At 76.1% G+C, this 115343-nt stretch carries 106 protein-coding genes and 2 riboswitches (2 of these 108 cut by a window edge); of the genes, 50 read left to right on the forward strand and 56 right to left on the reverse strand.

The genetic code is table 11. The annotated features are described in order from the left end of the window. A protein-coding gene (locus BM165_RS11985; RefSeq protein ID WP_075013759.1) for an MFS transporter crosses the window boundary here: on the forward strand, positions 1-528 show its final stretch. Its footprint begins 1170 nt before the window's first position; 528 of the gene's 1698 nt are visible here — the last part of the coding sequence; its start codon lies off the left edge, out of view; its stop codon occupies positions 526-528. A gap of 55 nt (positions 529-583) precedes the next feature. Further along, entirely contained in the window at positions 584-1300 is a 717-nt protein-coding gene (locus tag BM165_RS11990) for a DUF2652 domain-containing protein (protein ID WP_075013760.1), read from the forward strand. 66 nt (positions 1301-1366) lie between these two features. Here BM165_RS11990 and BM165_RS11995 read toward each other — a convergent pair whose 3' ends face one another. From BM165_RS11995 to BM165_RS12015, 4 genes are all read right to left on the reverse strand, one after another. Continuing rightward, the gene (locus BM165_RS11995; protein ID WP_177225175.1) at positions 1367-2311 is read right to left on the reverse strand and encodes a DUF4191 domain-containing protein; all 945 of its coding nucleotides are present in this window, start codon (positions 2309-2311) and stop codon (positions 1367-1369) included. 51 nt (positions 2312-2362) lie between these two features. Continuing rightward, the gene (gene lipA / locus BM165_RS12005; RefSeq protein WP_075013891.1) at positions 2363-3349 is read right to left on the reverse strand and encodes a lipoyl synthase; all 987 of its coding nucleotides are present in this window, start codon (positions 3347-3349) and stop codon (positions 2363-2365) included. Between the two features lie 83 nt (positions 3350-3432). Beyond that, positions 3433-4545, reverse strand: coding sequence for a hypothetical protein (locus BM165_RS12010; RefSeq protein ID WP_143108138.1), 1113 nt, complete (start codon positions 4543-4545; stop codon positions 3433-3435). Between the two features lie 84 nt (positions 4546-4629). Continuing rightward, on the reverse strand, positions 4630-6828 hold the full coding sequence (locus BM165_RS12015; RefSeq protein ID WP_244274183.1) for a putative bifunctional diguanylate cyclase/phosphodiesterase: 2199 nt from the start codon (positions 6826-6828) through the stop codon (positions 4630-4632). 294 nt (positions 6829-7122) lie between these two features. Here BM165_RS12015 and leuS point away from each other — a divergent pair, with 294 nt between their 5' ends. Next, positions 7123-10014 carry a leucine--tRNA ligase gene (leuS, locus tag BM165_RS12020; RefSeq protein ID WP_075013765.1) on the forward strand — a complete coding sequence of 964 codons (2892 nt, stop codon included), beginning with the start codon at positions 7123-7125 and terminating at the stop codon, positions 10012-10014. Between the two features lie 31 nt (positions 10015-10045). Here the strand turns inward: leuS and BM165_RS12025 are convergent, their stop codons facing one another. Genes BM165_RS12025 through BM165_RS12040 form a run of 4 tightly spaced genes read right to left on the reverse strand, consistent with a single transcriptional unit; the run spans position 10046 to position 13089 of the window. Continuing rightward, positions 10046-10429, reverse strand: coding sequence for a PPOX class F420-dependent oxidoreductase (locus tag BM165_RS12025; protein ID WP_075013766.1), 384 nt, complete (start codon positions 10427-10429; stop codon positions 10046-10048). A 3-nt stretch (positions 10430-10432) separates the two neighbouring features. Next, positions 10433-11092: a lipoyl(octanoyl) transferase LipB gene (gene lipB, locus BM165_RS12030; RefSeq protein ID WP_075013767.1), complete on the reverse strand. Its 660-nt coding sequence runs from the start codon at positions 11090-11092 to the stop codon at positions 10433-10435. Between the two features lie 21 nt (positions 11093-11113). Further along, a complete protein-coding gene (locus BM165_RS12035) occupies positions 11114-11848 on the reverse strand; it encodes a Type 1 glutamine amidotransferase-like domain-containing protein (protein ID WP_075013768.1) in 735 nt (244 codons plus the stop codon). Then, positions 11848-13089 (reverse strand): NAD(P)/FAD-dependent oxidoreductase, encoded by a 1242-nt coding sequence (locus BM165_RS12040; protein ID WP_075013769.1) that lies wholly within the window; start codon positions 13087-13089, stop codon positions 11848-11850. The genes BM165_RS12035 and BM165_RS12040 overlap by 1 nt, the downstream gene beginning before the upstream one ends. 119 nt (positions 13090-13208) lie before the next feature. Between BM165_RS12040 and BM165_RS12045 the strand changes: the two genes are divergently transcribed. After that, entirely contained in the window at positions 13209-14957 is a 1749-nt protein-coding gene (locus tag BM165_RS12045) for a serine/threonine-protein kinase (protein ID WP_244274184.1), read from the forward strand. Between the two features lie 4 nt (positions 14958-14961). Here the strand turns inward: BM165_RS12045 and BM165_RS12050 are convergent, their stop codons facing one another. The 4 genes from BM165_RS12050 to BM165_RS12065 form a co-directional block, all read right to left on the reverse strand. Next, positions 14962-15873, reverse strand: a complete 912-nt coding sequence (locus BM165_RS12050; RefSeq protein WP_075013770.1) for a TIGR01777 family oxidoreductase — start codon at positions 15871-15873, stop codon at positions 14962-14964. A gap of 72 nt (positions 15874-15945) precedes the next feature. Continuing rightward, a complete protein-coding gene (gene sucB, locus BM165_RS12055) occupies positions 15946-17880 on the reverse strand; it encodes a 2-oxoglutarate dehydrogenase, E2 component, dihydrolipoamide succinyltransferase (RefSeq protein WP_075013771.1) in 1935 nt (644 codons plus the stop codon). A gap of 63 nt (positions 17881-17943) precedes the next feature. Further along, positions 17944-19323, reverse strand: a complete 1380-nt coding sequence (lpdA, locus tag BM165_RS12060) for a dihydrolipoyl dehydrogenase (RefSeq protein ID WP_143108139.1) — start codon at positions 19321-19323, stop codon at positions 17944-17946. Between the two features lie 156 nt (positions 19324-19479). Next, positions 19480-20991: a leucyl aminopeptidase gene (locus tag BM165_RS12065; protein ID WP_075013773.1), complete on the reverse strand. Its 1512-nt coding sequence runs from the start codon at positions 20989-20991 to the stop codon at positions 19480-19482. Between the two features lie 90 nt (positions 20992-21081). Between BM165_RS12065 and gcvT the strand changes: the two genes are divergently transcribed. Further along, the gene (gene gcvT / locus BM165_RS12070) at positions 21082-22191 is read left to right on the forward strand and encodes a glycine cleavage system aminomethyltransferase GcvT (protein ID WP_075013774.1); all 1110 of its coding nucleotides are present in this window, start codon (positions 21082-21084) and stop codon (positions 22189-22191) included. A gap of 90 nt (positions 22192-22281) precedes the next feature. On the opposite strand, the gene BM165_RS12075 is transcribed toward gcvT, so the two are convergent. From BM165_RS12075 to BM165_RS12090, 4 genes are read right to left on the reverse strand one after another with little or no spacing between them, the layout of a single operon-like run. Beyond that, a complete protein-coding gene (locus BM165_RS12075; protein ID WP_075013775.1) occupies positions 22282-23418 on the reverse strand; it encodes a YihY/virulence factor BrkB family protein in 1137 nt (378 codons plus the stop codon). Positions 23419-23467: 49 nt separating this feature from the next. Continuing rightward, positions 23468-23743, reverse strand: coding sequence for a DUF4235 domain-containing protein (locus BM165_RS12080; protein WP_075013776.1), 276 nt, complete (start codon positions 23741-23743; stop codon positions 23468-23470). After that, entirely contained in the window at positions 23740-24252 is a 513-nt protein-coding gene (locus tag BM165_RS12085) for a DUF3618 domain-containing protein (RefSeq protein WP_075013777.1), read from the reverse strand. Before BM165_RS12085 ends, BM165_RS12080 begins: the two co-directional genes overlap by 4 nt. Beyond that, the gene (locus BM165_RS12090) at positions 24249-24689 is read right to left on the reverse strand and encodes a phage holin family protein (RefSeq protein ID WP_075013778.1); all 441 of its coding nucleotides are present in this window, start codon (positions 24687-24689) and stop codon (positions 24249-24251) included. The genes BM165_RS12085 and BM165_RS12090 overlap by 4 nt, the downstream gene beginning before the upstream one ends. Positions 24690-24803: 114 nt before the next feature. On the opposite strand from BM165_RS12090, the gene BM165_RS12095 reads away from it, so the two are divergent. After that, positions 24804-25016, forward strand: a complete 213-nt coding sequence (locus BM165_RS12095; RefSeq protein ID WP_075013893.1) for a hypothetical protein — start codon at positions 24804-24806, stop codon at positions 25014-25016. 76 nt (positions 25017-25092) lie between these two features. On the opposite strand, the gene BM165_RS12100 is transcribed toward BM165_RS12095, so the two are convergent. Further along, positions 25093-26076, reverse strand: a complete 984-nt coding sequence (locus BM165_RS12100; protein ID WP_075013779.1) for an aldo/keto reductase family protein — start codon at positions 26074-26076, stop codon at positions 25093-25095. Between the two features lie 35 nt (positions 26077-26111). Continuing rightward, positions 26112-26675: a TetR/AcrR family transcriptional regulator gene (locus tag BM165_RS12105; RefSeq protein WP_143108140.1), complete on the reverse strand. Its 564-nt coding sequence runs from the start codon at positions 26673-26675 to the stop codon at positions 26112-26114. A gap of 66 nt (positions 26676-26741) precedes the next feature. On the opposite strand from BM165_RS12105, the gene BM165_RS12110 reads away from it, so the two are divergent. Beyond that, complete coding sequence (locus BM165_RS12110; RefSeq protein WP_075013781.1) at positions 26742-27584, forward strand: alpha/beta fold hydrolase; 843 nt, start codon at positions 26742-26744, stop codon at positions 27582-27584. Positions 27585-27627: 43 nt separating this feature from the next. Here the strand turns inward: BM165_RS12110 and BM165_RS12115 are convergent, their stop codons facing one another. Next, the gene (locus BM165_RS12115) at positions 27628-28236 is read right to left on the reverse strand and encodes a DUF3043 domain-containing protein (RefSeq protein WP_075013782.1); all 609 of its coding nucleotides are present in this window, start codon (positions 28234-28236) and stop codon (positions 27628-27630) included. Between the two features lie 141 nt (positions 28237-28377). On the opposite strand from BM165_RS12115, the gene BM165_RS12120 reads away from it, so the two are divergent. After that, positions 28378-28734 (forward strand): HesB/IscA family protein, encoded by a 357-nt coding sequence (locus BM165_RS12120; RefSeq protein WP_075013783.1) that lies wholly within the window; start codon positions 28378-28380, stop codon positions 28732-28734. An 82-nt stretch (positions 28735-28816) separates the two neighbouring features. On the opposite strand, the gene asnB is transcribed toward BM165_RS12120, so the two are convergent. The 3 genes from asnB to BM165_RS12135 are packed head-to-tail and all read right to left on the reverse strand — an operon-like array spanning position 28817 to position 31535. Further along, positions 28817-30751 carry an asparagine synthase (glutamine-hydrolyzing) gene (asnB, locus tag BM165_RS12125; RefSeq protein ID WP_075013784.1) on the reverse strand — a complete coding sequence of 645 codons (1935 nt, stop codon included), beginning with the start codon at positions 30749-30751 and terminating at the stop codon, positions 28817-28819. A 54-nt stretch (positions 30752-30805) separates the two neighbouring features. After that, positions 30806-31180, reverse strand: a complete 375-nt coding sequence (locus BM165_RS12130; RefSeq protein ID WP_075013785.1) for a DUF3817 domain-containing protein — start codon at positions 31178-31180, stop codon at positions 30806-30808. After that, positions 31170-31535 (reverse strand): metalloprotease, encoded by a 366-nt coding sequence (locus tag BM165_RS12135; RefSeq protein ID WP_075013786.1) that lies wholly within the window; start codon positions 31533-31535, stop codon positions 31170-31172. The genes BM165_RS12130 and BM165_RS12135 overlap by 11 nt, the downstream gene beginning before the upstream one ends. A gap of 264 nt (positions 31536-31799) precedes the next feature. Between BM165_RS12135 and ctaC the strand changes: the two genes are divergently transcribed. Both ctaC and BM165_RS12145 read left to right on the forward strand, forming a co-directional pair. Beyond that, the gene (gene ctaC, locus BM165_RS12140) at positions 31800-32672 is read left to right on the forward strand and encodes an aa3-type cytochrome oxidase subunit II (RefSeq protein WP_075013787.1); all 873 of its coding nucleotides are present in this window, start codon (positions 31800-31802) and stop codon (positions 32670-32672) included. 51 nt (positions 32673-32723) lie between these two features. Continuing rightward, on the forward strand, positions 32724-33128 hold the full coding sequence (locus tag BM165_RS12145) for a cytochrome c oxidase subunit 4 (protein WP_075013788.1): 405 nt from the start codon (positions 32724-32726) through the stop codon (positions 33126-33128). A gap of 806 nt (positions 33129-33934) precedes the next feature. Here BM165_RS12145 and qcrB read toward each other — a convergent pair. From qcrB to ctaE, 4 genes are read right to left on the reverse strand one after another with little or no spacing between them, the layout of a single operon-like run. Continuing rightward, a complete protein-coding gene (gene qcrB / locus BM165_RS12150) occupies positions 33935-35671 on the reverse strand; it encodes a cytochrome bc1 complex cytochrome b subunit (protein WP_075013789.1) in 1737 nt (578 codons plus the stop codon). Further along, the gene (gene qcrA / locus BM165_RS12155) at positions 35671-36783 is read right to left on the reverse strand and encodes a cytochrome bc1 complex Rieske iron-sulfur subunit (protein WP_083427279.1); all 1113 of its coding nucleotides are present in this window, start codon (positions 36781-36783) and stop codon (positions 35671-35673) included. The genes qcrB and qcrA overlap by 1 nt, the downstream gene beginning before the upstream one ends. Further along, entirely contained in the window at positions 36780-37658 is an 879-nt protein-coding gene (qcrC, locus tag BM165_RS26085) for a cytochrome bc1 complex diheme cytochrome c subunit (protein ID WP_075013790.1), read from the reverse strand. Before qcrC ends, qcrA begins: the two co-directional genes overlap by 4 nt. A gap of 7 nt (positions 37659-37665) precedes the next feature. Beyond that, on the reverse strand, positions 37666-38280 hold the full coding sequence (gene ctaE / locus BM165_RS12165) for an aa3-type cytochrome oxidase subunit III (protein WP_075013895.1): 615 nt from the start codon (positions 38278-38280) through the stop codon (positions 37666-37668). Positions 38281-38422: 142 nt separating this feature from the next. Here ctaE and BM165_RS12170 point away from each other — a divergent pair, with 142 nt between their 5' ends. Beyond that, entirely contained in the window at positions 38423-38848 is a 426-nt protein-coding gene (locus BM165_RS12170) for a hypothetical protein (RefSeq protein WP_075013791.1), read from the forward strand. Further along, on the forward strand, positions 38845-39903 hold the full coding sequence (gene trpD / locus BM165_RS12175; RefSeq protein WP_075013792.1) for an anthranilate phosphoribosyltransferase: 1059 nt from the start codon (positions 38845-38847) through the stop codon (positions 39901-39903). Before BM165_RS12170 ends, trpD begins: the two co-directional genes overlap by 4 nt. On the opposite strand, the gene BM165_RS12180 is transcribed toward trpD, so the two are convergent. Beyond that, the gene (locus BM165_RS12180) at positions 39900-40187 is read right to left on the reverse strand and encodes an Lrp/AsnC family transcriptional regulator (RefSeq protein WP_075013793.1); all 288 of its coding nucleotides are present in this window, start codon (positions 40185-40187) and stop codon (positions 39900-39902) included. The two genes, trpD and BM165_RS12180, sit on opposite strands and share 4 nt — an antisense overlap. A 40-nt stretch (positions 40188-40227) precedes the next feature. Beyond that, entirely contained in the window at positions 40228-42126 is a 1899-nt protein-coding gene (locus tag BM165_RS12185; protein WP_083427280.1) for a DEDD exonuclease domain-containing protein, read from the reverse strand. A 186-nt stretch (positions 42127-42312) separates the two neighbouring features. On the opposite strand from BM165_RS12185, the gene BM165_RS12190 reads away from it, so the two are divergent. From BM165_RS12190 to BM165_RS12210, 5 genes are all read left to right on the forward strand, one after another. After that, a complete protein-coding gene (locus tag BM165_RS12190) occupies positions 42313-44049 on the forward strand; it encodes a D-alanyl-D-alanine carboxypeptidase family protein (RefSeq protein WP_075013794.1) in 1737 nt (578 codons plus the stop codon). Between the two features lie 108 nt (positions 44050-44157). Continuing rightward, complete coding sequence (locus BM165_RS12195) at positions 44158-44484, forward strand: hypothetical protein (RefSeq protein WP_075013795.1); 327 nt, start codon at positions 44158-44160, stop codon at positions 44482-44484. Between the two features lie 162 nt (positions 44485-44646). Beyond that, positions 44647-44826: riboswitch (cyclic di-AMP (ydaO/yuaA leader) on the forward strand. Between the two features lie 80 nt (positions 44827-44906). Then, entirely contained in the window at positions 44907-46022 is a 1116-nt protein-coding gene (locus BM165_RS12200; RefSeq protein WP_075013796.1) for a C40 family peptidase, read from the forward strand. A 144-nt stretch (positions 46023-46166) separates the two neighbouring features. After that, positions 46167-47450: a M48 family metalloprotease gene (locus tag BM165_RS12205; RefSeq protein ID WP_083427282.1), complete on the forward strand. Its 1284-nt coding sequence runs from the start codon at positions 46167-46169 to the stop codon at positions 47448-47450. After that, the gene (locus BM165_RS12210; protein WP_075013797.1) at positions 47447-48571 is read left to right on the forward strand and encodes a glycosyltransferase family 4 protein; all 1125 of its coding nucleotides are present in this window, start codon (positions 47447-47449) and stop codon (positions 48569-48571) included. Before BM165_RS12205 ends, BM165_RS12210 begins: the two co-directional genes overlap by 4 nt. 57 nt (positions 48572-48628) lie before the next feature. Here the strand turns inward: BM165_RS12210 and BM165_RS12215 are convergent, their stop codons facing one another. Beyond that, positions 48629-50422: an AMP-dependent synthetase/ligase gene (locus BM165_RS12215; protein WP_075013798.1), complete on the reverse strand. Its 1794-nt coding sequence runs from the start codon at positions 50420-50422 to the stop codon at positions 48629-48631. A 153-nt stretch (positions 50423-50575) separates the two neighbouring features. Between BM165_RS12215 and BM165_RS12220 the strand changes: the two genes are divergently transcribed. From BM165_RS12220 to BM165_RS12235, 4 genes are read left to right on the forward strand one after another with little or no spacing between them, the layout of a single operon-like run. Continuing rightward, the gene (locus BM165_RS12220; protein WP_075013799.1) at positions 50576-51007 is read left to right on the forward strand and encodes an SRPBCC family protein; all 432 of its coding nucleotides are present in this window, start codon (positions 50576-50578) and stop codon (positions 51005-51007) included. A 4-nt stretch (positions 51008-51011) separates the two neighbouring features. After that, a complete protein-coding gene (locus BM165_RS12225; RefSeq protein ID WP_075013800.1) occupies positions 51012-52280 on the forward strand; it encodes an ArsA family ATPase in 1269 nt (422 codons plus the stop codon). Beyond that, on the forward strand, positions 52273-52665 hold the full coding sequence (locus BM165_RS12230; protein ID WP_075013801.1) for a hypothetical protein: 393 nt from the start codon (positions 52273-52275) through the stop codon (positions 52663-52665). Before BM165_RS12225 ends, BM165_RS12230 begins: the two co-directional genes overlap by 8 nt. Then, positions 52666-53646 (forward strand): ROK family glucokinase, encoded by a 981-nt coding sequence (locus BM165_RS12235; RefSeq protein ID WP_075013802.1) that lies wholly within the window; start codon positions 52666-52668, stop codon positions 53644-53646. Positions 53647-53655: 9 nt separating this feature from the next. On the opposite strand, the gene BM165_RS12240 is transcribed toward BM165_RS12235, so the two are convergent. Next, entirely contained in the window at positions 53656-54351 is a 696-nt protein-coding gene (locus BM165_RS12240; RefSeq protein ID WP_075013803.1) for a hypothetical protein, read from the reverse strand. 169 nt (positions 54352-54520) lie between these two features. Here BM165_RS12240 and BM165_RS12245 point away from each other — a divergent pair, with 169 nt between their 5' ends. Both BM165_RS12245 and BM165_RS12250 read left to right on the forward strand, forming a co-directional pair. Then, entirely contained in the window at positions 54521-55282 is a 762-nt protein-coding gene (locus tag BM165_RS12245; RefSeq protein ID WP_244274185.1) for a lysophospholipid acyltransferase family protein, read from the forward strand. Between the two features lie 32 nt (positions 55283-55314). Then, positions 55315-55803: a polyadenylate-specific 3'-exoribonuclease AS gene (locus tag BM165_RS12250; protein WP_075013899.1), complete on the forward strand. Its 489-nt coding sequence runs from the start codon at positions 55315-55317 to the stop codon at positions 55801-55803. Between the two features lie 51 nt (positions 55804-55854). Here the strand turns inward: BM165_RS12250 and BM165_RS12255 are convergent, their stop codons facing one another. Next, positions 55855-57984, reverse strand: coding sequence for a methyl-accepting chemotaxis protein (locus tag BM165_RS12255; RefSeq protein ID WP_075013804.1), 2130 nt, complete (start codon positions 57982-57984; stop codon positions 55855-55857). Positions 57985-58115: 131 nt separating this feature from the next. Beyond that, positions 58116-58511 carry a PaaI family thioesterase gene (locus BM165_RS12260; protein WP_244274186.1) on the reverse strand — a complete coding sequence of 132 codons (396 nt, stop codon included), beginning with the start codon at positions 58509-58511 and terminating at the stop codon, positions 58116-58118. A 99-nt stretch (positions 58512-58610) separates the two neighbouring features. Here BM165_RS12260 and BM165_RS12265 point away from each other — a divergent pair, with 99 nt between their 5' ends. From BM165_RS12265 to BM165_RS12275, 3 genes are read left to right on the forward strand one after another with little or no spacing between them, the layout of a single operon-like run. Next, positions 58611-59633 carry an ATP-dependent 6-phosphofructokinase gene (locus tag BM165_RS12265; protein WP_075013806.1) on the forward strand — a complete coding sequence of 341 codons (1023 nt, stop codon included), beginning with the start codon at positions 58611-58613 and terminating at the stop codon, positions 59631-59633. Positions 59634-59690: 57 nt separating this feature from the next. After that, on the forward strand, positions 59691-61028 hold the full coding sequence (locus tag BM165_RS12270) for a class II 3-deoxy-7-phosphoheptulonate synthase (RefSeq protein WP_143108141.1): 1338 nt from the start codon (positions 59691-59693) through the stop codon (positions 61026-61028). Next, complete coding sequence (locus tag BM165_RS12275; protein WP_075013808.1) at positions 61021-62061, forward strand: threonine aldolase family protein; 1041 nt, start codon at positions 61021-61023, stop codon at positions 62059-62061. The genes BM165_RS12270 and BM165_RS12275 overlap by 8 nt, the downstream gene beginning before the upstream one ends. A 54-nt stretch (positions 62062-62115) precedes the next feature. Here the strand turns inward: BM165_RS12275 and BM165_RS12280 are convergent, their stop codons facing one another. From BM165_RS12280 to BM165_RS12295, 4 genes are all read right to left on the reverse strand, one after another. Beyond that, positions 62116-63300, reverse strand: coding sequence for a S8 family peptidase (locus BM165_RS12280; protein WP_075013809.1), 1185 nt, complete (start codon positions 63298-63300; stop codon positions 62116-62118). Positions 63301-63616: 316 nt separating this feature from the next. Next, positions 63617-64507 carry a deoxyribonuclease IV gene (locus BM165_RS12285; protein ID WP_075013810.1) on the reverse strand — a complete coding sequence of 297 codons (891 nt, stop codon included), beginning with the start codon at positions 64505-64507 and terminating at the stop codon, positions 63617-63619. Then, positions 64504-66492, reverse strand: a complete 1989-nt coding sequence (gene pknB, locus BM165_RS12290; protein ID WP_075013811.1) for a Stk1 family PASTA domain-containing Ser/Thr kinase — start codon at positions 66490-66492, stop codon at positions 64504-64506. The genes BM165_RS12285 and pknB overlap by 4 nt, the downstream gene beginning before the upstream one ends. A gap of 195 nt (positions 66493-66687) precedes the next feature. Beyond that, the gene (locus BM165_RS12295) at positions 66688-68145 is read right to left on the reverse strand and encodes a glycine hydroxymethyltransferase (RefSeq protein WP_177225177.1); all 1458 of its coding nucleotides are present in this window, start codon (positions 68143-68145) and stop codon (positions 66688-66690) included. A gap of 25 nt (positions 68146-68170) precedes the next feature. After that, positions 68171-68254: riboswitch (ZMP/ZTP riboswitch) on the reverse strand. A 52-nt stretch (positions 68255-68306) separates the two neighbouring features. Here BM165_RS12295 and BM165_RS12300 point away from each other — a divergent pair. Then, the gene (locus BM165_RS12300) at positions 68307-68645 is read left to right on the forward strand and encodes an Rv2175c family DNA-binding protein (RefSeq protein ID WP_244274187.1); all 339 of its coding nucleotides are present in this window, start codon (positions 68307-68309) and stop codon (positions 68643-68645) included. A 59-nt stretch (positions 68646-68704) separates the two neighbouring features. On the opposite strand, the gene BM165_RS12305 is transcribed toward BM165_RS12300, so the two are convergent. The 3 genes from BM165_RS12305 to BM165_RS12315 are packed head-to-tail and all read right to left on the reverse strand — an operon-like array spanning position 68705 to position 72230. Then, positions 68705-69640, reverse strand: coding sequence for a phytoene/squalene synthase family protein (locus BM165_RS12305; RefSeq protein ID WP_075013812.1), 936 nt, complete (start codon positions 69638-69640; stop codon positions 68705-68707). Then, positions 69637-71124: a phytoene desaturase family protein gene (crtI, locus tag BM165_RS12310; protein WP_075013813.1), complete on the reverse strand. Its 1488-nt coding sequence runs from the start codon at positions 71122-71124 to the stop codon at positions 69637-69639. The genes BM165_RS12305 and crtI overlap by 4 nt, the downstream gene beginning before the upstream one ends. Positions 71125-71126: 2 nt before the next feature. Continuing rightward, a complete protein-coding gene (locus BM165_RS12315; RefSeq protein WP_244274188.1) occupies positions 71127-72230 on the reverse strand; it encodes a polyprenyl synthetase family protein in 1104 nt (367 codons plus the stop codon). A 182-nt stretch (positions 72231-72412) separates the two neighbouring features. Here BM165_RS12315 and metF point away from each other — a divergent pair, with 182 nt between their 5' ends. Next, positions 72413-73345 (forward strand): methylenetetrahydrofolate reductase [NAD(P)H], encoded by a 933-nt coding sequence (gene metF, locus BM165_RS12320; protein WP_075013814.1) that lies wholly within the window; start codon positions 72413-72415, stop codon positions 73343-73345. Here metF and BM165_RS12325 read toward each other — a convergent pair. Beyond that, positions 73342-73983, reverse strand: a complete 642-nt coding sequence (locus tag BM165_RS12325) for a hypothetical protein (RefSeq protein ID WP_075013815.1) — start codon at positions 73981-73983, stop codon at positions 73342-73344. The genes metF and BM165_RS12325 overlap by 4 nt on opposite strands. 142 nt (positions 73984-74125) lie before the next feature. Between BM165_RS12325 and BM165_RS12330 the strand changes: the two genes are divergently transcribed. From BM165_RS12330 to BM165_RS12340, 3 genes are read left to right on the forward strand one after another with little or no spacing between them, the layout of a single operon-like run. Further along, positions 74126-75226 (forward strand): transcriptional regulator, encoded by a 1101-nt coding sequence (locus BM165_RS12330; protein WP_075013816.1) that lies wholly within the window; start codon positions 74126-74128, stop codon positions 75224-75226. After that, positions 75223-76140 carry an ABC transporter ATP-binding protein gene (locus tag BM165_RS26090; protein ID WP_143108143.1) on the forward strand — a complete coding sequence of 306 codons (918 nt, stop codon included), beginning with the start codon at positions 75223-75225 and terminating at the stop codon, positions 76138-76140. Before BM165_RS12330 ends, BM165_RS26090 begins: the two co-directional genes overlap by 4 nt. Next, positions 76137-76946, forward strand: a complete 810-nt coding sequence (locus BM165_RS12340) for an ABC transporter permease (protein WP_075013817.1) — start codon at positions 76137-76139, stop codon at positions 76944-76946. The genes BM165_RS26090 and BM165_RS12340 overlap by 4 nt, the downstream gene beginning before the upstream one ends. Here the strand turns inward: BM165_RS12340 and BM165_RS12345 are convergent. Next, the gene (locus BM165_RS12345; protein WP_075013818.1) at positions 76936-77775 is read right to left on the reverse strand and encodes a helix-turn-helix transcriptional regulator; all 840 of its coding nucleotides are present in this window, start codon (positions 77773-77775) and stop codon (positions 76936-76938) included. The two genes, BM165_RS12340 and BM165_RS12345, sit on opposite strands and share 11 nt — an antisense overlap. A 123-nt stretch (positions 77776-77898) precedes the next feature. Here BM165_RS12345 and BM165_RS12350 point away from each other — a divergent pair, with 123 nt between their 5' ends. After that, positions 77899-78648: an SDR family oxidoreductase gene (locus BM165_RS12350; RefSeq protein ID WP_075013819.1), complete on the forward strand. Its 750-nt coding sequence runs from the start codon at positions 77899-77901 to the stop codon at positions 78646-78648. Here BM165_RS12350 and BM165_RS12355 read toward each other — a convergent pair. The 3 genes from BM165_RS12355 to BM165_RS12365 form a co-directional block, all read right to left on the reverse strand. Then, positions 78629-79231, reverse strand: a complete 603-nt coding sequence (locus BM165_RS12355; RefSeq protein ID WP_075013820.1) for a TIGR03086 family metal-binding protein — start codon at positions 79229-79231, stop codon at positions 78629-78631. The genes BM165_RS12350 and BM165_RS12355 overlap by 20 nt on opposite strands. Then, positions 79228-80019 carry an ArsR/SmtB family transcription factor gene (locus tag BM165_RS12360; protein WP_244274189.1) on the reverse strand — a complete coding sequence of 264 codons (792 nt, stop codon included), beginning with the start codon at positions 80017-80019 and terminating at the stop codon, positions 79228-79230. The genes BM165_RS12355 and BM165_RS12360 overlap by 4 nt, the downstream gene beginning before the upstream one ends. A gap of 165 nt (positions 80020-80184) precedes the next feature. Further along, positions 80185-80994: a lipase family alpha/beta hydrolase gene (locus BM165_RS12365; RefSeq protein ID WP_075013821.1), complete on the reverse strand. Its 810-nt coding sequence runs from the start codon at positions 80992-80994 to the stop codon at positions 80185-80187. Between the two features lie 55 nt (positions 80995-81049). Here BM165_RS12365 and BM165_RS12370 point away from each other — a divergent pair, with 55 nt between their 5' ends. Both BM165_RS12370 and BM165_RS12375 read left to right on the forward strand, forming a co-directional pair. Next, positions 81050-81733 carry a CDP-alcohol phosphatidyltransferase family protein gene (locus BM165_RS12370; RefSeq protein ID WP_075013822.1) on the forward strand — a complete coding sequence of 228 codons (684 nt, stop codon included), beginning with the start codon at positions 81050-81052 and terminating at the stop codon, positions 81731-81733. Positions 81734-81812: 79 nt separating this feature from the next. Then, on the forward strand, positions 81813-82790 hold the full coding sequence (locus tag BM165_RS12375) for a carbohydrate kinase family protein (RefSeq protein ID WP_075013823.1): 978 nt from the start codon (positions 81813-81815) through the stop codon (positions 82788-82790). 61 nt (positions 82791-82851) lie between these two features. Here the strand turns inward: BM165_RS12375 and BM165_RS12380 are convergent, their stop codons facing one another. The 6 genes from BM165_RS12380 to BM165_RS12405 are packed head-to-tail and all read right to left on the reverse strand — an operon-like array spanning position 82852 to position 88228. Next, complete coding sequence (locus BM165_RS12380) at positions 82852-83520, reverse strand: flavin reductase family protein (protein ID WP_244274190.1); 669 nt, start codon at positions 83518-83520, stop codon at positions 82852-82854. A gap of 18 nt (positions 83521-83538) precedes the next feature. Continuing rightward, the gene (locus tag BM165_RS12385; RefSeq protein ID WP_075013824.1) at positions 83539-84639 is read right to left on the reverse strand and encodes a glycosyltransferase family 2 protein; all 1101 of its coding nucleotides are present in this window, start codon (positions 84637-84639) and stop codon (positions 83539-83541) included. Continuing rightward, the gene (locus BM165_RS12390) at positions 84636-85439 is read right to left on the reverse strand and encodes a carotenoid biosynthesis protein (protein ID WP_083427284.1); all 804 of its coding nucleotides are present in this window, start codon (positions 85437-85439) and stop codon (positions 84636-84638) included. The genes BM165_RS12385 and BM165_RS12390 overlap by 4 nt, the downstream gene beginning before the upstream one ends. Further along, a complete protein-coding gene (locus tag BM165_RS12395; protein ID WP_075013825.1) occupies positions 85436-87082 on the reverse strand; it encodes a phytoene desaturase family protein in 1647 nt (548 codons plus the stop codon). Before BM165_RS12395 ends, BM165_RS12390 begins: the two co-directional genes overlap by 4 nt. Before the next feature lie 2 nt (positions 87083-87084). Continuing rightward, the gene (locus BM165_RS12400; protein ID WP_083427285.1) at positions 87085-87660 is read right to left on the reverse strand and encodes a GNAT family N-acetyltransferase; all 576 of its coding nucleotides are present in this window, start codon (positions 87658-87660) and stop codon (positions 87085-87087) included. A gap of 28 nt (positions 87661-87688) precedes the next feature. After that, a complete protein-coding gene (locus tag BM165_RS12405; RefSeq protein WP_075013826.1) occupies positions 87689-88228 on the reverse strand; it encodes a YbaK/EbsC family protein in 540 nt (179 codons plus the stop codon). Between the two features lie 212 nt (positions 88229-88440). Here BM165_RS12405 and BM165_RS12410 point away from each other — a divergent pair, with 212 nt between their 5' ends. The 6 genes from BM165_RS12410 to BM165_RS12435 all read left to right on the forward strand — a co-directional run bounded on the left by BM165_RS12410 (position 88441) and on the right by BM165_RS12435 (position 95801). Further along, positions 88441-88758 carry a DUF6504 family protein gene (locus BM165_RS12410; RefSeq protein ID WP_075013827.1) on the forward strand — a complete coding sequence of 106 codons (318 nt, stop codon included), beginning with the start codon at positions 88441-88443 and terminating at the stop codon, positions 88756-88758. Further along, positions 88758-89264: an SAV_6107 family HEPN domain-containing protein gene (locus tag BM165_RS12415; RefSeq protein WP_143108144.1), complete on the forward strand. Its 507-nt coding sequence runs from the start codon at positions 88758-88760 to the stop codon at positions 89262-89264. The genes BM165_RS12410 and BM165_RS12415 overlap by 1 nt, the downstream gene beginning before the upstream one ends. Further along, the gene (locus BM165_RS12420; protein ID WP_075013828.1) at positions 89261-93037 is read left to right on the forward strand and encodes a DNA polymerase III subunit alpha; all 3777 of its coding nucleotides are present in this window, start codon (positions 89261-89263) and stop codon (positions 93035-93037) included. Before BM165_RS12415 ends, BM165_RS12420 begins: the two co-directional genes overlap by 4 nt. A gap of 296 nt (positions 93038-93333) precedes the next feature. Continuing rightward, on the forward strand, positions 93334-93816 hold the full coding sequence (locus BM165_RS12425; protein ID WP_075013829.1) for a VOC family protein: 483 nt from the start codon (positions 93334-93336) through the stop codon (positions 93814-93816). Between the two features lie 57 nt (positions 93817-93873). After that, positions 93874-94635, forward strand: coding sequence for a class I SAM-dependent methyltransferase (locus tag BM165_RS12430; protein ID WP_083427286.1), 762 nt, complete (start codon positions 93874-93876; stop codon positions 94633-94635). Then, a complete protein-coding gene (locus tag BM165_RS12435; RefSeq protein ID WP_075013831.1) occupies positions 94632-95801 on the forward strand; it encodes an alkaline phosphatase family protein in 1170 nt (389 codons plus the stop codon). The genes BM165_RS12430 and BM165_RS12435 overlap by 4 nt, the downstream gene beginning before the upstream one ends. On the opposite strand, the gene BM165_RS12440 is transcribed toward BM165_RS12435, so the two are convergent. The 3 genes from BM165_RS12440 to BM165_RS12450 all read right to left on the reverse strand — a co-directional run bounded on the left by BM165_RS12440 (position 95798) and on the right by BM165_RS12450 (position 98464). Then, the gene (locus BM165_RS12440) at positions 95798-96739 is read right to left on the reverse strand and encodes a sucrase ferredoxin (RefSeq protein WP_244274191.1); all 942 of its coding nucleotides are present in this window, start codon (positions 96737-96739) and stop codon (positions 95798-95800) included. The genes BM165_RS12435 and BM165_RS12440 overlap by 4 nt on opposite strands. 19 nt (positions 96740-96758) lie before the next feature. Then, positions 96759-97865 (reverse strand): cupin domain-containing protein, encoded by a 1107-nt coding sequence (locus tag BM165_RS12445; RefSeq protein ID WP_348271793.1) that lies wholly within the window; start codon positions 97863-97865, stop codon positions 96759-96761. Between the two features lie 287 nt (positions 97866-98152). After that, complete coding sequence (locus tag BM165_RS12450) at positions 98153-98464, reverse strand: BatC protein (RefSeq protein WP_075013833.1); 312 nt, start codon at positions 98462-98464, stop codon at positions 98153-98155. Between the two features lie 215 nt (positions 98465-98679). On the opposite strand from BM165_RS12450, the gene dinB reads away from it, so the two are divergent. After that, positions 98680-99900: a DNA polymerase IV gene (gene dinB / locus BM165_RS12455; protein ID WP_075013834.1), complete on the forward strand. Its 1221-nt coding sequence runs from the start codon at positions 98680-98682 to the stop codon at positions 99898-99900. Between the two features lie 130 nt (positions 99901-100030). After that, a complete protein-coding gene (locus BM165_RS12460; protein WP_075013835.1) occupies positions 100031-100432 on the forward strand; it encodes a DUF3040 domain-containing protein in 402 nt (133 codons plus the stop codon). Positions 100433-100636: 204 nt separating this feature from the next. On the opposite strand, the gene BM165_RS12465 is transcribed toward BM165_RS12460, so the two are convergent. From BM165_RS12465 to BM165_RS12475, 3 genes are read right to left on the reverse strand one after another with little or no spacing between them, the layout of a single operon-like run. Beyond that, on the reverse strand, positions 100637-103111 hold the full coding sequence (locus tag BM165_RS12465) for a transglutaminase TgpA family protein (RefSeq protein WP_083427288.1): 2475 nt from the start codon (positions 103109-103111) through the stop codon (positions 100637-100639). Then, entirely contained in the window at positions 103108-104499 is a 1392-nt protein-coding gene (locus tag BM165_RS12470; protein WP_075013836.1) for a DUF58 domain-containing protein, read from the reverse strand. The genes BM165_RS12465 and BM165_RS12470 overlap by 4 nt, the downstream gene beginning before the upstream one ends. Before the next feature lie 3 nt (positions 104500-104502). Then, positions 104503-105486 carry an AAA family ATPase gene (locus tag BM165_RS12475; RefSeq protein WP_244274192.1) on the reverse strand — a complete coding sequence of 328 codons (984 nt, stop codon included), beginning with the start codon at positions 105484-105486 and terminating at the stop codon, positions 104503-104505. 350 nt (positions 105487-105836) lie between these two features. Here BM165_RS12475 and mraZ point away from each other — a divergent pair, with 350 nt between their 5' ends. The 8 genes from mraZ to ftsW form a co-directional block, all read left to right on the forward strand. Beyond that, entirely contained in the window at positions 105837-106271 is a 435-nt protein-coding gene (mraZ, locus tag BM165_RS12480) for a division/cell wall cluster transcriptional repressor MraZ (RefSeq protein WP_075013837.1), read from the forward strand. A gap of 469 nt (positions 106272-106740) precedes the next feature. After that, positions 106741-107718: a 16S rRNA (cytosine(1402)-N(4))-methyltransferase RsmH gene (rsmH, locus tag BM165_RS12485; RefSeq protein ID WP_075013838.1), complete on the forward strand. Its 978-nt coding sequence runs from the start codon at positions 106741-106743 to the stop codon at positions 107716-107718. After that, positions 107715-108296 (forward strand): cell division protein FtsL, encoded by a 582-nt coding sequence (locus tag BM165_RS12490; RefSeq protein ID WP_075013839.1) that lies wholly within the window; start codon positions 107715-107717, stop codon positions 108294-108296. Before rsmH ends, BM165_RS12490 begins: the two co-directional genes overlap by 4 nt. Beyond that, positions 108283-110352, forward strand: coding sequence for a peptidoglycan D,D-transpeptidase FtsI family protein (locus BM165_RS12495; RefSeq protein WP_244274193.1), 2070 nt, complete (start codon positions 108283-108285; stop codon positions 110350-110352). Before BM165_RS12490 ends, BM165_RS12495 begins: the two co-directional genes overlap by 14 nt. Positions 110353-110456: 104 nt before the next feature. Further along, positions 110457-112019 carry a UDP-N-acetylmuramoyl-L-alanyl-D-glutamate--2,6-diaminopimelate ligase gene (locus tag BM165_RS12500; protein ID WP_075013840.1) on the forward strand — a complete coding sequence of 521 codons (1563 nt, stop codon included), beginning with the start codon at positions 110457-110459 and terminating at the stop codon, positions 112017-112019. After that, the gene (locus tag BM165_RS12505) at positions 112016-113437 is read left to right on the forward strand and encodes a UDP-N-acetylmuramoyl-tripeptide--D-alanyl-D-alanine ligase (RefSeq protein ID WP_075013841.1); all 1422 of its coding nucleotides are present in this window, start codon (positions 112016-112018) and stop codon (positions 113435-113437) included. The genes BM165_RS12500 and BM165_RS12505 overlap by 4 nt, the downstream gene beginning before the upstream one ends. Continuing rightward, on the forward strand, positions 113434-114513 hold the full coding sequence (mraY, locus tag BM165_RS12510) for a phospho-N-acetylmuramoyl-pentapeptide-transferase (protein WP_075013842.1): 1080 nt from the start codon (positions 113434-113436) through the stop codon (positions 114511-114513). Before BM165_RS12505 ends, mraY begins: the two co-directional genes overlap by 4 nt. Positions 114514-114764: 251 nt before the next feature. Continuing rightward, on the forward strand, positions 114765-115343 hold the beginning of the coding sequence (gene ftsW, locus BM165_RS12515) for a putative lipid II flippase FtsW (protein ID WP_075013843.1). The gene runs 888 nt beyond the window's last position; 579 of the gene's 1467 nt are visible here — the first part of the coding sequence; the start codon lies at positions 114765-114767; its stop codon lies beyond the right edge, outside the window.

The raw sequence follows: 115343 nt of genomic DNA on the forward strand, positions 1-115343 counted from the left end.
CTGCTGACGATGGGTCTGCTCGGTCCCGTCGCCGCGGCGGCCTCCTGGCACCGGCTACGGCAGCTGGACCGGTCCATCGGTGTCCGCGACCGGGACATCGACCTGCTGCGGGCCGTGGCCATGCTGGACCTGCTGCCCCTGCCGGCCATCGAGCAGCTGGCCCGCCGCATGGAGCCGGTCGCGGTGCCCGCGGGCGGCGTCGTCTTCGAGCAGGGCGACGTCGGCGACCGCTACTACGTGATCGAGTCGGGGAGCGTGGAGGTGGTCGGGGACGGGCGCGCCGTCGCGACCCTCGGTCCGGGGGAGGGGTTCGGGGAGATCGCGCTGCTCCGCAGCACCCGCCGGACGGCCACCGTCCGGGCCACCAGCGCCCTCCGGCTGCAGACGCTGCGCTCGGACCACTTCCTCCCGGTCGTCCTCGGCTACACGCCGAGCGCCCGGGAGGCGGGCACGGTCGTCGACACGATGCTCCACCGCTACGCGCCCCGGGACGCGCCCGAGCCGCCGGCCGGACGGCAGATCCCGTGACGACGCCCGGGGCCGGAGCGGGCACCGGCGGGGCCTGCGCCCGCTAGCGTGTCCCATGGCGTCCGGACGTGCACTGCTCCTGATCGCCGACATCGGCGGCTACACCGACTACATGGGCTCGCACCGGATGAGCCTCGCGCACGCCGAGGTGAACACCGGGCGGCTGCTGGAACAGGTGGTCGACGCCGCCCGCGGTTTCGACCTGGTCGAGATCGAGGGCGACGCGGCCTTCCTCGTCCGCCGCGCCGACACGCTCGGCGGCGGCGCCGCCCTCGCCGCCACCACGGACGCCGCCGTCGCGATGCACCGCGCGTTCCACCGCGAGCGGCACTACGTCGTGAGCAACCTGTGCCCGTGCAACGGCTGCACCGAGGCGAGCAACCTGACGCTGAAGTTCGTCGCCCACGTCGGCGAGGTCGCCACCCAGACCATCCGGCAGCGGCGCAAGCTCGTCGGGATCGACGTCATCCAGGTCCACCGGATGCTGAAGAACCCGGTGGACATCCCCGAGTACGTGCTCTTCTCCGACGAGCTCTACCGGGCCGGCGGGACCCCGCCGCCGGACCCCGCCCACGAGATCTCGCAGGACCTCGAGGGGATCGGCCCCGTCCGCGAGTGGTTCGTCGACGTCGCGGAGCTCGCGGGTCCCCTCCCGCCGCCGCCGGCGCCGTCCTGGCGTGGACGCCTCGGGCGGACGGTCGGTGTCGCCGGGGCCGGCATGCCCTACATGCTCGGCCTGCGGCGCCGGCGCCGTCCGGCTCCCGCGCTCTGACCCCGTCGGCGGCACCGACGGGGAGCCGCGCCGGCGGCCGGGCGGTGCTCCCGTCCGCGCAGGTCGTCAGCGGCGGCGGACCTGCCGCTGGCTGACCGTCATCTGCTTGCCGCCGGGCAGCGGGCCACCGGGGACCGGCATCCGCGCCCCGCCGAGCGCCGCCATGCGCTTGCCGAGGGTGTTGACCTCCCCGGCCGACAGGTTCCGGGGCAGCTTCATCACGTGGGTGCTGAGCTTGCGCAGCGGGACCTGCCCCTCCTCGTCGCCCACCATGACGTCGTAGATCGGGGTGTCGCCGACGATGCGCGCGATCTTCTTCTTCTCCTGCGCCAGCAGGCTCCGCACCCGGGTGGGGGAGCCCTCGGCGACGAGGATGATCCCGGGCCGGCCGAGCACCCGGTGGACGGCGTCGAGCTGGGCGGTGCCGGCGACCCCGGCGCTGACCCGCCAGTCGCCCCGCATGCCCTCGAGCACCCACGCCGCCGCGCCGGGCTGGCCCTCCACCTGGCGGTAGGCCGAGCCCTGCGCGCGGCGGCCGAAGACGATCATGGCCGCCAGCACGCCGGTGATGACCGCCAGCGGCAGCAGGAGGAACGGCGCGCCGAAGAGGATGGCCAGCAGCTCGACGGCGCCGGCCACCACCACGAAGGCGATGAGCATCAGCCACGGCAGCTTGGGGTCGTTCTTGCGCGTCAGCGAGTAGGCCTGCTTGATCATGCGGGCCTGGTTGCCGAGCTTCTTCAGGCGGCCCACCTTCGGCTTGCCGTCCTTGCCGAGCTTCGGGGGCTTGGCCGGCTTGCCGGGCTTGGCGGCACCGCCCGCGGTCGCCCCGGAGGCGGTGGCACCGGAGGCGGTGGCACCGGAGGCGGTCGCACCGGAGGCGGTGGCACCGGATGCGGTCGCACCGGACGCGGTGGCACCGCCCGTGGTCCGGCTCCGTCCGGTCGTCCCGGGACCGCGCCCGGCCTTCCCGGTGGGCGCGGCGGGACCTGTGGGCTTGCTGCGTGCCATGTCCCCAGGATAGGGGCGCGGGAGCGCACTCCCGGTGGGCACGCGGGCCGATCAGCCCCGAGGGGTCAGCCCGCGCGCCTCGACGGCCTGCTGGTAGAGCCGGCCGGCCCGGTAGGAACTGCGCACGAGCGGCCCGGCCAGCACCCCCGGGAAGCCGATCTCCTCGGCCTGCTGCTGGAAGCCGACGAACTCGTCGGGCTTGACCCAGCGGACCACGGGGTGGTGACGGGGTGAGGGGCGCAGGTACTGGGTGATGGTCAGCAGGTCGCAGCCGGCCTCGTGCAGGGCCCGCATGGTCTCCACGACCTCCTCCGGCTCCTCGCCCATGCCGAGGATGAGGTTGGACTTGGTGACCAGGCCGGCCTCGCGGGCGGCGGTGATGACCGCCAGCGACCGCTCGAAACGGAAGCCGGGCCGGATCCGCTTGAAGATGCGCGGCACCGTCTCGACGTTGTGCGCGAGCACCTCGGGCCGGGAGGAGAAGACCTCGGCGAGCTGGGCGGGGTCGGCGTTGAAGTCGGGGATGAGCAGCTCGACGCCGCAGCCGGGGACGGCGGCGTGGATCCGGCGGACGGTCTCGGCGTAGAGCCAGGCTCCGCCGTCGGGCAGGTCGTCGCGGGCGACGCCGGTCACCGTGGCGTAGCGCAGCTGCATCGTGGCGACGCTCTCGGCGACCCGACGCGGCTCGTCGGCGTCGAAGTCGGCCGGCTTGCCGGTGTCGATCTGGCAGAAGTCGCAGCGCCGGGTGCACTGGTCACCGCCGATGAGGAAGGTCGCCTCCCGGTCCTCCCAGCACTCGTAGATGTTGGGGCAGCCGGCCTCCTCGCACACCGTGTGCAGGCCCTCGCGGCGGACCAGCGACCGCAGCTGGGTGAACTCCGGGCCCGTCTTGAGCCGCGTCTTGATCCACTCCGGCTTGCGCTCGATCGGCACCTGGCTGTTGCGCACCTCCAGGCGGAGCAGCTTGCGGCCGGCCGGCTCGATCACGGCGGGGGAGGACGCGGCAGGAGAGGGAGTGGGGACCGCCGTCTCGCTCATGACCTGCACGGTACCCCTGGACGCACGCCGCCCCCGCGGCCTCGGGAGGCGGCGGGGGCGGCGGGGAACGGGTCGCGGACGGCTCAGGCCTGGCCGGCCGCCGGGCCCGCGGTCGGGCCCTCGGTGGAGCCGCCACCACCGCTGGTGAACGGCTCGGGAGCGGTCTGCGTGGGGTCGGTGGCGCCGGCGTCGTCGTCACCGGCCACGTTCTGGGCGTCACGGATGCCCATGTCGGACTCGGCGGGCGCCGAGTCGCCGGACACGAACATGGCGTCGGAGACGGTCTTGCCGGACTGGTCGCTGCTCGGGGAGCTGGGCACGGGGTCCTCTCGGTAGCTCGGGACGGGCCCGTCGCCGGTGGGGGCCGGCGTCCACGGGTCCTCCTTCCGGCGGCGCAGGAAGGCGAAGGTGGCCGCACCGACGGCGAGGGCGACGAGCACCCACGGCCAGCGGCGTGACGAGGTGTCCGTACCCACCTGCCGCCGGACCTTCGCAAGGGTCTTCGAAGACTTCCGCTTCGTCTTCCGCTTCCCCGTGCCGACGCTCGTCACCGTGCCGCCGACCAGCTCGGCGCGGCGCGCCTCCAGCTCGCCGAGGGCGGTGCCGACGCCGGCGACCAGGCTGTCGCGGGCGGAGCCGAGCGCCGGCCCGACGGTGTCGCGGGCGGCCGCCACGCGCGGTGCGACCTCGGTGGCCAGCGCGTGGCGGGTCGCCTCCTGCGCGGCCTCGAGGTGGGGGGCGAGGTCGGTGGCGGCCTTCACCGCGGCGGCGCCGACGGCGGCGAGCGCCGAGGTGACCGCGGGACCGGCGGACTCGCGGGCCGCCACCACGCGGGGGGTGAGGACCTCGACGGCGGCGTCGACCCTCTCGCGGGCCAGCTCCAGCGCCGGCGTGGTGGCGCCGCGGGCGGCCTCCACGCGCGGGGCCAGCGCCTCGCGGGCGGAGGCCACCACGGGCGCGGTGGCCGCGACGGCCGCGGCCAACCGCGGGGCGACGGCGACGCGGGCGGCGTCGAGGACCGGCCCGGCCACCTCGCGCGCGGCGTCGACGCGGGGTGCCAGCTGCTCCACGGCGGCGAGGCGGGCCTCGGTGACCGCGGCGCCGAGGTGGGCCAGGCCCTCCTGGAGCTCGGCCCCGATCACCTGGCCGCGGGACTCGGGTCCGAGGGCCGGCACACGGGACTGGGAGCGGAACACGGGATCGCACCTCCGGGTAGATCGACTCCGGCCATCCTGCCCGCTCCGCCGGGACAGCACACCCCCGGACCCCGCCCGGGACCGTCAGACGGTGGGCACGAGCGGCAGCCGCTCCGCGGCCAGCCAGCGCAGCAGGTCCCCGACCGGCATCGGCCGGGCCACGGCGTAGCCCTGCGCGACGTCGCAGCCCAGCTCGGCCAGGCGCCGGGCGGTGACGACGTCCTCGACGCCCTCGGCGACCAGGCTCAGGCCGAGGTCGTGGGCGAGGGCCACGGTGTGCCGCACGATCGCGGCGGCCCGCTCGTCGTCGGCGACGTCGCAGGTGAGGCTGCGGTCGAGCTTGAGCTCGTCGGCGGGCAGCCGGCGCAGGTAGGCCAGCGAGCTGTACCCGGTGCCGTAGTCGTCGATCGAGGTGCGCACGCCCAGGCGCCGCAGCTCCCCGAGCACCGTGCGGCCGCGCTCGGGGTCGGCCATGAGGGTGTCCTCGACCAGCTCGAGGGTCAGCGCCGCCGCGGGCAGGCCCCGGCGGGCCAGCTTCTCGGCGACCTTGCGCGGCAGGTCGAGGTCGGCGACGTTGGCCGCCGACAGGTTCACCGACACCGGCACGCCGTGGTCGTCCCACCACCGCGCCACCGCGTCCAGCGAGCGCTCCAGGACGGTGTCGGTGAGCGGGCGCAGCAGCCCGGCCTGCTCGGCGGCGGGCAGCACCTGCGCGGGGCCGACCAGCCCGCGGACCGGGTGGTGCCAGCGCAGCAGGGCCTCGACGCCGACCACCCGGCCGTCGTCCATGGCGACCTGCGGCTGCAGGTGCACGTCGAGCTCGTCGCGGACGAGGGCGGTGCGCAGCTCCTCCATCGTCCGCAGCCGCTCGCCCGAGCCGCTCGAGGGGTCGGGGACGTACACGTGCACGCCGGTGCGCTCGGTCTTGGCCGCGTACATCGCGACGTCGGCGCAGCGCAGCAGCTCCTGCACGTCGTCGGCAGGCACCGGCGCCGTCGAGACGCCGATGCTCACCCCCACGTGCAGCCGGATGCCGTCGACGGCGAACGGCTGGCGCAGCAGGTCGTGCACGACGCCGGCGCGCTCGGCGGCGGTGTCGAGGTCGGCGGCGGGCAGCAGGACGGCGAACTCGTCACCGCCGAGGCGGGCCAGGACCTCGCCGGGGCGCAGCGCCGGGGCCAGGCGCGGGCCGACCTGGCGCAGCAGCTCGTCGCCGGCGCCGTGACCGAGGCTGTCGTTGACCTCCTTGAAGCCGTCGAGGTCGAGCAGGAGCAGGGCCGCGGGGCGAGCGGTGGTGGCCGCGGCGACGACGCTGCGGGCGGTCTCGAGCAGGGCGCGGCGGTTGGGCAGCTCGGTCAGCTCGTCGGTGCGCGCCTCCTGGCGGACGGTCGCGAACGAGCTGACCTCGCGGAAGGTGACCGCCGTGCGGGCCAGCGCGGCGAGCACGCAGCCGACGGCGAGCCAGCCGGCGGTGCTCGGCAGCTGGTCGCCGTAGCCGGCGGCGAGCACGGCCAGGGCGGCGAGCGTGCCGGCCAGCGGCAGGGCGACCAGGCGCCAGGTGATGCGGACCCCGCCGTCGTCCTCGCGCGGCCGCGGGTCGCCGGTGGTCCGCTGCGCGGCGACCGCGGCGCACAGCACGCCGGCCAGCCACAGCAGCTCGAGCGGGCCGCCGTCGGTGTAGCGGTCGGCGACGCTGAGGGCGAACAGGGCGGCGTCGGCGACGCAGAAGAGGGCCACCGCCCCGCCGGCCAGCACCAGCGTGCGGTCCAGGTGGACGCCGAGGATGGCGCCCACGCCGGCCAGCAGCGCCAGCAGCAGCACGTCGGCCGCGGGCCAGGCGACCTGCATGACCGAGACCTGGCCGTCGCCGGTCAGGTAGGGGCCGAGCAGGAAGCCGGCGCCGACCGCGGACGCGCCGAGGGCGCCGACGACGCCGTCGAGCCACATGCTCGGCAGGAAGCGGGTCACGCGGGCGCGGATGAGGACGAACAGCGCGACGTAGAGGCTGCCGTAGGCGACCGCCACGCAGGCGTCGGCGACCGGCGACGGCGTGGTGCCGGCCTGGCCGGTCTCCACGATCCGGGCCACGTTGCCGACGGCGCCGACGAGCAGCGACGTCGCCATCGCCCGCCACGCCACCGCCTCGCGCGGCGCGGTGCGGGCGGTCAGCCAGCAGGCGGCACCCGCGGCCACCCACGGCACGTGGTAGACGACCAGGTCGTAGAACAGGTCCCACGCCCGTCCGCCCGGCCGCGGGCCGGTGCCCGTGGCGAACACGGCCACGCCGAGCACCGCGACGACGAGGAGGAGGTCGCGCGGACGGGTCGGCAGGCGAGGACGGGGGGACACCGCTTCTGGGCGCACGGGTACTGCATCGGCGGCTCCCGCTCGGGTGTGCACCCGGACGGCCCGGGTCGACCCCTCCGGGTGAGACGGCGCCGCGCGCTAGGCTGGGCGGGTGAGCGGCGGACGCCTCCTTCTCCGGCCGTGCTGACCTGATCCGCGTCAGCACGGCGACCCCTCCTGCGTGAGGGGTTTTTTCATGTCCGCCGACGGATGACCCCCGGGAGCACCGCGATGAGCCAGACGGCGAGCCAGCCCACCACCGAGCCCGCGGACGAGGGCGTCCCGCCGCACCGCTACACGCCCGCGCTGGCGCAGCGGATCGAGCTGGCGTGGCAGGACCGGTGGGAGGCCGAGGGCACCTTCCACACGCCCAACCCGACCGGGCGGCTGTCGGCGGGCTTCGAGCGGGTCGCCGGGCGGCCCAAGTCCTTCGTGATGGACATGTTCCCGTACCCCTCGGGCGCCGGCCTGCACGTCGGCCACCCGCTGGGCTACCTGGGCACCGACGTCACCAGCCGGTTCCGTCGCATGGACGGCGACAACGTGCTCCACCCCATGGGCTACGACGCCTTCGGACTGCCCGCCGAGCAGTACGCCGTCCAGACAGGGCAGCACCCGCGGGTCACCACCGAGGCCAACATCGCCGCCATCCGCGCGCAGCTGCGGCGCCTCGGCGTCGACCACGACGAGCGGCGCACCTTCGCCACGATCGACCCCGGCTACTACCGGTGGACGCAGTGGATCTTCCTGAGGATCTTCGGCGCCTGGTTCGACGAGGAGGCCGGCCGGGCCCGCCCGGTCGAGGAGCTGGTCGCCGAGCTCGACGCCGGCACCCGTGAGCCCGCGCCCGGCACCAACCCGTCGGGGCTGCCGTGGGCCGGGCTGTCCGACGTCGCCAAGCGGCAGGTCGTCGACGCGCACCGGCTGGCCTACCGGCACGAGGCGCCGGTCAACTGGTGCCCGGGGCTGGGCACGGTGCTCTCCAACGAGGAGGTCACGCCCGACGGCCGCTCCGAGCGTGGCAACTTCCCGGTGTTCCGACGCCCGCTCAACCAGTGGATGATGCGGATCACCGCCTACGCCGAGCGGCTGCTGGCCGACCTCGACCGCCTGGACTGGTCGGACTCGGTCAAGCAGATGCAGCGCAACTGGATCGGCCGCTCGACCGGTGCGCGCATCCGCTTCGCCGCCGCGGACCGGACGATCGAGGTCTTCACCACCCGGCCCGACACGCTGTTCGGCGCCACGTACGTGGTGCTGGCTCCGGAGCACCCGCTGGTCGAGGCGCTCACCGCCGACGCCTGGCCCGACGGCACCGACCCGCGCTGGACCGGGGGCGCCGCGACGCCCGCCGAGGCGGTGCAGGAGTACCAGCGGCAGGCGTCCCGCCGCTCGGAGCTCGACCGCCAGGACGCCGGCCGGGAGAAGACCGGCGCGTGGCTGGGCGCCACCGCCGTCAACCCGGTGAACGGCCGCGAGCTGCCGGTGTTCATCGCCGACTACGTGCTGACCGGCTACGGCACCGGCGCGATCATGGCCGTGCCCGGTGAGGACACCCGCGACTGGGAGTTCGCCGAGGCCTTCGGGCTGCCGGTGGTCCGCACCGTGCAGCCGCCCGCCGACTGGGACGGCGGCGCGTACACCGGCAGCGGGCCGATGACCAACTCGTCGAACGAGCACGTGTCGCTGGACGGGCTGACCGACAAGGACACCGCCATCGCGCGGATGACGGAGTGGCTGGCGTCGGCCGGGCACGGCGAGGCGACGACCACCTACAAGCTGCGCGACTGGCTGTTCAGCCGGCAGCGCTACTGGGGCGAGCCGTTCCCGATCGTCTACGACGCCGACGGCCTGCCCCGCGCGGTGCCCGAGTCGCTGCTGCCGGTGCTGCTGCCGGAGGTCGACGACTACTCGCCGAAGACCTTCGCCGACGACGACGCCGACTCCCAGCCCGAGCCGCCGCTGTCCCGGGTCACCGAGTGGACGACGGTCGAGCTCGACCTGGGTGACGGGCTCAAGCCCTACCGCCGCGAGACGAACACGATGCCCAACTGGGCGGGGTCGTGCTGGTACCACCTGCGCTATCTCGACCCCGGCGACGACACCCAGCTGGTCGACCCCGAGCTGGAGCGCTACTGGCTGGGTCCGCAGTCGCCCGGCGACACCGGCGGCGTGGACCTCTACGTCGGCGGCATGGAGCACGCGGTGCTGCACCTGCTGTACGCGCGGTTCTGGCACAAGGTCCTGCACGACCTGGGCCACGTGTCCAGCGAGGAGCCGTTCCGCCGGCTGGTCAACCAGGGCTACATCTCCGCCTACGCCTACACCGACGAGCGCGGCTTCTACGTGCCCGCCGCCGAGGTCGTCGAGCAGGACGGGCAGTTCCTGTACGAGGGCAGGCCGGTCAACCGTGAGTACGGCAAGATCGGCAAGAGCCTGAAGAACATGGTCACGCCCGACGAGATGATCGGCGCGTACGGGGCGGACACGTTCCGGGTGTACGAGATGTCGACCGGTCCGCTGGAGCAGTCGCGGCCCTGGGACACCAAGGCCGTCGTCGGGTCGCAGCGGCTGCTGCAGCGGATCTGGCGGGTCGTCGTCGACGAGGAGACCGGTGCCGTCCGCGCCGACGACTCCGCGCCGTCCGACGAGGTGCAGCGCGCGCTGCACCGCGCGATCGCCGGGGTGCGCGACGGCATGGCGACCCTGCGGTTCAACGTGGCCATCGCCCGGATCGCGGAGCTGACCAACGCGCTGACGGCGGCCTACGGTGCCGACTCCCCGGTGCCGCGGGCGGTGGCCGAGCCGCTGGTGCTGCTGGTGGCGCCGCTGGCCCCGCACCTGGCCGAGGAGCTGTGGGCGCGCCTGGGCCACGACGACTCGGTGGCGTGGGCGCCGTTCCCGGTCGCCGACGAGCAGTGGCTGGCCGAGGACACCGTGCAGGTCGCCGTCCAGGTCAACGGGAAGGTGCGCGCGCAGGTGACCGTGCCGGCCGACGCCGACGCCGCGGGCCTCGAGCAGGCGGCGCGGGCGGACGAGAAGGTCGCCGCGCAGCTGGCCGGGAAGACGGTGCGGCGCGTGATCGCCGTCCCCGGCCGGCTGGTCAACTTCGTCGTCGGCTGACCGGCAGCCGCCCCGCCCGGGCCGTCGCGGTTCAGGCGGGGCGGATGCGGATGAGCTCGTGCCGCTCGGTCCCGGGCCTCCTCAGCCGGGTCCACAGCCGTGGGGTGACGTACCCGGCCTGGAACCGCCAGCCGTAGGCACGCCGGAGCGCGGCCAGGGCCCGCGGCCACTCCGCCCGGTCGACGAACCCGGCCTGCGCCTCGACGGCGGGGCTCCCGGGCCGTCCGCGGACGTCGCACGGCGCGACGGTCACCTGCGCGGTGTGCCGCAGCCGCTTCACCTTGCCCGAGTCGGCGCGGGTCCAGACGACCAGCGAGTCGAGGTCGGGTGCGGCCCACACCGGCGTCGCCACGGGGACGCCGGTGCGGCGGAACGTGGTCAGGCTGACGTAGGTCGAGCGCGGCAGGTCGGCCACGGGTCAGACGGCGGTGGCGAGGGTGAGCACCCGCCGCACCGCCGCCTCCACCGCGTCGATCACCTCGGCCACGGGGACGTCCCGGCCGAGCTCGGCGGTCAGCGACGTGACGCCGGCGTCGGCGATGCCGCACGGGACGATCGCGCCGAACGCGGCCAGGTCGGGGTCGCAGTTGAGGGCGAAGCCGTGCATCGTCACGCCGCGGGCGACCCGCACACCGATCGCGGCGATCTTCCGCTCCGGCCGGAACCGGCTGCCGGGACCCGGCGCGTCCGCCGCCAGCCAGACCCCGCTGCGCCCGTCGACGCGCTGGGTGTCGACGCCGAGGTCCGCGCAGACCTGCATCAGCGCGTCCTCGAGGCGCCGCACGTGCGCGACGACGTCGACCGGGTCGGGGAGGGCCACGATCGGGTAGCCGACGAGCTGGCCGGGCCCGTGCCAGGTGATCTTGCCGCCCCGGTCGACGTCGACGACCGGCGTGCCGTCGACCGGGCGCTCGTGCGGCTCGGTCCGGCGTCCGGCCGTGTACACCGACGGGTGCTCGAGCAGCAGCAGCGTGTCCGGGCCCTCCCCGGCCACCCGCGCGGCGTGGAGCTCGCGCTGGCGCGCCCACGCCTCCTCGTAGGGGACGGTGCCGGCCCGGACCACCTGCAGCTCAGTCACGGACCCAGCCTAGGCCCGTCGTCATCGCAGCCGGCGCGGCTCGAGACGGGTCTCCACGGCGGTGCCATCGGGTCCGCGCTCGACGCGGTACGCGGCCGCGCCCGGCCGGTCGGCGACGACTTGGGCCAGCTCGGTGCCGCGGTAGACCAGCCCCGCGCCGTCGTCGGTGGCGTGCCCGGGCGGCAGCGTCCCGTCGGCGACCAGCCGGTGGTACAGCGGGCGGCGCTGCTCCTCGGAGTCGTGGTGGACGCCGTTGGAGGTCGGGATGAGAGCGAGGCCGTCCGTGACCGGTCGCAGGTCGGGGCCGTAGGAGTCGGTGGTGCCGCCGACGTGCCAGCACAGCGACCCGGCCGACACCCCGCCGAGCACGACCCCCGCCTCCCACGCCTCCCGGAACACCTCGTCGAGGCCGTGCACCCGCCAGACCGCCAGCAGGTTGGCGACGCTGCCGCCGCCGACCCAGACGACGTCCTGCGCGAGCAGGTGCGCGCGCACGTCGGGCACCGTGGGCATCGGGAACAGGCTGAGGTGACTGACCCGGACCGCGCTGCCGGCGAAGGCGCCGTACACCCCGGCGACACGCGCCGGGTCGTCGCCGGTGGCGGTGCCCAGGAAGCACAGGCGTGGCTGCTCCGGTGCCCCGGCCAGCTCGACGGCGAGGTCGAACACCGGTCCGGGCGCCCAGTCGGACGGGCCGCGGCCGCGGGAGTCGAACCCGATGCTCGTGGCGAGGATCGTCGGGGCGGAGGCCGGCATCAGGCTGCCCCGGCGGCCGGTCGCAGCGCGCGCAGGACGGCCGCGGCGGCCCGCCGGCCGCTGGCCATGGCGCCCTGGATGGACGGGGTGTCCCGGTGGTCCCCGCAGACGTAGAGGCCGCCGCCGAGGTCGACCGGACGACGGTGCCGCAGCGGGGGGAGGGCGGCCGGCTGGGCCCCGGTCACCGTCACGGTGGTGAGGTGCTCGAGGTCGGCCGCGGCGACGTCGTGCAGCCGCGCGACCTCGTCGCGGACGTCGGCCTCGCGGGTGGGTACGAGGGAGTTGCTGGCGACCAGGGCCCGCCCGTCGGGGGAGTAGCCCGGCTGGGCGTCGCTGAGCACCACGCTGTTGACCAGCCGTCCTCCGGGGGTGCCGAGGACGATCAGCGGCTCGGTCCAGGGGGAGGCCGGGAGCACGTGGTAGTGGGTGGTCACCTGCCGGGGCGCGGCGGCCTCGACGGCCGGGAGCAGGCCGGCGGCGGTGCCGGGGTCGGTGGCCACCACGACGGCGTCGGCGTGGACCGGTCCGGCGTCGCTGCTGACCTGGCTGCCGGTGACCGCGCCGACCCGGACACCGGTGTGCACCCGCCCGGCGCCCACGCCGGCGGCCAGTTGCTCCCCGATCGCCTGGATCCCCTGCGCCGGCAGTCCGGTCGCCCCCCGGGCGAAGCTGCGCCAGAGCAGGTCGAGGTAGCGGCTCGAGGTCTCCAGCCGGTCCTCGAGCAGGACCCCGGCCAGGAAGGGGGCGAAGAACCGTTCGAGCGCCGTCTCGCCCACGCCGGCCCGCCGCAGGTGCTCGGCCGCCGTCGTCTCCGGCGCGGCGAGCAGCCGGGGGACGGGCCAGTAACCCGCGCGGGCGGAGAAGGCGGCGACGGCGACCTTCTCGGTCAGTGAGCCGATGGGCGCGCGCAGCGTGTCGGGGAGTGCGGTGGGCCGGCGCCGCGGGTCGGCCACCCGGTGCGCCCGCCCGTCGACCCGGACCACGGCGCCGGGGGTGAAGTAGCCGAGCTCGAGCGCGGGCAGGTCGAGGTCGGCCGCCCGGGGATAGCCGGTGTTGAGGACCTGGAAGCCGCGGTCGACGACGAAACCGTCGACCCGGTCGGTCTCCAGCCGCCCGCCGACGTGCCCCGAGGCCTCCAGCACGTGCACGTCACAGCCGGCGGCGGCCAGGCGGGTGGCGACCGAGAGACCCGCCAGGCCAGCCCCGACCACGACGACCTCGGCGCGGGCAGGCGGTGGCATGTCCTGAACCTAGGTCCCGCCGGTCCCGCGCACCCGTCCGGGCGGGTGGCTGTGGACCCGCCGCGCACCTGTGGACAACCGCAGCGGGACCGCGGCCGCCCGGCCTACCGTCCCCGGCCGTGTCCACGCTGCCTGATCCCGATGACGCCGCTGCCCGTCCCGGTGCGGACCCCACGTCCGACGACGGCGCCTCGGCGCTGCCCCCGGTCGTCCCCGGCTACCTGCTCGACCGGTTGCTCGGGCGCGGCGGATCCGGCGAGGTCTGGCGCGCCCGCCCCCGCGGCGGCGGCCCGCCGGTCGCGGTCAAGGTGCTGGTCGCCGGCGACGCCGAGCGGCAGGCCCGCGAGGCCGCCCTGCTCGGGGCGCTGGACCACCCGCACCTCGTCCACCTGCACGAGGTCGTGCACCAGCCACGTCGCGGTGGTCCGCCCCGCGTGGCGCTCGTCCTCGACCTCCTCGAGGGCGGCAGCCTCGCGGCCCTGCTCGCCCGGCGCGGGCGCCTGCGCCCCGGTGAGGTGGTCACCGCCCTCGCGCCGGTGGCCGCGGCTCTCGCGCGGGCGCACGAGGAGGGCGTCGTGCACGGTGACCTCTCCCCGGGCAACGTCGTGTTCACCGCCGAGGGACGGCCGGTGCTCACCGACCTCGGGGTGGCCCGTGTCCTGGGGGAGGAGGCGGCGGGCGAGGTCACCCCCGCCTACGTCGACCCCGCGGTGGCCCGCGGTGGCGCACCCGGCCCCGCGTCCGACGTGTTCGGCGTCGCGGCGGCGGCCTTCCACTCCCTGACCGGGGTGGCTCCGTGGAACGCCGCGACACCCGCCGACACGCTCGCCGTCGCGGCCGCCGGAGAGCTGCCCGACCTCGCGGCGCTGGCACCCGACGCCCCGCCCGCCCTCCTCGAGGTCGTCGCCCGGGGGCTGTCGGCCGACCCGCACGCCCGCGGTTCCGCGGCGGCGTTCGCCCTCGACCTGCGGCACGCCTGCCGCCCGGAGCCCGTCCGGCTGTCCCGGTCCGGGGGGATCGACGCGTCCGCCACGCGGACCGGTCGCGGACACCGCACCGAGCTGACCCACCAGGTGCCCGGCCGGCACCGGCGGCCCGCGCCGCGGGAGGTCCGCCCGGCCACCCGGAGGCTCCGGCGACCCGGCCCGGCGGTGCTGCGGCGGGCCGCCGCCGGCGTCGGCACGCTGCTGCTGGTCACCGTCGCGATCTGGGGCGGGCTGGCCTGGACACGGTCCGGTCCGGGCGGGGCAGCGGTCCCGGCGGCCGAGGCGCAGACGGTGTCGGCAGGCCCGGCGACGCCGTCCCGGCCCAGCACCACGCCGCCGACCCCCTCGCCGCACCCCGCGGCGTCGGGTCCCTCGATGCCGGCTCCCGAGGCGTCCCCGTCTCCCTCCGCGACCGCGGCTCCGTCCACGTCCTCGGTCCCGCCCGCGACCCCGGAGCCGGCTCCGCCTCCGACGGCGCCCGAGGACACGGACTGGACGGCGATCCTCACCGGCCTGTACGAGCGGCGCGCGACGGCGTTCACCACCGGGGACGCCGGCCTGCTCGACCAGGTGCACGCCGCCGACAGCCCGCTGCTGGCCGCCGACCGCGCCTACCTGGCGTCACTGACGGCGGCGGGGGAGGCGCTGCGCGGGTTCCGGCCGACCGTCACCGAGGTGACGGCCACCGCCGAGCCCGACGCTGACGGTCAGGTCCGGGTGCGGCTGCTCGATGGCTGGCCCGACTACGCGGTCGTCCCGGCGGACGCCCCGGACGGCCCGGCGCTGCGGACCGAGGCCGGGCGGGACCGGACCCCGGTGGCGATGGTCCTGGTCCCGGGCCCGGACGGCTGGCTGATCGGCTCGGCCGGCCGGCTGTCGTGACCGGTCAGCCGCGGCCGAGAGCCTCCCGCAGCGCCGACGGGAGGTCGCCGTGCGTGAACCGGTAACCGGCGGACTGCAGCCGGGCCGGCACGGCACGCTGACCGGCCAGCACGCTGGAGCGCCCGAACTCACCGAGGGCGAGCCGCAGGGCGACGGCCGGGACGGGCAGCACGGCGGGACGGGACACCGCGGCGGCCAGGTCGCGCACGAAATCGCTGTTGCGCACCGGCTCCGGCCCGGTCAGGTTCACCGGCCCGCGGACGTCGTCGGCCGTGAGGAGGAACCGGATGGCGCCGACCTCGTCGGCGAGACTGACCCACGGCCAGTACTGCCGGCCCGACCCCATGCGGCCGCCGAGGCCGAGACGGAACACCAGTCCGAGGATCCGCACCAGCATCGCGTCGCGGCCGATGACCAGGCCGGTCCGCAGGGTGACCACGCGGACGCCTGCGTCGACGGCCGGTCGGGTGGCGTCCTCCCACTGCACGCACAGTCGGGCGAGGAAGTCCTCGCCCGACTGTGCGTCCTCCTCGACGACGCGGTCACCGGTGTCGCCGTAGAACCCCACGGCCGACGCGGACAGCAACACCCGCGGCCGCGACGGGTCGGCGGTCTGCGCGGCGGCCAGCGCCTCGCTCACCGTGGTCGTGCTGTCGACCCGGCTGGACACCAGGTCCCGCTTGTACGACGGGGTGAAGGGGCGCGGCCGGATGGGCGTGCCGGCGAGGTTCACCACCGCGTCGACGTCGCTCACCACCGCCGGGTCGAGCTGCCGGTGCCGTGGGTCCCACCGGTGCTCGTCGGCCGTGCGTGGGGTCCGGCGGACCAGCCGGACGACGTCGTGCCCGTCGGCACGCAGCGCCGGGACCAGTGCCTGGCCGATGAGGCCCGAGGCCCCGGTGACCGCGATCTTCATGGACGCTCCTCGCCCCCTGTGCACGGACGCGGTCGGGCCCCGGCGTCTCCGCCGGGGCCCGACCGGGGGACATCAGGCGAGGCCGAGCTCGCCCTCGAACTGACCGGCCTCCAGGCGCTCCTTCACGCTGACCAGGAACCGGGCGGCGTCGGCGCCGTCGACGATCCGGTGGTCGTAGGTGAGCGCGAGGTAGACCATCGAGCGGACCGCGATGACCTCACCCAGGTCGGGGTCCTGCACCACGACCGGCCGCTTGACGACCGCGCCCGTGCCCAGGATCGCCACCTGGGGCTGGTTGATGATCGGCGTGTCGAACAGGGCGCCGCGGCTGCCGGTGTTGGTCAGCGTGAAGGTGCCACCGCCCAGCTCGTCCGGGGTGACCTTGTTGATGCGGGTCCGCTCGGCGAGGTCGGCGATCTTGCGGGCGATGCCTCCCAGGCTCAGGTCGCCGGCGCCGTGGATGACCGGCACGAGCAGGCCCCGCTCGGTGTCGACGGCTATCCCGAGGTTTTCTGCGTCGTGGTAGGTGACCGTCCCGGCCTCCAGGTCGACCGAGGAGTTCACGGACGGGTGGGCCTTGAGCGCCTCGACGGCCGCCTTGGCGAAGAACGGCAGGAACGACAGCTTGACGCCCTCGCGGGTCTGGAAGTCCCGCTTCGCCCGGTCACGCAGCTTCGCGATCCGCGTGACGTCGACCTCCACGACGGTGGTGAGCTGCGCGCTGATGGCCAGGGACTCGACCATCCGCCGGGCGATGACGCCGCGCAGGCGCGACATCTTCTCGGTGCGGCCGCGCAGCGAGGGGTCCGCCTGGGCCGCGGGGGACGGCGCCGAGGGCCGGCCGGAGGACGCGGCGGGAGCGGGCGCGGGCGCCGGGGCCTCCGCGGCCGGGGCCTTCGCCGACTCGGCCGCGGCGAGGACGTCCTGCTTGCGGATCCGCCCGCCCACGCCGGTGCCGGTGACCGAGGAGAGGTCGACACCGTGCTCGGCGGCGAGGCGGCGCACCAGCGGGGTCACGTACGTGCCGGAGCCATCGGCGGGTGCCGGAGCCGGTGCCGGAGCCTGACCGCCCGAGGAGGACCCCGCCGGCTGGCTCGGCGGCTGGCTCTGCTGGGCTCGGACGCTCTCCGCGTCGCCGGAGCCGTAGTCGGCACCCGCGGGCACCGACGGCGGTGCGCCGGGGGGCTCCTCAGCAGCCTGCGGCCCGCGGGCAGCCTGCTGCTGTTCACGGACTGGCGGGACGGCCGGCACCTCCTGCTTGACCGGGGAGGACTCCCCCTGGGCCGCCGGTGCGGACGGCTGCTCGGGCTGCGGTGCGGGCGCCGACGGAGCGGAGTCGCCGGCGCCGCTGCCGATCACCGCGAGCTGCGCGCCGACCTCGACCGTCTCGTCCTCGTTGACCGCGATCGACAGCAGGGTGCCCGACACCGGGGCCGGGATCTCGGTGTCGACCTTGTCGGTGGAGACCTCCAGCAGCGGCTCGTCGGCGGTCACCTCGTCGCCGACGGCCTTGAGCCAGCGCGTCACGGTGCCCTCGGTGACGCTCTCGCCCAGCGCCGGCATGGTCACCGGGGTGCCCTGCCCGTCGCCCGACGAGCCCTGGCCCGCGGGCGCCCCGGCGGGCTCGGGCGCCGCCTGCTCCTGCGGGGCACCCCCGTCGGTGTCGTCCACCTGCTCGACCGGCGTCTGCGGCATGTCGGCGTCGTCCGCCGAGGCCGCGTCCCCCGAGCCGGTGTCCCCGGCAGCGTCCCCGCCGGCGTCCCCGTCACCGTCCCCGCCGATGACCGCGAGCTCGGCGCCGACCTCCACCGTCTCGTCCTCCGACACCAGGATCCTGGTGAGGACGCCCGCGGCGGGCGAGGGGATCTCGGTGTCGACCTTGTCGGTCGACACCTCGAGGAGCGGCTCGTCGACCTCGACCTGCTCACCCTCCTGCTTGAGCCAGCGGGTGACCGTGCCCTCGGTGACGCTCTCGCCCAGGGCGGGCATGGTGACGGAGGTCGGCATCGGGAGAGGGCTCCTTCGTGGTGGCGCGGGTGGGGGAGACGGCGGCCGGCGCGAGGTGCCGCGTCAGCCGTGGGCGTGCAGCGGCTTGCCGGCCAGGGCCAGGTGGGCCTCGCCGAGGGCCTCGCTCTGGGTCGGGTGGGGGTGGATCAGGGCGGCGACCTCGTCGGGCAGGGCCTCCCAGTTGAAGATCAGCTGCGCCTCGGCGATGAGCTCACCCACGCGGCTGCCGACCATGTGGACGCCCACGACCGGCCCGTCCTTCTGGCGGATGAGCTTCACCGCGCCCTGGGTCTTGAGGATCTGGCTGCGGCCGTTGCCGCCGAGGTCGTAGACCAGGGTCTCGACGTCGCCGTACTTCTCGCGCGCCTGCACCTCGGTGAGGCCGACGGAGGCCACCTCGGGCTCGGAGTAGGTCACCCGCGGGACGCCGGCGTAGTCGATCGGCACGACCGGCAGGCCGGCGAGCCGCTCGGCGACGAGGATGCCCTCGCCGAAGCCGACGTGGGCCAGCTGCAGGGTGGGGATGAGGTCGCCGACGGCAGAGATGGTCGGGACGTTGGTCCGGCAGTACTCGTCGACGAGGACGTAGCCGCGGTCCATCGCCACGCCGGCCTCCTCGTAGCCCAGGCCCTGGCTGACCGGGCCGCGCCCGACGGCGACGAGGACGATCTCGGCCTCGAACTCCTTGCCGGTCTGCAGGGTGACCTTGACGCCGTTCTCGGTGTGGGCGACCGAGGACACCAGGTTGCCCAGCTCGAAGTTGATCTTGCGACGCCGGAACGCGCGCTCCAGGAGCTTCGAGGAGCTCTCGTCCTCGAGCGGGACGAGGTGCTTGAGGCCCTCGATGATGGTGACGTCGACGCCGAAGGACTTCCAGGCGCTGGCGAACTCGCAGCCGATGACGCCGCCGCCGAGGATGATCGCGGAGGTCGGTACGCGGTCGAGCGCCAGCGCCTGCTCGCTGTCGATCACGCGGACGCCGTCCAGCTCCACGCCGGGGATGCTGCGCGAGTAGGACCCGGTGGCCAGCAGGACGTGGCGGCCCTCGTAGGTCTGCCCGTTCACCGACACCGCGGTGGGGGAGACCAGCCGGCCCTCGCCCTCGACGTAGGTGATGCCGCGGCTCTTGATCAGGCCCTGCAGGCCCTTGTAGAGCCGGGCGACGACGCCGTCCTTGTAGGAGTTGACGCCGTCCATGTCGATGCCGGCGAGGGACGTCTTGACGCCGAACTGCTCGCCCTCGCGCGCCTGGTCGGCGATCTCACCGCTGTGCAGCAGGGCCTTGGTGGGGATGCAGCCCCGGTGCAGGCAGGTGCCGCCGACCTTGTCCCTCTCGATCAGGACGACCGACATGTCGAGTTCGGCGGCCCGCAGGGCTGCGGCGTACCCACCCGAGCCACCACCGAGGATGACCAGGTCGGCAGGGGTGCTGGGTGCGCTCACGACGTGCTCCTCGATGCTCTCGGCCTTCCCCGCTCGTGCGGGCGGGGGGATGGTCCGCGCTCATCCTGCCACTCCGGCGGAGTGCGGGCCGAGCGTGCCGACCAGCGGCCGGTGCGTCACCGCGGGGACCCCGCGGGCGCACCGGCCGGGCGGTGTTCAGCGCGCGACGAGGCCCTCGATCGTGGCCAGCAGCGTGCGCACCGGGACGCCGGTGCCGCCCTTGGGCGTGTACCCCCACGGCGCGCCGGTGTTGTAGCTCGGGCCGGCGATGTCGATGTGCGCCCACGGCAGCCCGGCGGGCACGAACTCGGCGAGGAAGTGCGCCCCGACGAGCATCCCGCCCATGCGGTCGGCGTTGGCGTTGACGAAGTCGGCGATCGGCGAGTCGATGCCGCGGCGCAGCTCCTCGGGCATGGGCATCGGCCACATCGGCTCGCCGCTGCGCCGGCTGGCGGCGACGACGGCGTCGCGCAGGTCGTCGCTGCCCATGACGCCGGCGGTGCGCGACCCCAGGGCGACGAGCTGCGCGCCGGTCAGCGTCGAGGTCTCCAGCAGGACGTCGGGGGAGTCCTCGGCGGCCCGTGCGATGGCGTCGGCGAGGACGACACGGCCCTCGGCGTCGGTGTTGGTGATCTCGGCCTTCTTGCCGTTGCGAAAGGTGACCACGTCGGCGGGCCGGTAGGCGGTGCCGCTGGGCAGGTTCTCCGCGATCGGCACGGTGGCGGTCACCTCGACCGGCAGGCCGAGCCGGGCGACCAGGCAGACGGTGGCGATCACGGCGGCGGCGCCGGCCATGTCGCTGGTCATGTGGTGCATGTTGGCGGCGGGCTTGATCGACAGGCCGCCGCTGTCGAAGGTGATGCCCTTGCCGACCAGCGCGATCCGCTTCTGCGCCTTCTTGCCGTTGTAGGTGAGCCGCAGCAGCCGGGGACCGCGCGCCGACCCGCCGCCGACGGCGAGGACGCCGCCGTAGCCGCCGGCGGCCAGCTCGGCCTCGCCGAGGACCTCGACCGACAGCCCGGCGGCCTTGCCCGCCGCCGCCCCGCGTGCGGCCAGCTCGGCGGGGTACAGGTCGTTGGGCGGTGTGTTGACCAGGTCGCGGACGAGGGTGACCGCCTCGGCCACCGCGCGCACGCGGGTCAGCGGCGCCTTGGCGGCCCCGGCGTCGGGGACGACCACCGTGAACTCGCGGGGCGGCGTGGGCCGGTCGGCGGGCAGGTCGGAGCGGTAGGCGGTGAACTCGTAGGCCCCCAGCAGCGCACCCTCGCCCACGGCGTGCAGGCGCTCGGCGTCGGGAGCGCCGCCGACGGCGGCCAGCAGGGTCACCACGGAGGAGCGCCCGGTGAGCGCACGGCTGGCCGCGCCGGCCGCGCGGCGCACCGCCTCGGCGGAGTAGCCACCGGTCGGCCCGGGTGCGCCGAGTCCGACGGCCGCCACGACCGGGAACGGCCCCTGGCCGAGACTCGCCACGCGGGTGACCTCGTCCTCGGAACCGCGGGCCCCGAGGGCGGCGAGCGCGGGCAGCAGCCGGCCGCCGAGCAGCCGGTCGACGGCCTCGGCGCCGGGCGTGGGCAGCGGGCCGGTGGCGCCCTTCCCGATGCCGACGACGACGGCGTCGGCGGGGGTCTTCTCGAGCGGGCGGTCGGTGGCGGTGATCGTCGGCGGCACCGCTCGATCCTAGGGGGGCCGGTCCGGCCGGTCCTGCCGGTCCTGAGGACGGCGAAGGAGCCGCCGGGCGGCCGTCGTTACGGTGCGGGGGTGACCGCGCGCACCTCACCCCTGCACGACCGGCACGTCGCGGCCGGCGCCAAGCTGGCCGACTTCGGCGGGTGGTCGATGCCCATCGAGTACGCGGGCGGCGGTGTCCTCGCCGAGCACGCCGCCGTGCGGGAGACGGTCGGCCTCTTCGACGTCTCCCACCTCGGCACCGGCACCGTCCGCGGCCCGGGTGCCGCGGCGCTCGTCGACGCCTCCCTCACCAACGACCTGGCCCGCATCGGGCCCGGCCGGGCGCAGTACACGCTGTGCTGCGTCCCCGACGGGGAGGCCGACGCCGGAGGCGTCGTCGACGACCTGATCGTCTACCTGCACGGCGACGACGACGTCCTGCTGGTGCCCAACGCCGCGAACGCGCGCGAGGTGCTCGCCCGGCTGGCCGACGCGGCGCCGCCCGCGGTCACGGTCACCGACCGGCACGGGGAGGTCGCCGTCCTGGCGGTGCAGGGACCCCGGTCGGCCGCCGTCCTGGCCGCCGCCGGACTGGCCGCCGACCTCGGCTACATGGCCTTCGCCGGTGGGGAGGGGCAGGAGGTCACCGTCTGCCGGACGGGGTACACCGGCGAGCACGGCTACGAGCTGCTCGTCGCCGCCGACCGGGCCGGCGACCTCTGGGACCGGCTGCTGGAGGCCGGGGCGGCCGAGGGCATCCGCCCGTGCGGCCTCGGCGCGCGCGACACGCTGCGCACCGAGATGGGGTACCCGCTCCACGGGCACGAGCTCTCGCGGTCGATCACCCCGAACCAGGCCCGCAGCGGATGGGCGGTGGGCTGGCGCAAGCCCGCGTTCTGGGGCCGCGACGCCCTGCTGGCCGAGCGCGAGGCCGGTCCGGCCCGCCTGCTGTGGGGGCTGCGCGCCCCCGGCCGCGGCATCCCGCGCCCGGGCATGGCCGTCCTCGACGCGGCCGGCGAGCGGGTCGGCGAGGTCACCAGCGGCACCTTCTCGCCGACCCTGCGCACGGGCATCGCGCTGGCCCTCCTCGACACCGCCGCGGAGCCGGCCGAGGGTGCCACCCTCGCCGTCGACGTGCGCGGCCGGCCGCAGCCGGTCGAGGTGGTCCGCCCGCCGTTCGTCCCCTCGCACGTCCGCTGAGCCGACGTCCGACTCCGGCGGGGTGGCCCTGGTGCGAGGTCCCGCCGGCCCGTCCCGGGCCCGCGGGGGACGGGGAGACGGGGTCCGTCGTCAGGCCTTCTTGGCGGTCTCCTTGGTCGGCTCGGGCGGGTCGGGCAGCTCGTCGGCCATGGTGGCGTTGCGCTGCCCCATCGGCACGGCGGGCCCCTCGGTGGTGTCCTCCGCCGTCTGGTGCTCGGCCTCGGAGTTGATCTCGGCGCCGAAGAGCACCAGGTAGCAGGTCACATACAGCCACAGCATGAGGACGATGACGCCGGCGATGGCGCCGTAGGTCTTGTCGTAGGACCCGAAGTTGTCCACGTAGAAGCTGAAGCCGACGCTGACCAGCGCCCAGATGACGGTGACGACGATCGCGCCGAGGCTGACCCACTTCAGCTGCGGGGCGTCGCGGTCGGGCGCGACGCGGTAGACCACCGCGAGGGACCCGGCGAAGACCCCGAGCAGCAGCACCCACCGGAATACCTGGGCCAGGACCGTGCCGACCACGCCGAGGGGCAGCGTGTCGAGCACCGCGGGCATCACCGCGACCAGCGTGAAGGTGACCAGGATGAAGACGATCGCGCCCAGGGTGAGCCCCAGAGCCAGCGCCTTGCGCTTGACGAAGGACCGCGTCTCGACCTCGTCGTAGGCGATGTTCACCGCCGTGATGACGTTCCCGGTGCCGCCCGACGCCGACCACAGCGCACCCAGGACCGAGATCGCCAGGCTGATCGACAGCGCACCGCCACTGTTCTGCGTGATGGCGGTCAGCTGGTCGCCGATCAGGTCGGCGGCGCTCGCGGGCAGCTGGGCGGACAGGCTCTCCACCTGCCGGGCGACGGTCTCCGGAGAGGCGACGAGTCCGTAGATGGAGATGGTCGCGATCAGCGCGGGGAAGATCGCGAGGAAGGCGAAGAACGCCACCCCGCCGGCGATGATCGGCATGTTGTCGGCGTTGTGCTCTGCCCAGGCCCGCTTGACGATCTGCTTCCAGCCCCGGGCCGGGATCTGTGTCGGGTTCTCGGCGTGCACGCCGGGCAGCTCGTCGTGGCCGGGCCCGCCGGGCGGGACCCGTCCGGGATCGGCCGGTCCCTCACCGCGGGCGGCGCGGCTCTCGGCCGCCTTGGCGGCCGCCCGCCGGGCCGCCTTCTCCTCGACCCGCTCCCGGATCCGGTCGACGGCGCTGTCCCGTTGCCTCGTACCGGCCATGTCCGGCCTCCCCCTGGGTGTTCCTCGGTGTCCCCGTGCGGCCGTGGCGTCAGTCGCCCGGCCAGCTCCCCGTCAGCTTGGTGAACCCGCGCGCGCCGAGCCGGTCGATCGTGGCCTTGGTCGCGGCGAACAGCGCGCCCTGGATCGCCGCGGCCAGCACGACCTCGCGCATCTTGTACTCGCTCTGCAGCGCGTCCGGGGCGTCGTCCTCCCCGGAGACGCGCTTCCAGACCTGCTTGAAGACCGCTCCGGAGACGACACCGGCGAGGATGCCGGCACCCAGGCCGAACGGGCGGTACGCCAGCTTGGCGCCCTTGCTGCTCATCGGCGCGCCTTCCTCACGGTCCGCTCGGTCCGCTTCCGGGTCTTCCGCGCCTGCCGCTTGGCGTTCTTGACGGCGGCCTGGCGCTTGGCGTCCCGAGCGGCGGCGCGGCGCGCCCGCTTGGCCTCCCGCTCGGCCTCCGCCCGCGCACGGCGGGTCTCCGCGCGGGCCTGCGCCAGCGCCGCACCGGCCCCGGTCGAGGTGGCGGCCGCACGGCGCCGCTTGCGGCGGCGGCGCCAGACGAGCAGCCCCAGCAGGCCGGCGACCGCGGCACCGGCGCCGACGACGGCCGGCGGGCTCTCGCGGTAGGTCTCGACGGCGGTGTCCTTGGCGCGGGCCGCGCCCTCCTTGGCCCGCGCGGGGACGTCGAGGCGGTGGCTGAGCTCGTCGACGGTGCGACCGAGCTGCTCGCGGGTGGCCTCGATCTCGGCCTTGATGGCGTCGGGGTCGGTCGGACCCGAGGCCGCGGCGTCGGACCCGTCGGGTCGTGAGGTACCGGACGGGGTGCTCATCGGCGCGCACTCTCCTTGACGGTCGCGATGTCGGCCTTGGTGCTGGCGATGGCCTCGGTCGGCACCGGCGGGGTGCCCTGCTGCACGTCCTTCTTGCCGATCAGCGCGAGGACGCCGGCGACGGCGAAGAGCACGACGGCCACGATCAGCGCCGCGAGCCAAGCCGGCAGGACGAGGTCGAGAGCCAGGACGGCGGTGGCGACGAGCACGCACAGGCCCAGGAAGCCGAACAGGCCGGCGCCGCCGAACAGGCCGGCACCGACGCCCAGGCGCTTGGCCTTCTGTGTCATCTCGGCCTGTGCCAGCCGGGCCTCGTCACGCACCAGGCGGGAGACCTGCTCGGTCAGCTGGCTGATCAGCTGGCCGGTCGAGGTGTCGTCGGTCGACGGGGGTGGTGGGGTGGCGCGCGAGGCGCCACCCGCGGACGGCACGGTCATCGGTCCTCCGGGGGACAGGAAGGGTCGGGGACTCCCATGCCCCTCCCGGTCGCTCCCGACACCCGCGCGGCGATCACGTGCCGGTCACGGCCGGACGTCACTAGCCTCGGCGCCATGACCTGGACCTGGCGGCTCGAGGACCCCGACGGCGCGACCATCGACCCGGCGACCCTCGGCGTCGAGGTGCCGGGGGCGGACAACCAGGGCGACGCCGAGTCCTGGCTGGGCGAGAACTGGCGCGACCTGCTCGGCCGCGGCGTCGCCACCGTGAGCCTCTTCGAGGGCGACCGGAAGGCCTACGGGCCCATGGGCCTGGCCCCCGCCTGAGGACGGGCCCCGCTGCCGGGTCCCACCGCTCGCGGCGGGACCCGGCAGCGGGGTCACCTCACCCTCTACCCGACGTTCACCCCCGGGCGGTCTTCGCGGGGTCGCGCTCCACGACGTCGCCGAGCACCTCGTCGATGCGCGCGAGGACGTCGGCCTCGAGCCGCACGCCAGCCGCCTTCACGTTGTCGTGCACCTGCTCGGGACGGGTGGCGCCGATGATCGCCGCGGCGACGTTCTCGTTCTGCAGCACCCACGCGACGGCGAGCTGGGCCATCGACAGGCCGAGGTCGTCGGCGACCGGCCGCAGGTCCTGCACGCGGGTCAGGACGTCGTCGGTCATGAACCGGCGGATGAAGCGCCCGGCCTCGGGGTCGGTGGCGCGGCTGCCGGCCGGGGGCTGCTCGCCCGGGCGGTACTTGCCGGTGAGCACGCCCTGCGCGATCGGGGACCAGACGATCTGCGAGACGCCCTCGCGCTGCGACGTGGGCACGACCTCGTCCTCGATGACGCGCCACAGCATGGAGTACTGCGGCTGGTTGCTGATCAGCTGGATGCCGAGGTCGCGGGCGAGCGCGGCGCCCGCCGCGATCTCCTCGGCCCGCCACTCCGAGACGCCGACGTAGAGGACCTTGCCGGCCCGCACCAGGTCGGCGAAGGCGGTCATCGTCTCCTCCAGCGGCACCGTCTCGTCGTAGCGGTGGGCCTGGTAGAGGTCGATGTGGTCGGTCTGCAGGCGCCGCAGCGAGGCCTCGCAGCTCTCGGTGACGTGCTTGCGCCCGAGGCCGCGGTCGTTGGGCCCGGGGCCGGTGGGCCAGTAGACCTTGGTGAAGATCTCCAGGCCCTCGCGGCGCTGCCCGGCCAGTGCGCGGCCGAGCACGGCCTCCGCCCGGGTGCCGGCGTAGACGTCGGCGGTATCGAACGTCGTGATCCCGGCGTCGAGGGACGCGTGCACGCAGGCCAGCGCGGCGTCCTCCTCGACCTGGCCACCGTGGGTGAGCCAGTTGCCGTAGGCGATCTCGGAGATGGTCAGGCCGGAACGGCCGAGGCGTCGGTACTCCACGGAGCCCGACGCTAGCCGGGGCGCGCCCCACCTGCTCAGGAGTCGTCCCGGCCCAGCCGTGCCCCCAGCCAGCCGGCCGCTGCGCGGGCGCGCTCGCGCCCGGCCACGGCGTCGACCAGGAGCACGCCGTCGAGGGCCGCCAGCAGGCCCGCGGCGGCCGCCGCCCGCTCGTGGTCGGGCACGTCCAGGCGGGGGCCCACCCACGACAGCCAGTCCTCCGCCACCCGCCGTGCCAGGTCGGCGAAGGGCTGCCGGCCGCGTGCGGCGAGCCCGGACACCTCCAGGTAGAGGCGGACGGGCGCGGCGGCGCCGGAGTCCTCGAGGGAGGCCCACAGCGCGGGCAGGAGCCGGCCCGGCGGGACGGGGCCGTCCGGGAGCGCGGCGGTCAGCCCGGTCTGCAGCTGCTCGCCCACCGCGTCGAGGACGGCGGTCAGGAGCTCGTCCCGGGTGCCGAAGTAGTACAGGAGCATCCGGTCACTGGTGCCGAGCGCCGCGGCCAGCGGACGCAGGGAGAGCGTCGCGACGCCCTCGCGCAGGACGTGTTCCACCGCGCCGGCCAGATGGGCCGCGCGTTGCCCCGAGTCCCTTGCCGCACTCATGTAGCACACGCTACATTCGCCGTGGTGTAGCGACTGCTACACCACCCCCGCGAGGAGGAGACGGCCATGCAGGAGACGACGGTGCCGACCCGGGTCGGACCGGTCCGCGTGCGGCAGACGGGCAGGGGAGGACCGGTGGTGCTCCTGGTGCACGGGCTGCTCCTGGACGGGCGGCTGTGGGACGGCGTGGTGGACGCACTGCCGGAGGACGTGCGGGTCGTCGTCCCCGACCTGCCCCTGGGTGCGCACCGGCAGGCGGTGCCCGACCGGTCGGTGCTCACTCCGGAGCACGCGGCCGGTGCGCTGCTGGACGTCCTGGACGGCGTCGACGCGCCCACCGCGGTGCTGGTCGGCAACGACACCGGGGGAGCGCTGGTCCAGCTGGCCGCGGCCGCCGCGCCGGAGCGGGTCGCGGGGCTGGTGCTCGCCGGCTGCGACGCCTTCGAGCACTTCCCGCCTCCGCTGCTGCGCCCGCTGCCGCGCGTCGTCCGGCTGCCCGGCGCCGGACGGGTCCTGCTGCGCGTCTTCGGCGTCCCCCGGCTGCTGGCCGAGCCGGGCAGGCTCAACCTCTTCACCGTGCGCGGCTTCGGCCGGCCGCTGGTCGCCGACCTGCTGGGTCCGGCGCGCACCGACCCCGCCGTGCGGGCCGACCTCACGGCGCTGATCGCGGCCGTGCGCCCGGACCCGCTGCTCGCGGCGGTCCCGGCGCTGGAGCGGCTCGGCGTCCCCGCCGCGGTCGTGTGGGGCCGGCGGGACCGCGTCTTCCCGCCCCGGGACGCCGAGCGGCTGGCCCGGGTCCTCGGCACGGAGGTCACCTGGCTCGACGACGCGCTGACCTTCGTGCCGTGGGACCGCCCGGACGCCGTCGCCCGGGCCGTGCGCGCGGTCGCCGGCGCCGCGGTGGCCTGACCGGGCCCGGCGACCCCGGCCGTCGGGCGCCGGACGCCGGGCGTCAGACCCGGGTGCCGAGCGCCACCGCGGGCTTGGGGAACCGCCAGCGGCGGATCATCGTGGCCCGGCTGGCGCCGTACCAGACCAGCCCCCGCATCCGGTGCGGCTGGTCGGGGAAGCGCTCGGCCACGGTCCGCTTGATCCGCCGGCCCAGGAGAACCGAGTCGACGATGATCAGCAGGAAGTACACGAACCAGACGAAGACGGTGTAGCTCTGCACCGCCGGGTTCGGGATGAAGTACCCGGCCAGGACCAGCGTCGCGACGGGCAGGAAGTAGCTGCCGAGGTTGCGGCGGGAGTCGACGATGTCGCGCACCAGCCGCCGCACCGGGCCGCGGTCACGCGCGGGCAGGTAGTCGTCCTCGCCGCGCGACATGCCGGCGCGGGTCTCGGTGCGGCGCAGCGCCTGCTGCTCCCGCATCCGCCGGTAGGCCTCCTTGCGGGTGGTCGGAGGCGGCGGCGGGGGACCGGGACGGCGACCCTGGGCCTCGGTCCGCTTCGGCGTGGGCCGGCCCTTGCCGCCGGCCTTCACCAGCTGCGGCTCGCTGACGGCGGCGGGGTCCGGGGCGGTCTCGGCGCGGTCCCGGCGCCCGGGCAGGCGGAGCTTCACGGTCGAGGAGTCTACGTGCGCGTGCGCACGGGGCCGACGGTCCGCGGCGCGCGCCGTACAGTGGAACAGGCTCCGCCACGGCGGTGTTGGCAGCAGCAGGGAGTGCCGCAACGGACGCCCTCGGATGTGGGAGGACAGAACATGACGGTGCAGGACACCGAGACCCCCGGCAGCACCGGCGTGCTGCTCAGCGACCCGGCAGCCTCGAAGGTCAAGGCGCTGCTGGACCAGGAGGGCCGCGACGACCTGCGTCTGCGCATCGCCGTCCAGCCCGGTGGCTGCTCCGGTCTGCGCTACCAGCTCTTCTTCGACGAGCGGTTCCTCGACGGCGACCAGACCTACGAGTTCGGTGGCGTCGAGGTCATCGTCGACCGGATGAGCGGCCCGTACCTGGGCGGCGCGGTGATCGACTTCGTCGACACCATCGAGAAGCAGGGCTTCACGATCGACAACCCCAACGCGCAGGGCTCCTGCGCGTGCGGCGACTCCTTCAGCTGACGAAGGGCCCCTCTGCCCCCGGGCAGAGGACCGCGCGTCACCGGACCGCCCGGCTCCCGAGGGAGCCGGGCCGTCCGCGTCCTCACAGCCTGACCGGGTACACCGTCTCCGGGACGTCGACGACGATCCGGTCCTCGACGAAGATCCCGTGCCACACCATGAAGACCAGCACCGACCACAGCTGACGGGCGATCCGCTTGCTCGGCACCTCCTCGGCGCGCAGCCGGTCGAGCAGCCCGAGGACGACGTCGCGGTCGAGCCACTGCTGCGTCTGGCTCTGGGTGACGACGTCGCGGGCCCAGTCGTGCAGCGGGCCGGCGAGGAAGTCCGCCGTCGGCACGGGGAAGCCGAGCTTGCGCCGGTTCATGATCCGCGGCGGCACGATCTGGCGCATCGCCTGGCGCAGCGCGTACTTGGTCGCGTCCCCGCGGCGCGGCACCCGCTGCTCGACCGGGATGGAGCTGGCGACGGCGAACACCTCGGGGTCGAGGAACGGCACCCGCAGCTCGAGGGAGTTGGCCATGGTCATCTTGTCGGCCTTGACCAGGATGTCGCCGCGCAGCCAGGTGAACAGGTCGACGTACTGCATCGCCGTCACGTCGTCGTAGCCCGCCTCGCGGGTCTGCCGGTACAGCGCCTCGGTGACCGCGACGTGCGAGAGGTCCGGGTCGCGGCCGGGCAGCAGCGCGGCGAGCTCGTCGTCGCGGAGGTTGCGGGCGTTGCCGTAGTACCGCTGCTCGAGCGGGACGGAGGCGCGACGCAGCAGGTCCTGGCCGCGTACGCCCTCGGGCAGCAGGTCGGCGATGCGGGCCATCGCCCGCCGGCCGGCCGTGGGCAGCGTCGATGCCCACGCCAGGCTGATCGGCTCGCGGTAGATGGTGTAGCCGCCGAACAGCTCGTCGGCGCCCTCGCCGGAGAGCACCACCTTCACGTGCTTGCGCGCCTCGCGGGCGACGAAGTACAGCGGCACGAGCGCGGGGTCGGCGACCGGGTCGTCGAGGTACCAGACGACCTCGGGGATGGCCGCCGCGAACTCCTCGGCGCTCACCTCGACCGGCACATGCTTCACCCCGAGGATCGACGCCGACTCCGCGGCGATCTCGATCTCCGACTGCGCCTGCCGCTGGAACCCGACCGTGAAGGTCATCAGGTCGGGGTTGTAGCGGTGCGCGAGCGCGGCGATGGCGGTGGAGTCGATGCCGCTGGAGAGGAACGAGCCGACCGTGACGTCGGCGCGCATGTGCTTGGCCACCGACTCGTCGAGGACGTCGGCGATGCGGTCGTAGAACTCCTGCTCACCGCCGGCCGGTACCGGCCGCGGCGTCCACGCCGGGTGGAAGTAGCGCGCGGTGGCCAGCTCGCCGTCGACGACGGTGAAGCTGGTGCCGCTCTCGATCCGGCGGATGCCGCGGTGCAGGGTCGCGGGCTCGGGCACGTACTGCAGCGTCAGGTAGTGCTGCAGCGAGGCCGCGTCGACACCACCGGCCGCCGCGCTGCCGCCGAGCAACTGCAGCACCGCCTTCTTCTCGGAGCTGAACACCAGCCCGCCGTCGGCCAGGCGCGCGACGAACAGCGGCTTGATGCCGAAGGGGTCGCGCGCGCCGAACGCGGTCCGGGTGTGGGTGTCCCAGATGACGAAGGAGAACATCCCGCGCAGCCGCCGGACGACGTCCTGGCCCCACAGGTGGTAGCCCGCGACGATCGTCTCGGTGTCGCCGTGCGTGGCCAGCTGCGCGCCCGCCGCGGCGAGCTCCTCGCGCAGCTCGACGTAGTTGTAGATCTCGCCGTTGAAGAGGATCCGGTAGCGGTCACCGGCGTAGGGGAGGGGCTGCGGGCTCCCCTCGACGTCGATGATCGACAGCCGGTTGAAGCCGAGGACGACGTTGTCGTCGGACCACACGGCGGTGTCGTCGGGACCGCGGTGGTGCAGGCAGTGCAGCGCCTCGCGGACGTCGTCGACGTGGGTGTCGGCCACCCGGGGCGCGTCGGTGGACAGGTAGGCCAGCAGGCCGCACATGGGCGCAGGTCTCCGGGGTGTCGGAACGGGTCCCGGCGGCAGGCCGGGACGGGGTCAGACGCGCTCGCCGGCGCGGGTCTTGCGGGTGGCGATCCGCTCGGCGACGAACGACAGGAGCGGCACCGTGCCCGCCACGAGGATGAGGACCGTCCCGCGGAGCGTCCAGCGGGCGCGCAGGGCGAGGTCGCACGCGGTGAGGAAGAAGACCGCGTAGAGCCAGCCGTGGGCGGTGCCGATGACGGCGACGGGGCCCTCGAGATCGGCGGCGTACTTGAGCGGGACGGCGACGAGGAACAGCACGGCCAGGAGGACGCCGACGACCCAGGCCATGACGCGGTAGCGCGTCAGGGCGGCGGGGACGTCCCTGCCGACGCGGCGGGCCAGCGCCCGGGGGAGCCGGGACGACGGCGCCGTCTGCTCAGCGGCCACCGGTGCTCCGCTGCCCGAGGGCGCGCTCGTTCAGCTCTGCCAGGTAGGCGTTGTAGGCGGCCAGCTCGGGGTCGCCACTGGTGTCGATCCGCGGCCGCTGGTACAGGACGACGGCGTTGCCGGGCTCGTCCTCGTCAGGGTCGCGGTGCAGCTCCTCGCGCACCATGCGCACGTAGAACCACAAGCCCATGACGCCGTAGAGCGGCCACTGCAGGGCGTAGCTCCAGTTGACCGCCCCGCCGCCGTTCTCGGCCTTGGTGAGCTGCCAGTAGCCGAGGAAGAACGTGGCGACGAACAGGGCGGCGACCAGCAGGTGCAGCAGGACCCACCGGGGGGTCAGGAGCCGCGTCCACACGCCTCCGACTCTAACCGTCCGGGACGGCGCGGCGGCGGCCGCGAGGGGGTCCGGGCCGGGTCCCGGGGGTGGGCCTCGTCACCAGCGGTGTCGCGGTCCCGTCCGACCCGCCGGTGCCCCGTCTCCCGGCGTCGGCCGCCGCGCGCGGTCGGTTAGTCTCGGTCCAGACTGTGGTCTGGCGTGAAGGCCGTGGCGGGGCGCCCGCCGGCGGCCGCGCCGCAGAGCCGTCCGGTTCCCGGACGGAGGACGAGGAGGCAGCGAGCAGTGGCTCGAGGCAGCAGGCTCGCGCGGGTCGCCGCGCTCGGTCTCCTGGGGGTGCTGGTCCTCTCCGGGTGCGACCTGAACAACGAGTTCTGGCGGTTCGGCTTCCCGGAGGGCGTGACCGAGCAGTCGGTGGGGGTCCGCCAGCTGTGGACCGGCTCGGTGATCGCGGCGCTCATCGTCGGCTTCATCGTGTGGGGCCTGATCATCTGGTCGGTGATCTTCCACCGGAAGAAGGGCGACGAGCTGCCGCGGCAGACGGCGTACAACCTCCCGCTGGAGATCGCCTACTCGATCTTCCCGTTCCTCATCATCGCCGCCCTGTTCTTCTTCACCGTCGTCGTCCAGAACGACGTCCAGGAGCGCAGCGACGAGCCCGACACCACGATCGCCGTCAACGCGTTCAAGTGGAACTGGCAGTTCGTGTACCCGGAGACCACCGGCGACGACGGCGAGCCGGTCAACACCGTCGGCTCCACCGACGAGATCCCGATCCTGGTCATGCCGGTCGACCAGGACGTCCGCTTCGAGGTCGCCTCGGCCGACGTCATCCACTCCTTCTGGGTGCCGGAGTTCCTCTTCAAGCTCGACGTCATCCCGGGCAACGAGAACGGCCGGGACAACGTCTTCGAGGTGCGCGCCAACCAGGAGGGCGCCTACGTCGGCCGCTGCGCCGAGCTGTGCGGGACCTACCACGCCTACATGAACTTCGAGGTCCGCGTGGTCAGCGGCGACGACTACGAGGCGTACCTCGACGCCCGCGAGGGCGGGCAGAACACCCGCGAGGCCCTGGAGTCGATCGGCCAGGACGGCGAGGCCACCACGACCCGCCCGTTCCGCGTGGGCGACGGGTACTACCAGCAGGCAGCCAACTGACGTGGACGGCCTCATCGACCACCCCACCGACGCTGCGCAGGGAGGACGACCGTGAAGGTCGAGGCGCTCATCTTCAACCTCATCGCGGTCTTCTGCATCGTCGCTGCCGCGGTGTACGGCATCTGGTCGCGCGAGCCGATCGGTACGACCGCCCTGGTCCTCTCGGGTGGCCTGACCGGGCTGATCGGTGGCTTCTTCTGGTTCGTCTCCCGGCGCATCGACGCCCGTCCGGAGGACCGCAAGGACGCCGAGATCGCCGAAGGAGCCGGTGAGCTGGGCTTCTTCAGCCCGGCCAGCTACTGGCCCTTCGCCATCGCGCTCGCTGCCGCCACCACCGGCCTCGGGATGGCGTTCTGGTACTACTGGCTGATCGCGCTCGGTGGGGTCGCCCTGCTCATCACCATCGGTGGCCTGCTGTTCGAGTACTACGTGGGGCAGAACGCGCAGTCCAGCTGACACACCGGCTGCCCACGAGGGCCCTCTCCCGCACCGCGGGGGAGGGCCCTCGTGCGTTCCTGCCCTTGGCAGCCGCGGCGCCGCCCGCGCCCACCGCCGGGGAGCGGCGCGGGACGCCGGCCGGTCCTGTGTCCCGCTCCGCTTCGCGGGCGCCTGCGGTCGGGTGACGGCGCCGGCCGGGGGCTCCCTGCGTCCACGGGGCGGAGCCTGTCGGGTTCGCAGGGGCCCGGTTCGTAGGGCCCCGGTTGGTATGGCCCCCGGTTCGTATGGCCCCCGGTTCGTACGGCCCCGGTCGGCACACGGCCGCAGGGCCTCGGGAGGACGCACGGGAGCCCTCAGGGGCCCGCTGAGTGGCTGCCTGCCGTGTCGCGTGCCCTGGCGGGTGGCCTGCGCCCACCGGCGGGTGCCGGCGGTGCGAGCGAGCCCTGGGCTGCCCGGCGACGGTCCGAGTGGCCGTCGCCCGGGACGTCCCCGGTGGCGCGCTCCCTGCGGCCGGTGCCGAGCCGCCCAGGGCCTCCCGCTCGATCGACGGCAACCGGTGTCGATCCCGTCACCGAGGACCGCCACTGCGGCCGGCCCCGGGCAGGGAGTCGCACGGGGCCCTGGCGGCGGGGGCGCACGGCGGAGGCCGCGGAGGAGCGGGCCGTCCGGGCGGCGCCCGCTGGTCCGCGGGCCGGCACGGACCGCGCAGGCGGCCCGGGCCCCCTGTGCCGCCATCACGCCGGACCCCGGGCCGACCAGCGGCCACGCAAGCAGCAGGGCCCCGGTGGTGATCCACCGGGGCCCTGCTGGGGTGCTGGGACGTGCTAGTCGCGCGGCTCCTGCGGCCGGCCACCCTCGGAGGGGCGTCCACCCTCGGAGGGGCGTCCACCCTCGGAGGGCCGGCCACCCTCGGAGGGCCGGCCACCCTCGGCCGGACGACCGCTGGAGGTGAGCTCCCGCTGCGGGTCGGTCGAGGCCAGGCCCCGCTCCTCGCCGGCCTGCTCGAGCTGGACCGCGGCCGGCTCTTCGATGGGCGAGAAGAACCCGCGGATGGCGCGGCGCGCGCCACCGACCTGGTTCATCTTCTTGGGCACCGGAGCGCCGCCGTAGGCGAGCGCGCCGTGGCCGTGCTCGTCGACCGGGCCGAGCGGCTGGTGCACCTCGATGAACTCACCGTGCGGCAGCCGGCGGATGACGCCGGTCTCGATGCCGTGCTCGAGCACCTCGCGGTCGTGCTGCTGGAGACCCAGGCAGATCCGGTAGGTGATCACATAGGCGATCGGCGGCAGGATGATCAGGCCGATGCGGCCGATCCAGGTCATCGCGTTGAGGCTGATGTCGAACTTGTCGGCGATGACGTCGTTGCCGCCCGAGAGGAGCAGCACCACGTAGAAGGCGAGCGCCATGACGCCCAGCGAGGTACGCACCGGCACGTCGCGCGGCCGCTGGAGCAGGTGGTGCGACGCGGTGTCGCCGGTCAGCTTGCGCTCGATGAACGGGTAGAGCGCCAGGAGCGTGAACAGGATGCCGGGCAGGACGAGGGTCGGCCAGAACAGCGCGGGGATGTTGTAGTTGCCGGGCAGGTAGATGTCCCACGCCGGGAACAGGCGCGTCGACCCGTCGAGGAACATGACGTACCAGTCGGGCTGCGACGCGGCGGACACCTGCGCGGGGTTGTACGGGCCCCACAGCCACACCGGGTTGATCTGCACCAGGCCGCCGAGGGCTGCGCAGACGCCGAAGACCACGAGCAGCAGGCCGGTCGCCTTGCCCGCGAAGGTCGGGAAGAGGCGGCTGCCCACGACGTTGTGCTCGGTCCGGCCGGGGCCGGGGAACTGGGTGTGCTTCTGCTTGACCAGGATCAGCAGGTGCACCGCGATCAGCCCCAGGATGATCGCCGGGATGAGCAGCACGTGCACGATGTAGAACCGGCCGATGATCAGGTCGCCGACGAAGTCGCCGCCGAACACCGCCCAGTGCGCCCAGGTGCCGATCACCGGGATCGACAGGATGATCGCGCTGATGATGCGAAGCCCGGTGCCCGAGAGCAGGTCGTCGGGCATCGTGTAGCCGGTCATGCCCTCCACCAGCGCCAGCACCAGCAGTGCGACACCGATGAGCCAGTTGGTCTCCCGCGGGCGCCGGAAGGCGCCGGTGAAGAAGATCCGCAGCATGTGCACGATGATCGAAGCTACGAACAGCAGCGCCGCCCAGTGGTGGATCTGCCGGATGAGCAGACCGCCGCGGACGTCGAAGGAGAGGTCGAGCGTCGACGCGTAGGCGATCGACATGTCGACGCCCCGCAGCGGCGCGTACGAGCCGTCGTAGGTGACCTCGGTCATCGACGCCTGGAAGAAGAACGTCAGGTACGTGCCGGTCAGCAGCAGGATGACGAACGAGTAGAGCGCGATCTCCCCGAGCAGGAACGACCAGTGGTCGGGGAAGACCTTGTTCAGCGTCCGGCGGAGCGGGCCGGCGACGATGAGCCGGTCGTCGACCTCGAGAGCGGCCCGGCCCGCGAGCGTCTTCGGCGCTCCCGGCGCCGTGGCGGTGCGAGCCATCAGATGCGCTCCCGGTTCCAGTAGGTGGGACCCACGGCCTCAATGTAGTCGCTGCGCGCCACGAAGAAGCCCTCGTCGTCGACTGTGATCGGCAGCTGCGGCAAGGAGCGGGTGGCGGGGCCGAAGATGGGCTTGGCGCCCTGCGTGACGTCGAACTGCGACTGGTGGCAGGGGCACAGGATCCGGCTGGTCTCCTGCTCGTACAGCGACACCGGGCAGCCGGCGTGCGTGCAGATCTTGGAGTAGGCGACGTAGTCGCCGTAGCCGAAGTCCTCCTGGCCCGCCCGCGGCACGGCCTCGGCCTGCTGCGCGGGGCGCAGCCGGATGAGCATGGTGGCCGCGTCGGACAGGTGGTTGCCGCCGGGCACGGCCGGGAAGACGGTCTCCAGCGAGCCCGGGACCTGGTCGCCGGGGCGGATCGGGGTGCCGTCGTCGCGGACGAGGCGGACGCCCTCGGCCCACTCGGTGGTGCCCAGCGGGTTCCCGCGGTTCGGGTTCTTGATGAGGCCGCCGAGCGGGGCCACCAACATGAGGCCGAGGCCACCGCCCATGAACACCAGCGAGCGGGTGAGCAGCTTGCGGCGCTTCAGGCCGGAGTTGTGCAGGCCGCCGATGAGGGTGGCGCCGGTCGTGACGCGGTCGAAGTGCGACCCGTCGTGCTTGTCCTGGACCGCCGTCTCGTGGGGGAGCAGCTTCTTGGTGTAGAGCACCAGGCCGATGCCGAAGAAGGTGAAGGCCAGGGCCATGAACAGGCCCAGCAGCGGGGTGTAGAGGGTGCTGAAGGTGCTGCTGCCCAGCTCCCACTGCCAGTCGGGCAGGAACCAGCCGGCCCCGGCGTAGACGACGCAGAAGGCGAAGGCGGACAGGCCGGCCAGGGCGAACAGGAGCCCGACCTGGCGCACCGCGCGCTTCTCCATCGGCGAGCCGGGCTCGGGACCGGGCTCGACGTGCAGGATCTCCACGCCGTCGTAGCGGGCCCCGAGCCGGTCGAGCTCCTCGGGGGGGAGCGCGGCGAGCTGCTCGGGGGTGTAGTCGTCGTCCGGGCCGCCGTACAGCGGGCCGGGCGTATCGGCGCCCCCGGTGGAGCCGGGGCGGGTGTCGTGCGTGGTCACGCCTTGCTCCCCATCCAGAAGATCCCGAACAGCAGGGCGGCGACGCCGACGACCCAGATGACCAGGCCCTCGCTCACCGGCCCGATGCGGCCGATACCGGCACCGCCCGGGTCGGGCATGTCGGTGATCGTCTGCACGTAGTTGATGATCGCCCGCTTGTCCTCGGGGGTGAGCTGGTTGTCACCGAAGACCGGCATGTTCTCCGGCCCGCTCAGCATGGCCGCGTAGATCTCGAGGTCGTTGGAGTCCTCGAGGCTGGGGGCGTACTTGCCCGAGGAGAGCGCGCCGCCCTCGCCGACGAAGTTGTGGCAGGACGAGCAGTTGAGCCGGAACAGCTCGCCGCCGGCCGCGAGGTCGCCGTCGCGCAGGTCGCCCGACGGCAGCACCGGGCCGCCGCCGTTGGCCTGCACGTAGGCCATGAGCTGGTCGATCTCCTCGTCGGAGAAGATCGCCGGCTTGTCGGGGCCCTGGGCCTGCTGGCGGACCAGCGGCATGCGGCCGGTGTGCACCTGGAAGTACACGGAGGCCTCGCCGACACCGATGAGCGACGGGCCGCGGTTGGGCACGCCCTCGAGGTTCTCGCCGTGGCAGCTGATGCAGCTGCGCTCGTACAGCTCGCGGCCGGCGGCCTCGGCGCTGGACTCGCTGCCCTCCGGGGCGGCCTGGGCCCCCGGCGCGAGCGTGGAGTACAGGGCGCCGGTGAGGACGAGGCCGGCCATGAGGCCGGCCACGTTGGCCAGGCGGCGGCGCTGCTTGGAGCGGCGCCGGGCACGGGCCGCGGCGGCCGGGGTGCCCTCGGCGGGGCGGCGCGACCAGCGGGACCGGCGTGCGCCCTCGTCGAGCTGGGTGTCGGACTGCGGGTTCGTGGTGGACACCGGTTCCCTAGCGGATCAGGTAGATCGTGGCGAAGAGCCCGACCCACACGACGTCGACGAAGTGCCAGTAGTAGGAGACCACGATCGCCGAGGTCGCCTGTGCGGGCGTGAACCGGCCCATGGTGGACCGGATGAGCACGTAGACGAAGGCCACCAGGCCGCCGATGACGTGCAGCGCGTGGAAGCCGGTCGTCAGGTAGAAGACCGAGCCGTAGGTCGAGCTCGAGATGGTGGTGCCGTGCTCGGTCACCAGGACCCGGTACTCGTTCGCCTGGGCGAGCACGAACACCAGGCCCATGACGAAGGTGATCGTGAACCACCGGCGCAGGCCGTAGACGTTGCCGCTCTCCGCCGCGAAGACGCCGATCTGGCAGGTGACCGACGAGGCCACCAGCACCAGCGTGAAGAAGAGGGCGTACGGCAGGTTCAGCTCGGTCGGTTCCGGCGGCCAGCCGTCGGTCGCGCGGGCCCGCGCGGTGAAGTACATGGCGAACAGCCCGGCGAAGAACATCAGCTCGCTGGAGAGCCAGATGATGGTGCCGACGCTGACCATGTTCGGTCGGGTCAGGGAGTGCACCCGCGAGGTGTCGAAGGTGCTGCTCGCCACGGGAGCCGTTGTCACGACACCCATCATGGCACCGGCCGCCGACGCGCACCGTCCGCGGGTGGCACGGCGTGCCCGCACCGTGACCGGGCCGAGACCGTCCCCCGGACGGGCGTCGCGTCCCGGGGACGGGACGGGGGCGGGCACTAGGCTGCCGGACGTGAGCGACGCGCCCGCGACCGTCCTGGTCTACAGCTCCCGGCCCGAGGTCCGCGAGGCCGTCCGCACCGCCGTCGGACGCCGGCCGGCACCCGACGTCGGACCCCTCACCTGGATCGAGTGCACCACCGGCCAGGACGTCGTCGACACCGTCGACGGCGGCGGTGTGGACCTGGTCGTCCTCGACGGCGAGGCGCAGCCGACCGGCGGGCTCGCGCTGTCGCGGCAGCTGGTGGTCGAGGTCGCCGACCGGCCGGCGATCTGCGTCCTCATCGCCCGCCAGCCCGACCGCTGGCTGGCCCACTGGTCGCAGGCTGACGGCACGCTGGCCCTGCCGATCGACCCGCTGACCGCCTCGCAGGTCGTCGCCGGGCTGCTGCGCGAGCACGCCGCCCGCGGCCCGCTGCGCCGTCCCGCCCGCCGGTGACCACCCGCCCCGCGGCCGGACCCACGTGGCCCGGCCTGCTGACGCGCCTGCTGGCCGGCGAGGACCTCGGCGCCGACGAGACCGCGTGGGCGATGCGCGAGGTCATGACCGGCGAGGCGACGCCCGCCCAGATCGCCGGCTTCGCCGTGGCCCTGCGCGCCAAGGGCGAGGCGCCGGCCGAGGTGTCCGGGCTCGCCGCCACGATGCTCGAGCGGGCGACGCCGGTGGAGCTCCCCCTGGCGACCGTCGACGTCGTCGGCACCGGTGGTGATGGAGCGCACACCGTCAACATCTCGACGATGGCCGCCGTCGTGACCGCGGCCGCGGGCGTCCCGGTCGCCAAGCACGGCAACCGCGCCGCCTCCTCCTCGTCCGGCGCCGCGGACGTGCTCGAGGCCCTGGGCGTCGTCATCGACCTGCCCGCCGCCGCCGTGGCCCGCTGCGTGCAGGAGGCCGGCATCGGCTTCTTCTTCGCCCCGGTCTTCCACCCGGGCTACCGGCACACCGCGGCCCCACGGCGGGAGATGGGCATCGGCACGGTGTTCAACTTCCTCGGCCCGCTCACCAACCCGGCCCGGCCGGTTGCCGCGGCGATCGGGTGCGCCGACCCGCGGATGGCGCCGGTGCTGGCCGAGGTGGTCGCGGCGCGGGGCGACCGCGCGCTGGTCTTCCGCGGCGACGACGGCCTCGACGAGCTGACGACCGCCACGACGTCGCGGGTGTGGGTGGCGCGCGGGGGCGCGGTCACCGCGGGCGTGGTCGACCCGGCCGAGCTGGGCATCGCCCCCGCCGGCCCCGACGCGCTCCGCGGTGGCGACCCGGCGCACAACGCCGACGTCTTCCGGCGGGTGGTCGGGGGCGAGCGCGGGGCCGTGCGCGACGCCGTCCTGCTCAACGCCGCCGCGGCGCTGACCGCCTTCGACAACCGGGGCGGGGACCTGACCGCCGGGCTCGCGGACGGGCTGGAGCGCGCCGCGGCCGCGGTCGACGACGGCCGCGCCGCCGCGCTGCTCGACCGCTGGGTCGAGGTCAGCCGGGCGGCTGCCGGGGCCTAGTCGCCCGGCCCCAGGCCCAGCGAGAAGGCGGCCTCGAGGTCGTGCCGCGAGTAGGCCCGGAAGGCGATGTGCGTCTCGGTCTCCAGCACACCGGCCACCTTGTTGATGCGGCCGGCGATCACCTCGGCGACCTGGTCGAACTCGCGGACCCGCACGACGGCGATGAGGTCGACCTCCCCGGCGGTCGAGTAGACCTCGCTGACGCCGTCGAGGTCGGCGATGGCGGCCGCCACCTCGGGGATCGCGTCGGTGGCGGCGTCGATCATCACGATGGCGGTGATCACGCCCGGGATGCTATCCGCGGCGCCCGGGGCCCGCCGGGCGTCACCGGCCCGCGACCACCCGCTCCGGGCGGGCGCGGGTGCCGAGCCGGCGGCCGTCGGCGAACGGGTCGCGCAGCGCCCGGCCGGCGTCCACCCGAGCGAGGAAGTCGCTGAAGCCCCCGGTGCCCGGAGCCGCGCAGGCCAGCGTGCCGTCGACCTCGACCAGCCGGGTGCCCGGCTTCTCCATCCAGCGCAGCACCAGCTCGGTCTCGTCGACCGACGCCGCGAGCCCGCCGTCGGGACCCGGGACGGTCTCGGCCGTGGCCCGCAGGCCGACGAGGGTGTCGCGCACCGAGGTGCCGAGCGGCGCGCAGCCCGCCGACACCAGCCGGCCGCGGCGCACGACCGTCAGGTGCCAGCCGCCGTCGCCGTCGGGCCGGGCGAGCACGAACTCGGGGACGGCGGCCAGGGTCTCCAGCCGCTGCCGGCGGCGGACGGCGCGCACGAGCACGGCGACCCGGTCGCGCAGCACCGCGGCGTCCTCGTAGCGCTCCTCGGCCGCCAGCCGGTCGACGCGGTCCAGCAGCGGCTCGACCAGCGCCCGCGGGTCGCCGGCCACCGCGCCGCGCAGAACCTCGGCGACCACGGCGTACTCCTCGACCGACTGGGCGCCCGTGCACGGTCCGCCGCAGCGGCCCATCCCGAACAGCGCACAGGCCGCTGTGACGATCCGCGGGGACAGCCGCGACGTGCACTGCCGCAGCGGCAGGGACTCGTGGATCGCCGCCATCGCCATGTCGGCGGCCCGCCGGTCGGCGAAGGGGCCGAGGAAGACGCCGGCCTCCGGGCGCACCCGCCGCACCGCCGACAGCCGCGGGAACGGCTCCTCGGTCAGTCGCAGCCACAGCGCCCGCTCGGGGAAGCGGGAGCGGCGGTTGTAGCGCGGCTTGTGCTCGGCGATCAGCCGCAGCTCCCGGACGGCGGCCTCGAGGTCGTGCGCGCACGGGACGGCGTCGACCCGCTGCGCCAGGGCGACCATCTCGGTCATCCGGCTGCGCTGCTCGCTGGAGGTGAAGTAGCTGCGCACGCGGGTGCGCAGGTCGTTGCTGGTGCCCACGTACAGCGGCTCGTCGCGCGGCCCGCGGAAGACGTAGACGCCGGGGCCGTGCGGGACCGACTCGGCGAGGTGGCGCTTGCGGCGGCGCTCGGGGTCCACCTGGCGGGTCAGGCCGGCGAGCTCCTCCAGCGACGTCACGCCGAGCGGGCCGAGCCGCTCGAACAGGCCGTGGAGGACGTCGACGGTGGCACGGGCGTCGTCGAGGGCGCGGTGGCACGGCGACGTCGTGGCGGAGAAGAACGGCGCGAGGGTGGCCAGCTTGCAGTTGGGCACCTCGTCGCGGGAGAGCAGTCGGCGGGCGAGGACGGCGGTGTCGACGGAGGCGGCCGCCGGCCACGCCGTGCCGGTCTGCTCGCAGGCGGCCTTGAGGAAACCGAGGTCGAAGGGGGCGTTGTGCGCCACCAGGACGGCGCCGCGGGCGAACTCCAGGAACGCCGGCATGACGGCGTCGATGCGCGGGGCGGTGGCCACCATCGCCGTCGTGATGCCGGTGAGCACGCTGATGTAGGGCGGCACCTCGCACCCGGGGTCGACCAGCGTCTGGAACTCGCCGAGCACCTCCCCGCCGCGGACCCTGACGGCGCCGATCTCGGTGATCGCGCAGTCCTTGGGCGAGCCCCCGGTGGTCTCGAGGTCGACGACGACGAAGGTGACGCCGGCCAGCGGCGTGCCGAGCTCGTCGATCGTGCCCTGGACGTAGGGGACCGGTTCGTGGGTGCCCGGCTCGTGCGGGCCCGGCCCGTGGCCGGCGGTACGGGTGCGGGGGAGCGGGCGGTCGCCGTGGGCGGGTGCCTGCTCGTGTCGCGGACGCCGGGACCCGGCGTCACTCGCGGGGAAGAGCACGGCGGGACGGTAGGCCGGGGGTCGGACAGTCCCGGGAGGCGGGCCGCCGCGTCGGCGCGCCGCGCCGCGACGCGCCGCCGCCCCGGCCCGGGAGGAGGACCCGCGCCCGTACCGGTTGCGGGCGCGGCGCGGCGCGGACGACGATCCCCGGGCGGACCGGGGGTCCGGTCCGGCGGGGGTGGTCCGATGCGCGCGCGTTCACGGTGGCGCCCGTGGCGCCGCGCCGCGCCCCTGCTGGTCGCCGTCTCGCTCCTCGTCGTCCTGCCCCTGGCCGGCCCGGCGTCCGCCGAGCCCAGCGACCAGCCCGGCGGCACCAGCGGCGTCCTGGACAGCGAGGCCCTCGACCGCCTGCAGGAGCGTGCCGCCGAGGTGCAGGCCGACCTGCGGCAGCGGCAGGCCGAGGTGGTCGCCGTGCAGCGGGCGCTGACCGGTGCGCAGGCCGAGGCCGACGCCGCGCGGGCCGTCGTCGACGAGGCCGAGGGCGAGCTGGCGGAGCACCAGGACGAGGTCGCGCGCTACGCCTCGGCGGCCTACCGCGACGGTGGCGCGTTCTCGCCCCTGTCCGTGCTGCTCTCCGGCGGGGACCCCGGCGACCTCGCCGCCGCCCTCGGGTACCTCGACGCCGTCGACGACCACACCGCCGCGGTGCTCGCCGCGGCCGAGGAGCAGCGCCGGGCCGCGCTGGGCGACCGGGCGGCCGCCGAGGCCGCGCTCGCCACCGCGCGGGAGCGGGCCGGGGCGGTGGCCGCGCAGGTCGCCGAGCTGAAGGCCACCGCGGCCGCGGTCACCGAGGAGCTCGACGCGGCGCTCGGGGACGTCGACCGGCAGCTGGCCGACCTCCAGCAGCAGCAGGTCGACGTCAACCGGCAGACGGCGGCCAACTGGCGCGCCCACCTCGGCCAGCTCGTCGCGGCGGGGGTGGTGTCACCGCCGGCGTCGGCGCTGCTCGACCCGGTAGCCGCTCTGCCGGAGGGCCTGGTGCCGGTCGGGGCCACCGCCGGGGGTGCCCAGCCCGGCGTCGCCCAGTTCCCCCGCGAGCCCACGTCGCTGCTGGTGCTGCCGGCCGAGACGGTGGCCGCCGTCACCGCCGCGATGGAGGCGCTGGGCAGGCCCTACGCGCCCGGGACGGCCGGGCCGGACTCGTGGGACTGCGGGTCCCTGGTCTCCACCGTCTACGGCGCCGCGGGCATCGACCTGCCGGCCGACCAGGCCGGGCTGTTCGCCGTCACGGCGCCGGTCGACCCGGCCGACGTCCTGCCCGGTGACCTGGTGTTCCTCGGGACCCCCGAGTCCGGGCTGGGCCACGTCGGCATCGCACTGGACCGGGAGACGATGCTGGCCGCCGACGGGCGGGCCGGCGCGGTCGTCGTCCGCCGCCTGCCGGCCGACCAGGTGCTGCACGTCGGCCGGCCGGCGCTCGGCCCGCGCGCGGAGGTGCCCCCGCCGGGTCCCGTCGACGGGGCCCTGCGGGTGGAGTGCGGCAACACGGTGTACCCACCGAGCTCCGTCGGGGGCCGGTCCTGGGGCGGCTACCCCAACGGGCTCATCCCGCCGAGCGCGCTGTGCCCGCTGGGGGAGGGGAGCCACGCGCTGCGCTGCGACGCCGCCGCGGCCTACCGGGCGATGAGCGCGGCGTTCGCCGCGGAGCTGGGGGAGCCGCTCTGCATCACCGACTCCTACCGGACCTACGCCGGCCAGGTGCGCCTCTACGGCGAGAAGCCGGCGCTGGCCGCCGTGCCCGGCACCAGCAACCACGGCTGGGGTCTGGCGGTCGACCTCTGCGGCGGCGTCCAGACGTTCGGCACCCGCGAGTACACCTGGATGGTCGCCAACGCCGGGCGCTTCGGCTGGCTGCACCCCACCTGGGCCGACCCGGGCAACGGCCGCGAGGAGCCCTGGCACTGGGAGTACGCGGGCGGCTGACCCGGGACTGTCGGTGGCCGTCCCTAGCGTGCGGGCCGACCGACTGGGAGACCGTCCCGGCCGCGAGCCCTCCCGGGCGGGCGGTCCGGGCACCGGAGGGACACCGCCATGCTCATCGACTGCGACACCTGCACGGTGCGCGGCACCGGCTGTACCGACTGCGTCGTCACCGTCCTGCTGGGTGCGCCGCCGGCGGAGCGGGGCACCCGGCCCGTGCTGCTGCCGGTGCCTGCCGTCCCGGCCGCCCGCCGGTCCGGAGCGGCCTCAGCACACGGAGGGGAGGGCGCCGCCGCCCCGCGACCGGGCGTCGTGGTGGAGCTCGACGACGTCGAGCGGCGCGCGGTGCGAGCCCTCGCCGAGGGCGGTCTGGTCCCCCCGCTGCGGCACCGGCCGGCGGGCGACGGGCGCCCCGGCGGACGGCGCCGGACCGGCTGACGCCCCGTCCGGACGCCCGGCACCGGGTACGGACCGGAGTGGCGCGGCTGCTGAACGTGCACATTCTCACAGTCGGCAGGGCCCTCGTTTGTCACGACCTGTCCACCTCCGTACTGTGACCGCGTCCGGCCGGGAGGTCGTCACCCGACGCGAGGTGACCTCGGCCGGTCACCGCCGAGTCACCGGACGCCGCCCAGCGGGTGTGCGCGAGGTGAGCCGGGGACCCACCGCAGCACTGGGGTGAGTTCTCGCGGGTACCGGTCCGCCGGTGCCCGCCAGATAGGGCATGTCTTCCCAGCCCGAACCCGTCAGCTAACTCGGTAGGCGGTAGCTGAGGAAGAAACGGAGAGCCGCCGCCCGTGGCGACCCCCCGCCCCTCCCTGGGGCATGCCCGCGCACAGTCCACCTCCCCGGCGGCCCGCGTGGCGGGCCCGCACCGCCCCTCGCGACGCCGCCTCCTCGGCCGGGTCGCCCTGGCCGGCACCGCCGCCGCCCTGACCGTGGCCCTCCTGCCCGGCACCGCGGTCGCCGACCCCGAGCGGGCCACCAGCCCCGAGCAGGCCGCCCAGCTCGCCGCCGACGCCGGACGCCGGCTCGAGGCGGTCAGCGAGCAGGTCAACGAGGCCCGCGAGGTCCTGTCTCGGCAGGAGGCCGCCGCCGAGGCCGCCGACCGCGCCCTCGCCGAGGCGCAGGACCAGCTGCGGGACCTCGACGGGCAGATCCGCCAGGTCGCGCGCACCGCCTACACCAGCGGCGACGACACCTTCGCCGGGCTGGACCTGCTGATGACCAGCGAGTCCGCCGACGAGTTCGTCAGCTCGCTGGCCACCCTCGACCACATCGCCGCGCACACCACCGGCGTGCTCGCCGAGGTGGGCGAGGCCGCCGCGGCCGCCCAGCGGGCGCAGGCCGAGGCCGACGCCGCCGAGGCCGAGGCCGAGGCGACGCTGGAGGAGCTGAGCGCCCAGGAGGCGCAGCTCGAGGACGACATCGCCGACTACCGGGCCCAGTTCGACGCGCTGACCGAGGCGCAGCGACAGGCGGCGCTGGCCGCGCAGGAGGCCGGGGAGGCCGCCGAGGCCGCCGCCGCCGGCGCGGTCGGTGAGAGCGCACCGGCAGCGGGACCGGCGCCCGCCCCGCAGGCCGCGGCCGCCGCGGCGGCGCCGGCTCCCGCGGGCGGGGGCAGCGGCGCGGCGCAGGCGGCGGTGCAGACGGCGCTGGCGCAGGTCGGTGACCCCTACGTGTGGGGTGCCGGCGGCCCGAACGCCTTCGACTGCTCGGGTCTGACCCAGTACGCCTACGCGGCCGCCGGGATCAGCTTGCCGCACTCGAGCCGGATGCAGTCGCAGCTGGGCAGCGCCGTCTCCCGGTCCCAGCTGCAGCCGGGTGACCTGATCTTCTACTACAGCCCGGTCAGCCACGTGTCGATGTACATCGGCGACGGCCAGATGGTGCACGCCTCCACCTCCGGCTCCCCGGTCAAGGTGGTGCCGGTCGACTCGATGGGCGGGATCACCGCCATGCGCCGCATCGCGTAACGCCACCGCCCGCTCGGCCGGCCCCGCCGCAGAGGCCGTGCCGACACGGCTCGAGGGCCGGTGACCTCCAGGAGGTCGCCGGCCCTCATCGCGTCCCCGGGACGGGGAGCCGGGGAGCGGACCGGGCCGCCTAGGATCGGCCGGGTGAGCTCGGCGGGACGGGACGGCGCCCGCCGGATCGCTCTCCTGACCGCGGTCGTGCTGGGTGCGGCGTTCGTGGTGGTCGTCGCCGTCCGGACGCCATGGACGGTGCTGCCCGCACCGCCCGGCGGCGGGACCCCCCTCAGCGACGACGCGGGTCTGCCCGCCGAGGTCGTCCGCCGGGCCGAGGCGTTCGCCGCCGACATCCGGCCCGCGTCCCTCGCCGGCCTGCTGCTCGGGCTCGCCGTCTCAGCGCTGCTGGGGCTGACCCGCTGGGGCAGCCGGCTGGTCACGGCGGCGGGCCGGCCCGCCGGCGGCCGCCGGCCGCTCACGGTGCTGCTCGGCACGCTCGCCCTCGTGGTCGTCGGCCGGCTGGTCACGCTGCCGCTGTCGGCCTACGGCGAGGTGGTCCGGCACCGCTACGGCCTGTCCACCCGTTCCTGGCCGCTGTGGCTGCGCGACGTCGCCGTCTCCACCGCCATCGACGCCGCCCTCACCGCGCTGGTCCTGCTGGTGCTGGTGGCCCTGGCCCGCCGCGCGCCGCGCACCTGGTGGGCGTGGGCGGCGGCCGGTGCGGCTGCCCTGGTGGTGGCCGGCTCCTTCCTCTACCCCCTGGTCATCGAGCCGGCCTTCAACCGCTTCGAGTCGCTGCCGGCCGGTCAGCTGCGCACGGACGTGCTGGCGCTGGCCGAGGAGAGCGGGAACCCGGTCGAGGACGTGCTCGTCTCCGACGCCTCGCGCCGGACGACGGCGCTCAACGCCTACGTCTCCGGGTTCGGCTCCACGCGCCGGGTGGTCCTCTACGACACGCTGCTGCAGGAGGTGCCCGACGAGGAGATCGAGTCGATCGTGGCGCACGAGCTCGGCCACGTGGCCACCGACGACGTCCTGACCGGGACGCTGCTCGGCGCGCTCGGGGCCGCCGGTGCCGTGGCGCTGCTGGGGTGGCTGCTGTCCTGGGCGCCGCTGCTGCGCCGGGCGGGCGCCGACTCGGCGGGCGACCCCCGCGTCGTGCCGCTGGTGCTCCTCCTGGCCGCCCTCGGCACGCTGGCAGGCACACCGGTGCAGAACCTGGTGTCGCGGCACGTGGAGGCGCGGGCCGACCTGTTCGCCCTCGACCTCACCGCCGACCCGCGGGCGTTCGTCGCGATGCAGCAGCGGCTGGCGCGGACCAACGTGTCCGACCCGAGCCCGCCGGCGGCGTGGCAGTGGTTCTTCGGCTCGCACCCGACGGCCGCGCAGCGGGTCGCGATGGCGGAGGACTGGCTGCAGCTGGGCGAGCGGTGACCCGCACGCTCGTCGTCACCAACGACTTCCCGCCGCGGCAGGGCGGCATCCAGACCTTCGTCGCCGCGCTGCTCGACCGGCGGCCACCCGACTCGCTGGTCGTCCTGGCCTCCCGCTCCCCGGGCTGGGAGCGGTACGACGCCGCCCTGCCCTACCGGGTCGTCCGGCAGCGCACACCGGTGCTGCTGCCGACCCCGGCCACCGCACGCGCCGCCGTCCGGCTGGCTGCCGAGCACCGCTGCGACACCGCCTTCTTCGGCGCGGCCGCCCCGCTCGGCCTGCTGGCACCCGGGCTGCGGGCCGCCGGGGTCTGGCACCTGGTGGGTGCCACGCACGGGCACGAGACCGGCTGGGTGGCGTTGCCGGGCGCCCGGCAGGTGATGCGGCGCATCGCCGGCGGCCTGGACGTGCTGACCTACATCAGCGACTACACGCGCAGCCGCCTGGAGCCGGCGCTGGGCGGGCGGACCCGGCTGGCACAGCTGTCGCCCGGCGTCGACGTCGACCGCTTCACCCCGGCCGCCGACTGCGTCCCGGTCCGCCGCCGCCACGGCCTGGGCGAGGGCCCGGTGGTGGTCTGCGTGTCGCGGCTGGTGCCCCGCAAGGGCCAGGACGTGCTGGTGGCGGGCTGGCCGCGGGTGCTCGACCGCCACCCCGGCGCCCGGCTGCTGCTGGTCGGCGGAGGTCCCGACGAGGCCCGGCTGCGGCGGTCGGTGGCCGCGGCCGGACTGGGGTCCTCGGTCGTCTTCGCCGGGCCGGTGGCACCGGCGCACCTGCCGGCGTACTACGCCGCCGGTGACGTGTTCGCCATGCCCTGCCGCACCCGCCGGGGCGGTCTCGACGTCGAGGGGCTGGGCATGGTCTACCTGGAGGCAGCGGCCTGCGGGCTGCCGGTCGTCGCTGGCACGTCGGGCGGTGCGCCCGAGGCGGTCCGCGACGGCGAGACCGGCACGGTCGTCGGTGACCCGCGCTCACCGGAGGCTGTGTCGGCCGCCGTCACCGCCCTGCTCGACGACCCCGCCCGGGCCCGCGCGATGGGCGCGGCCGGCCGGGCCTGGGTCGAGCAGCGCTGGTCGTGGACCACGATCGCCGACACCTTCGCCGGCCTGCTCGAGCCCTGACCCGCGCCGAGCCCCGCCCCGCGAGGCGGGACGGGGCTCGGCGACCGGAGGTGCGGACTAGCGGGCGTACATGGCCTCGACCTCGGAGCCGAACTCCTTGACGACCACCGCGCGCTTGAGCTTGAGGCTCGGCGTCAGCATCCCGTTGTCCTCGGTGAAGTCGGTGGCGAGGACCCGGTACCTCTTGATCGCCTCGGCCTGCGAGACGGCCTTGTTCGCCTCGGCCACTGCGGCGTCGAGCTCGGCCCTGACGTCCGGGTCGTCGACGAGCTCCGCCAGCGGGGTGTCGGCGGGCTTGCCCTTCGACTCCAGCCACAGCGGCAGCGCCTCGACGTCGAGGGTGACGAGCGCGGCGATGTAGGGCCGCGCGTCGCCGACGACGATGCACTGGCTGACCAGGCGGTGCGCGCGCAGCCGGTCCTCGAGGACCGCGGGGGCGACGTTCTTGCCGCCGGCGGTCACCAGGATCTCCTTCTTGCGCCCGGTGATGCGCAGGAAGCCGTCGGCGTCGATCTCGCCGATGTCGCCGGTGTGGAACCAGCCCTCGGGGTCGATGGCCTCCGCGGTGGCCTGCTCGTTCTTCCAGTAGCCGCGCATGACCACGCCGCCGCGGATGAGGATCTCGCCGTCGTCGGCGATGCGGAAGCCCACGCCGGGGAGCGGCCGGCCGACGGTGCCGATGCGCAGCGCCCCGTCGTGGTTCACCGAGGCGGCCGCCGTCGTCTCGGTCAGGCCGTAGCCCTCGTAGACGGTGACGCCGATGCCCCGGAAGAAGTGCCCGAGGCGCTCGCCGAGCGGGGCGCCGCCGGAGATGGCGCCCTGGCAGCGCCCGCCGAGGGCGGCGCGCAGCTTGCCGTAGACCAGCCGGTCGAACAACGCGTGCTGGATCCGCAGGCCCAGGCCGGCGCCGCCGGTGTCCTGGGCGCGCGACCAGTCGATGGCGACCCTGGCCGCGCGGTCGAAGATGCCGCCCTTGCCGTCGGCCTCGGCCTTCGCCTTGGCGGAGTTGTAGACCTTCTCGAAGACGCGCGGCACGGCCAGGACGAACGACGGCTGGAAGCCGCCCAGGTCCTCCAGCAGGTTCTTCACGTCGGGCGTGTGGCCGGTGACCGTGCGCGTCTTGACCGCGCCGATCTGCAGGACGCGGGCGAGCACGTGCGCCAGCGGGATGAACAGCAGCACCGAGCCGTCCTCGCCGAGGAACCGGTCGAGCAGGGTCATGCCGTTGTCGATCTCGAACAGCAGGTTGCCGTGCGTCAGCTCGCAGCCCTTGGGCCGGCCGGTGGTGCCCGAGGTGTAGATCAGCGTGGCCAGGCTGTCGGCGTCCAGCGTCGCCCGGCGGTCGGCCAGCTCGCTGTCGGGGACACCCTCGCCCGCGGCGACGAGGGTGCCGACGGCGTCGTCCTCGATCACGTAGAGCGGTCCGAGGTCGGGGGCCTGGTCGCGCACCGAGTCGACGGCGGCGGCGTGCTCGGCGCGCTCCACGATCGCGGCGACGGCGCCGGAGTCGGCGAGGATCCAGGCCACCTGGTCGGTGCTGGAGGTCTCGTAGACCGGGACGGTGACCGCGCCCGCCGTCCAGATGGCGAAGTCGAGCAGGGGCCACTCGTAACGGGTCTTGGCCTGCAGGGCGACCCGGTCACCGGGCCGGACGCCGGCGGCGACGAGGCCCTTGGCCACGCCGGCCACCTGCTCGCCGAACTCGCGCCAGGTGACGTCCTCCCAGCGGCCGTCCCGTTGCCGGCGCAGGCCGACGTCGTCGCCGTGCTGGGTGACGTTCTCGGTCAGCATGTCGGTGAGGGCCGCATCGGGCTTCACCTCGGTCGTCGCCGGGACGCTGTACTCGCGCACGCTCGGTCCTTCCTCCCCGCTCGGCCGGGGCGCCGGTGCCCGCGGTCCCGCGGCGGGACACGTCCCGGCGAATCTACCGGCTGGGGCTACCCAGCAGTAGCCGTCCCCGGGCGGTCGCCCAGCAGGGGGAACGGCAACGGCTAGCCTTCCCCCATGGCCGAGCAGTCCACCCAGTCGATCGTCGTCTCCGCTCCGGCGGCCGACGTCATGGGGGTGATCGCCGACTTCGCGGCCTATCCGCAGTGGGTGAAGGCGGCCCGCACCGTCGAGGTGCTGGAGGCCGGCCCCGACGGCCGGGCCCGCCGTGTGCGCTTCGTCATCGACGCCACCGTCCTCACCGACGAGTACGTCCTCGACTACACGTGGGACGACGACCGGCGGGTGTCCTGGACGCTGGTGCAGAGCAAGATCATGAAGCGGCAGGAGGGGTCCTACACCCTGTCCGGCACCGACGGCGGCACCGAGGTCACCTACCGGCTCACCGTCGACATGGCGGTGCCGATGATCGGGATGCTCAAGCGCCGGGCGGAGAAGGTCATCCTCGACACCGCGCTCAAGGAGCTCAAGAAGCGCGTCGAGGGCTGAGCCCGTGCACACCCTCCTGTTCACCGGTCCCGGTGGGGCCGGGACGACGACGGTCGCCGCGGCCGCCGCGGTCCGCGCGGCGCGGTCCGGGCGGCGCGTGCAGCTGGTGACCGGCGGGCCGCCCCCGGCCGGGGTGGCCGGCGAGGACGGCCTCGTGCTCGTGCGGCCCGACCCCCGTGCCGAGCTGGAGCGGGCGTGGGCCCATTGGGGCGCTCAGCTGTCCGCCGCCGTCCCCGACCTCGCGCTGCCCCCCGCCACCTCGCTGGTGCCGCTGCCCGGCGCCGCGGAGCTCGCGCTGCTCGCGGCGCTGGGCCGGGCCGCACGGGAACCGGCCGACCTCGTCGTCCTCGACGCCGGGCCCCTCGCGGCGGCGACCGCACTCGTCGGGCTGCCCGGTGCGCTGCGCTGGTGGCTGGAGCAGGTGCTGCCCACGCGGCTGCGGATGCTGGGCGCCGTCCGCACCGCCGCCGTCCGCGCCGGGACCGTGCGCCGGGGCGCCGTCGACGTGGCCCTGGCCGCCGTCCCGGCGCTGGAGGAGCTGCTCGGCCGCCTCCAGCTCACCGATCCCGCCGTCACCGCCGTCCGCCTGGTCGCCGTGCCCCGGGCCGGGGTCGCCGGCACCCTCCGTGCCGCCACCACCGCGCTGGCCGTCCACGGGCAACGGCCGGTGGGCGTCGTCGCTCGCGTCCTGCCGCCCGGCGCGGGCAGCGGCGACTGGTGGGCCGCCCGCGCGGCCGAGCAGGAGGCGGCGCTGGGGGAGCTCAGCGAGGTGGCCGCGGTGACGACCGCCGTCGAGTCCGCCACGACCCCCGCCGGTGCCGACGCGCTGGCCGCGCTGCTACCGGACCTGCCCGGCCCGGGCGCGGAGCCGGCGGCGGCGCCCGCGCCGGAGCGGGTCGACGGCGGCTGGCGGCTCGTCCTGCCGCTGCCGTTCGCCGAGCGGGAGGACGTCACGCTGACCCGCTGGGAGGACGACCTGGTGCTGACCGCGGCCGGTGCGCGCCGGTCGCTGCGCCTGGACCCCCTGCTGCGCCGGTGCCTGGTGACCTCGGGCAACCTCGTCGACCCCGGCACCACCGGCGCGCGCCTGGAGGTCGGCTTCGCGCCGGACGCCCGGCTCTGGCCGGCGGACCTGCTGGCGGCCGCCGCGGGCGACGGCTCGACGGACGGCTCGACGGACGGCTCGACGGACGGCTCGACGGACGGTCCGGGGGACCCCGGCGGGGACACCGCCGGGCACGGCGGAGGGAACAGGAGGACGCACGGTGGCTGAGGGGACCGACTGGGTCGAGCAGGCCCGCCGGCTGGTCGCGGGCCTGGGGGAGACCGGTCTCGGACAGGCGGTGCTCGGGCAGGCGGTGTTCACGCAGGCGGGGACCGACGCGCACGGCGGGGGCCCCGCCGGGGACCACGTGCCCGGCGGGGACTGCCGGTGGTGCCCGGTGTGCCAGCTCGCGGCGGTCGCGCGCCGTCCCGAGGTCAGCGAGGCCCTCGCCGACGCCCTCACCAGCGCCGCCACCGCGCTGCGGGCCTTCGCCGCCGCCGCCGCCGACGCCGCGGGACCGGACCCGGCGGCCCCCGCGGCCACGGAGGACGAGACGGCCGCGAGCCCGCCCGCCCCGCCGCCCGCGCCGGTCCAGCACATCGAGATCGCCTGAGTGGCTCCGGGGGACGGCACGGCGGGGCTGCCGGCCCTGGGTGTCGACGTCGGCGGCACCAAGGTCGCCGGCGGGGTCGTCGCGGCCGACGGCACGGTGCTGGCGACGGCGCGCCGCTCGACGCCGACCGCCTCGGTCGCCGAGACCGAGACCGCGATCGCCGGGGTGGTCGAGGAGCTCGCCGTGTGGCACGGGGGAGACCTCGCCGCGGTGGGCGTCGGTGCGGCAGGCTGGTTCGACCGCACCGGTGACGTCGTGCTGTTCAGCCCCCACCTGGCCTGGCGGCACACCTCGCTGCGGCGCGACCTCGCCGCGCGGCTGCACCGGCCGGTGTGGGTGGGCAACGACGCCGACGCCGCGGCCTGGGCCGAGTACCGCTTCGGCGCCGCGCGGGGCAGCGACCTGGCCCTGTGCGTCACCCTCGGCACCGGCATCGGCGGCGGGATCGTCGCCGAGGGGCGGCTGCAGCGCGGCGCGCACGGCGTCGCGGGGGAGTGGGGCCACATGCGGGTCGTCCCCGACGGACGGCTGTGCCCGTGCGGCAACCGCGGCTGCTGGGAGCAGTACGCCAGTGGCAGCGCGCTGGCCACGACCGCCCGCGAGGTGGCCACCCGCTCGCCGGCCGCCGCGGCGCGGCTGCTGGACCGGGTCGACGGCGACCCGTCCCGGCTGACCGGCGAGGACGTCGCGCGCGCCGCGGCCGACGGCGACCCGGTGGCGCAGTCGCTGGTCACCGACGTCGGCGAGTGGCTGGGCCAGGGCATCGCCGACCTGGCCGCGGTCCTCGACCCCGACGTCGTCGTGATCGGCGGCGGGGTCAGCGTGCTGGGCGAGATGGTGCTGCGGCCGGCGCGGGAGCGGCTGGAGCGGGTGCTGCCCGGCCGCGGGTTCCGGCCCGGGCCGCGGGTGGTCGCCGCCGAGCTCGGCGCGCAGGCCGGCCTGGTCGGCGCCGCGGACCTGGCGAGGACCGCCCCGGCCTGAGGGCCACGACTAGACGACGGCGCCGTCGTCGCCGTCGTCGGTGGAGCGGTCGCGCATCCGGGACAGGAACAGCGCGGCACTGCCCACCAGCGCCGCCACGCCCAGCACCAGGCCGGTGTCGGTGGTCAGGCCCAGGAAGCCCGGCGCGCCGACCAGCGCGACGCCGGCCGCGGCCAGCAGCACGGCGTACAACGTCGACGGCGACGGCAGTGGGACCGGCGGCGCCGGCGGCGGCTCGTAGTGCTCCTCGGGGAGGAGGTCCTCCTCGTCGTCCTCCTCGACCGGTGCGGTGACCGGCGCCGGCGCGGCGTCCTCGACGACGGTGCGGCCGTGCTCGGCCTCGTAGGCGGCCACGATCCGCGCCCACTCCGCGTCCTCGTCGAGGTCGGCCCGGGTGGCGCGGCGCTCGGCCGGCGGGCCCCCGGCGGGTGCGTGCTCGTCGGCGTGCCGGTCGACCAGCGAGCGGCCCTCCGGCAGCCGGGCGCGGTCGACGAAGAGCCGGTCGGCGGGCGGGCTGGGGAGGAAGACGGTGCGGGTGTAGGGGCCGACGTCGGCGGCCGGTTCCAGGTAGGCGGCGATGCCGGCCTCGCGCAGGACGTCGAGCAGGTGCTCGCCGACCCGCGGGTCGACGTCGCGCACGGGTGCCCACAGGGGCGCGTCCAGGCCGTTGTCGCGGCGGCCGCGCCCGCGTCGCGGCCCGGTCACGGCGCCGGGGTGGGCTGTGCGGCCACGAGGTCCTCCTGGGCGGACGGCGGGGTGGACGGCGGGTGGACGCCGGGCGACGAGCGGGGGATGGGCCGGCCGACGCGCGGGGAGCGGGGCCGATTGTCCCTCGGGGCCCCGGCTCCCTAGTCTGGCAGTTCCACAGGGAGGCGTGTTGTTCTACTGGTTCCTCAAGTACGTGGCGATCGGCCCGCTCGCGAAGCTGGTGTTCCGGCCTCGCGCGGAGGGCCGGGAGCACGTGCCCGCCGACGGCGCGGCGATCCTCGCGAGCAACCACCTCGCGGCCTCCGACTGGATCTTCATGCCGATGTGCCTGCGCCGCCGGGTGACCTTCCTGGCCAAGGCGGAGTACTTCACCGGCACGGGGCTGAAGGGCCGGCTCCGGCGGGCGTTCTTCACCGGTGCGGGGCAGGTGCCCATCGACCGCTCCAGCGCCACCGCCGCCGAGGGGGCCATCCGCACCGGCATCCAGATGCTCGAGCAGGGCCGGATGCTGGGCATCTACCCCGAGGGCACGCGCTCGCCCGACGGGCGCCTCTACCGCGGCAAGACCGGCGTGGCGCGGATGGCGCTGGAGACCGGCGTCCCGGTGATCCCGCTGGCGGTGACCTACACGCCGCGGCGCATCCCGTTCGGCAGGAAGCTGGTCAAGGTGCACGTGCGCTTCGGTGAGCCGCTGGACTTCTCCCGCTACGAGGGGCTGGCCGGCGACCGCTTCGTCGAGCGGTCGATCACCGACGAGATCATGTACGAGATCATGACGCTGTCGGGCCAGGAGTACGTCGACGTCTACGGCGCCACGGTGAAGAAGCGGATGGACGCCACCGGCGCCAGCGCCTCCGACGTCGTCAGCCGGCTCGAGCCGCCGGTCGACGAGGCCGGTGACCGGGCGCCGGACACGCTCGCCGGCTAGGGAGCCGACCGGGCCCACCTACGGTGGACGCCGTGCGGCGGTTCTTCTACGACACCGAGTTCATCGAGGACGGGACGACGATCGACCTCGTCTCGATCGGCGTCGTCGACGAGACCGGGCGCGAGTTCTACGCCGTCAGCACGGAGTTCGACGAGCGCCGGGCGATCCCGTGGGTGCGTCGCAACGTGCTCGACCAGCTGCCGCCGCCGGCCGACCGGGCCTGGCGCAGCCGGCAGCGCATCCGCGACGACCTGCTGGCCTTCCTCACCGGCCCCGGTGAGGAGGTCGAGCTGTGGGCGTGGTTCGCCGCCTACGACCACGTGGCCCTCGCCCAGCTGTGGGGCCCGATGACCGCGCTGCCGCGCGCGGTGCCGCGCTTCACCCGGGAGCTGCGGCAGCGGTGGGACGACGTCGGCCGGCCCGAGCTGCCGCCCAAGCCCGCGGGCACCCACGACGCGCTCGTCGACGCCCGCTACAACCTCGCCCGCTGGCGGGCGATGGAGGCCGCCCGGGACCGCTGAGCAGCCGGTCCCGGGCTACCTCCGGGCGTGCACCTGCGCGGAGGTGCACGGCTAGACGGTGAAGACGCCGAGCAGCCGGGTCAGCTCGCGGGACAGCCCGTCGAGCTCCAGGGCGGCGGTGCGCGCCCGGTCGACGTCGGAGGCGCTGTCGCGGGCGTCGGCGCTCACCGTCGTCAGGGTGGTCGACACCGAGCCGGCGCCCTCGGCGGCCGCGGCCACGCTGCGGGTCAGCTCGCGGGTGGTCGCCGACTGCTGGTCGACCGCGCTGGCGATGGTGAGCTGGTGGTCGTTCATCGCGTGCACGACCTCGGCGATGCGGCTGATCGAGCCGACGGCGGCCTCGGTGTCGGCCTGGATCGCCCCCACCCGCCGGGTGATGTCGTCGCTGGCCCGGGCGGCCTCCTGGGCGAGCTCCTTGACCTCGTTGGCGACGACGGCGAAGCCCTTGCCCGCCTCGCCGGCGCGCGCGGCCTCGATGGTCGCGTTCAGCGCCAGCAGGTTGGTCTGCTCGGCGACGGCGGCGATGACCCGTACGACGTCGCCGATCTCGGCGGAGCTGGTGCCCAGCGCGGAGATCGCCCCCTCGGTCCGCCGCGCCAGGTCGGCGGCCTGACGGCCCACCTGCGCGGCCTCGGCGGCGCTGCGGGCGATGTCGGAGATCGACAGGCCCATCTCCTCGGCGCCGGCGGCCGCGGCGGACACGCTGGCGCTGATGTCGCTGGCCACGGTGTGGGCGGCCCGGGCCTGCTCGGCGCTGCGGGCGGCCCGGCCGGCCAGCCCGTCGGCGGCTGCGGCCACGCCGGAGGCGGAGACGGCGACCCGGGAGGCGCAGCCGCCGATGTCGCGCACCGTGCCGGCGACCTTCTCGACGAACCGGTTGAACGCCGCCGACAGCCGGCCGACCTCGTCGTCGCCGGTGACCTGCATCCGCTGGGTGAGGTCGCCCTCGCCGTCGGCGATCTCGGCCATGCGGGCACCGAGCTGCTCCAGCGGGGCCGTCAGCCGCCGGCCGACGACCCAGGCCACCCCACCGCCGGCGGCGGCGACCAGCAGGACGGCGACGACGATCGCCGTGAGCATCGCCATGCGTCCCTCGGCGAGCTGCTCGACCGGGCCGGCGAAGTCGGCGTCTCGGGCGACGACGGTGATCACCCAGTCCCAGGGGGCGTAGTACATGACCTGCGCGGTCGTCGGGCCCGCGTCGGGGTCGACGTAGCGGACGGTGGCCTGCTCGCCGGGCTCCAGCTCGACCGCGGCGTCGACGATCCGCTGCACGTACGGCACGCCGTCCGCGTCGGTGGCGTCGATCAGCGCCTCGCCGTCGCGCGCGCCGCCCGGGCTCACCAGGACCGTGCCGCGCTGGTCACGGGTACCGCCGAGCACCTCGACGAAGCCGTGCTCACCCACCGCGGTCTGCTCGAGGCTCTCGCGCAGCGCCGGCTGGCTCTGCTGCTTCACGCCGACGTAGAGGATGCCCACCACCTGGCCGGACGCGTCGAGGATGGGGTCGTAGGCCGAGACGTACCAGGAGTCGACGACGAAGGCGTTGCCGCGGTAGGTCTGCCCGGCGAGCACCTGGGCGAGCACCGGGTTCGGCCGGCCGTCGGGGTTGGTGGCCGGGATGTAGGTGCCGATGGCGCGGGTGCCGGCCGCGCTCTCCACGTTGGTCGCCACCCGCAGCATGTCGCCGGCCGGGCCGGTGCGCTGGAAGACGGTCACGGTGGCCCCGACCATCGACTTGATCTGGTCGACCACCGGGGTGGGCACCGACAGGTCGGCGTTCTGCCCGAACCAGGTCCCCCCGACGAGCGCCCGGGGCAGCTCCAGCGGCGTCACCTCGCCGGAGAACTGGTTCTTCGCCTCCCACCGGACCAGCCCCTCGCGCGGGCCGGCGGTGCCGAAGCCCCCCGACTGGGCCAGGACGAAGCGCGCGGTCGCGAGGTCGGCGTCCACCTTCGCCGAGATCGAGGCCCCCTGGGTGGCGATCACGTCGTGCACGCCGTCGGCGGTGCGGGCGATGTCGGCGTCGACCAGGGCCTCGACGTCGTCGCGGGCCGCATCGGCGAAGCGGGCGCTCTGCCAGGCGCTCACCCCCGCCATCGCCCCGCCCGTCACGGCGACGCTGGCGACGGCCAGCGCGACCACCTTCGTCCGGATGCCCCACTGCCCGAGCCTGCGCACGTCGCCCCCTCCGGCCGGGATGTCCCCCCGGCGTCGAGCCGCAGGGTCGGCAGGGAGGGAGCGCACCTGTACCGCAACGCCGGCAGGTGGGGCTCCTGGGACGGGTGGGACGCCGCGCGACCGCCCCGGGATCAGCCGCGGCCGAGCACCGCCTGCGTCTGGGTGACCGAGGCGACCGGGCGGCCGTCGTCGTCGGTGACCTCGGTGAGCACGACCACGGTCGAGCGGCCCACGTGCAGCGGTCGGGCGGTGGCGTGCGCGGTGCCCCCGCGGACCGCCCGCAGCAGGGAGGTGGCCGAGGCGAGGGTCGACGTCGAGGCGTCCGGCGGGAGGTTGAGGAAGGCGCACACCGCACCGACGGTGTCGGCCAGCGTCATCAGCGCCCCGCCGTGCAGCACGCCGCCGGCGGTGCAGCGCTGCGGCGCCCACGGCAGCCGCCCGGTCACCTCCCCGGCGGTGGCGGAGCCGAGCTCCACCCCGGCGAGGACGGCGAAGGGCATCTGCGCGAGCAGGTCGGCGGGGTACACGGTCCGATCGTGTCGTGTCCGAGCGCCTATGGTGACCATCGTCACGTCCGCTGCGGCAGGATCGGTCGTGAGCTGCGGTTCCCCCCGGACGGAGGCGTCATGCGCATCGGGATCCTGACCGGCGGAGGGGACTGCCCCGGTCTCAACGCCGTCATCCGCGCCGTCGTGCGCAAGGCGACGGCGGCCGGGGACGAGGTGGTCGGCTTCCGCGACGGCTGGCGGGGGCTGCTCGACGACGACTCCGTCGTGCTGGACGTGGCCGCCGTGCGGGGGCTCCTGCCGCGGGGCGGCACGGTGCTCGGCACCTCGCGCACCAACCCCTACGCCGTCGAGGACGGGCCGGGCCGGATGCTGGCCACCCTCGAGCGGCACCGGATCGACGCCCTGGTGCCCGTGGGCGGTGAGGACACCCTCGGCGTGGCGGCGAAGCTGGCCGCCGAGGGCCTGCGGGTGGTGGGCGTGCCCAAGACCATCGACAACGACCTCGACGGCACCGACTACACGTTCGGCTTCGACACCGCCGTCGGCGTCGCCATGGAGGCCATCGACCGGCTGCACACCACCGGCGACAGCCACCACCGCACCCTGGTCGTCGAGGTGATGGGCCGGCACGCCGGCTGGATCGCGTTACACGCGGGCATGGCCGGGGGCGCGAACGTCATCCTCATCCCGGAGAACCCGTTCGACGTCGACGGCGTCGTGGCGCACTGCCTGCACCGCTTCGAGTCGGGGTTCTCGCCGATCGTCGTCGTCTCCGAGGGGGCGCGTCCGGCCGACGGCGGCCTGGTCACCTCCACCGGCCAGACCGACGCGTTCGGCCACGTGCGGCTCGGCGGGATCGGCGCGGCGCTGGCCGCCGTGCTCGAGGCCCGCACCGGCCGCGAGTCCCGCGCGGTGGTGCTCGGGCACGTCCAGCGCGGCGGCACGCCCTCGCCGTTCGACCGGGTGCTCGCCACCCGCTTCGGGCTGGCCGCCGTCGACGCCGTCGACGCCGGGCTGTCCGGGGTGATGGTGGCGCTGCGCGGGACCGACGTCGTCCCGGTGCCCATCGCCGAGGCGACCGCGCAGCTGAAGCTGGTGCCGCGGGAGCGCTACGCCGAGGCCGAGGTCTTCTTCGGTTGACGCACTCCGGGGGACCGGCTGCCCCGGCCGTCGGCCGGGCGGCCGTACCCTCGGGGCGTGAACCTGCTCGAGTCCGCCCAGCTGGCCCCCGGTCTCGACCGGTGGCGGGAGCTCCCCGCCGCCCAGCAGCCGAGCTGGCCCGACCGGGGTGCGCTGGAGTCCGTCCTCACCACCCTGGCCACGGTGCCGCCGATCGTGGCGCCCAGCGAGGTCGACGAGCTGCGCGGCCGGCTGGCCGAGGTCGCGCAGGGCCGGGCGTTCCTGCTGCAGGGCGGGGACTGCGCCGAGACCTTCGACCTCAACACCGACGCACACCTGCAGAGCACCACCCGCACGCTGCTGCAGATGGCCGTGGTGCTCACCTACGGCGCCAGCGTGCCGGTGGTGAAGGTCGGCCGGGTGGCCGGGCAGTACGCCAAGCCGCGCTCGTCGGACACCGACGCCCTCGGCCTGCCCTCCTACCGCGGGGACATGATCAACTCCCTGGAGCCGGTGCTCGAGAAGCGGATCCACGACCCGAACCGGCTGGTGCGCGCCTACGCGAACTCCGCGGCGGCGATGAACATGATCCGCGCCTACGCCCGGGGCGGGCTGGCCGACCTGCACGCCGTGCACGACTGGAACCGCGACTTCGTCGCCAGCTCCCCGGCCGGGGTCCGCTACGAGGTCATCGCCCGCGAGATCGACCGGGCGCTGGCGTTCATGCGGGCCTGCGGGGTCGACGACACGGCGCTGCGCGGGGTCGAGCTCTACAACAGCCACGAGGCGCTGGTCCTCGACTACGAGGCCGCGCTGCTGCGGGTGCACGAGGGGCGGCCCTACGCCTCCTCGGCCCACTTCGTGTGGATCGGCGAGCGCACGCGCCAGCTCGACGGCGCGCACGTGGAGTTCATGTCGCGGGTCGCCAACCCGATCGGCGTCAAGATCGGGCCGACGACGACGCCCGAGCAGGCCACCGAGCTCGTCGAGCGGCTCGACCCCGACGGCGTCCCCGGCCGGCTCACGCTGATCAGCCGCATGGGCAACGGGAAGATCCGCGACGCGCTGCCGCCGATCGTGGAGAAGGTCACCGCCAGCGGCCACCAGGTCGTGTGGCAGTGCGACCCGATGCACGGCAACACCCACGAGTCCTCGACCGGCTACAAGACCCGGCACTTCGACCGGATCGTCGACGAGGTCCTCGGCTTCTTCGACGTCCACCGGTCGCTGGGCACCTGGCCCGGCGGCATCCACGTCGAGCTCACCGGTGAGGACGTCACCGAGTGCCTCGGCGGGGCCATGGACATCAGCGACGAGGACCTCAACAGCCGGTACGAGACTGCCTGCGACCCGCGGCTGAACACCGGCCAGTCGCTGGAGCTGGCGTTCCTCGTGGCGGAGATGCTGCGTGGCTGAGTCCTCCCTGGCTGCCCCCACCCACCCCGCCGTCGTCGACCTCCGCTCGGACACCGTCACCCGCCCCACGCCCGGCATGCGCCGGGCGATGGCCGAGGCCGAGGTCGGCGACGACGTCTACGGCGAGGACCCGGCGGTCCGGGCGCTGGAGGAGCGGGTCGCGGACCTCTTCGGCCACGAGGCGGCGTTGTTCGTGCCCTCCGGGACCATGGGCAACCAGATCGGCATGCGGCTGGTCTGCGAGCCCGGCCAGGAGGTGCTCTGCGACGCCGACGCGCACGTGGTCACCTACGAGATGGGTGCCGCGGCCGCGGTCTTCGGCATCTCGACGCGCACCGTCGTCAGCGACGGCGGCCTGCTCGACGCCGGCGCGCTGATCGCGCAGGTGCGCCCGCGCGGGGACTGGCACCTGACCGCCACCGCCGCCGTCGCCGTGGAGAACACGCACAACCGCGGCGGCGGGCGCGTGCAGCCGCTGGGTGAGCTCGAGCGGCTGTTCGCCTGGTCCCGGGACGCCGGCGTCGCCGTCCACCTCGACGGCGCCCGGATCTGGAACGCGTCCGTGGCCTCCGGGGTGGCCCTGGCGGAGTACGGCCGGCTCGCCGACACGGCGTCGGTCTGCTTCTCCAAGGGCCTCGGGACGCCGGTCGGCTCGGTGCTGGTGGCGTCGGCGGAGCGGATCGCGGCCGCACGCCTGTGGCGCAAGCGGCTCGGCGGCGGCATGCGGCAGGTCGGCGTCCTCGCCGCGGCCTGCACCTACGCCCTCGACTCCCACCTGCCGCGACTCGGCGAGGACCACGAGCACGCCCAGCTGCTGGCCAAGCGGCTCGGGGTCGACCCGGCGTCGGTCGAGACCAACATGGTCGTGCTGGACGACGTCGCGGCCCCGCTGGTCGCCGAGGCCGCGAAGGCGCAGGGCGTGCTGGTGTCGCAGGTGAGCCGGCGTCGCATCCGGCTGGTCACGCACCTCGACGTCGACCACGCCGGCGTCGACCGCGCCGCCGACGTCCTCGCCCCGCTGCTCGACCGCTGACACCACGACGGCCGCCGCCCCGGTGCGGGACGGCGGCCGTCGTCGTGCCCGAGGTCAGGAGGCGCCGAACAGCAGCCGGTTCGGGGTGCCGGCCCGCGCGGCGGTCCGCGACATCGTCACGTGGTTCGTCGTCGCGGCGGCCGTGACCGCCCCGGCGACCGTGGCCGGTGAGGCGGACGGGGCGCCCTGCAGGTACCGCGCGGCGACGCCGGCGACGTGCGGCGTGGCCATCGACGTCCCGCTGATCGTGGCGGTCGTGGTCGGACCGGTGTGCCAGGCGCTGGTGATCGCGACGCCCGGGGCGAACAGGTCGACGCAGGAGCCGTAGTTGCTGAACGACGCCGCCGTGTCGGTGCGGTCGGTCGCGCCGACGGTCAGCGCCGCCGTGACGCGGGCGGGGGAGTAGGAGGAGCAGGCGTTCTGCGCCACGCCGGAGGAGTTGCCGTTGCCGGCCGCGACCGCGTAGGTGACGCCGTCGGCGATGGAGTTGCGCACCGCGGTGTTGATCGCGGTGCTCGCGCCGCCGCCGAGGCTCATGTTCGCCACCGCGGGTGCGCCGGCCGGGTGGTCGGCCGTGACCCAGTCGATCCCGGCGACGACGCCCGCGGTGGTGCCGCTGCCGTCGCAGCCGAGCACCCGCACGCCGACCAGCCGCACGCCCTTGGCGACGCCGTGCGTCGCCCCGCCGACGGTGCCCGCGACGTGCGTGCCGTGGCCGTTGCAGTCGTCGGCCGAGCCGCCGTCGACGGCGTCGAAGCCGGACACGGCGCGGCCGCCGAAGTCGCTGTGCCCGTGGTTGATGCCGGTGTCGATGACGTAGGCGGTGACCCCGGACCCGGTCGTGGTGTAGCCGTAGGAGGTGTCCAGCGGCAGGTCGCGCTGGTCGGTGCGGTCGAGGCCCCACGGCGCGTCGGGCTGCACGGCGTCGGCCGTGACGACCTGGTCGCGCTCGACGGAGACCACGCCCGGGAGGCCCGACAGCCGCGCAGCGGCCGCCTCCGGCAGCGTCACGGCGAAGCCGGTCAGCGCCGCGGTGTAGACGTGGTCGATCCGCCCGCCGAGGCCGCGGGCCCGCTCGGCCGCCTGGGCGGGGAGGGCGGAGCTGTCGACGGTGACGACGTAGGTGGCGCGCGGGCCGCCGTCGGGCGGTGCGGCCGCCGCGGGGCCGGCGGTGACGCCGAGTCCGGCGGTGGCCAGGGCGGCGACGACGCCGGCGGCCAGGGTGCGACGAGTGGGCAAGGACGGCTCCTCGGGAGGCTCCGCGGCCGGGCGACCGCGAGGTGATGCGAGCCAACGCGGTGCCGGAGTTCACCGCAAGTGAGGCAACGAACTCGCAGCGTGAGTCCGGCGTGTCCTGGTCCCCGGGCGTGCCGACGTCCCGGGTCGGCTCGCCTCGTCGGGCTCGCCTCGTCGGGCTCCCCTCGTCGAGATCGCGTGATCTCGGCGCTCCAGGGCCCGTTGACCGTCGAGATCGCGTGATCTCGGCGCTCCAGGGCCCGTTGACGGTCGAGATCGCGCGATCTCGACGGGGAGGGGAGGTGACCCGGGCCGCCGCTCAGGCGGCGGAGGCCGCCTCCGGGACCGGGCGCCCGTCGCGCAGGGCGCTCAGCAGGGCGATGTCGCGGGCGTGGCCGCGGTCGGCGCTCGGCGTCTCGACGACGACCGGCACGCCCGCCACCGCCGGGTGCCGCACGAGCTCGGCGAACGCGGGCAGCCCGATCGACCCCTCGCCGATCGTGGCGTGTCGGTCACGCCGGGATCCGCGCCCGTCCAGCGAGTCGTTGGCGTGCACCAGCCCGAGCCGGCCGGGGCCGACGGCGGCCTCGAGGGCGTCGAGCGTGGCCGCCGTCCCGCCCGGGGTGGCCAGGTCGTGCCCGGCCGCCCACGCGTGGCAGGTGTCCAGGCAGACGCCCACCATCGGGTGCCCGTCCAGCGCGGCCAGGTACGGGCCGAGGTCCTCCACGGTCGCCGCCAACGACCGGCCGCCGCCCGCCGTCGGCTCGACCAGCAGCCGCGGGCCGTCGTCGGGCAGCGCGTCGAGCACCGGCAGCAGCCGCTCGCGCAGCTGCCGCAGCGCCGCCTCGTAGCGGTCCTCGTCGACCGCCGAGCCCGCGTGGACGACGACCCCGCGGGCACCGAGCTGCGCCCCGCGGGCGAGGTCGGCGGCGATCACCTCGATGGAGCGGTCGACGGTCGCCTGCGTCGGGGAGCCGACGTTGACCAGGAACGGCGTGTGCACGAACAGAGGCACGCCGCGCTCGGCCAGACCCTCGACGAAGGCGGCGTCCTGCGCGGGATCGCCGGCGCTGCGCCGCCAGCCGCGCGGGTTGCCGACGAACACCTGCACGGCCTCCGCACCGACGTCGTCGGCGTTGCGCAGCCCGTCGGTGGCCAGGCCGCCGCCGACCAGGACGTGCGCGCCGACCGGGGTCGACGCCCGGGTCACCCGAAGCTCAGCAGCAGGCTGACCTCGGTGCGCACGTCGACGACGGTGCCCGGCGCCGGGTTCTGCCGGTACACCTTGTCGCCGGTGATGAACGTCGAGGTGCTGTGGGTCAGGCCGGCGGCGTCGAGCGCCGCGACGGCCTCCTGCTCGCTCATACCGGTGACGTCGGGCACGGCGACCTGCGGCAGGCCGATCGACACCTGGATGGTCAACTCCGAGCCGTAGGGGGCCTCGACGCCCGGTGCGGGGTCGACCGCCATGACCTGGTCCCGGTCGACCTCGGCGCTGCGGCCCTCGGTGCGGACGACGGTGAAGCCCAGCGCCTCGAGGTTGCCCTGGGCGGCGTCGGCGGACTGGCCGACGACGTCGGGCACCTCGACCGGCGCCCGGCCCAGGCTGACGTAGAGGGTGACCGTCTGCTCGCGGCGCAGCTCGGTGCCCGGCGCGGGGTCGAAGCGGGTGACCGAACCGGCCGGCACCTGCTCGTCGTAGACCTCCTCCTCGGCGAGGACCACCGGGATCCTCCCGAGCGCCTCGCGCACCGCCTCCTCCGGCTGACCGACCAGCCCGGCGTCGACCGCGAACCGCTCGGGCCCCTTGGACACGACCAGCTCGACGTCGGTGCCGCGGATCACCTCGCCGCCGGAGGGGTCGGCGGAGATGACCGCGCCCTCGGGCACGGACTCGCTCCACTGCTCCTCGCCGAAGACCGGGTCGAGGTCGGCACCCTGCAGCAGGTCGACGGCGGCGTCGCGGTCGCTGCCGGCGAGCTCGGGCACCTGCGTCCAGCGTCCCGAGCCCATCCACCAGCCGACGGCGCCCACGGTGACGGCGAGCAGCAGCACGACGGCCAGCGCCAGCCGCGCGCGGCGGCGGCGCAGGTGCGGGGCCGGCCCCGGACGCCCGGCCGGGGCCGGCCGGCGGCCCGCCACGTCGGTGGTGGGGCCGGCGCCCATGCCGGGCAGCATGCTGGTGCGCCCGCCGCGGGAGGAGCGTCCCGGCGCGAGCACCTCGGTGCCGGGCCCGCCCGGTCCCGGGTCGCTGGGGTGCCGCTGCCGGGGTGGCCGGTTGGTCGGGCGGATGGTGGCCGGTCCCGCGGAGCTGCGGCCGGTGGGCACCGGCACGCGGGCCAGGCCGAGGTCGCTGCGCACGTCCTCGAGGTCGGCCAGGAACGCCCCGGCGTCCAGCGGCCGGACGGCGGGCTCGCGGCGGGTCGTGCGCTTGACCAGCTCGTCGACCTGCCACGGGACGGCCGGCACCTCCGACGAAGGCAGCGGCACGTCGTGGTGCACGTGCTGGTAGGCCACCGCCAGCGGGGTGTCGCCGCCGTAGGGCGGGTGGCCGGTGAGCATCTCGAACAGCACCAGCCCGGCGGCGTAGACGTCGCTGCGGGCGTCGGCGCGGCCGCGCTCGAGCTGCTCGGGAGAGAGGTAGGCGACCGTGCCGATGAGCACGCCGCCGGTGTGGCTGGTCTGCCCGGTGCCGGTGAGCGCGCGGGCGAGGCCGAAGTCGGCGACCTTCACCGTGCCGTCGTGGCCGATGAGCACGTTCTCGGGCTTGACGTCGCGGTGGACGATCCCGGCGCGGTGCGCGGCGGTCAGGCCGGCGAGCACCGGCTCCAGGACGGCGAACGCCTCGCCCACGGTGAGCCGGCCGCGGGCCTGCAGCAGGTCGCGCAGCGTGCGGCCGCGGACGAGCTCCATGACGAGGAACACCAGGCCCTGGTCGCTGCCCTGGTCGCTGACCGACACGACGTTCGGGTGGCTGAGCATCGCCGCGGCGCGCGCCTCCCGGGTGAACCGGTCGACGAACGTCGGGTCGTGCGCCAGGTGCTCGGCCATGACCTTGACGGCGACGGTGCGGTGCAGCCGCAGGTCGGTCGCGGCGTAGACGGTGGACATGCCGCCGCGCGCGAGGCGCTCCTCGAGGCGGTAGCGCCCCTCGAGGACCAGGCCGACCACGGGGTCGGTCACGGCGGTGTCCACGCTGCGAGTCTAGGAGCGGGCGGCGCGGGAGCGGCGGTCACACACGCAGTCGCGCCGCCCGCAGCACCCAGCCGTCACACCGACCACAGGAGGACGGCCGGGATCAGGGTCCCTGATCGTGCGGCGTCCTCCCTCACGGTGGGACGTGCGGGAGGACGCCCGACTATCAGGTCACCTGATCGTCGCGGGGCACGCTCAGGAGAGCTCGAGGCCCGGGTAGAGCGGGTGGGCGGCGACCAGCTCGGCGGCGGCCGCGCGGGTCTTGTCGGCCAGGCCGGCGTCGACGACGTACTTCGCCCGGGACGGCGACCCGTCCTTCGTCGCGGCCGGGGAGGTGTTCGACAGGACCTCCACGATGAGCTCGGCGGTGCGGTCGAACTCCGCCGCGCCGAACCCGCGGGTGGTCAGCGCGGGGGTGCCCAGCCGGACGCCGGAGGTGTACCAGGCCCCGTTGGGGTCGGCCGGGACCGAGTTGCGGTTGGTGACGATGCCGGCGTCGAGCAGCGCGGACTCCGCCTGCCGGCCGGTGAGCCCGAAGCCGGAGACGTCGAGCAGCACGATGTGGTTCTCGGTGCCGCCGGTGACCAGGGTCGCGCCGCGGCGGGCCAGCCCCTCGGCGAGGGAGACGGCGTTGTCGACGACGGCCTGCGCGTACGTGGCGAACTGCGGGCGGCGGGCCTCGGCGAAGGCGACCGCCTTGGCGGCCATGACGTGCGGCAGCGGCCCGCCGAGCACCATCGGGCAGCCGCGGTCGACGGCGTCGGCGTACTCGGGCTGGCTGAGCACGAACCCGCCGCGCGGGCCGCGCAGCGACTTGTGGCTGGTGCTGGTGACGACGTGCGAGTGCGGCACCGGGTCGAAGTCGCCGGTGAACACCTTCCCGGCGACCAGGCCGGCGAAGTGGCTCATGTCGACGATCAGCGTGGCGCCCACCTCGTCGGCGATCTCCCGCATCCGCGCGAAGTCGACCTTCCGCGGGTAGGCGGAGTAGCCGGCCATGAGCACCAGCGGGCGGAACTCGCGGGCGCGGGCGGCGACGGCGTCGTAGTCCAGCAGCCCGGTGCCCGGGTCGGTGCCGTAGGAGGACTGGGCGAACATCTTGCCGCTGATGTTCGGCCGGAAGCCGTGGGTGAGGTGGCCGCCGGCGTCGAGGCTCATGCCGAGCATCCGCTGGTCGCCGAGGGCGTGCCGCAGGGTGGCCCAGTCCTCGTCGGTGAGGTCGTTGACGTGCCGGACGCCAGCCCGCTCGAGTGCGGGGGACTCGATGCGCTGGGCCAGCACGGCCCAGAAGGCGACCAGGTTCGCGTCGATGCCCGAGTGCGGCTGGACGTAGGCGTGCGGGGCGCCGAACAGCTCGCGGGCGTGCTCGGCGGCCAGCGCCTCGACGGTGTCGACGTTCTGGCAGCCGGCGTAGAAGCGGTGGCCGACCGTGCCCTCGGCGTACTTGTCGGAGAGCCAGTTCCCCATGGTGAGCAGCACGGCGGGGGAGGCGTAGTTCTCGCTGGCGATCAGCTTCAGCGAGGCGCGCTGGTCGGCCAGCTCGGCGCCGATCGCGTCGGCGACGCGCGGCTCGACCTCGGCGATGACCGACAGCGCGCTGCGGTAGGCGGTGGACGCGGCGGAGGCGTCGAAGGCGGGGGTCACGTCGCTCATGGGGGCTCCTGGCGGGTGTCGGCGTCAGCGGTGCCCAGGCGCCCGGCGGGGGAGTGCAGGCCGCTCCCCGGTGGTGCCCCACCTCGATGCGCCAGTCACGGCCCACCGTCGATCCTAGCCCGCGACGGCGACCCGGCCCCGGTCCGTCCTAGGCTCGATGCGTGCAGACCGACGAGATGGAGACGCTGACCCCCGCCGAGGTCGCCGCCGCACTCGGTGTCTCGCCGAACAAGGTCCGGCAGCTCATCCGCGAGGACCGGCTGATGGCCGTCCCCGGCAGCGGCAACAGCCGCATCCCGGCCGACTTCCTCCAGGAGGGCGCGGTCCTGCGGCACCTGCCCGGGCTGATCACCGTCCTCAAGGACGGCGGCTACACCGACGTCGAGGTGTTCGACTGGCTGTTCCGGCACGACGAGTCGCTGCCGGGGACGCCGGTGCAGGCCCTGCGCGACGACCGGCACACCGAGGTCACGAGGCGCGCCCAGGCCCTCGCCTTCTGATCCATCAGGCACAGGAAGCGATGCGCACGTGTCGACGCCGGATACGTGCGTACCGCTTCCTATGCCTGGCGGGACCCGGCGCGCTGGCGGAGGCGGACGGTCTGGGCGCTCGCGAGGCGGCGGGCGAAGATCCCGAGCCGGCGCGGCTTGGACACCGTCACCCGGCGGTCGAGGACGCGGAAGTCGGCGCGCTCGATCTCGGTGAGGATGCCGCCGTAGAGCGCGGTGGCCGCGCGCACGCAGTCGCGGGACTCCGCGGCGAGCATCGGCGTCCCCGGAGCGGCGTCGTCGTAGCGGCGGCGCACGATCGCGACCATCTCCTGCATGAGTGCGCGGAAGCGGGCGTCGTACCGCTTGGCCGCGATCTGCTCGCGGGTCACCCCGTGCGCGGCCATGACGTCGGCGGGCAGGTAGACCCGCCCGCGGTCGGCGTCCTCGGCGACGTCGCGCAGGAAGTTGGTCAGCTGGAAGGCCTCGCCCAGGGCGATCGCGTGCGGCGCGGCCTCCTCGCGGGTGACGCCGGGCGCGGTGCCCAGCACGGGCAGCACCTGCAGGCCGATCACCGACGCCGAGCCCCACATGTACCGGTCCACCGCCGCCATGTCGGCGTAGCCGGTGACCGTGAGGTCGCTGGTCATCGCGGCGAGGAAGTCGACGAGGTGCTCGACCGGGATCGCGTACCGGCGGTAGGTGTTCACCGTGGCCAGCCGCACCGGGTCGTCGGACCAGCCTGCCTCGAGCTCGGCCAGCAGCGCGCGCGACCAGTCGGCGAGGTCGCCCTCCGGGTCGGCGCCGGGGTGGTCGACGAGGTCGTCGGCGGTGCGGGCTGCGGCGTAGAGGGCGTGGACCGCCGGGCGCCGGTCGGCGGTGAGCAGCCGGGTGGCGAGGTGGTAGCTCTTGCCGTGCTCGGCGTTGACCGCCGCGCAGAACCGGTAGGCGGCGTCGAGCCGTTCCTGCCGCTCCGCCGTCGACAGCGGCCGCTCGGTCGCCGTCACCGGACCGGCCCCGTGATCCGCTCGGCGGCGAGCCGGCCGCTGATGACCACCATCGGCACGCCGACGCCGGGCTGCACCGACGAGCCGGCCAGGACCACGTTCTCGGGGCCGCGGCGGGGCAGGGTCGGCGTCCGGAACGGGCCGGTCTGGCCGAAGGTGTGGGCCAGCGCGAACGGCGTGCCGGCCGCCATGCCCTGCCGGGCCCAGGTCAGCGGGGTGTCCACGTGCTCCACCTCGATCGCGTCGGAGAGGCCCGTCCAGCCGCGGGCCTCCAGGGTGCCCAGCACCTCCTCGCGGTAGCGCGGGGTGAGGGCGTCCCAGTCGATGTGCGGGTTCCCGCCGCTGTGCGGGTCGAGGTTCGGCGCCGGCGCGACGACGCTGAGCACCTGCCCGCCGTCGGGTGCCAGCGAGCGGTCGGTGCGCGAGGGCATGCTCACGAGCAGGCTCGGGTCGCTCATCGGCCGGCCGTCGCGGGTCAGCTCGTCGAACACCTGCTGCCAGGCCGCGCCGAAGCTGATCGTGTGGTGCGCCTGGCCGGGCAGCTCGTCGCGCACGCCGAGGTGCAGCGTGACGCAGCTGGGGGAGTAGGTGGGGCGGCGGCGGGAGAACCCGGGGACCAGTCTCTCGGGGACGTCGGTGGTCACGACGACGGCGTCGGCGGGCAGCCGCTCCCCGCCCTCGAGGCACACGCCGGTGACCCGCCGGCCGCGGACGTCGAGCTGCTCGACGGTCGCGCCGTACCGGAACACGACGCCAGCGTCGGCCGCGGCGGCCGCCATCGCCCGCGGCACCGCACCGATCCCGCCGACCGGGTGCCACACGCCGGCGCCGATGTCGAGCTGGGCGATGACGGCGTAGGCGGCGATCGCGCGGAACGGCGAGACGCCGGCGTAGAGCGCCTGGAAGCTGAACAGCCGCCGGAGCCGGTCGTCGTCGAAGAAGCGGGCGACGTGGCTCGACAGCCGCCCGAAGCCGCCGCGGCGGGCCAGCGCCCACAGCTCCGGGCCGAGCAGGTCCAGCGGGGTGTCGAGGTTGCGGTCGATGAAAGTGCGCAGCTGCAGCCGGTACAGCTCGGCGAGGTCGGCGAGGTAGCGGCGCAGCGCGGCGGCCTCGGCCGGGCCGGCCAGGGCCTCGACCCCGGCGGCGAAGGCGTCGACGTCGGCGTGCACGTCGAGGTGGGAGCCGTCGGCGAACTGCGCGCGGTAGGTGGTCTCCAGGGGCACCAGCTCGAGGCGGTCCTCCAGCCGCTCGCCGACGGCGGCCAGCGTGTCGGCCACCAGCTCCGGAGCGGTGAACACCGAGGGCCCGGTGTCGAGGACGTAGCCGTCGCGCTCGAGGACGCCGGCGCGGCCGCCCGGGCCGGGCCCGCGCTCGACGACCGTCACCTCGCGGCCGGCGCCACGCAGCCGCAGCGCCGTGGCCAGCCCGGCCAGGCCCGCGCCGATCACGACGACCCGGTCGGTCGCCCCGGGGACGGTGCGCACGGTCAGGCGGTCCGCGTGGTCGCGGCGACGGCGAGCGCGTCGAGAGCGGCGCGGGCCTCCTGGGCGATCGGGGCGTCGGCGATCGCGGCGCGCGCGGTGGCGGTGCTCTCGGCGATCCGCTCCTCGACCCGGGCGCGGGCGCCGGTGCCCTCGATCAGCGCCCGCAGGGCGGCGAACTGCTCCTCGCCGGCGTCGGGGTCGCCGAGGGACTCGCGCAGCAGCCGGCGGCCGGCGTCGTCGGCGGCCTCCTCGGCCAGGGCGACCAGCAGGGTCTGCTTGCCCTCGCGCAGGTCGTCGTCGGCGGACTTGCCGGTGACGGCGGGGTCGCCGAACACGCCGAGGACGTCGTCGCGCAGCTGGAACGCCTCGCCCAGCGGCAGGCCGATGGCGGTGTAGACGTCGGCGGCGCGCGGGCCGGCGCCGGCGAGCGCGGCACCGAGCTGCAGCGGGCGCTGCACGGTGTAGCCGGCGCTCTTGTACCGGGCGACGGTGAGCGCGCCCTGCGCGCCCGGCAGGCCGCCGGCGGCGCGCAGCAGGTCGAGGTATTGCCCGGCGGTGACCTCGGTGCGCATGGTGTCCCACACGGAGCGGGCGCGGGCCAGCGCCGGGCCGGAGATGCCCGAGCGGCGCAGCAGCTCGTCGGACCAGACCAGCGCGAGGTCGCCGACGAGGATCGCCGCGCCCACGCCGAAGGCGTCGCCGTCGCCGGACAGGCCGCCGTCGCCGTGGCGGGTGGCGAAGCCGACGTGCGTGGCGGGGCGGCCGCGGCGGGTGAGGGCGCCGTCCATGACGTCGTCGTGGACCAGCGCGCTGGCGTGCACGAACTCCAGCGCGGCGACCGCCCGCAGCACTGCGGCGTCGTCCTCGGCCGGACCGGAGACGTCCTCGGCGACCCCGCGCCAGCCCCAGTAGGCGAAGGCCGGGCGCAGCCGCTTGCCGCCGTCGGCCAGCGCGCAGACCTCGTCGACGACCGGCGTGAGCGAGGGGTCCATCCCGGACAGCGTGGTGCGCTGCTCCTCGAGGAACCCGGTCAGTGCGGCCGACACCGCGCCCCGGATGCGGCCCAGGTCGGCGGCCGCCAGGGAGGGCGGCAGCTGACGGACCACGGACCCTCGTTGCTCCGCCGCGCCGGTGATCACGCGGCCAGTATCGCCCCATGGAGTCGTGCGCGTCCCGTTCAGGGGCCGGTGGGACCTGTTCACGGGCTGTCTCCTGCCGCTCGGCCGGTGCTCTCCGGAACCCTTCCGGCGGGAACGCGCGGCCGGATGCAGACGTACCCTCGGTCCCCGTGACCGCCAGCGTCCGTGAACTGCTCACCTCGTCCCGGCCGACGTGGTCGTTCGAGTTCTTCCCGGCCAAGACGCCCGAGGGTGAGGCCCAGCTGTGGACCGCGCTGCGCCGGCTGGAGTCGCTGCGGCCGTCGTTCGTGTCGGTGACCTACGGCGCCGGCGGCTCGACCCGGGAGGGCACGGTCGCCGTCACCGAGCGGATCGCCGCCGAGACGACGATGACCCCGCTGGCGCACCTGACCGCGGTCGACCACTCGGTCGCCGAGCTGCGGCACGTCGTCAGCCGGCTGGCCGCCGCGGGTGTGCGCAACCTGCTGGCGCTGCGCGGCGACCCGCCCGGCGCCGACCCCCAGGCGGACTGGGTGGCCCACCCGCAGGGCCTGCGCTACGCCTCCGAGCTGGTCGAGCTGATCCGCTCGATGGGCGACTTCTCGGTCGGCGTCGCCGCGTTCCCCGAGCGGCACCCGCGCTCGCCGGACTTCGACAGCGACGTCGAGATGTTCGTGCGCAAGTGCCGCGCCGGCGCGGACTTCGCGATCACCCAGATGTTCTTCCGCGTCGAGGACTACCTGCGGCTGCGCGACCGGGTGGCCGCCCGCGGCTGCGACGTCCCGGTGATCGCCGGGGTCATGCCGGTGACCAACGCCCGGCAGATCACCCGCATCGTGCAGCTGTCGGGGCAGGCGTTCCCGGAGGACCTGGCCGCCCGCTTCGCCGAGCTCGACGGTGACTCACCCGAGGACAAGGCGGCGGTGCGCGCCTACGGCGTCGAGGTGGCGACGGCGATGTGCCGGCGGCTGCTCGACGAGGGCGTGCCCGGCATCCACTTCATCACCATGAACCGGTCGACGGCGACGCGCGAGGTCTACGCCAACCTCACCGACGCGGCCACCGGGATGTCGGTGCCCTCGACCCTGGCCGCGACCCCCTAGACGCTGACGCGGTGGCCGGGCTCGAGCAGCTCGGCGGTCATCCGGGCGGCCCGGCGCAGCGCCTCCCGCTCGGCGGCGTAGCCCCCGAGGACCCCGACGACGGGCAGCTGGGACACCAGCCGGGCACCCAGGCGGCCCTTGGGACGGGCGTCGAGCGCGTCGTCGATCCGGCCGAGCAGCTGCGCGGCGCGCCACACGGTGCGCGCCGCCCCGGCCAGGCCGGTCCGCTCCTCGCGCGCGCCGAACGCCGTCTCGACGTAGCTGCCGCGGACGCGCTCCAGCAGCGGGCGGACGCGGTCGGCGGGCAGGTCGCGCGCCAGCAGCACGCGGCTGAGCAGCGACACCCGCTCGGCCGGGTCGGTCACCCCGTGCTCGCCGGCGACGCCGAGCACCACCAGTGACTGCACCGCCGTGCCGACGGTGTTCTGCAGCGGGAGCAGGTCGGCCAGCCGTCCCGCCACGCGGGGCAGCCCGCCGGCCGCCGCGGCCACCCGTGACACCCGGTCGGCCCACCAGGCGTCCCGCTCGGCGGGCGGCAGCTCCGGCGGGCGGCCCAGCCGCTGCACGAGGGGGCCGGTGAGCCGGTCGACCCGGCGCAGGACGTCGACGACGACGGCGTCGCTGAGGGGAGGGGCCATGAGGTGCGCATACCCGCCGGCGCGCCCGGTGCACGCCCGCGGTGGCGGCGACGGTGTGCGCGCGGGTGCAGCCGGAGGCCCCGGACCCGCACGTCCGCGCACGCGGTCGGCCGGGTTGCGCGGCGCTCGTAGCGTGGCGCGCATGTCGGGGCACGGGCGCGCCCGCCGCTGGGCGGTCCTCGCCGCGCTGGTCGCCGTCCTCTGCGCCCTGCCGGCCGTCGTCGGCGCGCTGCCGGCCGACGACGCCGACGTCCCCGCGGCTGACCTGCGCGACGCCGTCCTCGCCAGTGCCGGCGTCGGCTTCTCCGGCTACGCGGTCTCGGCCGGCGGGCTCACCCTGCCGGTCAGCGACCAGCTGCCGGCCGTCGCCGACCTGCTCAGCGACCGCGTGCAGCTGCGGGTGTGGTGGCGCGGCGAGGACGAGCAACGGGTCGACGTCCTGACCGCGGCGGGGGAGACCGGCGTGCACACCGACCCGGCCGGCACCTGGACGTGGGAGTACGAGTCGGCCACCGCCGAGCGGACGCGGCCGGCGCCGCTCGCGCTGCCCGCCCCGCCGGACCTGGTGCCGGCCGCCCTGGGCCGGCGGCTGCTGTCGGAGGCCGCCGACGACGAGCTGTCGCGCATCGGCGCGCGCCGGGTCGCCGGGCGGGACGCGCTGGGTCTGCGGCTGGTCCCGGCCGCGGCGGCGTCGTCTGTGGCCCACGTCGACGTGTGGGCCGACGCCGCGACCGGCCTGCCGCTCGCCGTGGAGGTGGTCGCCGACGGGGCCTCCGCGCCCGCCCTGGACACCCGCTTCCTCGACCTGGACCCGAGCCCGCCCCCGGCCGCCGTCGTCGGCTTCACCCCGCCGGCGGGTGCCCGCGTCCGGGAGGGCCGGGACGTCGGCGGGCTGCTCGACGAGGCCGGCAGCCGGCTGCCCGCGGCGCGGTTGCCGGACACGCTGGCCGGCCTGCCCCGCCGCGACCTGGCCGGCGCGCCGGCGGCGGTGGGGGTCTACGGCGGCGGGGTGACCCTGCTGGTGGTGGCGCCGGTGCCCCACCGGCTGGCCTCCGCGCTGCGCGCCGCGCTCGCGGCCGCCCCGGACGCGGTCGCCGACGAGCGGGGTACCCGGGTCGCGGCCGGGCCGCTCGGCCTCGTGCTCGTCGAGCCGCCGGGCCGCGGCGCGCACCTGCTCACCGGGACCGTCACCCTCGACGCGCTCGCCGACGCCGCCGCCGTGCTGGGGAGGGCGCCCGCGTGAGCTCGGTGATCGTCACCCGCGGCCTGGTCAAGCAGTTCGGCCGGGTCCGCGCCGTGGACGGGATCGACCTCGACGTCGGCGCCGGCGACGTCTACGGCTTCCTCGGCGCCAACGGCTCGGGCAAGACGACGACGGTGCGGATGCTGCTCGGCCTGGTGCTGCCCACCCGCGGGGAGGTGGAGCTGCTCGGCCAGCGGATGCCACGCGCCGGCCGGCGGGTGCTGCCGCGGGTGGGTGCGCTCGTCGAGGGCCCGGCGCACCACCGGCACCTGTCCGGCGCCGCGAACCTGGCGCTGCTCGACGCCGCCGGGCCCGGCGGCCGGCGCCGGGACCGGAGGCGGCGGATCGCCGAGGTGCTCGACCAGGTGGGCCTGGGCGGGGTGGGACGGCGGCCGGTCGGCGCCTACTCCCTCGGCATGCGGCAGCGCCTGGGCCTGGCCGGTGCGCTGATGCGCCGCCCGGAGCTGCTGGTCCTCGACGAGCCGACCAACGGGCTCGACCCGCAGGGCATCGCCGAGGTCCGGGAGCTGCTGCTCGACCTGCACCGCGGCGGGACGACGGTGTTCCTCTCCAGCCACCTGCTCGCCGAGGTGGAGCAGCTGTGCAGTCGCGTCGGCGTGCTCGACCGCGGCCGCATGGTGCTGCAGGACGAGATGACCCGCCTGACCGCCCCCACCGGCGCGACCGTGGTGGAGACGCCGGAGCCCGGGCGGGTGCGCGCGGTCCTCGACGGCCGGGTGCTGGCCGCCTCCGGCGAGCGGGTGGTGGTCCGCGGGGCCGACCCGGCGGAGGTCAACGCGCTGCTGGTGGGCGCCGGTGTGCCGGTGACCGGGCTGGCCCTGCAGCGGCCCACCCTGGAGGAGGTCGTGCTCGCCGCGGCGGGCACCAGCGCCGACCGGGTGGAGCGGGCGTGATCGGTGTCGAGCTGTCGAAGATGTTCCGCCGGCCACGGACCTGGACGACGATCGCCGTCCTCAACGCGCTGCCGGTGCTGGTGGCCGTGCTGCTGCGGCTCACCGACCTCGCGCCGCGGCCGGGGGAGGGGCCGCCGTTCCTGTCGGCGGTGCTGACCAACGGGGCGCTGTTCCCGCTGGCGGCGCTGGCGATCGTGCTGCCGCTGTTCCTGCCGATCGCCGTCGCGGTGGTCAGCGGGGACGCCGTCGCCGGGGAGGCGCAGGCCGGGACGCTGCGGTACCTGCTGGCCCGCCCCGCCGGCCGCACGCGGCTGCTGGTCGCCAAGCTGGTCGCGGTGCTGGCCTTCGTCGTCGTGACCGTGGTGGTGGTGGCCGCGGTCGGCTTCGTCACCGGCACGCTGCTGTTCGACGCGCAGCCGGTGGGCGGCACGTCGGTGTCGGGCACCTCGCTGACGCAGGAGGAGCTGGCCGGGCGCACGCTGCTGGCCATCGGCTACGTGGCGGTGTCGATGCTCGGCGTCGCGGCGTTCGGGCTGTTCTTCTCCACGCTCACCGACTCGCCGCTGGCCGCCGCGCTCGGCGCCCTGGCGGTGCTGGTGACGTCGTCGCTGCTGTTCACCCTCGACGCCGCCTCACCGGTCGCGCCCTACCTGCCGACCCGCTACTGGCTGGCGTTCGTCGACCTGTTCCGCGACCCGGTCCTGTGGCGCGACGTGGTACGCGGGCTGGCGCTGCAGGGCGTCTACGTCGGGGTGCTGCTGACCGCGGCGTGGGCCAACTTCACCACCAAGGACGTCACGAGCTGAACGACTGCGCGCCGATCACCGACAGCAGCGCGAGCTTCTCGGCGCTCTCGCTGCCCGGCGCCGCGGTCAGCACCAGCAGCACCTGCGCCTGGTTCTCGGTGAACAGCGCCTGGCAGTCGACGTCGATCTCGCCGAGCTCCGGGTGCACCAGGGTCTTCGCGTCGTCGAACCGGCGGGCCACCTCGTGCTGCTCCCACACCGCGGCGAACTCGGGGCTCGCGGCCAGCAGCCGGCGCACGATCTCCGCCGCCCGGGGGTCGGTCCCGCCCGCGCTGAGCGCCGCGCGCAGCCCCGCCGCCTGCAGCCGGCTCTGGTGGGCGTGGTCCCGCTCGGGGTACCGGCTGCGGGCGCCGGGGTCGGTGAACCACCGGTAGAAGGCGCTGCGGGCCAGGCCGGTGTGGCGGGTCTCGTCACCGAGCAGGGCGGTGGCCATCCGGTTCTGCAGCAGCGTGTCGCCGAGGTCGGAGAGCACCAGCGCCGGGGTGTCGGCCAGCCGGTCGAAGACCCGCTGCAGCGCCGGTGCCACGTGCTCCGAGCGGCGCACCCGCAGCGGCGCGGAGGAGCCGGCGAGCCGGAACAGGTGGTCGCGCTCGTCGAGGGTCAGCCGCAGCGCCCGGGCGATCGCCGTCAGCATCTGCTCCGACGGCTGCGGGCCGCGCTGCTGCTCCAGCCGCGTCCAGTAGTCGGCCGACATCCCCACCAGCGCGGCGACCTCCTCGCGGCGCAGCCCGCTGGTCCGCCGGCGCGGACCGGCGACCAGGCCGACGTCGGCCGGCTGCAGGGCCTCGCGGCGGCGGCGGAGGAAGTCGGCGAGCAGGGGGCGGTCCACGCGTCCATCCTCGCCGCCTCGCGTCCGCCCATCCAGGGACCGCCGGTCCCCGGACAGGTGCTCTCTGCCGCGCGGGCGCCGGGCGCCGCAGGGTGGGGACACCGACACAAGAGGGAGGTCCCCATGGACACCAGCGGGAAGACCGTGCTCGTCGCCGGCGGCACCTCGGGCATCGGCCTGGGCCTGGCGCTGCGGCTGCAGGCGGCGGGCAGCAGCGTCGTCGTCGCCGGGCGGCGCCAGGAGGAGCTCGACCGGATCGCGCAGGCGCACGCGGGTATCGGGACGGCGGTGCTCGACGTCACCGACCCCGCGTCGATCACCGCGTGCGCGGCCGCCGTGACGGCCGCCCACCCCGGGCTCGACGTGCTCGTCGCGATGGCCGGGATCATGCTGCCCGAGGACCTGCGCGACCCGGCGCACCTGGCCACCGCCGAGGCGACGGTGACCACCAACCTGCTCGGTCCGATGCGGCTGACGGCCGCGTTCCTGCCGCACCTGCTCCAGCGTCCCTCGGCCGCCGTCGTCACCGTCTCCTCCGGGCTGGCTTTCGTGCCCCTGCCGGCCACGCCGACCTACAGCGCGACGAAGGCGGCGGTCCACTCGTGGACGCAGAGCCTGCGGGTGCAGCTGGCCGGCACCTCCGTGGAGGTCCTCGAGCTGGTGCCGCCGGCGGTGCGGACGTCGCTCATGGGCCAGGACGCCGCGGGCGCCGGCATGCCGCTCGAGGACTACCTCGACGGCGTCATGACCGTCCTGCGCGAGCAACCCGACGCCACCGAGGTGCGCGTGCCGGAGGTGGAGTTCCTGCGGTGGGCCGAGGTCCGCGGCACGCACGGCGAGGTCCTGGCGCAGCTCAGCTCACGGAGCCACTGACGCCGGGCGCCGCCGGTCCCGCCGCCGGTCCCGCCGCCCGGACCGCCGCCCGCCGGCCGAGGAAGGCCACCAGGCGGTCCTCGGCCGGGGCGGTCGCCGGCAGGTCCACGGGCGCGGCGAACAGCTCCGGCCGCACGCCGGCGGGCAGCAGCGACGACGCCAGGGCGAGCACCTCGGCGGCCAGGCCCGGCGGCATCGGACGGCCGGAGCCGACAGCCGTGGCGACGTCCCAGCCGTGCGCCGTCAGCTCCACGGCCCCGTTCCGCGCAGCCGCGGTCGCCCGGCCGGCCCGGTCGCCGTCGGCCGCCGCCCGCGTGACGACGTCGAGCAGGTGGAGGAGGCGCTCCCCGGCCACGGCCACGGGGTCGGCGTCTCCGGACCGGGCCGGCCGTGGCAGCGCGAACTCCCCGGTGCGGACCAGGGTGGCCAGGCCGTCCGCGGCGTCGGCCAGGTGCAGCAGCAGGGCACGCAGGTCCCAGTCCGGGCACGGGGTGGGCCGGTCGAGGTCGGTCGCCCCGACCTCGGCCAGGCCCTCGAGCGCGTAGCCGGTGGCGCGGGCGAGGAGAGCAGTCCCGCCGGTCACGCCGGCGCCGCCATCTCCCAGGGCGCCTCGGGCAGCACGTCGCCGGTCTCGAGCAGCGACTTGAGGTTGGCGAGGACGGCGGGCCAGCCGTGCGAGATCTCGCGCAGCGCCTGCCCGTCGGCGAGGTTCTCGTGGGTGACGGTGAGGCGGACGATCCCGGCGCCCGGCTCGAGGTCGAAGGTGACCACCGAGTCGCCGCCGGGCGGTTCTTCGCCGCCCGCGTCGCCGAAGGTCATGACCAGGCGGCGCGGGGGATCGGTCTCGAGGACCCGGCCACCGGCGTCGGCCTCGCCCGAGCCGTCGGTCCGGCGGTGCTCCCAGCGGCTGCCCGGCTGCCAGTCGGAGACGTTGGCGTGGCCCCAGTAGCGGGCGGTGAGGTCGGCGTCGGTGAGCGCCTGCCAGACCTGTCCGGGGGTGGCCCGGACGTAGGTGACGTAGACGTAGGTGGGGACCGGCTCGGACACGGCGAGCTCCTCTGCTGCGTCGCGGATGGCGGCCAGCGCCTGCAGGCGCGGCCGGTCGAACGTCGAGATCCAGCGCTCGCCGATCTCGGAGATCGCGGCCGGGTTGAGGAAGTGCAGCCGTTCGCGGCCGCGGCGGACGACGGTGACCAGCCCTGCGGAGACCAGGACGTCGAGGTGCTGCGTGGCCGACTGCCGCGCCATGCCCAGGCGCGCGCAGAGCTCGCCCAGCGTCTGGCCGTCCTGCTCGCGCAGCCGGTCGAGGAGCAGCCGGCGCGTGCGGTCGGCCAGGGCCTTGAACACCGCGTCGACGTCCGGTGCGTCCACGTGTCCGATCATGCAGGCATCCACCTGCATGTGTCAACGCGCCGGTACTGGGACGTCCTCCCTCACCTCCGCGCGTCCTGGCTCACGCCCGCGCGTCCTGGCTCACGGTGGGCGGTGAGGGAGGACGCGCCACGATCAGGTCACCTGATCGTCGCGGCCGCCGGCTCAGCCGCCCAGGCGGGCGCAGTCGGCCGGGCCGAGGGGCACCGGGTCGCCGGCCGCCAGCTGGGCGACCACCATCGCCTGCACCAGCGGGTCGCGGGGGAGCCCGCCGTGCCCCACCTGCGCGCCCGCGCAGACCGACTGCACCTCCAGCTCGAGGGCGCCGTCGAGGCGGGCGGACTCCGGCGGGGTGACCGTCTCGTCCCGCGCCGTCCAGATCGAGACCCAGGTCGGCCCGTCCGGCGTCTCGTCCCCGCCGTTGAGCTCCGCCAGCAGGTCGCTGTCGGTGGCCAGCTGCCGGCACGCCTCGGGACACGAACCGGGGGCGACCCGGGTGGCGAGGTCGGCGAGGGTGGTGCCGTGGTGCGGTGAGCCGAGCGTGACCACCCGCCGCGCGACGCCGGCGCCGCCGTCTGCCACCCACAGCCGGGCGACCACCCCGCCCGCCGAGTAGCCGACGACGTCGACGCTCTCGGCGCCGGTCCGCGCCAGAGCCGCGTCGGCGGCCTCGTCCAGCGCGACGGCGGCCTGCGCGAGGTCGCCGGTGCCGTCGCCGGGCAGCGCGACGACGGAGGCGTCGCGGCCCTCGGCGGTCAGCCGGTCGGCCAGCGACGACAGCGAGCCGGTGCCTCCGCCGTACCCGGGGACCAGCAGCACCGGGCCCGGCTCCTCCTGCGACACCGGTGCGGCCGGCGCGGCCCCGCCGTCCCGGCCGGCGAGGACCAGCACCGTGGCGGCGACGGCGGCCGCGACGACGAGCGCGAGCAGGACCAGCAGCAGACGGCGGCGGGCGGGGGCGAGGCCGGCGAGCACCTCCCCACTGTCCCCGGTCCCGCCGGAGGGTGGCGCTGCCGGGGAGACTGCCCGCGTGCTGAGCCGTGAGGAGTACCTCGCCGAGTGGTCGCGCTGGCACGGCGGCACCGACCCGTCGGCCAGCCGGCTGGTGCACGGCTGGCTGTCGCTGGCCTACCGGCTGGCCCGGGCGGTGTCCTGGATGCCGCCGCTGGCCGCCACCGCGCTCGGCCTGCTGGTGGCGCTGGCGGCGATCGGCCCGGCGCTGGCGGGCGGCGCGTGGCTCGTCGCCGCGGGCCTGCTGGTGGGGCTCTCGGGCCTCCTCGACTCCCTCGACGGCGCACTCGCGCTGGCCGGCGGACGGGCCTCGCGCCGCGGCTACGTGCTCGACTCCGCCGTCGACCGGCTCACCGAGGCGGGGTACGCGGTGGCGCTGTGGGCGGCCGGCGCGCCGGGCTGGCTGGCCGCCGTCTTCGGGGCGCTGTGCTGGCTGCCGGACTACCTGCGGGCCCGGGCCGGGCAGGCCGGCGTCGCCGAGACCGGGTCCATCTCGGTGTGGGAGCGGCCCACCCGGGTCGTGATGACCGGCTTCACCGTCGGGGGCGCCGGCATCGTCGCCGCGACCGGGCTGGACGCCGTCGCCGGGGTGGCCGACGGCCCCGCGGTCGTGGTGACCACCGGCGCCGCCGTCGGCGCGGTGCTCGGGCTGGTGGGGACCGCCCAGCTGGGGGTCTCGCTGCGCCGCGCGCTGGGGGAGTGACCGACGCCGGGCGGCGGGCGCACCCGGGCGCCTCTTAGGGTTGCGCTGCCAGCCGTCGGCCCGTCCACCAGGAGCCCCCGTGCCCGTCCTCGTCACCGGCTCCATCGCCACCGACCACCTCATGACGTTCCCCGGCCGGTTCACCGACCAGTTCGTCGAGGGTCAGATGGAGAACGTCTCCCTGTCGTTCCTCGTCGACGACCTCATCCAGCACCGCGGGGGTGCCGGCGCGAACATGGCCTACGGCCTGGGGCTGCTGGGCCTCGCCCCGGTGCTGGTCGGGTCGGTGGGCAGCGACTTCGCTGACTACGACGCCTGGCTCACCCGGCACGGCGTCGACACCGGCGACGTGCGGTGGTCGGAGATCAAGCACACCGCCCGGTTCGTCTGCACCACCGACGCGGTCAACAACCAGATCGCGTCCTTCTACTCGGGGGCGATGAGCGAGGCCGGCGAGATCGAGCTGGCGCCGGTGTGCGCCCGCGTCGGCGCGCCCGACCTCGTCGTCATCGGGCCCAACGACCCGAAGGCGATGGTGCGCCACACCCAGGAGTGCCGGGACCGCGGCTACGCCTTCGCCGCCGACCCCAGCCAGCAGCTGGCCTGGGCCGACGGGGAGATGATCCGCGACCTCGTCGACGGCGCCGACCTGCTGTTCACCAACGAGTACGAGTCCGCGCTGCTCATGCAGAAGACCGGGTGGGACGCTGCGGAGATCCTCGCCCGCGTCGGCACCTGGGTCACCACCCGCGCCGCGCAGGGCGTGCTGGTCCGGCAGCGGGGCGCCGACCCGATCGAGGTCATCGCCGTCCCCGAGACCAAGCCCGTCGAGCCCACCGGCGGCGGGGACGCCCTGCGCGCCGGCTTCATCGCCGCCCGCACGTGGGGGCTCGGCCTGGAGCGCGCCACCCAGCTCGGGTCCGCGGTGGCCACCGAAGCGGTCGAGGTCGTCGGCACGCAGGAGTACGAGCTGCGCCGCGAGCCGTTCCTCGAGCGGTTCGCCGCCGCCTTCGGCGACGCGGCCGCCGCCGAGGTCGCCGCCCACCTGCCGGCCTGACCCCTCCCCGGCAAAGGAAGCGATGCCCGCGTCCTGGCACCCTGGACGTGGGTGTCGCTTCCTATGCCTCCGAGTCGCCGCGGACCTGCTCGCCGATGGTGGGGTCCTCGGCCCACGTCGAGTAGGGGATCCGCGGGATCGTCCGGACCTCGCCCACGGTGCACCACTCGTTGCCCCCGAGGCGGGCCAGCGGCCGCAGCTCCTCGATCCGCGGCCGGCCGTCGCGGACGGCGTCGCTGACCACGCTCACCCACTCGACCCGGCCGAAGACGACGGTGCTGTCACCGAGCCGCAGCGTCGAGTGCAGCGTGCACTCGATGGTCACCGGCGACTGCGCCACCCGCAGCGCGCCCACCTTCTCGCTGGGCTCGAGCCGGATCCCGGCCGCCTCGGCCTCGCTCTGGTCCGGCGGGAAGTCGGTGCCGGTGGCGTTGGCCTGCTCGAAGAGCTCCTCGGGCACCAGGTTGACCGTGAAGTCGCCGGTCGCCTCGACGTTGGTCAGCGAGTCCTTGCGCCCGACGGAGGTGAACTGCACGACCGGCGGCTGCACGCACGCGACCGTGTAGAAGGAGTGCGGCGCCAGGTTGTGCACGCCCTCGGCCGAGCGGGACAGCACCCACGCGATCGGCCGGGGCACGACGACCGAGTTCATCACCCGGTAGAAGTCCGACGGGCGCATCCCGGCCGGGTCGAAGGGGGTGCGGGGCCGGCTCGGCTCGGGTGAGGTCACGCCCCATCCTGTCCCGGCTCAGCCGACCGCGCGTCCCCGCCAGGTCAGCGTCCCGCGCCGGCGTCCGGCGAGCGAGCGCACCAGCAGCACGTCGAGCGCCAGCAGCGACACCGGGTGGGCGAGCGCGTCGGGCCACACCCGGCTACCGGTGACCGCCGCGCTCACCGCGCGCCCGGCCACCCCGGCCGCCCAGCCGAGCTGGCCGGCCCGCGAGCCGCCCAGCGCGGCCAGCGGCGGGACGACGCCGACGGCGGTCAGCACGGCCGCCGCGGCCGCCGACGCCACCGGCGAGCCCCCGACCGACGCCCACAGCGACTTGCCGTAGCCCTCGCGCATCGCCGCCCAGCCGTCGTACATCCGGCACTCCGCCAGTGCGGCGCCGGCCGCGGGCACCGCCCGCCCGCCCGCGCGCTTCACCGCCCGGGCCAGCGCGACGTCCTCCACCACCTCGTCCCGCACCGCCGCGTGCCCGCGGGCGCGCAGGTAGCCGCGCCGCGTCAGGGCGAGGAACTGCCCGTTGGCGGCGGTCAGCGACGGCCGCCGCGAGCGCTCGGCGGCCCGCAGCGGCAGCGTCGTCATCCACAGCCACGGCGACAGCGGCTGCACCAGCCGCTCGGCCGCGGTGCCGGCGACCGGGCGGGGCCACGGCGAGACGAGGTCCAGCCCGTGCGCGTCCAGCAGCGCCACGGCAGCGGCGACGGCGTCGGGGGAGAGGCGCACGTCGGCGTCGACGAAGACGAGCACGCCGTCCTCGGTGAGGGTCTGCGCGCCCACCCAGCAGGCGTGCGGCTTGCCCAGCCAGCCCTCCGGGACCCCGCCCGCGGGCACCAGCCGCACCCGCGGGTCCGCCACGGCGCGGACGACGCCGGCGGTGCCGTCGGTGGAGCCGTCGTCGACGACGACGACCCGCAGGTCGGGCACCCCGCGGGACGCGAGCACGGCGGCCAGGCACCCGCCGACCTGCGCCTCCTCGTCCCGGACCGGGACGACGACGGTCACCGGTCGGCGCACCTCCGGCGGGGACGCCGGGGGGCGGCGCAGCAGGACGGCGTTGACGCACGCGTGCGCGGCGCCGGCGACGGCCAGGCCGGACAGCACCCGGACGACCGGGCCGCTCACCGCCGCCGGGCCTGCAGTGCGAGCACCGCCAGCACGACGAGCGAGAGCGCCGCGCCCCAGGCCGCCGAGCCGGGCAGGTCCAGCCACAGCGCGTGCGCGAGCGCCCCGCCGGCGACCATCCAGCCGATCACCAGCAGCGGGGCGGCGTCGGCGGGCCGGCCCGGCACCGCGGTGCGCTCGACGGCGAGCTCGAGCAGCGTCATGAGGACCAGTCCGGCCAGCAGCCAGCCGCCCAGGTTGGTCAGCGGCACGGTGTCGATGCCGGGCAGTCCCGGGGTGGGCTCCGCCCAGGTCCAGTAGCCGGCCTGCACGAGCTGGGGGTCGAGGACGACGTCCCAGCCGGCGAACACGGCCGCCGCGACGGCGACCCGGGCTCCGCGCCGCCGGGAGGGCCGGACGCGGCGGGTGAGCGGCCCGGCGAGCACCCGGCTCGGCCAGGCCATCATCAGCCACGCCAGCGGCACGAGGAACGGGACGCCCAGCAGCGTCGGGCCCAGCGCGTCGCTGTAGGTGTAGGGGCCGTAGGGGAAGCCGGTGGCCAGCCCGACGGACTCGAAGACCACCGCGGTGACCGCGACCAGCCCCAGGACCGCCGCGCCGGTGCGGGCGCCGTGCGCGGCGGCGGCCGCGGTGACCGACACGGCCGCACCCAGCAGCACGATCGTCCAGGACACGGTGTCGCGGGCCGCGCCGTCGGTGAGCGGGTAGGCGATCGCGGCGAGCACCAGCAGCACGGCGAGGACCAGCGGGACGCGGGCGGGGACACCGGCGCGGCGCACGGCCGCCGTCGTCGCGCTCACCGGGCGGTCCGGACCAGCCGCCCGGCCGCCTCCTGCACGCGGGCACGGGCCCGGGCCAGCAGGGGGCGGTCGGCCAGCACCGTCCGCGCCGCCGTCCGGCCCGAGTTGCCCGACACCCCGCCGCCGGGGTGGGTGGAGGCGCCGGCCAGGTAGAGCCCGTCGAGCCCGGGCACGCGGTAGCCCGACAGCGCCGGCGTCGGCCGGAAGGCGAACATGCTGGCCAGGCCCATCTCCACGTGCATCACGTTGCCCCGCAGCAGGGACAGCTCGCGCTCGAGCAGCAGCGGCGTCTGGACGTACACGTCCTGCACGGAGTCGGCGAAGCCCGGTGCGTACCGGTCGACGGCGGCCACCAGCCGCTGTGCCTCGGCCTCGGCCAGGGCGTCCCAGTCGCCGCCGTCGGCGAGGTCGTAGGGGTACCACTGCCCCCACACGGTGACCACGTGCCGTCCGGGTGGGGCGAGGGTGTCGTCGCTGGCGGAGAACGACATCGCCAGCGGCACCGGCTCGCGCGGCAGGCGGCCGGCCAGCCAGTCGCCGTGCGCGGCGGCGAGCTGGGCGCGGTCGGTGCACAGCAGCTGCAGGCCCTGGGCGGAGACCGCGGGGTCGACGCCGGGGTAGACCGGCACGGCGTCGGTGAGGCAGCGCAGCACCAGGCCGAAGCCGTTGCCCACCGGCGGGGCGGCGTCGGCCAGGGCCGGCGGGGCGGATTCGCCGGCGAGGTCGCGGGTGGCCAGCACGTGGCAGGCGGCGACGACGACGGGGGCCGCGATCCGCCGTCCCGAGACGGTCTCGACGCCGGTGACGCGGCCGTCCTCGACGAGCAGCCGCGCGGCGCCGTCGCCGAGGGTGACCCGCCCGCCGTCGGACTCCAGCCGTGCGCGCAGGGCCGCCGTCAGCCCGCCGGAGCCGCCCACGGGGTGGCCGGGCGGCACGTCGTGCAGCAGTGCCACCCACGCCACCATCGCGGCGGTGCCGGGCTCGGACATCGGCGGCCCGGACTGCGCGCCGAACCAGGCCAGCGCCGCCTTGAGCCGCTCGCTGGTGAACCAGCGGTCGAGCAGCGCGTCGCCGGAGCCGAGGAAGTCGACGGCGAGGTCGCCGCCGGGCGTGCGCGGGTTGCCGCCGCTGGGCGCACCCAGCGGCCAGAACGCGCGGACGAGGCCCAGCGGGGTCGGCCGGCGCCCGAAGGAGTCGACGACGGCGCGGCTGCGCGGGCCCCACACGCCGACGAACCGGCGGTAGGCCTCGGCGTCGGCCTCCCCGCACGCGGCGGCGATCGAGGCGCAGGTGGCGTCGAGGTCGACGGAGAAGACCAGCGGCCGGCCGTCGGGACCCGGGTCGCCCGGGGACGGCGCGGGCGCGAAGCCCCACGGGTCGCAGTCGAGGTAGCGCAGCCCGTGGGCGGCCAGGTCGAGCTCCTCGACGACGCCGCTGTGCCGGACGATGACGTGCGCGCTGGAGCCGCGGTCGACGCGGACGCCCGGCCAGCGCTCGACGGTGGACACCGCCCCGCCGAGGACGTCGTCGCGCTCCACCACCTCCACGGTCAGGCCGGCGCGGGCGAGGTAGCAGGCCGCGACCAGGCCGTTGTGGCCGGCGCCCACCACGACGGCGTCGGCGCCGGTGCGTGGCTCCCGCACGCTCAGCGGCCGGGCACCGGCTGCAGCGGCAGCCGGGCGCCGAGGATGGCGAACGGGCGGGCGTCGCCGGGGAAGTGGTGGCCGCGGGCGAGGTCGACGAAGCCGTCGGCGTGGTAGAGCCGGAAGGCCTTGGTGTCGGCGTCGGGGGTGGACAGCAGCGCGACGGGTGCGTCGACCCCCTCGACCAGCGCGTGCAGCAGCCGCCGGCCCAGGCCCCGGCTCTGCGTGTCGGGGTGCACGTGCAGCTCGCAGACCTCGAAGGCGCCGGGCAGCCACCGCTTGGCCGTGCGCCGGTCCAGCGCCGCGCGCACCTGGTCGTGCCACCACTGGCCGGGGGCGACGAGGTAGCCGTAGCCGAAGCCGACGAGCTGCTCGCCGTCGGGGGTGGGGGCGAACCCGCCCACGGCGCGGAAGCCGGGCCGCTCGGTGTGCTGGACGGCGTAGCCGTACCGGCCGGCCACCACCGAGGCGTCGTAGCCCATCGCGGCGCCGTAGATGGCCAGCGCCTCGTGCATGTGGTCGCGCAGCCACCCGACGGGCAGCTCCGTCACCCGCGCCGCGGGCGTCGTGCCGGTCACGGTCTCTCCCTGTTCTCGGGCGCGCTGCTCACGGACCCACCGTGGCGGCGGGCCGGGGGTCGGCGGCAGCGGGGCCGGTGGCGCCGGGGCCGTCGCCGACCTCGGCGGGGGTGCCGCCGGTCAGCCGCAGCAGCTCGTCGTAGGTGGTGGGGAACACGGCCGAGGGGTGGCCGGCCGCGGCCCACACCCGGTCGTACCGGGCGAGCTCGACGTCGACGAGCGTGCCGATGGGCGCCGGGTGGCCGATCGGCGCCACCCCGCCGATGGGCTGGCCGGTGTGCTCGCGGACGAAGTCGGCGGAGGCGCGCTGGACGCGGGGCACGCCGAGCAGCGCGGCCACCCGGGCGGTGTCGACCCGGTGGGCGCCGCTGGTGAGCACCAGCAGCGGCTGCCCGCCGGCGTCGAAGACCAGGCTGTTGGCGATGGCGCCGACCGGGACGCCGAGCCCGGCGGCGGCCTCCGCGGCGGTGCGCGCACCGGCCGGGACCCCGCGGACCTCCCCGCCGGCGCCGGCCGCGGCCAGCAGGTCGGCGATGGCGGCCACCCGGGGGTGGTCGGGTCGGCTCATGGCGCCGATCCTGCCACCGCTGTCGTACCCCCGCCGTAGCGTCCGCCGCACCGGACGGGGAGTACCGGCCGGGTGCGTCCGGCTTGACGGAACCGGGCCGGTCCGGTCTACTCGGGGTGTTCGAACACACGTTCGAACGGGCCGTGCACCCTCCCGGGACCTTCCCCGCCCGGGCGGGGCAGGCCGTCAGCGGCACGGGGTGGGGAGTCGTCATGAGCCGGGTGCTGGGTGACGTCGGCGAGCGGGCCGGCGAGGAGGTGCAGGTCGAGCGCGGGCCGCTCGGGCCGGCGCAGTTCTGGCGCGGGCAGTGGCGCTACGTCGTCGGCGAGCTGCTCGACTCGTGGGTGGAGACCTCGCCGTGGTGGCAGCAGCCGGCCGGCGGCGCCTCGGCCGGCCTGGTCGCCCCGCGCGAGGTCTTCCGGGTCGAGGCGGTGCGGGCCGGGCGCTCGCGGATGAGCTTCGCCGGGATCTACGACCTGTGCTGGGACGCGGCGGACAACCGCTGGTCGCTCGTGCGGGTGCACGACTGATGGGTGCCGCGCACGCCATGACCCACGACCCGGCCGACCAGCTGCCCCTGCCCCCGCCGCTCCCGGCGGCCGCGGCGCAGCTGCTCGACCAGGCCACCCGGGCGCTGGCCGAGGCCCGCCGCACCTCCGACGTGTGCCAGCGCTACGCCACCGCCCACCTCGGCGCACTGCGCGCCGCCGCGGCGGTGCTCGCCGCCCGCACCCGGCCCGAGGCCGGCCGCCGCCGGCCGCGCAGCGCCTGGGTGCTGCTCGAGCAGGTCGCCCCGGAGCTGGGGGAGTGGGCGACCTTCTTCGCCGCCGGCGCCGCCAAGCGCGCCGCGGCCGAGGCCGGGCTGTCCCGCGCGGTCACCGAGCGCGAGGCCGACGACCTGGTCCGCGACGTCGGCGCGTTCCTCGACGTGGTCGAGACCGTGCTCGCCAGCACGCCCGAGCCCGCGCCCCGGCCCCGCGTGGTCGGTGGCACCCAGATGCGCGGTACGGCGCACCGTCCCGCCCGCGGGCGGTGAGCGGCGACCCCTTCGTCCACCTGCACGTCGCCTCCGGCTACTCCCTGCGGTACGGCGCCAACCACCCCGCCGATCTGGTCGCGCGCGCCGCCGAGCACGGCATGGGTGCCCTCGCCCTGACCGACCGCGACGGCCTCTACGGCGCGGTGAAGTTCGCGCTCGCCTGCCGGTCGGCGGGGATCCGGCCGCTGTTCGGGGTCGACCTCGCGGTCGCCCCCGCGGTGGACACCGCCGTGTCCCCGGCCCGGGCGCGTGTGCTGGGCGAGGACGACGAGCTGGCCGCGCGACGCACGGGTGGACGCGACGCGGGTGGGCGTCCCGGCGGGCGGGTCACGCCGCTGCGGCGCAGTCCGGTGCGCGGTGGTGCGAGCGTCGACCCGCGGCTGCCGCGGGTCACCTTCCTCGCCCGCGACGGCGCCGGCTGGCGCTCGCTGTGCCGGCTGACCAGCGCCACCCACCTGCGCGGCACCCGCGGCGAGCCGGTGGCCTCGCTGGGCCTGGCCGCCGAGCACGCGCCCGGCCTGGTCGCGGTGCTCGGGCCGGAGTCCCCGGTGGGCCGCGCGCTGGCCGCCGGGCGGGCCGACGTCGCCGCGTCCCGGCTGGCCGCGTGGCGGTCGGTGTTCGGGCCGGGGTCGCTGGTCGTCGAGCTGGTGCACCACCGCGGCCGGGGCGACCGGCTGCGCGCCCAGCGGCTGATGCGCTTCGCCGCCGACGAGGGCGTGCCGGTGGTGCTCACCAACGCCGTCCGCTACGTCGACGCCATCGACGCGCCCACCGCCGACGTCCTCGACGCCTCCCGCCGGCTGGTCGCCCTCGACACCCGGCACGTCGACCGGCGCACCGCCGAGGGGTACCTGAAGTCGGGCAAGGAGATGGCCGACGTCGCCGCGGAGATCGCCGGGCCCGACCGCGACGCGGCGCTGCGGCTGCTCGAGCGCACCGCCCGGCTGGCCGAGCAGTGCGCCGTCGACGTCCGCGACGACCTCGGCATCGGCACCGTGCGCTACCCCGAGCTCGACGTCGTCACCCGGCCCGGTGAGCGGGGGGCGGGGCCCTCGCAGGTGCTGCGGGCCCGTTGCGAGGCGGGGCTGGGCCGGCGCGGGATGCCGCGCAGCGAGGAGGTCCTCGTCCGGCTGGAGGAGGAGCTCGCCGTCATCGACTCCCTCGGCTACCCCTCCTACTTCCTCACCGTCGCCGACGTCGTCGACCTCATCAGGGGCCTGCGGGTCCGGGCGGCGGCGCGCGGGTCGGGCGCGGGCAGCCTGGTCACCTACCTGCTCGGCATCTCCGACGTCGACCCGATCCGCTACGGCCTGCTGATGGAGCGGTTCCTCTCCCCGCTGCGCCACCAGCTGCCCGACATCGACATCGACGTGGAGTCCGCCCGGCGGATGGAGGTCTACGACGCGGTCATCGACCGCTTCGGCGCCCACCGGGTCAGCTGCATCTCGATGATGGACACCTACCGGGTGCGGCACGCCGTCCGCGACGTCGGCGCCGCGCTCGGGCTGCCGCCGGCCGAGGTCGACGCCGTCGCCAAGGCCTTCCCGCACATCCGGGCCAACCAGGTGCACGCCGCGCTCAAGGACCTGCCGGAGCTGCGGGCCAGCCGGCTGGGCTCCCGGCGCGGCGGCGGCACCGGCGACCTCGACCTGCTCTTCGACCTCGTCGCCCGGCTCGACGGCCTGCCCCGGCACATCGCGCTGCACCCGTGCGGGGTGCTGCTGTCCGACGCCACGCTGCTCGACCGCACGCCGGTGGAGAGCAGCTACCTCGGCTACCCGATGAGCCAGTTCGACAAGGACGACGTCGAGGAGCTCGGGTTGCTCAAGCTCGACCTGCTGGGCATCCGGATGCAGTCGGCGATCGCGCACGCCCTCGACGAGGTGGCCCGGGTCGACGGCGAGACCGTCGACATCGACGCCATCCCGCGGGACGACCCGACGACGTTCGAGCTGATCCGCAGCACCCGGACCCTCGGCATGTTCCAGATCGAGTCGCCGGGGCAGCGCGAGCTGGTCGGCAAGTTCGGGCCCGAGACGTTCGAGGACATCGTCATCGACATCTCGCTGTTCCGGCCCGGGCCGGTGAAGAGCGACATGGTGACGCCGTTCCTGCTGGCCCGGAACGGCTGGCGGGACCCGGTCTACCCGCACCCCGACCTGAAGCCCTTCCTCGAGCAGACCGCCGGCGTCGTCGTCTTCCACGAGCAGGTGCTGCAGATCGTGGCGCGGATGACCGGTTGCGACCTCGCCCAGGCCGACGAGGCCCGCCGCGCGCTCGGGGACAGGGAGCTGCACCCGGAGGTGCGGGCCTGGTTCATGCCCGAGGCGCTGCGGCACTACCCGGTCGACGTCGTCGAGAGGGTGTGGGAGGTGCTGGTCGCCTTCGGCTCCTTCGGCTTCTGCAAGGCGCACGCCGCGGCGTTCGCGCTGTCCACCTACCAGTCGGCGTGGCTCAAGACCCACCACCCGGCGGCCTTCCTCGCCGGGGTGCTCACCCACGACCCCGGCATGTACCCGAAGCGGCTGATCCTCGACGACGCCCGCAACTTCGGCATCACGGTGCTCGGCCTCGACGTCAACGCCTCGGCCGGGACCTACCGGGTGGAGCGGCTGGCGCCCGAGGACCGCGCGGAGGACCGGCAGCGGCCGGAGTGGATGCCGGCGGCGATGGCCGACCCGTCGGCCCACGGGATCCGGCTCGCGCTCTCCGACGTCAAGGGCATCACCGAGGACGAGGTGGCCCGGATCGTGGCCGGGCAGCCCTACCGCTCGCTGCCGGACTTCTGGACCCGGGCGTCGGTGTCCCGGCCGGTGGTCGAGCGGCTCGTGCTGGCCGGCGGGTTCGACTCCCTGTACGGCTTCGGGGTGCGCGACCGCGAGGCCGGCCGCCCCACCCGCTCCCGCCGGTCGGTGACCCGCCGCGACCTGCTGCTGCAGATCAGCGAGCTCGACCGGTGGAGCCGCAGCGGCCGGAGGACCGGGTCGGTGGGGCAGCTGAGCCTCGACCTGCTCGGTCTGGAGACCCCGGGGGAGGACGGCCCCGAGGAGACCGGTCCGGAGTGGGCGGGCACCTCCGGGCTGCCGGAGTTCACCGACGCCGAGCTGGTCCGCGCCGAGCTCGAGGTGCTGGGCCTGGACGCCAGCCGGCACGTCGTCGACTTCTACCGGCCGTTCCTCTCCGCGGTCGGCGCGGTCCCGGCCGGGGAGCTGCTCACCTGCCGCAGCGGCGCCGAGGTGCTGGTGGCCGGGGTCAAGGTGGCCACCCAGACGCCGCCGATCCGGTCGGGGCGCCGGGTGGTGTTCGTGACCCTCGACGACGGCACCGGCTGCACCGACTCCACCTTCTTCGAGGACGTGCAGGGCCCCTACGCCGCGACGGTGTTCCACTCCTGGCTGCTGGTGATCCGCGGGGTGCTGCGCCGCACCGGCCCGCGCGGGGTGTCGATCCGGGCCACCGGCGCCTGGGAGCTGCCGGCGCTGTACGAGGCATGGGAGACCGGGGGGCCGGCCGCGGTGGCCGAGCACATGGCCGCGCCGGGGGAGTACACCGAGCGGTCCATCGCCGGGGCGGCGGCCTCGCACGGTGCCCGGCCGGTGGTGGTCAAGCCGGTGCTGGTGCACCCGACCGGCTTCCGGATGTCGCCCTACGCCGACATCAAGCCCGCCGGCGAGGACGCCGGCACCGCCGCCCGCCGCGCTGCCGCGGCACAGAAGGGCGCCGCGCCCCGCAAGCTCTGGCACTCCAGCCCGGGCAGCCCCGGCCACTGAGGGAGGACCACCGCCCGCCCCGGGCGATGCGCGGGGCCCTGCAGCGCGGCCGCCCGCTGCCCTCCGCTCGGGTGGTGTGCGCCGATGGCGCACCAGGCGCGCGGGACACGCCCTCCGCGCACATCGTCACGCGGCACCGACGTGCTGCCCCGCCGAGCCGGGACGCGGGGTGCCGGGGACAGGGCCGAGGGCCGGGTCGGGCACCACCGGGGCCGACCGATGAGTCCGGGACGCGGGCGCCGTCTCCCCTGCGGTCGGCCGGCACCCCGCCGGCCCGTCCGGAGGAGGACACGGCCATGCCGAAGCAGATCCCGTGCCTGTGGTTCGACACCGAGGCGGAGGAGGCCGCGCGGTTCTACACGTCGATCTGGCCGGACTCCGAGATCCTCGGCACCGTCCGCTACGGCCCGGAGAACCCCGAGCGCGAGGGGCAGGCCCTCACCGTCGGCTGGCGGCTGGGCGACACCGAGTACGTCGGCCTCAACGGCGGCCCGCAGCACTGGTCCTTCAGCGAGGCCATCTCCTTCCAGATCCTGTGCGCCGACCAGGAGGAGGTCGACCACTACTGGGACCGCCTCACCGACGGCGGCGAGGAGGCCCCCTGCGGCTGGCTGGAGGACCGCTTCGGCGTCTCCTGGCAGGTCGTGCCCGTCCGCCTGCTGGAGCTGCAGGCCGATCCCGACCCCGACCGCCGGCAGCGCGCCGTGCAGGCCATGTCCACGATGCGGCGGATCGTCATCGCCGACCTGGAGCGGGCCGCCGACCCGGTGTCCGCCTGAGGACCCGGCGGGTCGGTGCCGGGGCCGGCCCGCGCCCCGGCCACTAGGGTCCGTGAGGTGCCGCCGACCGCCCCGGACCCCTCCTCCGGCGAGCAGCTCCCCGTCCGGACCGCCGCGGTGTGGGCCGCGCTCGACCCCCTGGTCGGCGCCGGCACCGCGCTGCGGGTGCTCGACGTCGGCGGGGGCAGCGGCGTGTTCGCCGTGCCGCTGGCCCGCCTCGGCCACTCCGTCACCGTCGTCGACCCCAGCGCCGACGCCCTGGCCACCCTCGAGCGGCGGGCCCGGACCGCGGGCGTCGGCGACCGGGTCCGCGGCCTGCAGGGCGACGGCGACCTGCTGCACGAGCTGCCCCTCGACGACGGGGACGGCGGCCACGACCTCGCGCTGTGCCACGCCGTCCTCGAGGTGGTCGACGACCCCGCGACGACGCTCGGCGAGGTCACCCGTGCCCTGCGCCCCGGCGGCCAGGTGAGCGTGGTGACGGTCAACCGCGCCGGCGCCGTCCTCGCCCGGGCCCTGGGCGGCCACCCGAAGGAGGCCCTCGCGCTGCTCGAGGACCGCGACCCCGCGCCCGCCCGCACCCGCCCCGCCCGGCGTCGGTTCGCCCCGGAGGACCTGCTCGCGCTGGTCCGCGACGCCGGGCTCGAGCCCGGCGAGTGGCGCGGCGTCGCGGTCGTCGCCGACCTGCTCGACGCCGTCCCCGGTGCCGCCTCGAGCGCCGACCCGGCCGCCGTCCGCCGCCTCGAGCTCGCGCTGGCCGCCACCTCGCCCTACCGCGACGTCGCCAGCGGGCTCCACGTGCTGGCCACCCGCCCGTGAGCGGCGCGCTCCCCGCCGACCTCGTCCGCCCCGCCTACGGCGCCCGCACGCTCGCCGACGTCCTGCCCGGCGTCGCCACCGCCCTCGGCGTCGACGTCGACCGCGCCGGCCTGCCGCCCGACCCGCTCGGCCTCACCGCCGCCCTGGCCGGTGCCCGCCGGGTGGCCGTCCTGCTCGTCGACGGCCTCGGGGCCCACCTGCTGCGCGCGCACGCACACCTGGCCCCCGTGCTCTCGGCGCTGGCCAGCCCGGGCGACCTCGACGCCCCGTGCCCGAGCACCACCCCGGTCAGCCTCGTCACCCTCGGCACCGGCGTCCCCCCGGGCGGGCACGGCGTCCTCGGGTTCGTCACCGTCGTCCCCGGCGAGGACCGGCTGCTCAACCACGTGCAGTGGGCCGACGACCCCGACCCGCGCGACTGGCAGCCCCGCCCGACCGTCTTCGAGCAGGCCGCCGCGGCCGGCCTCCCGGTCACCGCGGTCGCGCCCTACGCCTACGCGGGCTCCGGCCTGTCGACCGCCGCCTACCGCGGCGCCGGCTACTCCGGCACGGTCGGCGCCGGGGACCTCGCCGCGCTGCTGCTGCACTCCCTCGCCGCGGCCCCCACCGGTCTGGTCTACGGCTACACCCCCGAGCTCGACCTCACCGGCCACGTCCGCGGCGTCGACTCCGACAGCTGGCGGCTGCAGCTCGGCCTCGTCGACCGCGTCGTCGAGCAGGTCGTCGCCGGCCTCCCCGACGACGCCGCCCTCCTCGTCACCGCCGACCACGGCATGCTCGACGTCCCCCGGCACACCCGCGTCGACGTCGACGACGAGCCGGCCCTGCTCGACGGCGTCGCGCTGCTGGCCGGTGAGCCGCGGGCCCGCTACGCGCACGCCCTGCCCGGCGCGGCCGGCGACGTCCTCGACGCCTGGCGCGGGGTCCTCGGCGACCGGGCCTGGGTGGCCGGCCGCGACGAGGCGATCGCCAGCGGCGTCTTCGGCGCGGTCGACGACACGCTGGCCGCCCGCATCGGCGACGTCGTCGCCCTCGCCCGCGGCCCGTGGGCGATCACCGCGTCGGCCACCGAGCCCGGCCCCAGCCGGCTGGCCGCCTACCACGGCTCGCTCACCGCGGCCGAGGTCGCCATCCCGCTGCTCCTGGCGCGCGGCCGGGCCCTCTAGCCGACCGACAGCACCGTCCAGTCCCGCGGATGCGCGGGGTGCAGCGCCTTGCAGGTCAGCTGGGCCGCCGCGTCGGCCGGCCGGCTCTCCACCCGCACGACGACGTCGCCGTCGGGACCGCCGAGCACGACGTCGAACCGCTCGACCCCGGCCGCCGCCTCCTCGGCGGTGCCGGGGAGCCGCTGCGAGCCCCGCAGCGGCAGGTCGTCGACGCCGAGCAGGCCCAGCCGCTCGCGGGCGGCCTGCTGGGCGGCCTGCGCGGGCTGCGGCAGCCCGGCCCGTCCGCGCAGCCACGGCAGTGCCACCTGGCCGCGGGCGTGCGCGGCGACGAGGTCGGCGCCGTCGTCGGGCACCTGGGCGTAGGCGAAGCCGTGCGGCAGCACGAGCACGTTGGTGGCGAACCGGCAGCCGCCGAGGTGACTGCACTCCCAGACGTCGGCGGCCGGCATCGCCCGGGCCAGCGGCCGGCCGCGCAGCGCGCAGCAGGCGTCGTGCTGGCCGTGCGTGCACACCAGGTAGACCGGGTCCGGGGCGCGCTCGCCGACCGAGCCGTCCCACGGCACGTCCAGCAGGTCGGCGTCGGACCCGCGCGTCGACCACCACACGCCCTCGCGGCCCGGGCGGCCGTCGGCGTAGCCCCAGCGGTGCTCGGACTCGGCCAGCCGCTCCCCGGGACGGCGGACCAGCAGCACGCGCATGCCCTCCGCGCGGGCGCGGGCAGCCAGGCGCGGGGCGACCGCCTGGTCGAAACGCGACTGCGTGAGGGCGTCGCGCCCCCACGGGCCCGGCTGTTCGACCAGCAGCCAGCGCTGCGCCGGCCCGGCCGTGGCCACGGGGGAGTCGCCGCGCACCAGGGCGGTCACCGAGCAGCGCGTGGGGTCCAGCCGGCCGACGCGCACCGGCCGCGGCGCGACCGGCCCGGCCGGTGCGGCGCTCACCCGGGGCAGGGCAGCCGGATCACGACCCGGTCCCGAGGGCGTCGGCACGCTCGCCATCGTCCCCGCCGGCGTCCGGGGCCGGGGCACCCGGTCCGATGGGACCCGGTTCCGGGGCGGTCGCGGGCACGCCGTCGGGGCCGCCGTCGACGTGCGCCCCGGCCACCACGGCGATCGACTCGGTCACCAGGCGGCGGGCGAGGGTCAGCTGGTCGGCGGGGTCCAGGCCGGTCAGGTCGGCGACCTTGAGCTCCCCGGTGGCCAGCAGCGCGGCCAGCGCCGGGCGGGTGGCGGCGGGGAACTCGTGCGACCGGCGGCCGCCGAGCAGGGTGACGCGGTCGCCGGTGCCCTCGCGGAGCGAGGCGCGCAGCCGGCGGCGCAGTCGCAGCACGCTGTCGGGCGTGAGCGCCGCGGCCGCCGTCGCCTGCGCCAGCGGCGCCACCGGCTCCGGCCGCACCTGGGCCCAGGTGCGGCCCCGCACGCGGTCGGCGACCTGGTCGGGGTCGACGCGGCCCAGCCACTCCTGCAGCGCGGTCACGACCGCGCCGACGTCGTCGCGGACCGACGCCGGGTCGGCGAGGTCCACGCCCAGCGGCAGGGAGCGGCGCAGCTCGCGGTCCTCGGCGGCCAGCGTGCGCACCAGGTCCAGCGCCGACTCGACGGCCGACCAGCGGGTGACCGAGTGCACGCCGATGGTCAGGTGCGCGCTGGTCTGCCCGAGCGCCACCGCCGAGTGCAGGTAGCCGCGGGGCAGGTAGAGGGCGTCGCCGGGGCGCAGCACCTCGTCGATCACCGGCTCGCGCTCCGCGGCGGCGGCCACCTCGGCGGCGCGGTCGGTCCACGGCTGGGTGCGCAGCGGCTCGTCGAGCACCGGCTCGTGGATCGTCCAGTGCTTCTCCCCGGCCACCTGCAGCACGAAGACGTCGTGCACGTCGTAGTGGGGGGAGAAGCCGCGCGAGGACGGCGGCGTGACGTAGGCGTTGACCTGCGTGGGGTGCCCCAGGTCGGCGGCCAGCTGGTCGGCGAACTCGATCAGCGGCGGCCAGAGCCGGTGCAGGCCCTGCAGGACGACGGTGCTGCCCTCGGCGAACAGCCGCAGCACGGCGTCGGAGGAGACCTGGTCGGCCACCTCGGCGCCGGCGCCGCCGGAGGTGGTGAACCGCTTGGCGTCGACGACGGCGCCGTCCTTGGCGATCCGCAGGAACGGCGTGCGCAGCCCGCGGCGCGACAGCAGCTCGTCGACGTCGGCCAGCGTCAGCAGGTCCGCGAAGGACTCCCCGGTGTCCTCGGCGCGCGACAGCAGCGGGCGGCGCGACCAGTGCTGCTCGGCGAAGACCGCGGGGTCGAGGTGCGTGCACCGGCGCAGGGCCGGGCGGAGGTCAGCTCCGCCCGGCCCCGCGACGGCCGGGTCCTGGCTCAGGCCGAACCGTCCGCGCCGCCATCGGCACCACCGTCGGCGCCGCCGTCCGAGCCACCGCCGGCCGCGCCGCCGTCGGCCGGGCCGTGACCGGCGCCACCGTCGGCACCACCGTCGGCACCGCCGTCCGAGCCACCGCCGGCTGCGCCGCCGTCGGCCGGGCCGTGACCGGCGCCGCCGTCCGCGCCGCCGTCGGCACCGCCGTCCGCACCGCCGTCCGCGCCGCCGTCCTGGTGGCCGGGCGTGCCCTCGCCGGCGCCGCTGTCGGCCGGACCCTCCACGCTGGTCATGTCGTCGTCGTCGAGCGCCATCGAGCTCCTCCGCATGCGGATCACCGCCGGCCGCCGGACGGCGGTCGGTCGTGTCCCACCTACCTCGCCGGGAGACCGGTCACACATGCGGCGACCAGCGAGTTCGGCCGGGTCCGGGACACGCCCGGCCGGCGTCGCCGACCACGCGCGGAGGACCGCCGTGGGCCGTTAGTCTCCTCCGGTCCGTCCGAACACGTGTTCGAGGAGGAGGTGTCATGGCGGCGGGGACGGGGGGACGCGCAGCCGGGTGCACCGTGCTGCACGTCGACATGGACGCCTTCTTCGCCAGCGTCGAGGTGCGCCGGCACCCGGAGCTGGCCGGCACCCCGGTCATCGTGGGCGGTGCCGGCAACCGCGGGGTGGTCACCTCGGCCACCTACGAGGCACGCGCCCACGGCGTGCACGCGGCCATGCCCACGGCCCGGGCGCTGCGGCTGTGCCCGACGGCCACCGTGCTGTCCGGGGACATGGCGCTCTACGCCGAGGTGTCCCGCTCGGTCATGGCGCTGTTCCGGTCGGTCACCCCGCTGGTGGAGCCGCTGAGCCTGGACGAGGCGTTCCTCGACGTCGCCGGCGCCGGCCGCCGGCTGGGCGACGCCGCCCAGATCGGGGAGTACCTGCGCGCCCGCGTCTACGACGAGCAGGGCATCACCTGCTCCGTCGGCGTGGCCGGCACCAAGTTCGTGGCCAAGCTGGCCTCCACCCGCGCCAAGCCCGACGGGCTGCTCGTCGTCCGCCCGGCCGAGGTCATCGACTTCCTGCACCCCCTGCCGGTGGGCGCGCTGTGGGGGGTCGGCGCCAAGACCGAGGAGGTGCTGCTGCGGCTGGGGCTGCGCACCGTCGGCGACCTCGCGCACGTCCCGGCGCGCACCCTCCAGCGCGCGGTCGGCCAGGCGGCGGGCAGCCACCTGCACGAGCTGGCCTGGGGGCGCGACCCGCGCCGGGTCGTCCCCGACGAGCCGGAGAAGTCGACGGGACACGAGGAGACCTTCGCCACCGACGTCGACGACCCCGCCGTGGTCCACCGCGAGCTGCTGCGGCTGGCGGAGCGGACGGCGGGCCGGCTGCGCGCGGGCGGGTGGCTGGCCCGCACGGTGAGCATCAAGGTCCGCTTCGCCGACTTCACCACGATCACCCGGAGCCGCACCCTCGACGTCCCCACCGACGTCGGGCAGGACCTCTACGAGACCGCCCGCGCCCTGTTCGACGCCCTCGGCCTGGACCGGGCGCGGCTGCGGCTGGTCGGGGTGCGGGCCGAGCGGCTGGTCCGGGCGGGCGCGACGCCCCGGCAGCTCGAGCTCGGCGAGCGCGAGCACGGCCGCCGTGACGCCGAACTGGCCGCCGACCGGGCCGCCCGGCGGTTCGGCGCCGGGGCGGTCCGGCCCGCCACGCTGCTGCACCGCGACGGCGACCGGCGGGTCCGCGACCGCCCGTGAGGGTGGTCGCGGAGGGCTCCCGGCGGGTCCCCGCGCGCTCGCCTTTCGCACCCTGCAATCGGCTCGTATCCTCGTGTCTACCGCCGGGGAGACCCCGGCGGTATTGGCTTGACCCACCCTGGAGGTCTCCGTGCCGCTCTCCGAGCACGAGCAGCGACTGCTGGAGCAGATCGAGCGCGCCCTCGTCGACGACGATCCCAAGTTCGCCTCCTCCGTCCGCACGGGTGACCGCAGGCTCAAGGCCCGGCGGAAGCTGCAACTCGGTGCGCTGCTGGTACTGGTGGGTCTGGCCGTCCTCGTCGGTGGCGCGGTCGTCCCGTCGGTGCCCCTGGGCGTCCTCGGGTTCCTGGTGATGTTCGGTGGCGCCGCCCTCGGCGTGCTGAACTACCGCGCCGCCACCGGCGCCGTCGAGCCCGGCCCGGCCGGTGCCCGCGGCGGGAGCACCGCCGCCCGCGGCCGCGGGGGCAAGCCCCGCCGCCAGCCGCTCAAGAACCGCCTCGAGGAGCGTTTCCGCCGCCGCTACGACCAGTAGCCGCCGCCCGTCCACCCGACGGCCGCCGTCCCCACGGGGACGGCGGCCGTCGTCGTTCCCGGCCGTCCCGAGGCATGCCGCGGACGTGCACCGTGCAGATCCGCGGACGTGCGCCCTGCGGATCCGCGGACGTGCGCCCTGCAGATCCGCGGACGTGCACCGAGCACCGGCCCCGTCTGGCCCGGGGCCCGGGCCGGGGGAGTCTCAGGCCGAGGTGCGGCGGGGGAGCCGGGCGGCCAGCGTCCGGGCCGCGGTGCCGAGCCCGTCCGCCAGCGAGGCCGGCCACAGCAGCGCCTGCACCCGGGCGCGCGGCGGGACCGCCGCGACCAGGCCCGCCCGCGCCGCCCGCAGCGCGGACACCGCGGCCGGGTCGCCGTCGGCGGCGCCGGGGCGGCCGTAGCTCGCCGTCTCCTCGGCGCGGGCCAGCCGCTCGACCGCCTCGGCCGCCCCGGGCAGCGCGGCACGGTGGGCGCCCCCGGCCCGGCCCGCTGCCCTCCGGCCGCCGCCCCTGGTCTCCAGCGTGCGGACCAGCGACGCCGCCTGCTGGCGCGGGGTCTGCGCCGCGTCCCAGTCCAGGCCGAGGTCGCGGGCGGTCGCGGCCAGCTCGTCCCACAGCGCGGCCGGGCCGCCGTCGAGGACCCGGCGCCGCCGCTGCAGGGCCCGCAGCCCCGCCGGGGCGGCCGCCAGCAGGGCCAGCCCCAGCAGCACCCCGCCGGCGACCAGCACCGGGCGGCCCGACGGCGCGGCCGACGGCGCCGCCTGCCCCTCGGGCGTGGCGCCGTCGACCCGGTCGAGCTGGGGGTTCGCCGGACCGGTGGGCACCGTGGGGGCGGTCGGCACGTCAACCGGTCGCTCGGTGACCTCCTGCGCGGCCGGGCGCGGCGCCCAGGGCAGGTCGACGGCGCGCTCGCTGTCGATCGGCGTCGGGTCGAAGGGGATCCAGCCGAGGCCGTCGAAGTACACCTCCACCCAGGCGTGCGCGTCGTCGCTGGTGATCAGCCGCTGGCCGCCGGGCTGCACGCGGCCGGGGGTGTAGCCGAGCGCCACGCGCGCGGGGATGCCGGCTGCGCGCACCATGGCCGCCATCGCGCCGGCGTACTGCTCGCAGTAGCCCTGCTTGAGCCGGAGGAAGTCGGCGAGGTCGTCGTCGCCGGTGCCCGGCGCGGTGGAGAGGCTGTAGACGAAGCCGTTCTCGCGGGTGAAGTGCCCGTGGATGGCGCGGACCGCCTCGTAGGGACTCGCCGCGCCCGCCGTCAGCTGCGTGACCAGGTCGGTGACCTCCGGGGCCAGCGGCGGCAGCGCGGTGTCCCGCTCGCGCACCGGACTGCCCTCCGGCAGCGGCGCGGAGGCGCGCAGCTCCTCCTCGCCCGGCTGCGGCTCCACCGCCGCGACCCGGTAGCCGGTGCCGGCGGTGGTGACCTCGCGGCCGAAGACGGTGCCGGTGGCCGGGTCGAACCGCCACGACCCGGGGTCGGCGATCTGCACCGCCTGCGGCGAGGTCAGCACCGGCAGGAACCGGTCGTCGTGCGCGACGGTGCTGATCGTCGCCTCGACGTAGCGGCCCGCGCGGCGGCCGGGCAGCGGCGCCAGGGGCTCGGCCTGGCCCACCGACGCCTCGCCGTCGAGGTTGCCGACCGTCCAGCCGTTCTCGGGGTCGTAGGAGTCGAGGGTGACCACGCGCAGGTAGCCGGGGTCGGGGACCGAGGCGTCCAGGCGCAGCAGCTCGATCGGCTCGGGGAGGGTCAGCTGACCCTGCAGCGCGGCGGCCGCGTCCAGGGCGGTGCCGGTGGCCTCGCCGCCCCCGCCGGGGCCGAACCCGGAGGCCAGCCGCCCCTCGGGGAGGGTCGGGACGAGGCTGCCGACGACGACGGCCGCGACCAGCGCCGCCAGCGCGGTGCCGGCGGCCGCGGGCGCCGCGGCGCCGTGGCGGCTGCCCGCCCGGACGCTGCCCCCGCCGAGCCGGCGCGACTGGTCGGCCCACAGCAGCAGCGCCAGCCCCGCCGCCGGGGCGGCCAGCGCCACCAGCCCGACGTCGCCGGTCACGGTGCTGACCGGCACGCAGAAGAGGACCAGCAGACCCAGCCCCGCCAGCGCCGGCTGCCGCCCGCCGACGGCGACGAGGTCGACGGTGACCGCGACCATCCCGACGAGCAGGACGGTCAGCGCGAGCAGCCCGGTCAGCGGCAGGGCCGGCGTGGCCTGCTCGCGCAGCTCCGCGGAGCCGGCGGTGAGCACCCCGGCGAGCGCGCGGAGGCTGCCGGGCGTGGGCACGAGCCCGCCCAGCGCGCGGTCGGGGGCGAACAGCGCCGTCATCAGGCAGGTCAGGGCGGCGAGCTGGCCGAGCGGGACCAGGGGGACGCCGGCGGCCGCGGCGCGCGCGGGCAGCTGCCGGTTGCCCGACGCCCACGCCCACAGCGCCGGACCGGCCGCGCGCAGCGCGAGTCCGGTCAGCGCCACCACGACGATCGCCGCCCAGGTGGGCGGCAGCCACGCCGGCCGCGTGTAGACCGGTGCCAGGGCGAGGGTGCCCAGGGCGGTGGCCGCCGCGGCGGTCAGGGAGGTGCCGGCGTCGCGCGGCGCCGTCGCGGGCGGGCGGGGCGCCGCCGGCCGGGAGGCGTGGACGGGCGGCCGCGGCGGCCGGGGAGCCGCGGGGGCCGGCGGCGGGGCGAGCGCGGTCATGCCGGCACCACCAGGGGGCCGCCGGGCCGCAGCCCGGCGCCGCGCTGGGCGACGAGGTCGGCCCACACCGCCTCGACGCCGCGCCCGGCCCCGGCGACGGCGACCTGCCAGCCGGCGCCGCGCAGCAGCGACGCGCTCTGCTCGACCTGATCGGTGAGGGCGGCGCGCGCGGTCGCCGAGAGCGCGCGCCGGGTCCGGCCGCCACCCGGGTCGGCCCAGCTGCTCACGTCGAGCAGCACGGCGGCGTCGGTGTGCGGGCCGGACCGCGCGGCGACCAGGTCGGCCAGGTCGTCGGGGGCGACGGAGCCGAGCACCGCCACGACCGGCCCGTCACCGGCCACCCGCTGCAGCTGCTCGACGGCGTGCCGCAGCGACGAGCCCCGCGTCGGGGCCAGCACCGCGAGCCGGTCGAGCAGCTCGGTGGGGCCCAGCCCGCCCGAGCCCTCCACCGGCCGCAGCTCGCCCTCGGCGGTGACCACGCGCAGCGTCGCGCCGCGGCGGGTCAGCGTGGTGCCGATGCTCGCCGCGGCCTCGACCAGCCACTCGAGGCTGTCCGGCGGCGGTGCGGGGTCACCGGGCGGCCCGGCGACGGGGACGACGGCCGGGCCGGGCCCGGAGGCGCGGGTGAGCAGGTGGGCGCGCACCCGGGTGTCGAGCAGCAGGGCCGCCTGTGCCCGCCACGGGCGCTCCTCCATCCGCATCATCAGCTCGCCGGTGCGCGCGGTCGCCCGCCAGTGCACCTTGCGCAGGTCGTCGCCGTGCCGGTATGCGCGGGTGCTGACGTCGTCCTCGCCGTGCACCGCGATCGACCGGCGGGCGCCCTCGCCGCCGCCGCCGTGCCCGCCGGCCGGCCCACCGGGCCCCAGCGGGCGCACCCGCGGCACGACCAGCAGCGGGGCGCCGTCGGCGCCGCTGGTGGTGCGCTGCACCAGACCGAAGGGGTCGACCAGGCGCAGTTGCAGCGGCCCGAGCCGGAACCGGCCCCGGCGGCCGCCGTGCACGCGGTAGGGCAGCGCGGCGGCCCGCCCGCCGGCCAGCCGCTCGACGACGAAGTCGGGGGAGCTGCCCAGCTCGGCCGGCAACTGCTCCGACAGCAGCCACAGCCGCCCGGTGCGGCGGTCGGCGTTGGTGACCTCGAGCAGCACGTCGGCGCTGTCGCCGCGCGGCACCCGGGTGGGGGTCACCGTGCGGCGGACGCCGACCCGGAACCGCTGCCGCGCGACGGTGAGCGCCGACAGCAGCGGCAGCGCCAGGAGGAAGACCGCGATCTGCGCCAGCGGCCGCTCACCGAGCAGCGCGCCCAGCGCCAGCAGGGTGAGGCCCGCGGCGACCAGGCAGCGGCCGCGCAGGGTGAGCGACGTCAGGGCCGTCCGCAGCTGACCGGCCACCGGTCACCGCCCGCGCAGGACGGGGACGCTGCCCAGCAGCGCGTGCACCACCTGCTCGGGCGTGCGGCGGGCGGCCGCGGCGTCGGCGGTCGGCAGCAGGCGGTGGGCCAGCACCGGCAGCGCCATCGCCTGGACGTCGTCGGGCAGCACGTGGTCGCGGCCGGCGAGCGCCGCGGCGGCGCGGGCGGTGCGCAGCAGCTGCAGCCCCGCCCGGGGCGAGGCGCCCAGGCGCAGGTCGGGCGAGCGGCGGGTCGCCTCGACCAGCGAGACGACGTAGCGGCGGACGGCGTCGGAGACGTGCAGCGTCCCGACGGCGGCGACGAGCGCGCGGACCGTCGCGGCGTCGGCCACCGGCGTCAGGGTGGCCAGCGGGTCGCCGGTGCCGCGGTCGTCGAGCATGGCGACCTCGGCCTCGCGGTCGGGGTAGCCCATCGACACCCGGGCGGTGAAGCGGTCGCGCTGGGCCTCGGGGAGGGGGTAGGTGCCCTCCATCTCCACGGGGTTCTGCGTGGCCATCACCAGGAACGGCCGGGCCAGCTCGTAGCTGACGCCGTCGACGGTGACCTGCCGCTCCTCCATGCACTCCAGCAGCGCCGACTGCGTCTTGGGGGAGGCGCGGTTGATCTCGTCGGCGACGACGACGTTGGCGAAGACCGCGCCCGGCCGGAACTCGAAGGCCCGGGTCTCCTGGTCGTAGATCGCCACGCCGGTGACGTCGCTGGGCAGCAGGTCGGGCGTGAACTGGATGCGGCGCACGCTCGCGTCGATCGAGGCGGCCAGCGCCTTGGCCAGCGTCGTCTTGCCGGTGCCGGGGACGTCCTCGACGAGCAGGTGGCCCTCGGCGAGCAGCACGACCAGCGCCAGGCGGACGACGTCGGGCTTGCCCTGGACGACGCGCGAGACGTTGGCCGCGATCCGCGCGCCCTCCGTGGCGACGTCGACCGACGGCCCCGCCGTCCCGTCCGCCGCACGCATGGTGTCGGTCACCCGGTCCACGGTACGTGCCCGGCGCCGTACCGGAGAGCCGCTGCGCGCCACCGCTGCGGCACCCCGCCGCGCCGCCGTCGCACGCCCCACCCGGACGCCTCCCGGCCGCCCCCGGACGCCGCCCGGGCGGCCCCCGGACGGCGCCCGCGCCCCACCGCGCCCCACCGGGTCGCACGCCGCCCTCCGCGCCCCGCTGACCTGCACGGGGAGCGGTGGGGCCAACCGGTCACGACATGGTGTCGAGTGGTGTCCGGTGGGGCGTGGTGGGTTAGTGTGTGGCGCGGTGGGGAGCCAGGGCCCGTCCCGGGTCCGCGGTGGACACGAGGAGGGCGCATGGGGGAGGTGATCCGGTGTTCGTCGGCAACTACACGTTGCGCCTCGACGAGAAGGGCCGGCTCGCTCTCCCGGTGCGCTTCCGAGACCAGGTGGCCGACGGCATGGTGATCAAGAAGGGCCAGGAGCGCTGCGTCTACGGCCTCACCATGGCCCGCGTCGCAGAGCAGAGCCGCGCCGCCGCCGCGATGGCCCCCGCCGACACCGCCGAGGCCCGCATGCGCGCCCGCCTGAGCTTCGGCTCGATGGTGGAGGTCGAGCCGGACAAGGCCGGCCGCATCACCATCCCGGCGAGCCTGCGCCAGTACGCCGGCCTCGACCGCGACGTCGTGGTGGTCGGCGTCGACACCCGTTTCGAGATCTGGGACCAGGCCACGTGGGACGCCTACGAGGCTGAGCAGGAGGCGGCCTTCGCCGCCATGGAGAGCGAGGGGATGCCCACGCTGTCCTGACCCCGTCCCGCCGGTCGCCCCGGCCGCCGCGCACCCCACCGCGAGCCGTCTTCCCCGCGGCTCGACCGGGTCCGGCCCGAACCGCCTTCCCCGCGGCTCGGTCCGCCGCAGCGGATCCCGGCGTCCCCTCGCCACCGGCCGAGCCGGTGACCGGCACCGGCGGCCTCCGCCCCCCGCGACCGCCTCCTGACGCACTTCCCCGGCGCCAGGCGGCACCGCGGGGGGTGGAGGTCCCCACCTCCGCCCCACCGCGCACCACGGTCCCCACCGCGACCCACCCGCTACCCCCGCGCGGGTGGCCTCCGGCCTGCCCGCAGCCCGCCGCGCGCCCGCCCCTGGCGTCCCATCCGTCGCACGGCGCGCCCGCGAGCTCCCCCAGCCGACCCGCCGCCCGCGTCACCATGTGCACCGCGACTCCGCGCGGGCGACAGCCGTCCCCGCCGGGGAGCCCGACCCGAGGAGACCGACGATGAGCACGCCCGAGCCCACCCGGCCCGCGGTGCACGTGCCCGTCCTCCTCGACCGCGTCACCGAGCTGCTCGGCCCCGCCTGCGCGGCCGACGGCGCCGTGCTCGTCGACGCCACCCTCGGCCTGGCCGGCCACGCGCTCGCCCTCCTCGGCGCCCACCCCGGCCTGCGGTTGGTGGGGCTCGACCGGGACCCGCAGGCCCGCGCCGAGGCGGCCGCCCGCATCGACGCCGCCGGCCACGGCGACCGCGCCACCCTCGTGCCGGCCGTCTTCGACGAGCTGCCCGACGTCCTCGCCCGCCTCGGGCTGACCGAGGTGCAGGCGGTGCTGTTCGACCTCGGCGTCTCCTCGCTGCAGCTCGACCGCCCCGACCGTGGCTTCAGCTACGCCGCCGACGGCCCGCTGGACATGCGCATGGACCCGCAGCACCCGCGCTCGGCCGCCGACGTCGTCAACACCTACTCCGCCGCCGAGCTGGCCCGGGTGCTGCGCGTCTACGGCGAGGAGCGGTTCGCCGCCCGCATCGCCGGGGCGATCGTGCGCGAGCGCGCCCGCGAGCCGTTCAGCGGCACCGAGCGGCTGGCGCACCTGGTGCGCGACTCGATCCCCGCCGCCACCCGGCGCACCGGCGGGCACCCCGCCAAGCGGACGTTCCAGGCGCTGCGGATCGAGGTCAACGACGAGCTCGGGGTGCTGCAGCGGGCGCTGCCGGCGGCCCTCGACGCGCTCGCGGTCGGCGGCCGCCTCGCCGTCATCACCTTCCACTCGCTCGAGGACCGCATCGTCAAGCAGGTCCTCGCGGCGGGCGCCGCCGACCGGACGCCGCCGGAACTGCCGGTTCGGCTGCCCGAGTACGGCCCCGTGCTGCGGCTGCTCACCCGCGGCGGCGAGACCGCCTCGGAGGCGGAGCTGGCCGCCAACCCCCGGGCAGCCTCGGCCCGCGTCCGCGCCGCCGAGCGCATCCGGCGGGCGGCGTGAGCTCCGCCGCCCGGCGCGCCGACCCCCGCGCGGCGGCCGCGGCCGGCCGCGCCGCCGTCCGGGAGACCCCTGCCGCCCCCCGCGCGCTGCGCGCGCTGCCGTCCCGGCCCGTGCGTGCGCTGCCCTCCCGTACCCGCACCACCGGGCCGGCGCCGCGCGTCCCGTCGGTGCCGGAGCTGCGCCTGCTCCCCGGCGGCGCCGGCCTGCGGGCGGTGGCCACCGCCTCCGGGCGCCGCGCGCCGTTCGTCCTGCTCGTGGTCGTGCTCCTGGTGGTCACCACGATCGGCCTGCTGGTCCTCAACACGGCCATCGCGGTCAACTCGCTCAAGGCCACCGAGCTGCGCACCGCCAACGCGGAGAAGGCCGAGGAGGTCCAGGCGCTGGAGCAGCAGGTGGTCTCCGGGGGCACGCCGGCGCAGCTCGCCGCTGCCGCCGTCGCCGCCGGGCTGGTCCCCGCCGGCGCCGCGGCCTACCTCGTGATCGCCCCCGACGGCAGCGCCACCCTCCGCGGGACACCCGAGCCGGCACCACCGAGCGGCCCGCAGGCCGGCACGGAGGGCGACCGTGGCACCCCGTGACAGCTCCCGCGGACGACGGCCCGACCCCACCGGCGACGTCGTCCGCGATGCCGTCCGCGATGCCGCCCGCGACGGCCGCCGCGACCGTCCCCGCGACGGCGAGGTCGCCCGGCGCCGCCCGACCCGCGGCGCGGCCGCCGGTGACGGGGCGCCGCGCGGCCGCCCGGGTGCCGTCCCGCGCCCGGTGCCGGCCCGCGACGGCGGCCTGCGCGGCGGCCCGTCCCGGACCGGCGGGGCACCCCGCTCCGGTGCGTTCGTCCCGCGGCGGGCGGAGGGGCGCCGGCACAGCGGCCGCACCCTCGTGCCCGGACCCGGGCGGCTGTGGTGGGGGCTGGTGCTCGTCGTCGTCCCGCTGCTGGTGGTCACGGGCAAGCTCGTGCTGCTGCAGGGCGTCGACAGTGCCGACCTCGCCTACCGCGCCGAGCAGGACCGGCTGCGCACGTACCCGATCGCGGCGCTGCGCGGGGCGATCGTCGACCGCGACGGCACGCCGTTCGCCTACACCGTCGACGCCTCGCGGGTGGTCGCCGACCCCACCGTCGTCGAGGACCCCGAGCGCGCGGCGCTGGCGCTGACGGCGCTGCTCGACGTCCCCGTGCCCGAGCTGACCGAGCGGCTGTCGGCCGACTCCCGCTACGTGGTGCTGGCCCGGCAGGTCCCGCCCGAGACCGTCGAGGCCATCGAGGAGGTCGGCGTCGGCGGTGTCTCCTTCGAGGACGACCCGCTCCGGCTCTACCCCGCGGGCGCCGTCGGCGGGCAGGTCGTCGGCTTCATCGGGGGCGAGGGCGCCGGTCTCGCCGGCATCGAGGTGCGCTTCGAGGACGCCCTCGCCGGTGCCGACGGGCGCCGCCGCGTCGAGGTCGGCAGCGGCGGCAACCCGATCCCCTCCGGCATCGACGAGTCGACGCCGGCCACCGACGGCAGCACCGTCGAGCTGACCGTCGACCAGGACGTGCAGTTCGTCGTCGAGCAGCGGCTGGCCCAGGCGTGCGCCGACGGCGCGACCACCCGGGCGTCGGCCGTCGTCCTCGACGCGCGGACCGGCGAGGTCGTGGCGATGGGCTCCTGCCCGGGCTACGACCCCTCGGAGGCCCGCAGTACCGACCCCGACCTGCTCGGCAACCCGATCGTCAGCGGCGTCTTCGAGCCCGGCTCGGTCATGAAGGCCGTCACCCTGGCCGCCGCCCTCGAGGAGGGCGCGGCCACGCCCGACACCGTGCTCAGCGTCAACGGCCACATCCAGGCCGGCGACAGGGTCGTTACCGACGCCCACGACCACGCGCCGATCGACTGGACGGTGACCGGCATCCTCGCCAAGTCCAGCAACGTCGGCACGATCATGCTGGCCCGCGAGGTCGGCGACGAGACGCTCGAGCGGTACCTGCGCGCCTTCGGCATCGGCGCGAAGACGGGCATCGAGCTGCCCGGCGAGAGCGCGGGCATCCTGCAGGGCGCCGACGAGTGGGAGGACAGCCGCGCGGCCAACATCGCGATCGGCCAGGGCGTGTCGGTGACCACCCTGCAGATGGCCTCGGTCTACCAGGCCATCGCCAACGACGGCGTCCGCGTCCCGCCCCGGGTCGTCTCCTCGGTCACCGCCCCCGACGGGACGACGACCACGCCGGCGCCGCCGGAGCCGGCCCGCGTGGTCAGCGAGGCCACCGCCGACGACCTCGCACACATGCTCGAGGCCGTCGTCGGTCCCGGCGGCACCGCCCCGCTGGCCCAGGTCGAGGGGTACCGGGTCGCGGGCAAGACCGGCACCGCGCAGCGTGCCAACCCCGAGTGCAACTGCTACGAGGGCGGCGGCTACGTGACGACGTTCGTCGGGTTCGCCCCCGCCGACGACCCGCAGTACGTCGTCGCCGTCGACCTCGAGCGGCCCACCAGCTCCGCCGAGGGCGGCCAGGTCGCGGCACCGGTGTTCGCCGACGTCATGCGGCACGTGCTCACCGACGCCGGCGTCGTGCCCTCGGGCACCGACCGCCCGGACTTCGCGCTGACGCGCGAGGACCTCGCCGAGGCGACGGCAGGCCGGCCCGCCGACGACGACTGAGCGACCGACCTCCCCGAGCACTTCCGCGGAAGTGCACCGTCGGACACCGCCGAGTGCCCGTGGGTGCGCGGGGTGCGACCGGTCCGCCGGTAGATTGGACCGACGTGAGCCCGACCGGACCCGGGTCGGCGCCCCGGCCTGCGGGGAACCGCCCGCTCGCCCTCCGTGCCCTCGCCGACCTCGTCGGCGACCCCGTGCAGGGCGACCCCGCCACCGCCGTCACCGGCGTCACGCTCGCCTCCACCGAGGTGCGGCCCGGTGACCTCTACGCCGCCCTGCCCGGCGCCCGCACGCACGGCGCCCGCTACGCCGCCGACGCCGCCGCGCGCGGTGCGGTCGCGGTCCTCACCGACCCCGCCGGCCGCGAGCAGGCCGCCGCCACCGGCCTGCCGGTGTGCGTGGTCGACGACCCCCGCGGCCGCCTCGGCGACGTCGCCGCCCGGGTCTACGGCGAGCCCGCCCGCCGGCTGCCGGTCATCGGCATCACCGGCACCAACGGCAAGACGACGACCAGTTACCTCGTCGAGGCCGGTCTGGCCGCCGCCGGCCGTGCCACCGGGCTGATCGGCACCGTGCAGTCGCGCACCCGCGGCCGCGACGGGGCCGAGACCACCTTCCCCAGCGTCCGCACCACCCCCGAGGCGCCCGTGCTGCACGCGCTGCTGGCCACCATGGCCGGGTCCGGCGTCGACGCCGTCGTCATGGAGGTCTCCAGCCACGCGCTGGTCCAGGGCCGGGTCGGCGGGGTGCCCTTCGCCGCGGCCGGCTTCACCAACCTCAGCCAGGACCACCTCGACTTCCACGCGGACCTCGAGGACTACTTCCGGGCCAAGGCGCTGCTCTTCGACGGCCGCGCCGCCGCCGAGGTGGTCGTGGTCGACGACGACCACGGCCGCCGCCTGGCCGGGATGGTGGGGGAGCGCGCGGTGACCGTCTCCGCCGAGGGAGCGCCCGCGCACTGGACCGCCACCGACGTCGCCCCGGCCCCCGACGGCGGCTCGCTGTTCACCGTCACCGGCCCCGGCGGCACCTGGCCGGGCGCCACGCGGCTGCCCGGCCGGTTCAACGTCACCAACGCCGTCCTCGCCGTCGCCCTGCTCGACGCCGTCGGCGTGCCGGTGGCCCGGGCGCTGGAGGGGATCGCCGCCACCGTCGTCCCGGGCCGCATGGAGCCCGTCGACGCCGGCCAGCCCTTCACCGCCGTCGTCGACTACGCCCACACCCCCGACGCCGTGGCCACGGCCCTCGCCGCGCTGCGGGCGTCGACGCAGGGCAGGCTCATCACCGTGCTCGGCTGTGGGGGAGACCGCGACCAGGGGAAGCGCCCGGCGATGGGCGCGGCCGCGGCGCTGGGCAGCGACCTCGTCGTCGTCACCGACGACAACCCGCGCTCGGAGGACCCGGCCGCCATCCGCGCCGCCGTCCTGGCCGGGGTGCCGGCCGAGCGCCGCGCCGCCGTCGAGGAGGTCGGTGACCGCCGGGCGGCGATCGCCCGCGCGGTGGCGCTGGCCCGCCCGGGCGACACCGTCCTGGTGGCGGGCAAGGGGCACGAGTCGGGCCAGGAGGTCGCCGGCACGGTGACCCCCTTCGACGACCGGGCCGTGCTGCGGGAGCTGCTCGCCGCGCCGGTCGCGGGGACGACCCCCACCGGGGCGGCCCGCCGGTGATCGCCCTCTCCCTCGCCGAGGTCGCGCAGGCCGTCGGCGCGTCCCTGCCGCCGGGTGCCGACGGGTCGGCCACCGTCACCGGGGTCACCCTCGACTCCCGGGCCGTCGCGGCCGGCGACCTGTTCGTCGCCGTCGCCGGCGAGCGCGTCGACGGGCACGACTTCCTCCACGCCGCCGCGGCCGCGGGCGCCGTCGCCGCGCTCACCACCCGCCCCGGGGGCCCGCTGCCGGCGCTCGTCGTCGACGACACCGTGGCCGGGCTCGGCCGGCTCGCCGCGCTCGTGCACGCCCGCCTCGCCGCGGCCGGCCTGCTGACCGTCGGCATCACCGGCTCGTCGGGCAAGACCTCCACCAAGGACCTGCTCGGGCAGGTGCTCGCCGCCGCCGGCCCGACGGTCAGCCCGCCCGGCTCCTACAACAACGACATCGGCCTGCCGCTCACCGTGCTGTCGGCCGACGGGGACAGCCGCTTCCTGGTGCTGGAGATGGGCGCCCGGGGCGTCGGCCACATCGCCCGGCTGTGCGCGGTCGCCCGGCCCGACGTCGGGGTCGTGCTCAACGTCGGCTCGGCGCACCTCGGCGAGTTCGGCTCGGCGGAGGTCATCGCGCAGGCCAAGGGCGAGCTGGTCGAGGCGCTGCCGGAGGCGGGCACCGCCGTCCTCAACGCCGACGACCCCCGCGTGGCCGCGATGGCCGGCCGCACCCGCGCCCGCGTGGTCACCACCGGCCGCGGCGGGGACGCCGACGTCCGCGCCACCGGCGTCACCCTCGACGACGGCGCCCGCGCCCGGTTCACCCTGGTCGCCAGTGGCGAGGAGCACCCGGTCGTGCTGCAGGTGGTGGGGGAGCACCAGGTGGCCAACGCCCTGTCGGCCGCGGCCGCGGCGCTGGCCGCCGGCATGAGCCCCGCCGCCGTCGCCGACGCCCTGTCGGAGGCGGAGCCGCGCAGCCGCTGGCGCATGGAGGTCACCCGCCGCCCCGACGGCGTGACGGTGGTCAACGACGCCTACAACGCCAACCCCGAGTCGATGCGCGCGGCGCTCGCGGCCCTGGCGGGCCTCCCGGCCGGCCGGCGGGTCGCCGTCCTCGGCGGGATGGCCGAGCTCGGCGCCGGCGCGGTGGCCGAGCACGAACGGCTCGGGCGCGACGCGGTCGCCGCCGGGGTCGACCTGCTCGTCGCCGTCGGACCCGATGCGGTAGGGATGGTGACGGGTGCCACGGCCGCCGGTGCCCGCCACGGGGAGGGCAGCGGGAGCGACGCCGGCACGCGCGTCGAGTCCGTGCCCGACCGGGCGGCCGCCCTCGACCTGCTCTCGGAGGTACTGGTGCCCGGTGACGTCGTGCTGGTGAAGGCCAGCCGGTCGAACGGGCTGGAGGTCCTCGCCGCCGACCTGCTGACCGCCGGGGCAGGCGCGTGAAGTCCGTCCTCGTCGCCGCGGCGTTCGGGCTCCTGATCTCGATCCTCGCCACGCCGCTGGCCGTCCGGGCCTTCCGGCGGCGCGGCTTCGGTCAGGAGATCCGCGACGACGGCCCCGAGTCGCACCTGTCGAAGAAGGGCACGCCCACGATGGGCGGCACCGTCATCGTCGGGGCGACCGTCGCCGGCTACCTGCTCTCGCACCTGTTCCTCATCGGCCAGCCCGGCCGCGGCGTCACCGCCACCGGCCTGCTGCTGCTGTTCCTCATGGTCGGGCTGGGCACCGTCGGGTTCCTCGACGACTACCTCAAGATCCGGCACCGGCGCAGCCTCGGCCTGAACAAGACGGCCAAGCTGGTCGGGCAGCTGGTCGTCGGGCTGACCTTCGCGGTGCTGGCGCTGAACTTCCCCGACGAGGCCGGGGTGACGCCGGCGTCGGAGTCGGTCTCCTACGTGCGCGACATCGAGCCGCTGTTCGTCGGGTCGATCGGCTTCGTGGTGCTGGCGTACCTGTTCATCGCCGGGTTCTCCAACGCCGTCAACCTCACCGACGGCCTCGACGGGCTGGCCGCCGGCTGCTCGGCGATGGTGTTCGGCGCCTACGTCGTCATGAGCTTCTGGCAGTTCACCCACGACTGCGCCACGGCCGCCGTCGACGGGTGCTACCAGGTGCGCGACCCGCTCGACGTCACGCTCGTGGCCGCCGCGGCCCTCGGCGCGTGCCTGGGCTTCCTGTGGTGGAACACCAGCCCGGCGCGGATCTTCATGGGCGACACCGGCTCGCTGGCCCTCGGCGGGCTGATGTCGGGCATCGCGATCGTCACCAGGACGGAGCTGCTGCTGGTCGTCCTCGGCGGCCTGTTCGTCGCGGTGACGCTGTCGGTGGTCATCCAGGTGGCGTTCTTCCGGGCCACGCGGCGGCGGGTGTTCCGGATGGCCCCGCTGCACCACCACTTCGAGCTCGCCGGCTGGGCCGAGAACACCGTCATCGTGCGGTTCTGGCTGGTCACCGGGATGGCCGTGGCCTTCGGGCTGGGCCTCTTCTACGCCGACTGGCTGTCGCTGACCGGCCTGTGAGGAAGGTGGAAGGACCCCGTCCCTCTCACCACTCGCAGGCTCGCGGCGAGCCTCCGGACGGGGCCGTCCGGCACGCCTCGCACGCTCGGCGCGGGTCCCTGCGAGGGGGCCGTTCCAGCACGTCACCTGCTCGGCGCGGGTCCCTGCGAGAGGGTCGTTCCGGCACGTCAACGCGGCGTCCCGGCGGACGGGCACCGCGACACGCGCCGCCCCTGCCGGGACGGAACGGTCCGAGCAGCGACGATGGCCGGATGGACGGCCGCACCGAGTCGACCCGCGCCCGCCGCACGCCCCGCCGGACCTCCCCGGCGGCGCCCTCGCGGCTGCGCGGCCCGGCCTGGCTCGACGGGCCGATGACCAGCTGCCACCTGGTGATCGGCGCGGCCGGGCTGCTGCTGGCGATCGGGCTGGTCATGGTCTTCTCGGCCTCGGCCATCGAAGCCGCGCTCGACGACCAGCCCGCCTGGCGCCCCGGCGTCGACCAGCTCGTCTTCGCCGTCCTCGGCCTCGCCGCGCTCGCCGTGGCCGTGCGGCTGCCCGCGGGGTGGATCCGCCGGTGGTCGCCGGTGGCGCTGGGCGCGGTGACCGTCCTGCTCGTGGCGGTGCTCGTCCCCGGGATCGGCGTCGAGTACAACGGCTCGCGCGCCTGGATCAGCCTCGGGTTCACCGACTTCCAGCCCTCGGAGCTGACCAAGCTGGTCGTCGCGCTGTGGGGCGCCCACGTGCTCGCGCTGCGCGGCCGCCACCTGACGGTCCGGACGCTGCTGCTGCCGCTGCTGCCGGTGTTCGTGCTGCTGTGCGGGCTGCTCATGCTCGAGCCGGACTTCGGC

Source organism: Geodermatophilus obscurus (assembly GCF_900115395.1).
In the GTDB taxonomy this organism is placed as follows: Bacteria; Actinomycetota; Actinomycetes; order Mycobacteriales; family Geodermatophilaceae; genus Geodermatophilus; species Geodermatophilus obscurus_B.

Coding starts and splice junctions, on each gene's coding strand:
- BM165_RS11990 (WP_075013760.1), top strand. CDS start 584: ATGGCGTCCGGACGTGCACTGCTCCTGATCGCCGACATCGGCGGCTAC.
- BM165_RS11995 (WP_177225175.1), bottom strand. CDS start 2,311: ATGGCACGCAGCAAGCCCACAGGTCCCGCCGCGCCCACCGGGAAGGCC.
- lipA (WP_075013891.1), bottom strand. CDS start 3,349: ATGAGCGAGACGGCGGTCCCCACTCCCTCTCCTGCCGCGTCCTCCCCC.
- leuS (WP_075013765.1), top strand. CDS start 7,123: ATGAGCCAGACGGCGAGCCAGCCCACCACCGAGCCCGCGGACGAGGGC.
- BM165_RS12035 (WP_075013768.1), bottom strand. CDS start 11,848: ATGCCGGCCTCCGCCCCGACGATCCTCGCCACGAGCATCGGGTTCGAC.
- BM165_RS12040 (WP_075013769.1), bottom strand. CDS start 13,089: ATGCCACCGCCTGCCCGCGCCGAGGTCGTCGTGGTCGGGGCTGGCCTG.
- BM165_RS12050 (WP_075013770.1), bottom strand. CDS start 15,873: ATGAAGATCGCGGTCACCGGGGCCTCGGGCCTCATCGGCCAGGCACTG.
- sucB (WP_075013771.1), bottom strand. CDS start 17,880: ATGCCGACCTCCGTCACCATGCCCGCCCTGGGCGAGAGCGTCACCGAG.
- BM165_RS12075 (WP_075013775.1), bottom strand. CDS start 23,418: ATGGCCGGTACGAGGCAACGGGACAGCGCCGTCGACCGGATCCGGGAG.
- BM165_RS12080 (WP_075013776.1), bottom strand. CDS start 23,743: ATGAGCAGCAAGGGCGCCAAGCTGGCGTACCGCCCGTTCGGCCTGGGT.
- BM165_RS12085 (WP_075013777.1), bottom strand. CDS start 24,252: ATGAGCACCCCGTCCGGTACCTCACGACCCGACGGGTCCGACGCCGCG.
- BM165_RS12090 (WP_075013778.1), bottom strand. CDS start 24,689: ATGACCGTGCCGTCCGCGGGTGGCGCCTCGCGCGCCACCCCACCACCC.
- BM165_RS12095 (WP_075013893.1), top strand. CDS start 24,804: ATGACCTGGACCTGGCGGCTCGAGGACCCCGACGGCGCGACCATCGAC.
- BM165_RS12105 (WP_143108140.1), bottom strand. CDS start 26,675: ATGAGTGCGGCAAGGGACTCGGGGCAACGCGCGGCCCATCTGGCCGGC.
- BM165_RS12110 (WP_075013781.1), top strand. CDS start 26,742: ATGCAGGAGACGACGGTGCCGACCCGGGTCGGACCGGTCCGCGTGCGG.
- BM165_RS12120 (WP_075013783.1), top strand. CDS start 28,378: ATGACGGTGCAGGACACCGAGACCCCCGGCAGCACCGGCGTGCTGCTC.
- asnB (WP_075013784.1), bottom strand. CDS start 30,751: ATGTGCGGCCTGCTGGCCTACCTGTCCACCGACGCGCCCCGGGTGGCC.
- qcrB (WP_075013789.1), bottom strand. CDS start 35,671: ATGGCTCGCACCGCCACGGCGCCGGGAGCGCCGAAGACGCTCGCGGGC.
- BM165_RS12190 (WP_075013794.1), top strand. CDS start 42,313: ATGCGCGCGCGTTCACGGTGGCGCCCGTGGCGCCGCGCCGCGCCCCTG.
- BM165_RS12195 (WP_075013795.1), top strand. CDS start 44,158: ATGCTCATCGACTGCGACACCTGCACGGTGCGCGGCACCGGCTGTACC.
- BM165_RS12220 (WP_075013799.1), top strand. CDS start 50,576: ATGGCCGAGCAGTCCACCCAGTCGATCGTCGTCTCCGCTCCGGCGGCC.
- BM165_RS12265 (WP_075013806.1), top strand. CDS start 58,611: ATGCGCATCGGGATCCTGACCGGCGGAGGGGACTGCCCCGGTCTCAAC.
- BM165_RS12295 (WP_177225177.1), bottom strand. CDS start 68,145: ATGAGCGACGTGACCCCCGCCTTCGACGCCTCCGCCGCGTCCACCGCC.
- BM165_RS12325 (WP_075013815.1), bottom strand. CDS start 73,983: ATGGCCCCTCCCCTCAGCGACGCCGTCGTCGTCGACGTCCTGCGCCGG.
- BM165_RS12330 (WP_075013816.1), top strand. CDS start 74,126: ATGTCGGGGCACGGGCGCGCCCGCCGCTGGGCGGTCCTCGCCGCGCTG.
- BM165_RS12350 (WP_075013819.1), top strand. CDS start 77,899: ATGGACACCAGCGGGAAGACCGTGCTCGTCGCCGGCGGCACCTCGGGC.
- BM165_RS12405 (WP_075013826.1), bottom strand. CDS start 88,228: ATGAGCCGACCCGACCACCCCCGGGTGGCCGCCATCGCCGACCTGCTG.
- BM165_RS12410 (WP_075013827.1), top strand. CDS start 88,441: ATGAGCCGGGTGCTGGGTGACGTCGGCGAGCGGGCCGGCGAGGAGGTG.
- BM165_RS12415 (WP_143108144.1), top strand. CDS start 88,758: ATGGGTGCCGCGCACGCCATGACCCACGACCCGGCCGACCAGCTGCCC.
- BM165_RS12425 (WP_075013829.1), top strand. CDS start 93,334: ATGCCGAAGCAGATCCCGTGCCTGTGGTTCGACACCGAGGCGGAGGAG.
- BM165_RS12450 (WP_075013833.1), bottom strand. CDS start 98,464: ATGGCGCTCGACGACGACGACATGACCAGCGTGGAGGGTCCGGCCGAC.
- dinB (WP_075013834.1), top strand. CDS start 98,680: ATGGCGGCGGGGACGGGGGGACGCGCAGCCGGGTGCACCGTGCTGCAC.
- BM165_RS12465 (WP_083427288.1), bottom strand. CDS start 103,111: ATGACCGCGCTCGCCCCGCCGCCGGCCCCCGCGGCTCCCCGGCCGCCG.
- rsmH (WP_075013838.1), top strand. CDS start 106,741: ATGAGCACGCCCGAGCCCACCCGGCCCGCGGTGCACGTGCCCGTCCTC.